This window comes from Sphingomonas canadensis (assembly GCF_026013525.1).
Lineage (GTDB): Bacteria > Pseudomonadota > Alphaproteobacteria > Sphingomonadales > Sphingomonadaceae > Sphingomonas > Sphingomonas canadensis.
Genome location: NZ_JAPDRA010000003.1, coordinates 53,552 through 160,211, shown reverse-complemented (window position 1 = coordinate 160,211; position 106,660 = coordinate 53,552). Strand labels below are relative to the sequence as shown.

Genomic DNA, 106,660 nt, shown 5'->3' with positions numbered 1-106,660 from the left:
CCTGGCCCGCAATATGCGATGCACCGCCACAACGTGGGCTTCATGGCGCTGGACGCCATCGCCGCGGTGTACGGCTTTTCCCCGCCCAGGAAGCAGTTCCAGGGCTGGACGCAGGAAGGCCGCGTCGGCACCGCCAAGCTGCTGCTGCTGAAGCCCGCGACCTTTATGAACGAGAGCGGCCGGGCGATCCGCGCCGCGATGGATTTCTACAAGCTAGGCCCCGGCGACGTCACCATCTTCCACGACGAGCTGGATCTGGCGCCGTTCAAGGTAAAGGTGAAGACCGGCGGCGGCGCGGCCGGGCACAACGGGCTGCGATCGGCCGACCAGCATATCGGCCCCGATTTCCGCCGCGTGCGGATCGGCATCGGCCATCCGGGGCACAAGGACCGGGTCACCGGATATGTGCTGGGCAATTACGCCAAGGACGAGATCGAGGACCTGACCGACATGCTGGGCGCGATCGCCGCCGAAGCCACATGGCTGGCCGCGGGCGACGACGCGCGATTCATGAACGAGGTGGCGCTGCGCCTGCAGCGATAGCGGCCGCCGCCTACCCTCCCCCGCCAGGGGGAGGTGGCGCGCGCAGCGTGACGGAGGGCGCAATCGCGCCGCTTCGTTCTGGCATCCGCCCCCTCCACCGCATTCCGCGGTCCCCCTCCCCCTTGCGGGGGAGGATTGCGGGAGGCGAAAGACCTCAGCTCTTCTTGCCGACCACCGATCCGACGGCGCGGGTCTCGACGCCGCCGATGTTGCCCAGCAGCGCGAAGGTAATGCCGATCTGCTCGCCCTGCGAGCCGAAGAAGCCGCCCGCGAAGGTGCCCGGGATCGGGCTGGCGCCGCCGAAGCTGCCGTTGAACTGCGTCGCGCCCGGAGCGATCGCGCCGGTGCCGCTGAACGTGCCGTAGGGCGTCTCGACCGCGCCGTTGATCGTGGTGACGTTGGCGGTCACGGTAACCAGGCCGGTGGCGAAGTTAGTGCTGATGGTGACCGTGCCGCCCAGCTTGAGCTGGGTGCCCGTGCCGCCGCCGGCCACCTGGACCACGCGGCCCGCGATGCGCGCGGTATAGTTGTTCGTGCCCGTGGTCGGCACGTCGCCGATCGCGGTGGGATAGCCGAACACGGTGTAGGTCAGGCGCGTCTGGCCGGTGGTACCGTCGGCGCGCAGCCAGCCGGCATAGCTGGTGCGGGTCAGCGCCAGCGCGGTATCGCTCGTCACCTTCGACGGGATGATGTTGTTGAGATATTCGCCCTGGGCATATTTGCCCGCGACCGGCGGGGTCGATGCATCGTTGATGCGATAGACGAATTCCGTCACCGAGGCATCGGGCGCGGTCGTCAGGTTCGCGGTGACGAAGCGCGATTCCTCAAGCGCTTCGCGGATCACGAAGGTGTTGGCGGCGGTATCGTTGCCCACGGCCAGGCGGACGCGATCCGATCGGCCTTCGGTGCCCGCGGCACCCAGCGTGACCGGGCCGGTGGCCAGATCGCCGGTGTAGTTGGTCGAGGCGCTGATCGTGTAGAACTCGGCCAGCGCGGCCAGCGGGAACGCCGAATAGGTCGGCGAGGTGGTCGGCGTCGGCGTTGCCGTGGTGGTGGAGGTCGGCGTCGGAGTCGGCGTCGGAGAGGACGAGCCCCCGCCGCATCCGGTCAGAGCCAGGCTCGTAACGATGACGGCAGCAGACAGAAGAAGGGGGCGGCGAATCATGATAGTCCTGCTCCTTAGGAATCCCGAGGCACTTGAAAGGCCTGTGCCTCCTGTACCTTGGATGAACAAGCCGCGTCGAGTCGCCGCTTTGGGACGAATCGAAGCTTGCCGGGCACTAGCCGGGATTCGCGGCAGGACAATGGCTCGCGGCGGGCACGGGATGCACGCCGGGTTGCGGCGATGCGATCAGCCGCGCCCCCCGCGCGCCGGATCGAGCGCGACCAGCGCGGTCGCCAGCGGGAAGGTGATCAGCCACAGCGCGCCCACCCAGATCAGCCAGGGCCACCAGAGCTGAAGGAACAGCGGCACCGCCAGCACGCCGTTGAGCAGCAGCGCCAGCGAGGTGAAGCCGCGATAGGTGGGCGCGAGCAGCAGCGTCGCCAGGCTCATCATCGTATAGCCGGTGAGATCGACCACGGTGAGCGGCTGGCGGAAGCCGCAGCACGCGAACCACGTCGCCCGCTCCGCCCCGGCAAGCTCGCGCGGGATCACCACGCCGAGCTGGATCGCGTACACCGGCATCACGAACGCCGCATAGAGGATGCCGAAGCCCAGCGCCGCGAAGCGCCACGAACGCTGCCAGCGATCGGCATCCGCCGCCACGCCGCCCAGCATCGCCACGAACAGCGGCGCCAGCGCGAGCGAGGGCGCGAAGATCAGGATGCGGTCGAGCGGATCGGGAAGCATCCCGGCGACCTGCATCAACTGGGGCACGCCATAGCCGATCGCGGCCGCGCAGGACCCCCATGCCGCCACCTGAGTGAGCCGTGCCATCGCCGCCCTTTCCCCTTTGCCGCGGCCGCCTGCCACGCATGGCGGCGCGCGCCCATACGCAAAGCTACGCACGGATACGCGCCCATATCCGGCCATTTGCCCGGCGAAGCGAAGATAACACGGTAACCCTATGCCGTAACCCGTTTGCAAGCAGCGCGAATCCAGGATGACGCGGGCTGGGGGAGCGGCTTGTATGCGTTACGATCGGCATCATCGGCGATGAACGCGGAAACCTTTATCCGGCGCTGGATAGGGCTGGCGGCGCTGTTCGCCGGGCTGATCGCGCTCGCCCCCTATTTCGTCCATGTCGTCGTCGCCAATTCCGGCTGCCAGGGCGCCACCGCCTGCGCCGGGGCGGAAGAGCTGCTGGGCCATTATGCGCGGCGGATCACGCTGGTGGTGGTGATCGTGCCGCTGCTGCTGGCGGTGGCGTCGCGCACGCTGGCCACGGGCGGGTTCGGCTGGGCCTTTCCCTTCGCCCTGCTGATGACGGCGGGCGCGCTGCCGCTGGCGGCGGAGACGCGCGACCTGGCCAGCATGGCCGGGCTGGGTACGGCGGCGGAGATGGCGGAGATGCTGGCGCTGGTGTTCCTGCTGCTGCTGCTGATCGCGTTCAGCGCGCACCCCGACGACAGCGATCACGGCGCCACCGCGGCCTGGCGCACGCTGCTGGGCTTCGTCGCGCTTGCCGCGCTGTTCGTCACCGCGCCGGTGTGGACCGCGGGGCTGGCGGCGCTGCCCTATGTGGCGCCGCTGGGCGAGCGGCTGGCGGTTGCCGCCGCCACGGGGCATGCCGCGCTGGGGATGCAGGACGCGCTGGGCGCCTATGCCACCTATTGCATGCTCGCCTTCGTGCTGGCGGCGGCGGGGCTGCTGTTCTCCGGCCCGCGCGCGGAGGCGATCCGGCCCATCCGCCCGATGCGCGCCTGACCGGCCCGGACCGGAGCGGTACGGCTCCGGCCCTCCCCGGCTGTTGCTGAAACCGGCGCCAGCCTCTATCGGCCCGGCTTCACCGAACGATCAGGCAGGGCTTCATGGGTTTCCGCTGCGGCATCGTCGGCCTGCCCAACGTGGGCAAGTCGACGCTCTTCAACGCTCTTACCGAAACCGCCGCGGCGCAGGCGGCCAACTATCCGTTCTGCACGATCGAGCCGAACGTGGGCAACGTCGCCGTGCCCGATGCGCGGCTCGACAAGCTGGCGGAGATCGCCGGATCGGCGAAGAAGATCGAGACGCAGCTCGCCTTCGTCGACATCGCGGGGCTGGTGCGCGGCGCCAGCAAGGGCGAGGGGCTGGGCAACCAGTTCCTGGGCAACATCCGCGAGGTGGATGCGATCGTCCATGTGCTGCGCTGTTTCGAGAATGACGACATCCAGCATGTCGACAATCGCGTCGATCCGATCGCGGACGCCGAGACGGTCGAGACCGAACTGATGCTTTCCGACCTGGAGAGCTTGGAGAAGCGCGTCCCCAACCTGCAGAAAAAGGCCGCGCAGGGCGATAAGGAATCGAAGATCGCCGCATCGGTGCTGGGCCAGGCGCTGGACCTGCTGCGCGAGGGCAAGCCCGCGCGGCTGACCCAGCCCAAGGACCATGAAGAGGCCCGGATGCTGGAGCAGGCGCAGCTCATCACCGCCAAGCCCGTGCTCTATGTCTGCAACGTCAACGAAGAGGATGCCGCCGCCGGCAACGCCTTTTCCGCGCGCGTGTTCGAAAAGGCGAAGGCCGAGGGCGCGGAGGCCGTGGTCGTCTCCGCGGCGATCGAGGCCGAGATCGCCACCATGCCCGCCGAGGAGCGCGGCGAGTATCTGGAGGCGCTGGGGCTGGAACAGACCGGCCTCGCCCGCGTGATCACCGCCGGGTACAAGCTGCTGCACCTGATCACCTTCTTCACCGTGGGGCCGAAGGAAGCGCGCGCCTGGACCGTGGAGAAGGGCGCCAAGGCCCCCCAGGCGGCCGGCGAGATCCACAGCGACTTCGAACGCGGCTTCATCCGCGCCGAGACGATCGCCTTCGACGACTATGTCCAGTTCGGCGGCGAGGCCGGCGCGCGCGACGCGGGCAAGCTGCGCGCCGAGGGCAAGGAATATGTCGTCCACGACGGCGACGTGATGCTGTTCCGCTTCAACGTGTAAGGCGCCGGCACGCGGCTTTTCCCGGGCTTGAGCCGTGCGCGCCAGAGATTAGACTGGTCCGGATGTTCAGACTGATGCTCGCGCTGCTCGCCGCGCTGCTGCCGATGCCTTCGGCGGCGGGCGAGGCAGTGCGCGAGGCCGCGCCGCCATGCCATGAGGCGATGGCGGCGGACGCGGGGATGGCGGGACACCACGCCCCCGCCCCCCAGGCACCGGCAGCGCCGCATCAGGGCGAGCCGCACTGCATCGGCTGCATCGCCCCCGCCACCGTCCAGCCGCCCGCCGTCACGGCGCCCGCGCTGGCGGTGCGTCCCCAGCTTACCGCGCGATCGGCGCCCGGCATCGCGCGCGGCAGCCCGGCGCCCGCGACCCCGCCTCCGCGATCCGGGGCATGAGACCTGGCGCCCATCGCGGCGCCGCGACCCATGCAACCCGGAGAATGACGATGAATCGACCCACCCTGCTCGCGGCTGCGGCCGCGGCGGCACTGACGGCGAATCCCGCCGCCGCACAGCAACACAACCATAACGACGCGCCCCCGGCACAGACCCAGCCCCAGGCACAACCGCAGGCCCAACCACAGGCCCAGCCTCAGCCCGCCCCGCAGACCGCTCCCTCCGCGCCCGTGAAGGAGCACCCCGAAGGCCATGGCAGCGACCATCATGGCGAGGGGCATCATGGCGAAGGGCACGGCGGTGGCCATCACGGCGAGGACCACCACGGCGGCCATCACGGTGCCGGAGACCATGGCGGGATGAACCACGGCGGCATGGACCACGGCGGGATGAACCATGGCGAGGCGCCGTCCCCCGCCCCACAGGATCATTCGCAGCATGGCGGCATGGCGATGCCCGGCGCGTCGCCCGCACCGGACGGCGGTGCGATCGCCTGGGGCTCGGGCACCTCCCGGCTGCCCGCCGCCGAAGCGGGGGGCCATGGCCTCCACATCGCCTCGGGCGACTGGATGCTGATGGCGCACGGCACGCTATGGGGCGTCTACACCGATCAGGACGGGCCGCGCGGCGACGACATGGCCTTCGTCGAATCGATGGCGATGCTGACCGCCGAGCGCGATCTGGGCGCCGGGGCACGGCTCCAGCTCCGCACCATGCTGAGCCTGGAGCCCGCGATGGGCGACGCAGGCTACCCCAATCTGTTCGCCGCGGGCGAGACGGCCGGGGGCCAGCCGCTGGTCGACCGCCAGCATCCGCACGACCTGTTCATGGAGCTGGCCGCGCGCGTGGATTTCGATCTGGGCGGCTCGACTTCGCTGTTCCTCTACGGCGGCCCGGTGGCGGAGCCGGCGCTGGGGCCGTCGGCCTTCATGCACCGCCGGTCGGCGCGCTATCTGGCGCTGGCGCCGATCACCCATCACTGGTTCGACAGCACGCACATCACCTATGGAGTGGTGACCGCGGGCTATGCCACGCCGCGCTTCCAGATCGAGGCCTCGGCGTTCCGCGGGCAGGAGCCCGACGAGCGGCGCTGGAACATCGAGACGCCAAAGCTGGATAGCTGGAGCGTCCGCGCGAGCTGGACGCCGACGGCCAACTGGCTGGCGCAGGTCAGCTATGGGCGGCTGAAGCAGCCCGAGGCGCAGCATGCCGGGCAGGACGAGGGGCGGCTGACCGCCAGCGTGCAGTACAGCAGCGGCGGCTTTTCCGCGATGGCGGCCTTTTCGGCCAAGAACCGGCTGCCCGGGCCGACGCGCACCGCCTGGGTGGCCGAGGCGAACTGGGATCTTTCCGATCACCACAGCCTGTTCGGGCGGATCGAGAATGTCTCCAACGACGAGCTGTTCCCGGACCATGGCCATCCGCTGCACGACCAGGCTTTCCGCGTGACGCGGTTCGAGGCGGGCTATGCCTATCGCCTGAAGCTGGGCCCGGCGGCGCTGGCGCTGGGCGGATCGCTGGCGGCCTATGCCAAGCCGGGGGCGCTCGACGCGGATTACGGCACCGGGCTGTTGAGCCCGACGCTGTTCGCGCGCCTCTCGCTGGGCGAATAGGGCGGGGCCGGTCTTCCGTTCGTCACGGAAGGCTGGCATGGCGGCGGCGATGTTCCGCTTCGTGAAGCTCGCCGCCGCGCTCGCGCTGGCGCTTGGGGGCCAGGCCGCATCCGCGCGGCCCAGCGCCCCCACCCCCGCCGCCTTTGTCGCGGAGAAGCGGGCGACGGTGACGATCCTGGTGTCGCTCGACGGGTTCCGCCCCGATTATGTGACCGCGAAGGATACGCCGAACCTGTTCGCCGCGACGAAGCAGGGCGTGTTCGCGGCGATGCGCCCGTCCTTCCCCACGATGACCTTCCCGAACCATTACACGCTGGTCACCGGGCTCAGGCCCGACCGGCACGGGATCATCGACAACAACATCCGCGATCCGGAGCGGCCCGGCGTGCTGTTCCAGACGCGCGACGCATCGGTGACGCGCGACCCCTTCTGGTGGGACGGCGGCGAGCCGATCTGGGTGGCTGCGCAGAACGCGGGCATCCGCACCGGGGAGATGTACTGGCCGGGATCGCATTCGGCCATCCGCGGCGTGAGGCCCGATATCTGGTGGCCCTATGAGGAAGCGATCGGCAGCCGCCAGCGAACGGATACGGTGCTCGACTGGCTGCGGCGCCCGGCGGCGATCCGCCCGCGGCTGATCACGCTCTATTACAGCGCCTTCGATCGCGCGGCGCATGATTCGGGCTTCTATTCGCCGGAGCTGAAGCAGGCGATCGCCGAGCTGGACGGCGAGATCGGCTATCTGCGCGCGCAACTGGCGGCGATGCGGCAACCGGCCAACCTGGTGATCGTTTCCGATCACGGCATGGCGCCCGTGCCGCCCGAACAGCAGATGCCGGTCAGCAGCGTGGTGGACCCCAAGCTGATGGACGTGATCGTCGCCGGGCCGATGCTCTACATCTTCCCCAAGGCGGGCAGCGAGGAGGCTGCCGCGGCGCACGTCCTGCAGCCACGCGCGCATTCGCAATGCTGGCGCAAGGAAGAGATGCCGGCGCGATTCCACTATGGCACCAACCGCCGCATCCCCGCGCTGGTATGTCTGGCGGAGACGGGCTGGCGCTTCAATGCCTGGAAGATCGATCCCTTCGTCAAGGGCGACCATGGCTTCGACAACGACGATCCCCAGATGCGCGCGATGTTCATCGCCGTCGGACCGGCCTTCGCCAAGGGGCGCGAGCTGCCGATGTTCGATAATGTGGACGTCTATCCGCTGCTCCGCCGCCTGATCGGCCTGCCGCCCGCCGCCGATGTGGACGGCACCGGCGCGGTGTTCGCACCGGTGCTGACAGGGAAATAGCCGGAACGCGCGGAGCGCCTGCAATCCTGCACGCTCCCTCCGGACGCGCCGCCAGTGGTGAAAATCGGTTTCTTCGCGGCCTTGTGGCTTTGTGTGCGAAAAAGAATCGATCTCACACAAAGCCACGAAGCCACAAAGAAAGGCGCAAACAGACGCGATCGACGCGCTACGCGCGGGGGACGAACGCGCATGCGGTTCGCCCTGAGCCCGGACGGCGCGCCAGCGCCCATATCTCCGAGACCGCTCTCCCCACGCCAACGCTGGCGGGATGTCCTGTTCTTCGTGGCTTCGTGGCTTTGTGCGAGAAATAGAGTCGATCTCGCACAAAGCCACGAAGCGCCGCCGAGGGTCAGCCTGGCGCCGGCGGCACGCAATGACGCTTGCCAATAGATAGTTTTCATACGAAACGGAATTCATGCTTTATTTCGAGGATATCGAGGTCGGCGCGGTTCGTTCGTTCGGCCGCTATGAGGTGACGCGCGAGGAAGTGCTCGCCTTTGCCGGGAAATATGATCCCCAGCCGTTCCACCTGGATGACGAGGCGGCGGCGCAGACGTATTTCGGGCGCGTCTCGGCCAGCGGCTGGCACACCTGCGCGATGACGATGGCGATGTTCGTCACCTATATGAAGGAACACCCCCAGGCGTCGCTGGGCGCGGCCGGCGTGGACGAGCTTCGCTGGATCAAGCCGGTTTATCCCGGCGATGTGCTGCGCGCCGAGAGCGTGGTGCTGGACAAACGCGCATCGCAGAGCCGCCCGGGCATGGGCAGCATGCGCAGCCAGATGACCACGTTCAACCAGCACGACGAGCCCGTGCTGCGCTTCATCGCGCTGGGCCTGATCCGCACGCGCGGGTAGTCGCGGCATATCTTCCGCCCGGCGGCACGCCGCCAATGAGAGCAGGCGTGAGTCCGCCTCCGGTGCGAAGCGCCAATCGCTTCTGTTTTTGCCTTCCTTCGCGGCTTCGTGGCTTTGTGTGAGATCGACTCTATTTCTCGCACAAAGCCACGAAGCCACGAAGAGACAGGACATCCCCGCCAGCGTTGGCGTGGGGGGGGAGCGGTTTCGGAGATATGGGGCGCTTGTGCGCCGACCGGGCTCAGTGGCCTTCGAACGCCACCAGCGTGGAGACGTGGATGCCGTCGCCGCGCAGCGCATCGGCGCCGCCGAGTTCGGGCAGGTCCACCACGAACGCCGCCTGGGTGACCACCGCCCCCGCCTTGCGCAGCAGGCGCACCGCCGCGCGGGCAGTGCCGCCGGTGGCGATCAGATCGTCGACCAGCAGCACGCGGGCACCGGGCGCGCAGGCATCGGCGTGGATCGCGATCCGGTCCGTGCCATATTCCAGCGCATAATCCTCGGCGATGGTCGCGCCAGGCAGCTTGCCGTCCTTGCGGATCAGCAGCACGCCGGTGCCCAGCTCCATCGCTAGCGCCGCGCCAAACAGGAAGCCGCGCGCCTCGATCCCGGCGACGAGATCGACGGGACCGTCCACCTGCGCAGCCATGCCCTGGATGGTGAGCCGCAGCCCTTCCGCATCGAGCAGCAGGGTTGTGATGTCGCGGAACATGATCCCCGGCTTCGGAAAGTCGGGGATCGTGCGAATCCGCCGCCGGATTTCTGCGTTATCCGGCCTCGTGCCGATCATCCGGCCCTCCGTTCGCCTGCCCGCGCCGGGGCCGCCTGCGGCAACGTCCGCCCCGCGACAAGCCCGGGGCGAACGGGCCGGGATCAGTGCTTCATTCCGCGCCAGACGTTGCGATAGGCGCCATAGCCCAGGATCGTCGCGAAGATCAGGAAGATCAGCACGGCGACGCCGAAGCGGTGGCGCTGCTGCATCGTCGGCTCCGCGGTCCACACCAGGAAGGCGGAGACGTCCTGCGCCATCTGGTCCACGGTGGTGGGCGTGCCGTCGGTATATTTCACCGTGTCGATCTGCGCGTCGGTCAGCGGAGCCGGCATCGCGAGATGGAGGTTGGCGAAATATTTGTTGAAGTGCAGGCCCTCGGGCGACTTCAGCGCTTCCGGGAACTTCTTGGCGCCTTCCGCATCCGGCTTTTCGGTGTAACCGACCATCAGCGAGTAGACATAGGCCGCGCCGTCATGCCGCGCCTTGGTGATCAGCGAGAGATCGGGCGGGGTGCCGTTGGCGGCGTAATAGACCTTCGGGAAACGGTCGGCGGGCGTGTTGTCGCGCTCGCCCCAGGTGCCGGCCTTGTTGTCGAACACCGGCTGCTTCACCGGCCAGTCCTTGGCGATCTTCTTGATCTCCGCCTCGTTGTAGCCGAGGCCCGCCAGCTCGCGGAACGACACCAGGTTGAGCGAGTGGCACTGCGCGCACACCTTCTCATAGACCTTGAAGCCGCGCTGGAGCTGGGCGAGGTCGAACTTGCCGAACGGGCCGTTCGACGGGAGGTGAAGCTCCTTGGGATGCTCGTGCAGCGCCTGTTCGGCGGTCTGCGGCGTGCCTTCCCTGATCAGGCCGGAGATCGTGCCCCAGAGCGCGATCAGCAGCACGCCCACGAAACCGAGGCCGACAAGGAACTTGATGGAGCGCATCAGCAGCGAAGTCATCGGGCCGGTCCTTTAGGCGGTCTTGGTGGTGCCGAGCACGGCTTCGGTGATCGATCCCGGCAGCGGACGCGGGCGTTCGAGCCGCGAAACGATGGGCAGGATGATCAGGAAGTGGGCGAAGTAATAGGCCGAGGCGAGCTGGCTCGCGATGATGTAGGCCGGATCGGCAGGCGAACCGCCGCAATAGCCCAGCACCAGCACGTCGACCATCAGCACCCAGAACAGCGTGCGGTACACCGGGCGATAGTTCGCCGAACGCACCGGCGACTTGTCGAGCCAGGGCAGGAAGAACAGGATCAGGATCGATCCGAACATCGCCAGCACGCCCCACAGCTTCGCCGGCAGGATGAAGTCCGCGGTGAAGGCGCGCAGGATCGCGTAGAAGGGCCAGAAATACCATTCGGGCACGATGTGCGCGGGCGTGGAGAGCGGATTCGCCGGGATATAATTGTCCGGGTGGCCCAGCGCGTCGGGGTAGAAGAACACCAGCGCGGTGAAGAAGATCAGGAAGATGCCGACCCCGAAGCCGTCCTTGGCCGTGTAATAGGGGTGGAACGGCACGGTATCCTGCTCGCCCTTCACCTCGACGCCCGTCGGGTTCGACGAGCCCGGGATGTGCAGCGCCCAGATGTGCAGGATGATGACGCCCGCGATCACGAACGGCAGCAGATAGTGGAGCGAGAAGAAGCGGTTGAGCGCCGCATCGTCCGGAGCATAGCCGCCGAGCAGCCACACGCGGATCCAGTCGCCCACCACCGGAATGGCGGAGAAGAAGCCGGTGATCACCTGCGCGCCCCAGAAGCTCATCTGGCCCCAGGGAAGGACATAGCCCATGAAGGCCGTGGCCATCATCAGCAGGAAGATCACGACGCCGAGCAGCCACACCATCTCGCGCGGGGCCTTGTACGATCCGTAATAGAGGCCGCGGAACATGTGGATGTAGACGACGATGAAGAACATCGAGGCGCCGTTGGCGTGTGCGAAGCGCAGGAACCAGCCCGCGTTCACGTCACGCATGATGCCGACGTTCACCGAATTGAACGCCTCGGCCGCGCTGGAATGGAAGTGCATCGCCAGCACGATGCCGGTGACGATCTGGATCACCAGCGCGACGCCCGCGAGGACGCCGAAGTTCCAGAAATAGTTGAGGTTGCGCGGAACCGGATAGCCGCCGCCGATCGCGTTGTACACGAAGCGCGGCAGCGGGAGCCGCGAATCGATCCACTGCATCAACGGATGCTTGGGTTCGTAATGCTTTGCCCAGGGAAAGCTCATTCTCGGTTTCCTCAACCCACCGTGATTTTGGTGTCGGTGTCGAACGTATAGGCCGGCACCTCAAGGTTCTTCGGCGCCGGGCCCTTACGAATGCGGGCCGCAGTGTCGTAGTGCGAGCCGTGGCACGGGCAGAAATACCCGCCGTAATCGCCCTTGGCCTCGCCCTCGCCCGCGCCCAGCGGCACGCAGCCCAGGTGGGTGCAGACGCCCAGCGTGACGAGCCACTGCGCCTTGCCTTCCTTGGTACGCTCCTTGAGCGACTGCGGATCGCGCAGCTCGCCGAGCGGCACGGCGTCCGCCTGGTCGATTTCGGCCTGCGTCAGGTGGCGGACGAACAGCGGCTGCTTGCGGAAGCTGGCCTTGATCGCCTGGCCGGGCTCGATCGCGCTCAGATCGACCTCGGTGGTCGAGGCGGCGAGAACATCGGCCGACGGGTTCATCGAATTGACCAGCGGGAGCACGGTGACGCCGGCACCCACGCCGGCAACCGCGACCGCGGCGAATTGCAGATAGTCACGCCGTCTCGGGTTTTCGAGAACCGACGGATCGCCTTCAGTTGCCATGCTACAGCCCTTGCACTTCCAACTTGTCCGCACGGACGCGCGGGGAAACGGAACACGGGCGCACGAAGCCCCCAAGCCCCCTGGTGCCCCCGGCGGCTGGCGGCCTGATAGACGTGGCCGCACGGCTTTGCCAATGGGCTTTTTGTCGGGATTCTTACGCATATCCATTTCCCGCTCCCGCTTGCACGCCGCCGGGGCTAGGGAATCGGCCATGCGCCTGGCCCTGTTCGAGCCCGACATCGCCGGAAACGTGGGCACGATCCTGCGCACCGCGGCCTGCCTGGGCGTGGCGGTGGACCTGATCGAACCCATGGGTTTCCCCTGGAGCAACCGCGCGCTGGCCCGCGCCGGGATGGACTATGCCGCCCAGGCCGAGGTGGTGCGCCACGCCGACTGGAGCGCGTTCGAAGCGGCGCTGACCGGCCGGCTGGTGCTGATGACGACGCGGGGCGCGGCGCCGCTGCCCGAGGCGCGGTTCGCGGCTGGTGACACGCTGCTGCTGGGATCGGAGGGCGCGGGCGTGCCCGGTTTCGTCCATGCGCGGGCGGACCTGGCGGTGCGAATCCCGCTGCGGCCGGGCTTCCGCTCGCTCAACGTGGCGGTGGCGGCGGGGATCGTGCTGGGCGAGGCGCTGCGCCAGACCGGCGGCTGGCCGGCCCCGGCCTGAGCCCGATGCGCACCCGAGCCAGCGTCTGCGCCCGCAAGGCGCGCTATCGCACCGCCACCGCGGCGCTGGCGGCGGCACGCGGCTTCGGCCTGGACCTGCGCCCCTATCGCTGCGACCGCTGCTTCGCCTTCCACCTCACCAGCCGCAGGAAGGGCAAGCGCAATCCGCCCCTCGATTCCGCGGACCGGCGAAGCTAGTGGAACGGCCATGAATCCGCTCGACGAACAGCAATCCGCCGCCCGCGCCTGGTTCGAAAGCCTGCGCGACCAGATCTGCGCCGAATTCGAGGCGATCGAGCGCGAGGCGGGATCGGACGCGGCCTTCGCCTATCTGCCCTGGGACCGCACCGATCCATGGGGCGAGCCCGGCGGCGGCGGCGTGCGCGGGGTGATGAAGGGCAAGGTATTCGAAAAGGTGGGCGTCAACGTCTCCACCGTCGGCGGCACCTTCGAGGGCGATTTCGCCAAGACGATCCACGGCGCGGGGGAAAATCCGCAGTTCTTCGCCACGGGAATCAGCCTGGTGGCGCACATGGCCAATCCGCACGTGCCCGCCGTCCATATGAACACGCGCTTCCTGTGTACCACGAAGCGCTGGTTCGGCGGCGGCGCGGACCTGAACCCGCCGATCGCCTATGCCGAGGACACCGAAGACTTCCACGCCGCGCTGAAGGCCGCGTGCGACCGGCACGATCCCGGCCATTATCCGCGCTTCAAGCAATGGGCGGACGATTATTTCTACATCCCCCACCGCAAGGTGCATCGCGGGGTGGGCGGCATCTTCTACGATCATCTGGAAGGCGGCTGGGAAGGCGACTTCGCCTTCACCCGGGACGTGGGACGGGCATTCCTGGAGGTTTTCCCCCGGCTGGTGCGGCGGCGGATGGGGATGGATTTCACGCCGGAGGATAAGCACGCCCAGCGCGTGTGGCGCGGCCGCTATGCCGAGTTCAACCTGGTCTATGACCGCGGCACGCTGTTCGGGCTGAAGACCGGGGGCAATATCGACGCGATCCTGATGAGCCTGCCGCCCGAGGTGGTGTGGGAATAGCATGGGCCTGATCCCCGTTCCGGGCGAACAGATCGCTACCATCGTCACCTCGCTGGAGATGCGCGAGCGGCCCCGCCCCCGGCCGATGCCCGATTCGCCGCTGCGGCTGGCGCCATGGAACCAGCCGACGCCGGAGAAATACCGCGCGCTGTTCCGCCGGATCGGTCAGCCATGGCTGTGGTTTTCCCGGCTGGTGATGGACGATGCGCAGCTTTCCGCGATCATCCACGATCCCGGCGTGGCGATCTTTGCCGCAGTCGATCCGAGAGGGATCGAGGTGGGGATACTGGAGCTGGATTTCCGCACGCCGGGGGAGACGGAGATCGCCTTCTTCGGTCTGATCCCGGAGCTGAACGGCCAGGGCCATGGCGGCTGGATGATGGCGCAGGCGCTGGCGCGCGCATGGACGAAGGATACGGCGCGGGTGTGGGTCCATACCTGCACGCTCGACCATCCCGGCGCGCTGGGATTCTATCGCCGCCACGGCTTCGTGCCCTATGCCCGGGCGGTGGAGACCTTTGCCGATCCGCGGCTGGCGGGCGCGCTACCGGCGGAGGCGGCCCCTCAGATCCCGTGCCTGGGGGCCGTGGCTAGCAGCCGGTAGGCGGCGGCGGACAGCAGCACCTGCCACAGCGCCAGCGCCGCGCCCGCGGCGGCGATCGCCAGCTTGAACGGCGCAAGCAGGTAGACGCTGGTTCCCGCGCCGACCCCCGCCACCTGGGCGATCGCATCCAGGATACCCGCCGCCAGATACTGGATGATGCCGACCGTGAGCGCGACGAGCGCCAGCATCCAGCCGTTGCGGTGGCTGTGCCGGATACCCGCCACCAGCGCGTCGATCGCGCCCTTCTGCGGCTCGGCGACATAGGTAGGGCCGGTCAGGAACAGCCGCCCCATCAGGTAGAAGCCGGGCACCAGCAGCGGGAACATGCCGATCAGCACGACCAGCAGCGCCGTGAGCGTCAGCACGACATAGCCAGGCAGGCGGCGCAGCGCGATGCGCATCGCCCCGCCCACGGCAGGCCGCGCGGGATCGAGCAGCAGCACCAGCAGCGCGCAGCTTCCCAGCGAGTGCATCAGGAACTGCCCGGCCAGCCAGCCGATGTTGGCGCGCAGCCATTCGGCGAGCACCGGCATCGCTTCCGGCGCCTCCAGCCCGGCAAGTTCCGGCATCGGCACGAACAGCGCCTGCGCCAGCCCGGGGAGGAAGAAGAACACCGCCGCCACGCGCGCCAGCAGATCGGCGTCGGAGCGCCAGAGCGCCGCTGCGTCCGCGAAGATCGCGGAGAGGTTCCGGTTCACCGCGGCTGCCCGCGCTCGGACACGATGGCGGCCAGCAGCAGATGGGCGGCGAACAGCGCGGAGACCACCGCCAGCGCGGCCTGCACCGCCGCGACGGTGATCGAGGTGAGCACGCCCGACAGGCTGAGCCCGCCCCCGCCATCGCCGACGATGAGCTGGAACAGCACGCCGAACACCGTCCGCGCCGCCTGCCACGCGACAACGGAGACCACCAGGTACAACAGGATGACGCCGATCATCCGCCAGGTGAGGCCCCGCGTCAGCCGCCAGGAACGGGCGATGGCGCCGAACATCCGCTCCTCCGCCAGCACCACCGGATCGATCAGCACCAGCCGCGCCGCCAGCGCCAGCCACAGCGGCAACACCACCAGCAGATTGACCAGGAAGGTCCATTGCGCCGCCTTGGGCATTCCGGCCGCGTCGTTGTTCAGCAGCGCGCGGAAATCCGCGCCGCCCGCCACCAGTGCGATCAGCGTGGGCAGGAAACAGAGGCACAGCGGCACCAGCAGCGCCAGCCGCACGATCACCGCGGGCAACAGCCGCCGCGTGGCGCGGCGCCCGGCCTCGCGGCTGTCGTCGCCGGTGACCATCGCGATCAGCGCGAGCGCGCCCCACATCGAAAGCACGCCCACCGCGAAGGAAACGAGCAGGAACACGAGCTGAAGCGATTCCGTGGCCCCCTGCGCCGCCTGCTGGAAGCTGCCGTTGATCGAATAGGGAAAGAAGAAGGCGAACAGCGCGACCGGCATGATCGAACTGAGATTGTCGGCCAGAAACTCCGCCGTCCGGTCCCAGACGGCTCCAATCTTGACCATGATGGCCTACCCCCAATGCGCTTTCCCGCTGTTAGCCGCGCCGCGCCGCCTTGCCAATGCTTGCCCGGCTATCCATCGGCGCACGCTTGCGAAAGCGGCGCGGAAGGGCCAACTGCGCGCCATGGCCGGACTGCCCGGAAACATCGAATGGCGGGTTTCCCCCGAACCCGTCCCCTATCCCGCCGCGCTGGCCGGAATGGAGGCGCGCGCCGATGCCGTGCGCGCGGGCGAACCCGGCGCTTCCGGCCGCGAGCTGGTGTGGCTGCTGGAGCATCCCCCGGTCTATACCGCGGGCACGAGCGCCGATCCGGCCGAGCTGCTGGACCCGCGCTTTCCCGTGGTGCCCACGGGGCGCGGCGGGCGCTACACCTATCATGGGCCGGGGCAGCGGATCGGCTATGTCGTGCTCGACCTGCGCGAACGGCAGCGCGACGTGCGCAACTATGTCCATGCGCTGGAAGGCTGGGTGATCGCGGCGCTGGGCGGGCTGGGCATCACCGCGTTCCGCGCGCCGGGCCGCATCGGCATCTGGACGCGCGACGGCGGGACCGAGGCGAAGATCGGCGCGATCGGCGTGCGCATCCGCCAATGGGTGACGCTCCATGGCTTCGCGGTGAACCTGTCGCCCGATCTGGGGCATTTCGGCGGCATCGTGCCGTGCGGCATCGCGGAATATCCGGTGACGAGCGCAGCCGAACTGGGCCTCTCGATCACGCCGGAGCAACTCGACTCGTCGCTTTTTGCCACATTTTTGCCATTTTTGGACGATTTGACGCGAAATGCACCTTGAGGGTGCGCGGCGAAGCGTCTAATGTCTACTCAGGTTCGGGTAATTACGGGCCATCCGTGGCTCGGGCCTATTATCTAGGGAGCTATACATGCGTGCAATTCTCTCCAAGGCCGTTGCGGTTTCGATGATCGCGGGCGCCGGCCTCCTCGTCACCGCGTGCGGTGGTGAGACCCCGGCCGTCAACAACACTGCGACCGTCGTCGACGAGACCAACGTGTCGGACGAAATGGTCACCAACCTCGACGGCGCCACTGGCAACGAGGTCGTGTCGAACGTGGCTGCGCCGGTCGCCAACGCGAACTGATCGCGCGCCAGCGAAACGAGGGGCCGTCCGGGCGACCGGGCGGCCCTTCTTTTTTGCCCGCGCGGGGGCCGCAAGTCCTGCTTCGGGCGGGCGAAGGCGTGCCCGTCCCGCGACGGGCCGATCGGGACGGCGAAAAAGGGGGTTGGGCGCGAGTCGAAAAGCCCGTAACCAGTGGCCTCGGGGACATTGGAGCTTGAGGGGTAGGATGTTCGTTCCGCGCTTTGCCGTCGCATTCGCTGCCGCCGCCGCGCTGTTTCAGGCCGCGCCGGCGTCCGCCCAGTTCTTCATCAAGCCGGTCGACCTGAAGGGCGAGCGCGTGACGGGCGAGGAGCCCGGCATCCTCGGCCCGGGCCTGCCCGGCGCGACGCAGGAGGAGCTGCGCGCCGCGCTGGTGTGGAGCCTGCGCGCCGCGCTGAACGTCGCCGCGCTCCAGTGCCAGTTCGAGCCGACGCTGCTGACGCTGGGCAATTACAACGCGATCCTGAGCGATCACGCCCGCGAGCTGAAGAGCTCCTACGACACGCTGGAGAAGTACTTCGTCCGCAAGGCGAAGAACGTGAAGAAGGCGGGCCAGACCGAGCTCGACCGTTTCGGCACGCGCATCTATTCCAGCTTCTCGACCGTGGGCGGCCAGCTCACCTTCTGCCAGGCGGCGGCTTCGGTCGGCCATGACGCGCTGTTCGTCCGCCGCGGCGGTCTCGGCGATCTCGCCAAGGACCGTATGGCCGAGCTGCGCAAGAGCCTGAAGTCCTGGGGCGAGCAGCATCGCGCTCCCCCGCGGCCCTATCTCACCGTGCTGTTCGATCCGATGCCGCCGTTCCACAACGACAAATGCTGGAAGCGCGGCGTCTATCAGGAACGCAAGTGCGGCGCGCTGAACTTTCGCTACACCGCCGATGCCTCGGCGGGCCGGGGGCGGCTAACGCAGGCCCAGTAGCTTGTGCGCCTGGAGCGTCAGCCGCCAGCGCGGGCGCTCCATCGCAAGGGCCACCGCCGCATCGCGCGCGGCGGCGCCATCGGCGCAGTCCATCGGCTGAACCAGGAAGTGGCGGAAATCCCAGCCCTCGATCGCGGCAACGTCGGTCCCAGGCTGCGGCCATACCAGCTTCAGCTCGTCGCCCGAACGCTGGACTACCGCGCTGCCCGCCTTCGGGCTGATGCACACCCAGTCGATCCCGGGATGCACCGGCAGCGTGCCGTTGCTCTCGATCGCGATGCGGAAGCCGCGGGCATGGAGCGCGTCGACCAGCGCGTCGTCCACCTGCAGCATCGGCTCGCCGCCCGTCAGCACCACGAAGCGCGCCTCGGCGCCCTCCCCCCAATGCCCGGCCACCGCATCGGCCAGCGCGGCGGCATCGGCGAAGCGGCCGCCCCCGGCGCCGTCTGTGCCCACGAAATCGGTGTCGCAAAAGCGGCACGCCGCCCCTGCCCGGTCCGCCTCGCGCCCCGACCAGAGGTTGCACCCGGCGAAGCGCACGAACACGGCGCGCGCGCCCGCGTTGACGCCCTCACCCTGCAGGGTGAGGAACATCTCCTTGACCGCATAGCTCATGGTCAGGGGCGCGCCGCGTAGCGCGTCGGATCGGGGATGCCCGCCTCCTCGAAACCCTTGGCGCGCAGGCGGCAACTGTCGCACAGGCCGCAATGCAGCCCGCCGGGCGCCGGATCGTAACACGACCAGCTAAGCCCCGCGTCGAGGCCCAGCCGGGCCGCCTCGCGCACGATATCGGCCTTGGTCATGTGCTGAAGCGGGGCGTGGATGCGGAAGGGATGGCCCTCCACCCCCGCCTTGGTGGCCAGCTCCGCCAGCTTTTCGAACCCGGCGATGAATTCCGGGCGGCAATCGGGATAGCCCGAATAATCGAGCGCGTTGACGCCGATGAACAGGTCGCGCGCGCCCGCCGCCTCGGCCCAGCCGAGCGCCAGGCTGAGGAAGATCGTGTTCCGCGCCGGAACATAGGTGACGGGAATGTTGCCATCCACGCCCGTTTTCGGGACCGCGATATCGTCGGTAAGCGCGGAGCCGCCGAACGCGCGCAGATCGAGCGGCAGCACGACATGGCGCCGCGCGCCCAGCGCGGAGGCGATGCGGCGCGCGGCGGCCAGCTCCACCTGATGGCGCTGGTTATAGTCGATCGAGAGCGCGAGCAGGCCATAGCCCTCCTCGCGCGCGCGGCCGGCGGCGGCCATCGAATCGAGGCCCCCGGAGATCAGGACGACTGCAAGCTTTTCCGCCATGAGCGGACGGCTAGCCAATTCCGCGCGCAGGTCCACCCCATTGGAAAAAAAAAGAGCCGCCCGAAGGCGGCCCTAGGTATGGGAAAACCCTGCCAGAGAGGAACGCTCCATCGTGGAGCGCCACCCTGATAGCGCGGTCCGGATAAACGGACGCTTAACAAATTTTCGCCACAATTAAGTCCAGATTCGGCCGTGCGATCCAGACGGCGGGGATGCGCAGCAGGCGCAGGCGAGGCTTCAGGGCGCGTCCATCGGTATTTTGCAGCGCGGTACGTTCAATCTGACCCGTTCGCCCTGAGCTGTCGCGGCTTCGTCTATGTTTCACGCGAAGGCGCGAAGATTTGGCGGGAATTCGGTTCGGGCGGAGGGCGCGGAGGCAGGTCGCCTGCTTGCACCGTAGGCGCCCTTGCAACGGCCCGCGCGAGGCGGCGCTGGGAATGGAGGGCCGCTATCGCGGCAAATCCCGCTCCGCAGCCTCCGCGCGAACAAAGAAACTTCTTCGCGCCCTCGCGTGAATCAAATGAAGGCGGACCAACGCCACCGCGCGGGGCATCGCGCCCCGCCTCACCAGAAGACCGGGTTCAATCCGGCGAAGAACGCCACTCAGATTTGCATCGCGGAAGCCGGCGGCCCTGACCACCGGCCGCGGGGCTCAGCCCGTGCAGGCGCCGGTGCGCCGCCCCTCGAACTGATCGGCGAAGGGCATGCCATCCACCACGCCCTGCGTCTCGATGTTCGCCAGCCGCGGGGTTTCGACCGAAACGGTGGTGCGGCCATGGCCGTGGCCGGGGCAGGTATAGCGCACCGTCACGCTGGTCGCGGTGTTATCCATCACCACCTGGCTGCACTGCGCCTGGGCATGTTCGAGCTGGATCAGCGCGTTGGGATTGGTGAGGCACAGCTTGCGCGCCGGCCCGCCCTCCACCGGCTTCAGCTCCCACTGGCCCTTTTCCAGCCCGGCGAGCGCGCGCGGCGTGCTGCCGCCCGATTGCGCGTGCGCGAGCGCGAAGCCGCCGATCGCAAGAAGAATGGCCCCGGCAGCGGCCGGGCGCCACGAACGCCTGAAGACCATCAGCATCGCCTGCCCGTCAAACTCCATCACGGCCGGTCCGACACGAATCGGCCTGCCGCACGATTTGCCAACGTTATGGTGAACGGCACCGGAATTACAACGTGGGTGTAACGAGACGGGACAGCGGCACCGGAAAGTCGGTGGAGCAGAAGGCGCAGTCCACCACGATGTTGCCCTCCGCGTTCGCCATGCCCTCCAGCTCGTCGCGCGGGAACTTGGCGAGCACGCTGGTGATGTAATCGACGTTGCAGCGGCAGCCGCGCACCAGTCCGGTGGTGGTGAGCACGCGCACCTCCGGCTCCTCGTGGAACAGGCGCCACACCAGATCCTCCAGCGGCAGCGACGGGTCCGCCAGCTCGTCGGCGCCCATGGTGTTGCCCAGCGCGGCGACATGCTGCCACTCGGGATGGTCGAGCCGCGTTTCCAGCCGCTCGCGCCCCGCCTCGCCCTCCGGCAGATGCTGGAGGAACAGGCCGCCGCCGACGCAATGCCCGTCCGCGCCATGGCGCATGCCGGTGCGGATCAGCGTGGGGATCTGTTCGGACTGGAAGAAATAGGTCTCCGCCGCCTCTGCCAGGCACGATCCTTCCAGCGGCACGATGCCCTGGTAGCGCTCGCCGGTCGCCGCCTGATCGAAGGTGACGGCCAGATAGCCCTTGTTGAACATCGCATAGAGCGACGGATGCTTGCCGAGCATCGCCAGCCGTTCGGCATCATATTGCACATAGCCGCGCAGCTCGCCGCCCTTGTAGTCGCACACGAGCAGGCTGACGATGCCGCCCTGCGTCTGCGCCTGGAGCGTGAGCTGGCCGCCGGCGTCCTTCTGAAGCGTGCCGAGCAGCGCGGTGATCGTCAGCGCCTCCGCCAGCAGCGCCTCGATCGGCGGCGGATAGGCGTGCGCGGAGAGGATCTGATCGAGCACCGGCCCGATCCGCACGATGCGGCCGCGGGCGTGCGATCCCGGCAGCGTGAAGCCGAGCGCGCGATCGAGTTCGGGGGTGGCGGGCTGGTCCATGGGTTTCCGTTCGGGCTGGCTTGGCGAAGCCCCGTCGTACTTCAACGCTTGCACGAGGAAAGGCCGCCCTTCGACAGGCTCAGGGCGAACGGGGATCCGGATGTGGAGGGGAGATAGGAAGCGAAGCCGTTTCCGGCAACACCGTGGCGCGGGCCGCGAGCCGCCCTATCCTACCTGCCCGAAGCACCAGCGCAGGATCGATTTCTGCGCGTGGAGCCGGTTCTCCGCCTCCGGCCAGATCAGCGATTGCGGGCCGTCGATCACCTCCGCGGTCACCTCCTCGCCGCGGTGGGCGGGGAGGCAGTGGAGGAACTTCGCATCCGGCCGCGCCTGCGCCATCAGCTCCGCCGTCACCTGATAGGGCATCATCGCCTTCAGCTTGGTTTCGGCATGCGCCTGGCCCATCGAGATCCAGGTATCGGTGACGACCACGTCGGCGCCCGCCACCGCCTCGCGCGGATCGGCGACCACGCGGGCGCGGCCCTGGCCCTTGGCCACCACCGCATCCGACGGCTGATAGCCCTGGGGACAGGCCGCCACGACATCGAAGCCCAGCAGCGCGCCCGCCTCCACGAAAGAGGCGAGCACATTGTTGCCGTCGCCCAGCCACGCCACCTTCATCCCCGCCAGCGCGCGGCCGCTTTCGATGATCGTCAGCATGTCCGCCATGATCTGGCAGGGGTGCGAATCGTCGGTGAGACCGTTGATCACCGGCACGCTGGCATATTCGGCCATCTCCAGCAGCTTCGCATGATCGTCGGTGCGGATCATGATCGCGTCGCAATAGCCGGAGAGGACGCGCGCGGTATCCGCCACCGTCTCGCCGCGGCCGAGCTGGGTGGTGCCCGAATCGAGCACCACCGGATTGCCGCCGAGCTGGCGGATGGCGAGATCGAACGACACGCGGGTGCGCGTGGAATTCTTCTCGAACACCATGCCGAGGATATGGCCGTCGAGCGGGCGATCGGCGTCGGGCCGGCCCTTTGCCCAGCCCTTGCGCGCGGCCTTGCGCGCGGCGGCGTCGTCAAGGATCGCCTTCAGCCCTGCGCTGCCGGCGTCGGACAGATCGAGGAAGTGGCGCATCAACATCCCTCCCCGGCACAGGAAGGGGGACTGCGACGCGCAGCGTCGTGATGGAGGGACGCGGCGGGCACCGCCGCATTCCGCGGCGGCCCCTCCACCACGCTTCGCGTGGTCCCCCTCCCCGTTCCGGGGAGGATCTGGAGGCCCCTCACGCCGCGCCCGCGGGCTTGTAATCCCGCGCCCCGGCGCTCAGCCGTTCGATACACTCGGCGATATGGCTTTCGTCGATCACCAGCGGCGGCAGCACGCGGAACACATTCTCGCCCGCCGCCACCGTGAGCAGCCCGTGATTGTCGCGCAGGTGCGCCACGAAATCGCGGCTGACCGCCGGCTCCTTCATCTTGATGCCCAGCATCAGCCCCTTGCCGCGAATCTCCTCGAACAGGTGATCATGGTTGGGGATGAGCTGTTCGAACGCGGCGCGCAGGCGATCGCCCATCGCGGTGACATGATCCAGGAAGCCGGGCTCCAGCATCACGTCCAGCACCGCCATGCCCGCCGCCATCGCCAGCGGGTTGCCGCCATAGGTGGAGCCGTGGGTGCCGATCACCATGCCCTTGGCCGCCTCTTCGGTCGCCAGGCAGGCGCCGAGGGGGAAGCCGTTGCCGATGCCCTTGGCCACGGTCATGATGTCGGGCGTGATGCCGTAATGCTCATAGGCCCACATCTTGCCGGTGCGGCCGTATCCGCACTGGATCTCGTCCAGGATCAGCAGCAGGCCGTGCTCGTCGCAAGCCTTGCGCAGGCCCTGGATGAACTCGGGCGTGCCCGCGGTCATGCCGCCCTCGCCCTGCACCGTTTCGACCAGGAAGCCCGCGGTCTCGCCGTCGATCAGCGCCAGCGCGCCTTCCAGATCGTTGAACCGCGCATAATCGAAGCCCGGCAGCAGCGGCTCGAACCCGTCGCGCATCTTGGGCTGGTCGGTCGCGCTGATCGCGCCCAGCGAACGGCCGTGGAAGGCGTTCTTGAAGGTGATCAGCTTATAGCGCTCGGGGTTGCCGTTGACGTCGTGATAGCGGCGCGCGGCCTTGATCGCGCACTCGATCGCCTCGACGCCCGAATTGGTGAAGAACACCGTATCGGCGAAGCTGTTGTCCACGATGCGCTGCGCCAGCGCCTCCCCCTGCGGCGAGCCGTAGAGATTGGAGACGTGCATCAGCGTCGCGACCTGATCCTGCACGGTCTTGATGAAATGCGCGTTCGAATGGCCCAGCGCGTTCACCGCGATGCCCGCCGCGAAATCCAGATAGCGTTCGCCGCGCTCGCCGATCAGGTAGCAGCCCTCGCCTCGCACCGGCCGCACACCGCACCGCGGGTACACGGGCATGAGCGGGGTGATGGTCATCGGAACTGCTCCTCCAGAAACGAGTGGAAATAACTCCAGAAACGCGAAAGGCGGCCGATCCGGGCCGCCCGGCGCGGGTCATTACGAGCGGAGGGCCGCCAGCGTCAATAATGCTTGTCCGCGCCGCCCTCAGCTCTTGATGCGCCAGCCGCGCTTGATCAGCAGATAGCAGGCCAGCCCAAGCACGATATCGAGCGCCAGCAGGATCGCGCCGCCCAGCAGCACCGGCGAATCGGCCTCCTTCAGGAAGCCGTAGCGGAACCCCGAGATGATGTAGAAAAATGGGTTGAGGTGGCTGATCGTGCGGAACAGCGGCGACAGGCTTTCGACCGAATAGAAGGTACCCGACAGCAGCGAGAGCGGCGCGACCACGAAATTGGTGACCGCGGCGGCATGATCGAACTTCTCCGCCCACAGCGAGGTCATCAGGCCCAGGAAGGCCAGGAACAAGGCGCCGAGCAGCCCGAACCACAGGATCGCCAGCGGATGACGCGGGAACACGTCCACGCCCCACAGCGCCATCGCCAGCCACACCGCGCAGCCGACGCACACCGCGCGCGTCACCGCGCCGCCGGCCAGCCCCGCCAGCAGCTCGCCCGTGGAAAGCGGCGGCATCAGATAATCGACGATCGTGCCCTGCAGCTTGCCCGAAAGCAGCGAGAAGCTGGCGTTGGCGAAGGCGTTCTGCAGCATGCCCATCATGATCAGGCCCGGCGCGATGAACGCGGCGAAGGGAACCCCCATCACGCTGCGTCCGCCGCCGCCCAGCGCGACCGTGAATATCACCAGATACAACAGCGTCGTGACCGATGGCGCCCACACCGTCTGGAGCTGCACCTTGAAGAAGCGGCGCACCTCCTTGATATAGAGGGTACGCAGGCCTCCCCAGTTGACGTTGCGAATCGCCGGAACGCCGGGCTCGGGAAGCGCTTGACCGAATTCGGGCTGGTTGGGCATTGCGCGACCGCGTAACCGCTGACCGCCGCTGCGGCAAGGCAAAGCTGCCGCAAGTTGAAGGAAGACGATGAGCTGGACCGAAGAGCGTATCGATACGCTGAAGAAGATGTGGGACAGCGGCATGACCGCAACCCAGATCGCCGAGGAGCTGGGCGGCGTCAGCCGTAACGCGGTGATCGGCAAGGCCCACCGGCTGGGCCTGCCCTCGCGCCCGTCCCCCGTGCGCCCCAACGAGGCCAAGGCCGCGCCGGAGCCCAAGCCGCAGCCCGCGGCCGCGGCGGCGCCCGCCGCTGCGCCACCGCCGGCTCCGGCCGCCGCCGCGCCCCGCCCTGCCCCGGCCCCTTCGGCGGCCCCGACAGCCGGCAGCACCGCGCCCGAGCCGCCCGCGCGCGCGGCCGACGCGCCGGTGCTCCGTTCGGTCGGCCCCGGCGGCTTCGTGCGCCAGAACCCGGGCGAGCAATCGCCCCCGATCGCGCCGGCCCCGCCGCGCCGCCTGGTCCCCGCCAAGCCGAGCGAGGCGATCGCGGGCAAGACCAGCCTGCTCGATCTGAACGACAAGATCTGCAAATGGCCGATCGGCCATCCGGGCGAGCCCGACTTCCATTTCTGTGGCGACAAGGTGAACCCCGGGTTCCCCTATTGCGTCGAGCATTGCGGCCACGCCTATCAGGCGCAGCTTCCCCGCCGCGACCGGCGCCCGCCGCCGCCGCTGCCCTACGGCGGCCCCAGGGTCCGATAGCCGCGCGCGCTGGCGCCGGGTAGCCGCGGGAGCGAACCGTGGAGCCCGGCGCCGGCCGCGCCTTCGCAGCCGCCGCCAAAACGGGGTGAAGCGGCGCGCCGGGCAGGCCGGACGCGCGACAGTGTCATTCATGGGCATGCTGCGCGCCGCCTGAGGGCCGATCGGCCCCGGCTTGCTGCGAATAACCGGGCCGCGGCCTTGCGCGGCAGACTCGGCCCCTTCATAGCTTTGCCATGTCCGACGACGATCTGTTCGCCCCGACCAATCCCGGCGGCGGCACCTATGACGCCTCCTCGATCGAGGTGCTGGAGGGGCTGGAGCCGGTGCGCCGCCGCCCGGGCATGTATGTGGGCGGCACCGACGAGCGCGCGATGCACCACCTCGCCGCCGAAGTGCTCGACAATGCGATGGACGAGGCGGTGGCCGGATACGCCACCCGGATCGAAGTGACGCTGGAGGGCGGCAACCGGCTGACCATCACCGACAACGGGCGCGGCATCCCGGTGGACCCGCACCCGCGCTTTCCCGACAAATCGGCGCTGGAGGTGATCCTTTCCACGCTCCATTCGGGCGGCAAGTTCAGCGGCAAGGCCTACAACACCTCGGGCGGCCTGCACGGCGTGGGCGTAAGCGTGGTCAACGCGCTCTCCGTCGATACGGTGGTGGAGGTAGCGCGCGAGAAGCAGCTCTATCGCCAGCGCTTCAGCCAGGGAAAGACGCTGGCGCCGATCGAGCATCTGGGCGGCACGCCCAACCGGCGCGGCACCAGCGTGGCCTTCACCCCCGATCCCGAAATCTTCGGGCCGGAGATGAGCTTCAAGCCCGGGCGCCTCTACAAGCTGGCGCGGTCCAAGGCCTATTTGTTCGCGGGCGTCGAGATCCGCTGGAAATGCGATCCCGCGCTGATCGAGGGCAGCGACATCCCGGCCGAGGCGGTGTTCCAGTTCCCCGGCGGACTGGCCGACCATCTGAAGGAACAGATCGCCGGGCGCGAATGCGCCACCGCCGATTTCTTCGCGGGCGCGCAGGATTTCGCCGACAACCAGGGGCGGGTGGAATGGGCGGTATCCTGGCCGCTGTGGAGCGACGGCAGCTATAGCTGGTATTGCAACACCATCCCCACGCCCGACGGCGGCACGCACGAGGCCGGGCTGCGCACCGCGCTGACCCGCGGCATCCGCGCCTTCGGTGAGCTGGTGGGGCAGAAGAAGGCCAAGGACATCACCGCCGACGACGTGATGACCGGCAGCGAGCTGATGCTCAGCGTCTTCATCCGCGATCCGCAGTTCCAGAGCCAGACCAAGGACCGCCTGACCAGCCCCGAGGCCGCGGGCCTGGTGGAAAAGGCCGTGCGCGACCATTTCGACCATTTCCTTGCCGACAACATGGATCGCGGCAAGGCGCTGCTCGGCTATGTGCTGGAGCGGATGGACGAGCGGCTGCGCCGCAAGCAGGAGCGCGAGGTCAAGCGCAAGACCGCGACCAGCGCGCGCAAGCTGCGCCTGCCCGGCAAGCTGACCGACTGTTCCGCCGACGATCCCGCGGGGACCGAGCTGTTCATCGTCGAGGGCGACAGCGCGGGCGGCAGCGCCAAGCAGGCGCGCGACCGCAAGACCCAGGCGATCCTGCCGATCCGCGGCAAGATCCTGAACGTCGCCAGCGCCACCAGCGCGAAGATCCTGGCCAACCAGGAGATCGCGGACCTGATCCAGGCGCTGGGCTGCGGCACGCGCAAGGACTGCCAGCCGGACAATCTGCGCTACGAACGCATCATCATCATGACCGACGCGGACGTGGACGGCGCGCATATCGCCACGCTGCTGATGACCTTCTTCTTCCAGGAGATGCCAGACATCGTGCGGCGCGGGCACCTGTATCTGGCGCAGCCGCCGCTCTATCGCCTGGTGGCGGGCACCAAGAGCCTCTACGCGCGCGACGACGCGCACCGCGCCGAGCTGATCGAGCGCGAGTTCAAGGGCCGCAAGGTGGAGACCAGCCGCTTCAAGGGGCTGGGCGAGATGAACCCCCAGCAGCTCAAGGAAACCACGATGGACCCCGCCACGCGCGGCATGCTGCGCGTCACGCTGCCGCAGGAATATGAGGAGCGGGCGGGCGTGAAGGACCTGGTCGACCGGCTGATGGGCAGCAACCCCGCCCACCGCTTCGCCTTCATCCAGGAAAATGCCGCGCGGATCGAGGGCGAGGCGATCGACGCCTGAAGCACGCCCCGATCCTCCCCTTGGCGGGGAGCTATCGCCGTGCCTCCCATTCCTCGCGCAGCAGGCCGTAGAGCGTCGTGTCGCGCACGCCGATGTGGGTTTCCCATTCGGCGCGCAGATAGCCTTCCAGCGTGAAGCCCAGCCGTTCCAGCAGCCCGCGCGAGGGGGTGTTTTCCGGATCGGTATCGGCGAACACGCGGCGCTGGCCTTCGGCGAAGATGCGGTCGATCACCGCGCTCACCGCCTCCTTCGCGATGCCGCCGCCCCAATGTTCGCGCGCGAGCATATAGCCGATCTCGGTCACGTTGCCCTGGCGCTTCTCCCCCGCCGCTACGAAGCCGATCGCGGCATCGTCGCCCCGGCGGGTGATCGTCCAGCAGCGCCACTCCGGCGCCTCCTTGGCGAAGGAGGCGCGGGTTTCCGCCACGCTGGCGTGCGGCGGATCCGACCACCATTGCATCAGATCGGGATCGGCGAAGGCGGGATGCAGGGCATCGGCGTCCGCGACGCGGCGCGGACGCAGCACCAGCCGTTCGGTCTCCAGGACCGGCGTTTCTCGCGCTTCCGGAATCAGTTGTTGCCCTGGATCAGATCGCCGAGCGGGCCGAGCGCCGATCCCTCGCCGCGGTTCGCGCCCATCGACGGCGGGATCGCCGCGATCACGCGGCCCGCCAGCCGCGCGAAGGGCAGCGACTGGATCCACACCTTGCCCGGCCCGGTGAGCCGCGCGAAGAAGAAGCCCTCGCCACCGAAGACGATGTTCTTGACGCCGCCAGCCGTTTCCAGATCGAAGGTGACGCTGGGGGTATAGGCGGCCAGGCAGCCGGTATCGACATGAAGCTGCTCGCCCGGCGCCAGCGTGCGCTCCACGATCGCGCCGCCGAACTGGACGAAGACCCAGCCGTCGCCTTCCAGCTTCTGCATGATGAAGCCTTCGCCGCCGAACAGGCCGGTCATGATCTTGCGCTGGAACTCGATACCGATCGTGACGCCCTTGGCGGCGGCCAGGAAGGCGTCCTTCTGGCAGATCAGCGTGCCGCCGACGTCGGAGAGCTTGAGCGGCACGATCGCGCCCGGAACCGGCGCGGCGAAGGCCACGCGCGCCTTGCCGCCGCCATTGTGGGTGAAGACGGTGGTGAACAGGCTCTCGCCCGTGATCAGCCGCTTGCCCGCGCCCAGCAGCTTGCCCATGAAGCCGCTCGGCTGGTTGGCGCTGCCGTCGCCGAACACGGTGGTCATGCCGACGCTGGCGTCCTTCCACACCATCGCGCCCGCCTCCGCCACCGCGCTTTCGCCCGGATCGAGCTCGATCTCGACGAACTGGAGCTCCTGTCCCTTGATCTCGAAATCGATGTCGTCGGCGACGGAAGGATTGCGGCTGTGCTGCGACCAGGGGCTGGAGCTCATCGTGATTTCCTAAAATGGGTTCGGAACGCGGAACGGGGCGGCAGGGCATGCACCAGCGGCCCCACCCCGCACCGGGCGGCGCGGAACGAAGCAGGTTGCATCCGGCATTGCAAGCGGCCGCGAAGCGGCCGCCGCGCGCTTACAGGTTGATCATCGTGAAGGACTGGGGCGTCAGGCCGTTGCACTGCCACACCTGAAGCCGCTGCTGCGGGTTGAACTTGCCGCTGGGCACATCCCAGCAGGTCGCCATGCCGTCGGTGAAGCGCTTCTTGGCGGCATCATAGCGCCATTTGTTGACCGACCGATCGCAGCGGACGAGCTGGAGCCGGGTGTCGCCGGGCAGCGAATCGACGCACATATCCATGTTCATCGCGAAGCGGACCTTGCCCTGCGCGGGATCGAGGATGAACTGCTGCGGCGCCTTGCCGTTGCAATGCCAGAGCTGGACGGGCGTGCCCGGCGCGGTGCGGCCGCTGGCCACGTCGATGCACAGGTTCATCTTCGCGGTGACCCGGAAGTTCTTGGGGCCGCTCTGGGCATGCGCGGGCGATGCCCCCGCAACCGCAGCCGCCGCCAGCAGACCGAAACCAACCAGACCCAGATTACGCATGGACATTCTCCAGAAACATCCCGCGCTGGATCGCACCGGCTGGCGGCGCCGTCACCTGTACGTCCGTACAGGCTATACTGGCCGCCCGGTCAGGCGCGGGACATTCTATCCCGCCAGCGCGTCGACCAGCGCCTTGACCTTCTTCTGCCGCCACTGGGGCAGCGGGGCGACGAGCCAATAGCCGAGCTTCGACGCGCGCGGATCGCCCACGGTGACGATGCGGCCGGCGGCGATATCGCGCCGCGCCAGCAGCTCGGGCACGGTCGCGCGGCCAAGGCCCTCCACCGCCGCCTCGATCGCCAGCCCGGCATCGCCGACATGGACGAGCGACGGCCCGTCTCCGGCGATGCAGCCGGGCCAGGAGATGCGCGTATCCATGCCGCCGCCGGGGCGCTCGACGGTCACCATCCCGTCGCTCTCCAGCGCCTCGCCCTCATGCTCGCCGGGGCCTTCGCCCCAGCGGATGGCCAGATCCAGGTTCGCCTCGGTGAAATCCACGCCTTCGTCGGCGCGCACCAGCACGAAGCGCAGTTCGCCGTCGGCCGCCGCGATTTCCGACAGGCGCGGCATCAGCCATTTCGCGGTCAGATCGCGCGGGGCGGCGATGGTGAGCGACTTGCTGCTCTGCCCGGCCTGCATCGCGCGCACCGATTCCTCGAACTGCAGGAAGCCGGCGCGCAGCGCGTCCAGCCCCGCCTCGCCCTCGGGCGTCAGCTCCAGCCCCTTGGTGGTGCGGCGGAACAGGACGACGCCCAGCGTATCCTCCAGCGCGCGAATCTGCTGGCCCACCGCGGCGGGGGTGACCGCCAGCTCATCGGCGGCGCGGGTGAACGACAGGTGACGCGCGGCGGCATCGAGCACGCGCAGGCCGTTGAGGGGGAGATGGGTGCGCTTCATCTACTTCAGCCTCGCCGCCCTGCCCGGTTCGTGCCGGGCCAGTCGGAGCGCCGCTCCCCACCGGCCTGGCCGGCGGAAAGGCGCCCTTCGACAGGCTCAGGGCGAACGGGGGTCCGGTTTCGCGGCATGGCCTACTCCGCCACCGCGGGCGCGCGGAGCGCGAAGCGCGGGATGACGGCGTCGAACACCGAACCGTCCTCCGCCACCATGCGATAGCTGCCCTGCATGCTGCCCGTGGGCGTGGCCAGCGGGCATCCGGAGACATAGTCGAAGCTGCCGCCCGGCGCGATCATCGGCTGTTCGCCCACCACGCCTTCGCCCTCCACCGAATGGCGGTGGCCGCGCCCGTCGGTGATGATCCAGTGGCGGGTGAGGAGCTGGACGGTGACCGGCCCCGTGTTCTCGATGCGGATGTGATAGGACCAGAACCAGCGCCCGCGCTGCGGCTCCGACTGTTCAGGCAGGTAGGAAACCGAGACGCGGACGATCACCCCCTGCGTCTCCGCCTCCTCGCTGAACAGGGATTTCATCACAATCCGACCTTCTCCAGCGCCTGATCGAGGTCCGCTATCAGATCGTCGGGATCTTCCAGCCCGACGTTCAGCCGCAGCATGCCCTCGCTCACGCCCATCTCGATCCGCTTGTCCTCGGCCACGCCCGAATGGGTGGTCGATGCCGGATGCGTCATCAGCGAACGCGAATCGCCGATATTGTTGGAGATATCGATAAGGCCCAGCGCATCGAGCAGCCCGTGCGCCTGCGCCCGGCCGCCGTCGACCTCGAAGCTGAAGATTGGGCCGCACGCCGCCATCTGGCGCATCGCCAGATTGTGCTGCGGGTGGCTGGGCAGGCCGGGATGGTTGATCCGCGGCACGCGCGTTTCCAGGAAACGGCCGACCTTCAGCGCATTGTCGCTCTGGCGGTGGATGCGCAGGTCGAGCGTCTCCAGCCCCTTCAGCACCACCCAGGCGTTGAAGGCGGAGAGCGTCGGCCCGGTGTTGCGGGTGAAGGGCAGCAGCGTGTTGAGGATGAAATCCTCCGTCCCGCACACCGCGCCCGCGAGCACGCGGCCCTGGCCGTCCATCATCTTGGTGGCGGAATAGGCGACCACGTCCGCGCCGAACTCCATCGGGCGCTGGAGCGCGGGGGTGGCGAAGGCATTGTCCACCACGCTGGTGATGCCGTTTTCCTTCGCGATGCGGCACACCGCCTCCAGATCGACGATGTCCATCGTCGGGTTGGCGGGGGTTTCGAAGAAGAAGACCCTGGTCTCCGGCAGGATCGCGTCGGCGAACTGCTGCGGATCGCGCGCGTCGACGATGGTGGTGCGGATACCGAACTTGGGCAGCAGCGTATCGGTGAGCCAGCGGCACGATCCGAACAGCGCGCGGCCGGCCACCACATGATCGCCCGACTGGAGCTGGCAGAGCAGCGCCGCGGTCATCGCAGCCATGCCGCTGGCGGTGCAGCGCGCGGCCTCCGCGCCTTCCAGCAGGGCGATGCGCTGCTCGAGCATCTCCACCGTGGGGTTCTGGAGGCGCGAATAGGTCATCCCCGCCTGCTCGCCCGCAAAGCGCGCGGCGGCATCGGCCGCGCAATCATAGGCATAGCCCGAGGTGAGGAAGATCGCCTCGCTGGTCTCCCCCCATTCCGATCGCGCGGTGCCCCCGCGCACGGCCTGGGTAGCGGGTTTCCAGTTGCGGGTTACGCTGCGGTCCTGTCCGGTATGACGCTTCATGGCCGGCACGCTTTGCGGCGGCGGAACGGGGTACGTCAACCAATTCTGCCTTTACCCCCCGCCTATCCTCCCCCCGGCCAGGGGGAGGTGACGCGCGCGGCGTGACGGAGGGGGCGGAAGCCCCGGCGGACGTTCTGGAATCCTCCCCCTCCGCCAGCTTCGCTGGTCCCCCTCCCCCTGGCGGGGGAGGATAGGGGAAGATTCCGCCCTCGCGCTCCCTAGAAGGCGCCGGAACAACCCGCTATCGATCGTGCGATGCCTGCCCGCCTGAAGCTTCTCCTCGACCGGCCCTGGCTCGTCGCGCTGCTGTTCGCGGTGGCGGCGGAGCTGCTGTTCGCGGCGTGGCTGGACCTGCCGCACCAACTGTCGTTCGACGAGACGCATTATGTGCCCGCCGCGCGCACGCTGCTGGCGCTCGAAGGGCCGCGCAATATCGAGCATCCGCTGCTCGCCAAGGAGCTGATCGCGCTGGGCATCACGATCTTCGGCGACAACCCCTGGGGCTGGCGCCTGCCGGGCACCATCGCGGGCGCGGCGACGGTGGCGGGCAGCTTCGTGTTCCTGTGGCTGCTGGTGCGCGACATGCGCGCGGCCGCCGCGGGCGCGCTGATGGTGATGCTCAACCAGATGCTGCTGGTGATGGCGCGCACGGCAATGCTGGACGTCTATCTGGGCGCCTTCCTGGTCTGGGCGCTGGCGGCCTTCACCTGGTCGGCCCGCGCGCCGCCGGGGCGGGCGATGCGCGGCTGGATCGCGGGCAGCGCGCTGCTGGGGCTCGCGGTGGGCGTCAAATGGGCGGCGATCCCCTATACCGCGCTCGCCTGCCTGGCCTTTGTGGCGCTGCGCGCGCGCGACAACTGGGCCGCGCTGTTCCCGCTGCGGCCGATGCCGATCGCCGGGCCGCGGCCCCGATCGACCTTCGATCCGCGCGGCATCCCCGCGCTGCTGGCAGGCAAGGGCCAGCGCCACTGGCAGGGCATCGCCACCATCCCGGGGCTGCTGATCCTGGGCGTGGTGAGCATCGCCACCTATCTGCTCACCTTCCTGCCCGCCTTCTTCTACGCCAGCGAGCCGATGACGCTGGACCAGCTCATCCCCTTCCAGTTCATCATGTACGAGCGGCAGACGCAGACCCTGCAGCCCCACCCCTATCAGTCGCAATGGTGGAGCTGGCCGCTGATGCTGCGGCCGCTGTGGTACTTCTACGAATGGGATGCGGGCGCGTGGCGCGGGGTGCTGCTGATCGGCAATCCGGTGATCCTGTGGGGCGGGCTGATCGCGGTGGGGGCGTGCCTTTACGCCTGGTTCCGGCACCGCACGCTGGCGCCGCTGGCGGTGGCGCTGCTGTGGATCGCATCGGTGGCGATCTTCATCGTCATCCCGAAGTCGCTGGGCTTCTTCTATTACTACCACCCCTCGGCGATCTTCATCTGCTACGCGATCGCAATCGCCTTTCGCGAATGGCGCGGGCTGCGCGAGGCGGAGCCGTGGTTCCTGGGGGTGGCGGCGCTGGCGTTCGTCTATTTCTACCCGATCCTGGCGGCGATGCCGCTCGTGGACGGCGGGGGCTTCAACTACTGGATGTGGTTCGGCGCCTGGCGCTGAGCCCGGGCGTGCGGCCGGTTTGGCGGAGGGTCTTCAGTAACGCCCCCAGGTGAAGCGCGACGACAGCGCATAGTTCCACACCGCCGCCACCGCGATCCCCGCCAGCGCGGCGAAACGCCAGTCGCTGTGCTGCACGTCGAACAGGAAGGCCGCGAGCCCCACGTTGGCCACAGCCCCCACCGAGCAGACCGCGCAGAAGCTGATCCAGCCCGCCAGCAGCCGCCCGGCGCCGCGCAGCCGCTGCTCGCGATAGGTGAGCGCGTTGTTGAGGAAGAAGTTGAAGGTCATCGCCACGCCCGTCGCCACGATGGTGGCGGGCAGGAAGGCGATGTGGAGCATCTGCAGCAGCGGCCACAGCACCGCGAAATGCACCACCGCCCCTAGCGCGCCGACGCCCGCGAACATCGCGAACTTCACCGGCACGATGCGGCCGAAGCGCCGGTCGTACAGCGCGATCAGATATTCGAGCGCTACGAAGTAATCGAGCTTGCTCTCCCCCACCTCGCGCGTGCGGAAGACATAGGGCAGCTCGCGGAAGTTCAGCGGCCGCGGGCTGGCGGTCATGATGTCGAGCAGGATCTTGAACCCGATCCCCGAAAGCTTCGGCACCAGCGCGCGCACCAGCGCGGTGCGCACCATGAAGAAGCCGCTCATCGGATCGCTGAGCTTCACCTTCAGCACGCGCTGCGACAGGCCGGTGGCGAAGGCGGACTTGGCGACGCGATCGCGGTCCCATTCGCCCGTGCCGCCGCCGTCGACGAAGCGCGATCCCACCACCACGTCGAGCGCGGCGTCGCCCTGGAGCGCGTCCAGCATCCTGGGCAGCAGCCTCTCGTCATGCTGCATGTCGCCGTCGATCACCGCCACCAGCGGGGCGGAGGTGGCGCACATCCCCTCGATACAGGCGGTGGAAAGCCCGCGGCGGCCGATGCGCTGGATCACGCGGATGCGCGGATCGCCGCGCGCGATCTCCCGCGCGGCATCGGCGGTGCCGTCCGGGCTGTTGTCGTCGACGAAGATCGCCTCCCACGCCCGCCCCGCCAGCGCCGCATCGAGCGCCGCCACGAGACGCGGCACATTGCCGCGCTCGTTGAAGGTCGGGATGACGACGGCGAGCTCGAGTGGCGTCACACCAGCTCCCGGAGCACCGCATCGCCCATCTCGCGCGTCGAGAGGGTGCCGCCCAGGTCCGCGGTGCGCGCGCCGCTTGCGATGGCGGCCTTCACCGCCGCCTCGATCCGCTGGGCCGAAGCCTCGTCGGCGAGCGAGTGGCGCAGCAGCATCGCGGCGGAAAGGATCGCAGCGCAGGGATTGGCCTTGCCGGTGCCCGCGATATCGGGCGCGGAGCCGTGGATCGGCTCGTACATGCCGTTCGCGCCCGACCAGTCGGAGAGCGAGGCGGACGGCAGCATGCCGATCGATCCCGCGCACATGCTCGCCTGGTCCGACAGGATGTCGCCGAACAGGTTGCCGGTCACGATCACGTCGAATTCCGACGGGCGGCGGACAAGCTGCATCGCGGCGTTATCGACATACATATGGGTCAGCGCGACCTCGGGATAGCTGACCGAGACCTCATTCACCACCTCGCGCCAGAGCTGCGAGGTTTCCAGCACGTTCGCCTTGTCCACCGAGCAGAGCTTGCGGCGGCGGCGCTTCGCCATCTCGAACCCGACGATCGCGATGCGCTCCACCTCGCGCTCGTCATAGCTCATATGGTCATAGCCCTGGCGCAGCCCCTCCAGCGTGGTGCGGTGGCCCTTTTCGCCGAAATAGACGTCGCCGGTCAGCTCGCGGACGATCACGATGTCCAGATTGGCGACCACCTCCGGCTTCAGCGGCGATGCGTCCTCCAGCCCGGGAAACAGCGTGGCGGGGCGGATGTTGGCGAACAGCCCCAGCTCGCGGCGCAGGCCCAGCAGCGCGGCCTCCGGGCGCAGGCGGCGTTCCAGCGCGTCGAAGCGCGGATCGCCGATCGCGCCGAACAGCACCGCATCCGCGCGCTTGGCCAGCGCCAGCGTGTCGGGCGGCAGCGGCATGCCGCTGGCCAGATAGCCCGCGCCGCCAACCGGCGCCTCCTCGAACGTCAGGTCCAGGCCCAGCGCTTCGAGCACGCGCCGCGCCTCGGCGGTCACCTCGGGTCCGATTCCATCTCCGGCGAGTACAGCGATCAGCGGCATCTTGGCTCCTCAGAAAAGCCGGGACGCTTTGCCGACACCCGCGCGCTTACGCAACCGCCCGCATCAGCCGGTCGATCAGCCGCATGCGCGCGGGCAGCACCTCGGCGGCGCGGCCGGTGAGCAGATCGCGTTCCAGGAAATGGCCGGTCAGGCGCAGGCCCGCCAGGATATCCTCCCATTCCGCCGCCCCGCCCTGCGTCAGGAATCGCGGCAGCGGCAGCAGGCGGCTCTCATAGCCCTCCGCCCCGACGCGGCTGACGGCGATGCCACTCCTGGGGCTGACATAGGCCAGGTCGTCGTTGCGGCCGGTGGCGGCGCAATGTTCCAGATCGAGCCCGAAGCCCAGTTCGGCGAGCAGCAGCAGCTCGTAACGAACCAGCGCCACCGCCCATCCGCGCGCGGCGGGCGCCGCCTCGATCGCGGCGAGCAGCCCTTCCAGCGCGCTGTGGAGCCGCGGATAGGGCTGGCCATCGGGCAGCACCGCCGCGGTGAGCGCGCAGGCCCATTCGAGCGCGGCGGCGGGCAGCGGCTCGCGGAACAGCGGCGCGCGGCTGTGGACCGGTTCCACGGTGAGGCCGGCAAGCTGCTCCTCGGTCCGCGCGCGCCAATCGCCCACCACCACCGACGCGGGCTGGAGCACCGGCCGCATCGCGCGCGAGCGGCCGCCGCGGACATAGCCGGGCTGGAGCCCATGTTCCGCCGTCAACGCGCGCACCACCGCGCCATGCTCGCCATGCGGGCGGACGGCGACGACGATGGCTTCGGCGCGGAAGTGCATGGAAGGGGTGTGTAGAGGGACTGTTGATCCTGGAGGGGCGGGATTAGGCGGTATTTTGTGGGATATCGTGGGATAAACGGCTGAAATCCGCGGGGTTGCGGGGTGATGGGGATCGTGGCGGCGGGGCGGGGCATTGTCTAGAGTCGTGGTGAATTTAGACGATGGCGGACAGGTTCGGCTGGAGTCGGCGCGGGCGCCGCGGGATGGCTTCTCAGTGGCGGATTTCTGCGGTTTCAGGGGGCTCTCAGAGCCGTCTGAGACGGCGGGGGGGCGCTGTTAACCGGGGCGGAACCGGGGCAAATGCGCGCCCAGTTCGGCGCGGCGTGCCCCACTTCCGGAAAACGGCAGATTCCTGCGCTCTCAGCGGCGGCGCGCGCGTGATCCCAGGTGCGCCGGCGGCGGCGGAAGTGGGACAGAATTTCCGGGGCACCGGCTAAAGGATCGAGGCCAGGCCGGCGCCGGCCGCGGCGAGCATCAGCAGGGTGACCAGGGCGGCCTCCGCGTATAGCCAGCGGTCGCGCCTCATAGCCCGTCGATCGCGCTCATGCCGTCCGGACCTTTCACCGAGATGATGTCCGCTTTGCAGCTTTTCGGGTCGATCCGCGCCCAGGCCGTGAGCTTCTGCTTGCCGCCGAACGCATTGGCGGCGCGGAAGTCCATTCGCAGCAGATGATTGCCCGCTTCGTTGAGCGGCGAGATCAAGGTGTCAGCGTGATCGAAGCTGTCGGGATCGCCCAGCGCGGCCTTGATCTGGCGCACAAGATCAGCGTTCGAACCATCCCAGTGGCTAAGGCAATGCATGCCGTTCCGCCGGTCCTCAGCCTTTTTTGCCGCTTCCTCGGGAGGGGGCTGTTCGCGCTGTTCCTGCTCGCATTGCGAGATCGCCGGGGCGAAGGCCAGGATCAGCGCGATCACCAGGACCGATTTGCCGCATCCCGAGACGTATCGCATCTCGACAGACTGGCCGCCCTGGGGAGCAGTGCCGTTGACCACCCGGTCCCAGAAATTCCTAGGCGTCATGTCGTGGCCGCAGAAGCGGCATATGGTGGCGCCTTCGCGGATCGGCTCGCGGCATCGCGGACAGGGGCGGAAGCCGGGCTCGATCGCGTCCATTAATCCCCCCCTTAGATGCGTCGGCCGATGAAGACGACGCGCCCCACAACGTTGATTTCCTCGTGATGGAAATCGTCATCCGGGACGCGATCATTATCCGATAGAATAGTGACACGATCGCCCTTCACGCGCACCCGCTTGATCATGGCGATATCGCCGTTAGTCAATGCCCAGATGGCGTCCTGTTCGCGGATGGTCTGCACAGATCGATCGATCAGTACGATATCGCCATCCTGTAGCGTAGGCTCCATGGAGTCGCCCTTGCCGCGCGCAAAGGTCAGCATGGCGGGCGGCGTCTTGGTGATCGAGCGCAGCCAGGTGCGCGGGAAGTGCAGCACTTCCGCCTCGATCGGCCCGTCGGAGTAGGTGCCGCCCAGTCCATAGGCCAGGTCGATCTCGTGAACCTGCACCAGATCCAGATCGGGCGCTTCATCGCGCGGCGGCGGGCGGTATCCGGTCTTGCGATCGGCAAGCGCCCCGGCTGAGGCCGCCGCTTTCGCTTCGCCCTCCCCCGTCAACAGCCAGTCCACGGTGACGCCCAACACCCTTGCGATCTTCAGCGCGTTGTCGGCGCGCGGGATGTTACCGTCATTTTTGATCCCGCCAATCGCGCTGGACGATATCCCCGTCTCCTTCGCCAGCCACGCATAATCGCGATCCCCCATCATCTCGGCCACGCGCCTCGCAAACGGCGATTGCGGTTTTTCGGCTTGCACCTCTTTTCCGGGTCGGTTATCCGATAAAGCGGACCGATTTAGCGGATTGCTCATATGAACGCGGCTAACCACAGGCGGGAATTTATCAAGGCGGGGCTGAGAACCCGGTTCGGCACCGTCTTCGCATTTGAAGACGCGCAAGGGCTGCCGCGGAAGTCGGTTTCCGACTTCCTCCGTGGGCGCACCAACCGGCGCGTTGCTGACGCGATCGACAAGGCTTTGGCTCCTGAGTCCTTATCCGACAAATCGGATAGCAGCGACGCGGCCATCGCGCATCGTCAAAATGGCGGTGCCAAATGAGCGGCGGGCAGAGTGACCGCCTGGCGGCGTTGGGAAAGCGTCTTCGCGAGGAGCGCAAGGAGAAACGGTTTACCCAGACTGCTTTTTCCGAGCTTGCCGGCGTCCACAAAAACAGCCAGATCGCGTATGAGGCGGGAAGGACCCCGTGCACCGTCGAGTATCTGCTCAGGCTTGCGGAATGCGGCGTCGATATCGGTTATGTGCTGACCGGGCGGCGCGCCGATATCAAGCCGACCGCGTGGGCCGATCCCGATGCCGCTGCCGATGCGGCAGCCGATGCCGCCTATGCACGTGCCGCGTTCGAACGCCAGGCGGCGGCGCTTCGGGAAGCGACGCGGGAAGACCGCCGCATCGGCGAGCTAGTCGTTCGCAGGCGTGCGGAGCTGCTGCTGGAGCTGATAGACCAGCGTGCCCAGCGCGTTCGCATCGTCGATCCGCCGTTCGGCCTGCGCCGCCTGTTGCATGGCATCGGCTATCTGAAGCACCTCTTCCGTCGCGCCCTTCCTGATGCGTTCGAGCAACCGCAGCATGGCGAACTGGAACTGCCGGATGATGGCGGTGTCGCACTCCAGCTTGCGCTGAAGATTTTTGATCATGGAGAGCTGGAGCGCGACGTTCGAGTCCATGGCGATTTCCCCGCTGGTGGTGACAGCCGCAGGGTGACCGAAGCGGCCGGGGGGTCAACCCCCGGCCGTGGAGGTGACGCATGACGGCGCCTTCGCTGCTGGCGGGCGCGAACCTGCTGCGCCTTGATCCGGCGCATGTCGACGAGGGCTCGCGGATCGGGTTTCTGCATGAGGACAAGGCCGCGGCGCTCGGGCGGCTGATGGCCGTCGATGGTCAGCGCGACCCGATCAAGGTGGTGGCGCAGCCGAAGAATGCCGGGCAGCCGTGGCGGCTGGTGACGGGCATGCACCGGCTGATCGGCGCGCGCAAAGAGGGCATCGGCGTCTTCGCGATCGAGGTGCGCGGCAAGCAGGAGGAGCTGGCCGACCTGGAGGCGAGCGAGAACCTGCACCGCCGGCCGCTCGCGCCGATCGAGCGGGCGAAGTTCACCGCCGCGCTGGTGCAGGCCGCGCAGGAGCGGATCGCGCGCGAGCATGGCGGGCTCAAGCAGCAGCAGCTTGCACAGAAGGCCCGCTGGGCGCGGGTGAAGGCCGGCGAGACGCGGGTTGAGGAGGCGCTGACCGAGGAGGTGAGCGATACGTGTGCAAAGATTGCACACGTATATGGCTGGGAGGAATCGGTCGGCGAGGCGCTGGGCATGTCGCGCCGGTCGATCCACAACGACCTGTCGCTTTTCCGGCTGCTGATCGAACCGTTTCCCGACCTGGCGGAGGCGCTTTCGAAGCATCCGGTGGCGGGCGAGAACGCCAGCCAGTTGCGCGCGATCGCGCAGGTGCGGGCCGAGGCAGACCGGCGCCGGGTGATCGAGGCGCTGCTGGGCGATCCGGAGATCGGCGCCGACGACGCGCGCATCCTGGCCGGGGTGGACCGGCCCGCCGGGGCGGCGCCCGCGCCATACCAGAAGCATTTCAACGCGATGGACGGCGGCTGGAGCCGCCTGGGCGTGGCGGAGCGCAAGCGCTGGGTGCGCGAGAGCCTGTTGCCCAAGCTGACCCCGGACATGAAGCGCGAGCTGCGCGACCGGCTGAACGAGGAGCTGGGGGCATGAGCCGTACCCGCGCTGAGCGGTGGGCTGCCGAGCAGAACCGCAACGAGCACACCAAAGACTACTTCGCCTATCACGCGGGAAGGAACCGGTGGCAGGTGCGGCGGCGTGAGGACGGGGGGCGTGAAACCACGCTGATCGCAGAATGAGCTGGCTGCCGCACATCTCGGTCGGGGGCTGGTGCGGCTGCACCGACGACTACGAGGCCGAGGGCTTCGTGATCATCATCGAATGGCGTTCGTTCGTCGCCGAGCTGGCCTTCGCGCGCAAGGAGCGTGTGTTCGACGCGGAGGCATCCGATGCCGCGCGGTGAGCTGTCCTCGGGCGCGGTCGCGAAGCGGCATCCGCTCGACTGGTATGTCGAGGAACAATGGGTGACGCGCCAGCTTATCGACGCGCTGGGCGGGTTTCGCGTGGCGCTGATGCGCGGCGAGACGATCTGGGACCCGGCGTGCGGGCTGGGCAATATCGGCGCCGCGTTCGGCGAGCTGGCCGCGTTCGGCGGCGGCGGGCACAGCCGGCGGCTGATGCTGTCGGACGTGGTGCGGCGGATCGACGCGGAGCAGCTTGAGGGCGTGCGCTTCGATTTCGCGGCGATGGATTTCCTGGAATCGATCGCGCCGCCCAACCCGGTCTCGATCGTGTGCAACCCGCCCTACAGCTATCGCAAGGGCGCGGGCCGCTATGCCGGGCAACTGATCAGCGAGGCGTTCGCGCGCCATGCGCTGCGGATCGTGGCGGCGTGCGGCGGCACCTATGTGGCGATGGTGCTGCCGGTCAAATGGCTGGCCAGCCAGGCGCGCTGGCGGCTGTTCAGCGATCATCCGCCGTCCGCCGTGCTGCACCTTACCCAGCGGCCGTCGATGCCGCCGGGCGATCGCATCGCGGAGATGGGCGCGCGCGCGTTCCGGGGCGGGATGGTCGATTACTGGTGGATCGTCTGGGACGTGCGCCATCCGGCCGCGCCGGGCGAGACGCGCACCATCTGGCTGCCGCCGCTGGGGCGGCCCGTGCCGCTGGCGCCGCTGCCGGGGCTTACCACCGCAATCATCACCGAAGGGAGCGAAGCATGAAGCTGTTCTCCGACGCCTATCGCGCGCGCCGCGCCGCGAAGGGGCAGGCCCCGATCGAGGCGGCGCTGTGGTTCCAGGCGCTGATGGCGTCGAATTTCGCCGCGCTGGTGCTGATGGCGCTGGTCGCGTGGGGTCTGCTGGCATGATCGCGCGCGCATCTCTCTCTCGCCTGCTGGCGATGATCGCGGCCGATCGTGCCGCGGGCAGCCCGGACGAGGCGATCGTCGCCGCGCTGGTGGACCTGTTCGGCGGATCGCTGACCTTCCACGTGTTCGGCCTGGTGGCGCTGGACGTGGGCGGCGTGATCGCGGCGAGCCGCCATGGGCCGGAGCGGCTGCTGGACAACTGGGTGATCGAAGCGCGCCGGGCCGATGCGCCCGCGCAGGCGGTGGCAGCATGACGCCGCAGCAGCTCAACGCGCTGGATTTCATCCGCGAGCACCTCGCCCGGGCTGGGTTCGGCCCCTCCTATCAGCAGGTGGCCGATCATCTTGGCCTGGCGTCCAAGAGCAATGTCCACCGGATGATCGACGGGCTGGAGGCGCAGGGCCTGATCCGGCGCCAGCGGAACAAGAACCGCAGCCTGACGCTGCCCGGCACGCCCGATCTGCGCACGGTGCCCAGCGCGCTGCTGACCGCCGAGCTGGCGCGGCGCGGGATCGTGCCCGGCGCGCTCTCGCGGCCCGAGCATGTGGCGATCGCGGGCGCGCACGAGGTGAGCTGTGCGGTGGACGGCTGCGGAATCGCGGTGCGGCCGGGCCATGCGTTCTGCCTGGATCACTGGCGGGCGATCTGCGCCACCACCCAGAACGAGCTGCTGGACGCGCACGCCGCCTACAACGCGCCCGGCCTGTCCAAGGTCGAGCGCTACGCCCGTGCGCCCCGCTACCAGGCCGCGTTCGAGGCGGCGCGCTGGGAGGCTGAGCGCCTGCGGAGGGCGGGGTGATGGGCGGACTTTCCCTACATTGGTGCGAGGGCGACGCGCGCATCCGCACCTTCTCCTCGTCGGTCACCGCGGGAAAGGCGGCCATTGTGAAGGTGGAAATCCAGGTGATGGATCTCCACGCACTCGGCTGGATATTGGAATCGCTCCAACGCCAGCAGGCCGAAGGACGCGAGGCAACGCGCCAGCGTGCTGCCGAAACGCGATCCCCGCGCTGCGCGCCGAGGTTGAGGCGGAGGCCAGGCGCCGGGCGGACAGCCGGGCCGCAGCAGCGGAGGGCGTCCGATGGCCGGTAAGCTGTCCTTCCCTCAGGAGGCGATCGTGCCGGGCCTGTGGCGCGGCGAGGCGGGGACGATGGACGCGCGCTCGCTGGCCGGGCTGCGCACGCGCGGGCTGGTGGAGCGGGAGCCCGGCGAGGACGGCCAGCCGGAGCTGACGCTGGAGGGCCTGAAGCTCGGCGCGCTGCTGCATGCCGAGGACAACACCCGCCGCCTGGAGGCGCGGCGCCAGTTCCGGTTCCTGACACGCGGGATGCGCTACGTATGAGCAAGAAGCTCGTTAGTTCTCTCGCGGCTTCCGTCGCGCAGATGTTCGTGTTTCAGGGCGCGGACAAGATCGATTGCGGGACACACGACAATCGTTGTCGAGAGCTCGCGATAGCAGCGCTCATCCTGATGACGCACGAGACCAGCCCGCTACGTCGTAGCGTCGCGGCGGCGCTCATCGACTTGATCGCCTCGACCGCGGCGATCTGGCCATATGATGGCTTGCTAATCGACAAGGCGCAGGTGGGCCGTGTCCGCGGCCTCTGCGAGGACTTCAAATCTATCCTGTCGGAATGCGTCGGAGACGATGGGGCCTCTGGGCCTTTCCCGCCAAGAATAGAGTGGCCCGAGGATTTTGAAGACATCGTCCTAATGATGAAGCGGCTCGCCGGTGTTTCAACAGATTGTGGCCTGTCGCAATTCATGGGCAAGAGCCAGTCTTGGCTGGCGACAAATCGCAGGCGCGGTTCGGTGCCTCAGAAGGCGCTGCTGGAGTTCGAGCGCCGGATCGGCGGGGGATTTTCCCATGCCTAAGGCGCGCGCGCATCCCGATCAGCTCGGCTTTGACTATGCCGTGCCCGCCCGGCCGAGCGCGCCGGGATCGCTGGCCGGGCTGGAGCGCCAGATCAACGAGATGGTCGCCACAATCCTGGCGACCGAGATGCTGGAGGGGCGCCGCCGGGAAGTGATCGCCGCCGAGATGAGCGTATTCCTGGACGAGGAAGTCAGCCGCGCGATGCTCGACGCCTATTCGAGCCCGGCGCGTACCGAGCACAAGGTGCCGATGAGCCGGGCGCTCGCGCTGGTCGCGGTGACCGGGCGGCTGGACCTGCTCGATCCCGTGCTGCGCCGGATCGGCGGCGCGGTGCTCGATCAGAACGAAGTGATGACGGCGCAGATCGGCCACCTGACGCGCGTGATCGACCATGCTCAGGCCGAATTGCGCACGCTGAAACGGCACGCGCCGACAATCAGAACGGGGGGGAAGCGTGGCAAGTCGCGCCGCTGATACGGATTTCTGCACGGCGAACGACGCCGCCCCGCGCGACTGGTTCAGCGCGGCGGAGCTGGCGCAGCTCGCGCTGCCCGGCATGCCGGCAGACAAGCGCGCGATCAACCGGCGCGCGGCCGAGGAACGCTGGACGGCGCGCAGCGGCCCCGATGGCGCGCTGCTGGTGCGGCCCCGCCAGGGCGCGCGCGGCGGCGGCGTGGAGTATCACGCATCGCTGCTGCCGCCGGCCGCGCTGCTGGAGCTGGCGCGGCGCGGGCTGACCGGCCAGCGCCCGGCGCCCGCCGCCGCCGCGCAGGACGGAAGCTGGGCCTGGTACGAAACCCAGGGCGCGGCCGTGCATGCGGAGGCGGAGCGCCGGCTGGCGATCGTCAACGCGCTGGAGCTGCTGACCGCATCGGGCATGACGCGCACCGCCGCCGCGGCCGATATCGCGCGCCGCCATGGCGTGGGCAAATCGACGCTGTGGAGCTGGCTGTCGCTGGTGGACGGCGTGGCCGCGCACAACCGGCTGCCCGCGCTGGCGCCGCGCCGCGGCGGCGGCGGCCAGGCGGCGGAGATCGATCCGCTGCTGTGGACGATGTACAAGTCCGACGTGCTGCGGGCGGAGAAGCCCACGCTGACGAGTTGCTACGAGCGCGTCGCCGCCAAGGCCGCCGAGATCGGCCTCTCACTGCCCTGTGAGAAGACGTTCAGCCGCCGTCTGCGGCGCGAGGTGGACCCCGGCATCCTGAAGCTGCTGCGCGAGGGGGAGGAGGCGCTGCGCCGATCCGTCCCCGCCAACCGCCGCACCGTGGAGAACCTCCACGCGATGGAGGTGGTCAACATCGACGGCCACAAGTTCGACGTGTGGGTGGTCCCGCCCAAGGGCGGCAAGCCGATCCGCCCGATCATGGTGGCGATCCAGGACGTGCGATCGAGCAAGATCGTGGGCTGGCGCCTGGGCGAGACCGAGAGCACGGCGCTGGCCCGGCTGGCCGTGGGCGACATGATCCGCGAGTTCGGCATCCCCAAGCGCATGACCTGCGACAACGGCCGCAGCTTCGCCAGCAAATGGTTCACCGGCGGTATCGCCAACCGCTTCCGCTTCACCGTCCAGGAAGACGAACCGACCGGGCTGCTGACCGCGCTGGGCATCGACGTGAACTGGGCGATTCCCGGCCGCGGCCAGAGCAAGCCGATCGAGCGCGCCTTCCGCGACCTGGCCGACCGGGTGAGCCGCGCCCCCGAATGCGCGGGGGCCTATACCGGGCCGAACCCGATGGCCAAGCCGCACAACTACGGCAGCCGCGCCGTGGCCTGGGAAGAATTCCGCGAGCATGTGGCGCGGTGCGTGAAGGCGCACAACGCGCGGCTGGGCCGCACCGGGCGCGACTATGCCGGGCGCAGCTTCGACCAGGTGTTCGCCGCCACCAGCGTGGAGATCGGCCGGGCGACGGCCGAGCACATGCGCCTTGCGATGCTGGCGCACGAGCGCGTGCGCGTGGACCGGCAGACGGCCGAGGTGCGGCTGTTCGGCAACCGTTACTGGGCCGAGGCGGCGCACCGGCTGGCCGGGCAACTGGTGACGGTGCGCTTCGATCCGGACAACCTGCACGGCCAGGTCCACCTGTATGACGGCCCCCGCTACCTGCTGACCGCGGACCTGATCCACGACAGCCCTTGGGGCACGGCGGAGGATGCCAAGAAATCGGCGAAGCGCGTGGCGGATTACCGCCGCCGCATGCGCGACGGGGCCGAGGCCGAGCAGCTTCTGACCGCCGAGGAGCTGGTGGCGCTGCGCCCGGCCGATCCGGACGATGCGCCGCCGATGCCCGATAACCTGCCCATCCGCCCGCACCGCTGGCGCGGCAACGCCGCCCCCGCGGCGAAGCCCGCCCGCGCGCGCCCGGCGGAGGCGGCGGTGCCCGCACTGCCCGAACAAGGAAGCAAGGTGCTGAGCCTGTTCGGCCGCCTGCGCCTTGACGACTGAACGCGCGCCCGGCGCGATCCGGGCATTGGAAGGAGAAAGGCCATGCCGGCCGAATTTGAAACCGATCTCGATCCCAAGACGGGCTGGCCGCGCGTCCGCTTCAACTTCGCCAACGGCTGGTCCGCCTCGCTGGTGATCCGCGTCGGCACCAATGGATTCGACGCGCAGATGGCGAGCGTCGCCGCCTGCCCGACCGGAGAGTGGGGCACGGGCCAGACGATCCTCGGCCCCACGGAGGCGACCGCTGACGAGGCGCTGGCGTGGATCGATCAGGTCCGCCGCGACTGGACTGCCATCACCGCGAATCCGGCCTTCGAAACCGAGAAGGTCTGATCCCCAAGGCCGCGCGCGACTGGTCCTCGCGCGCGGCCGACTCTCTCAAGCAAAGGAACGCATAGCATGACTGAGGACGAAAAGCCCCACGCCGACTATATTGAAGAACAGCGCGCCTGGCTGAAGACGCACATGGCGCAGCTCGCCCTCACCTGGCCGGAGGTCGCGTCGCGCACCGGCATCAAGCAGGGAACGATCAGCCAGTTCGGCGGGAAGAACGGCTATGGCGGGCGCGAGCTGCCGATCGCCGAGGCCGTGCAGCGCTATCGCGATCTGCTGGTGGCGCGCGACACGGTGCATATCGATGCGCCCGAAATCCCCGACTATTTCGAAACGCAGACCAGCGCGGAGATCGTCAACCTGCTGCACTGGTGCCAGCGGGGAAAGATGGTGTCGGCGCCGCTGGGCTCGGGCCTGGGCAAGAGCAGCTCGGCCGCGCACTTCCGCGCGCTCTATCCGCACATCTACATCGTCACGATCTGGCCGTCGCACGGCAGCCCGGGGCCGATGCAGATCCGCGTGCTGGCGGCGCTCGGCGTCAAGAACGCCACGGGCTCGCCGGCCGCGCTGTCGCAGATGATCTGCGACAAGCTGTCGGCGATGCACCGACCGGTGCTGATCTTCGACGAGGCGCAGCACCTTACCGTCAAGTCGCTGGAGGAAATCCGCGGCATCCATGACGAGACCGGCGCCGGCATCGCGTTCTTCGGCGATCAGCGGCTGGCCAACCTGATCGCCAACGGCACGGGCAAGAGCGACCTGCCCCAGCTCCGCCGCCGGGTGAAGTCGATGGCGGCGCGGGTGCTGCCCTATGCGCAGGACGTGGCCGCGCTGGCGAGGGCATGGGCGATCGACGATCCCCGCGCCATTCGCGAGCTGGAGCAGATCGCACGCAAGCCCGGCGCGCTGGGGCTGGCAACGCAGGTGCTGGAGGTGGCGGCGATGCTGGCGTCGGCCGACAAGGCGCCGATCGGCCTGCCCCATTTGCAGGAGGCGGCGGCCGATATCCTGCGCCGGGACGTAGCGGCATGAGCGCCGCCCGTGCAATCATCGTCGTGGTCGAGGGCGAGGGCCAGCTTTCGCTTGCTCTCTCTGCGATCAATGCCGCGCTTGTGGCGCCGGAGCTGAAGGTCTGGCGCCCGCGCCCGGTGATCGGCGATCTGATCGATCTGGCTGCGCGCGAGACGAATCTGCCGGTGGCCATGATCTGCGGACAAAGCCGCGATCCCGCGGCCGTCCGTGCCCGTCAGGCGATCTGCTGGGTGGCGCATCGCCGATTCCACCGGTCGCTGAGCCAGATCGGCGTGCTGCTGGGCGGGCGCGATCATTCGACGATCCATAACGCTGTGGACCGCGCCGACGCGCGCCGGACGAGAGAGCAGGATTTCCTGACGCTGACCGAGCGGATGAGCGCGGCGGCAAAGCCGGAGATTGCACTATGACCCGCATGATTTCCGGCGCCGCCATCTTCGGCAAGTCGCGGGCGCGCGCCGATCACATGCCTGGGCGCGAGGCGCCGGCGAAGCCCGGGGCTTCGAAGCATCGCAAGCTGATGCTGGCGAAGATCCATATCGCGCGCAGCGACCTGCGCCTTTCGTCCGACGATTATCAGGGCATCCTGTACGACATCGCCGGGGCGACCAGCGCGGCCGATTGCAGCGACGCGCAGCTTGGCCGGGTGCTCGATCACTTCAAGGCGCGCGGGTGGAGGCCGGCCACGCCCGCCGGCCGCGGCGCGCGCCCGGCCGATCATCCCGCGGCAAACAAGGCGCGGGCGCTGTGGATTTCGCTGCATCGCCTGGGCGAGGTGCGCCAGCCGGGCGACAAGGCGCTGGAGGCGTTCGCGCGCCGCCAGCTCGGCTGCGAGCGCCTGCAATGGGCCAACCAGTCGATGATGTACCGCGTGATCGAGGCGCTGAAGGACATGGCCCAGCGCGCCGGCTGGGACCAGAACACCGCCGGGTTGCGGCCCGAGGCCGTGCCGGTCGTGCTGCGCCGCCGGCTGGTGGAGGCGATCCTGGGCAGGCTGTGGGCGAAGGGGCTGGTGCCCGCCCACTGGGATATCCGCCGCGCCGCCTGGGAATTCGCGGGCATGGAGATCGAGCTGATGCTGGCCACCGCCAGCGAGCTGGACGTGCTCGCCAAGGCGCTGGGCGACACGCTGCGGCAGGGAGGCGGGGCATGAGCATGCGGGATGCTTACAGGAAGGTGATCGATGCCGCGCCTCGGCGGCTGCGCAGGGGAATCGCCATCTATTTTGCCGTTAGGGCGCTCGATCATGTGGCCAAAAATTCGATGCTGCCTGCTCAGGCTCGCTACGCGAAGGAAGTCGCGGATATCGCCCGCCCGTTCGTTCCTGCCGAGGTGACCGACCTCTTTAGAGAGGCGGGGGCAGAATGATGCCCCGCGCCCTTCGCGCCTTCGCGCCTTCGCGTGAGAACCTGAAACAGGGCTATGCCCCACTGTATCGTGCCGGCATGGCCTGTCCCGGCTGCGGCGCGGGTCACTGGATCGTCGGCCGGGCCAGCGCCGAATGCGCGTCGTGCCACACCGCCATCCCGCTGGCGCCCGCCCAGGCGGCGCCGGCGGCGATCGGCTATCCGGCGTGGAGCCGGCGCCCGTGATCCGGGTCTCCGATCACTTCATGCTGCGCTACTTGGAGCGCGTGCAGGGCATCGACGTGCCCGCGCTGCGCGAGGCGCTGGCCGAACGGCTGGCGCGCGCGGCGGAGGCGGCGGAGGCGCTGGACGCCGAGGAATATGCGATCCGGCTGGATGGCTGGCTGTACCGGGTGCGCGGCGGGACGGTGACCACCATCGTGCCGGATCATTCCGCCAGCCGCCGCGCCCGCGCGATCCGGCGCCGCAGGGCGCGCGCGGCCGGATGAACGTGCATCGCCCCGCCAACGAGCGCCGCGAGCTGCTCGACGAGATCGCCGCCGTCATCGGCCAGGCGAACGTCGACAAGCTGATCGAGCGGCTGGGCGGATCGAAGGTCTATGTCCCCAAGCTTATGCCGGCCAACCACGAGATCGCCGTGGTGATCGGGCTGCGCGCCGCGACGCGCCTCTCCGAATATTTCCACCTGCGCTACCTGGACCTGCCCAAGGCGCATGCGCGGCGCCAGCGCGCGCTGGACGCCGCGCTGAACCCGCCCGACGGCATGACATTGGCGCAGATCGCGCTGGCCTATGACTATACGGAGCGGCACCTGTACCGCATGATCGCGGCGGCGCGGACGGCGGGCGACCAACTGGACCTGTTCGGCGGCGATCCCGCCTGAGGTTCGGCCCACCTGACATATGTCAGGTTAGAGGACCGGTCCCGCCCGGCCCATAGAATCGCCCATGAGCACCGGCGATTCCTGCATCCTAGACCGGCCCGCGGCGGCGGGCAATTGCGGCGGGGCCGCGTGATGGGCGGCATCGCCATCGCGCCCGGCCTGAGGCTGTATCCGCGCAGCGCCTGGGGCGCCGACGCGCGGCTGCCCCGGCTGGGCCATGCGGTATCGCGCGAGGCGTGGACCAGCGTGTTCATCCACCACACGGTAATGCCCGATCGCGACGCCACGCCGAACCTGTGGGAGGGCGAGGCGGAGATCTTCGCGATGATGCGCTCGCTCCAGCGCGCGCGGCCTGACCTGGGGCTGGACGTGCCCTACAGCTTCGTCGCCTTCCTGATGGCGGGCGGCGGGCTGGCGATATGCGAGGGGCGCGGCGAGGACCGCAGCGGCGCGCATTCGGTGGGCTATAACGGATCGGGGATCGGCATCGCCTTCGCTGGCGATTTCGAGAACGGCGCGGTCGCGCAGGCGGAAATCGCCGCGCGCATGCCGATGCTGTCGGCCTTCCTGGGATGGCTGCGCACCGATGCCTCGCACCCCGATTACCGCCGCTTCGTGCCGATGCGCCGGCTGGGCAGCCGCCGCCCGCCGCCGGAGACGGGCCGCGCCGTGTTCGCCCATTGCGACATCAAGGCCACGGCCTGCCCGGGCAAGAAGCTGCTCGCGTGCCTGGGCGCCGTGACGTTCGGGGAGGTGTGACATGGTGGCCGCCGCCGCCTGGATCGCCGCCGCGCTGGTGCGGCGCAACGTGCCCGCCGCATGGGCGCGGCCGATCGCCTGGGCGCTGCTGGCGATCGCCGCCGCGCTGCTCGCCTGGCTGGCCGTCGCGCTGGCGCTGCGCGCGATCACCGGCGCGCACGACGCGCGCCAGGCGGCGGACCAGCGCCAGGAACAGATCGAGCGGATCGGCGAGGCGGACGGCGACCAGCTCCGCCGCGACCAACAGGCCGAGGCGGCCCAGGCCAACCTGCAAGGAGCAATCGAGAATGCGATCGAGGCGAACCCGGAAGCTGCCGGCCGTGCTGGCGGCCCTGCCAGCAATGCTGCTCTGCGCGAGCTGCGGGAGCGGCAGCAGCGCGCCGCTGAGCGCCGGTAGCCGCCCCGCGATCGAGCGCGTCACGCCGCCCGCGCGCACGCCGATCCCAGCGCCTGCGGTGCCGTGCCCCGACGATCCGGCGCAGCGCTGCTGGAGCGATGCGCAGATCGCCGAGGTGATCGCCGGCCAGGCGAAGGACCTGGACGATCGCGACGCCCAGCTCTGCTGGCTGCGCATCTGGTTCGGCTATCCGCCCTGCCCGGAAGCCGGCCGGTGAGCGTATTCGATTCCCCGACGCCCGGCGCCGATGCCGTGCGCCTGGCCGAGGCCGAGACGGCGATCACCGCGCTGGAAACGCAGGTGGCGGCCAACGCCACCAGCGCGGGCGCGGCCGTGGCGGCGGAGGTGACCGCGCGCCAGGCGGCCGACGCCGCGCTGACCACGGCGCTGAATGCCGAGACCGATGCGCGCGCGACGGCGGATCAGGAGCTTGCCGACCAGATCGCGGACGAGACCGCGGCGCGCGTCGCAGGGGACGCGCTGACCGCGACCAAGGCGGCCCAGGCCGACGCGAAGATCGCCGAGCTGGAAGACGTGCGCGTGGACATGGTGGCCGCGCAGGAAGGCGCCGAGGCGGTGGTTGCCGCCGGCGCCACCATCCTGGCGGCGAAGGATACGGCGGTGGCGGCGGAAGCCGGGGCGGTTGTGGCCGCCGCCTCCGCGGCGGAAACGGCCGCCGAATTCTCGGATGCCTTCGTCAACGAAGCTGTGCCCGATGCAGCCGAGCGGCGGATGTTCGCGATCCGCAACCGGGCGGGCTTCGTGATGTTCAGCCTGTGGCAGACGGCGGACGGGTTCTCGCTGCGGGGGCCGTTCGGCCAGTGGGATCTGGCGGGGGATGGCGGCAGCCTGCTTGCCGCGAACGGCGCCGGGATCAGTTCGTTCGAGCCGGGCGACGACTATGTCTTCCGCGTCGTCAACCGGCTGGGTTTCGTTCTGTTCAAGATCGACAAGACCGGCGCGCTCGTTGGCCTGAGCGATCAGGTGGCGGAGGCGGTAGCGGCCGCGGGCTTCGCGCCCAAGGCATCGCCCGCCGCTTCCTCGCTGCCCACGCACACGGACGGGCGCGGGCTGCATGCGCTGCGTGGCAAGCTCGCCAAGATCCTGCAATCGGGCGCGGGCCGGGCGCGGATCGCGGTGACCGGGGATAGCTGGACCGAATATGTGGCCATCCCCCAGCAACTCGCCACCTGGCTGCGCACGCTCTATGGCGATGCCGGGGGCGCCTGGCTGTCGGTCCAGAACCAGTCGGGCGGCCCCTATACGCTTGACAGCGTGACGTTTTCGAAGTCGGGCTGGACCAGCTATGACGCATCGGCCGATGGCGCGCCCGGCACCAACGGCTGCGCGCCGGATGGAATGCGGATCAGCACCACGGGGACCAGCGCCACGCTGAGCTATGGCGCGGTGCCGTGCGACAGCTTCAAGATTTTCTACAAGGACACCACGGGCACGTTCCGCTGGCGCGTCGATGGCGGATCGTGGACCACGGTTACCGGCGGCGGCACCGATGCGCTGGCCGCGGTGACGATCAGCGGCCTTTCCGCGGGCACGCACGGGTTCGACATCGATTGCACCGGCAACGCGGGCACGGTGGTGATCTATGGCGCGCATGCCTCGAAAGCCGCAGGTGTGGGCGTCGAGATGCTCAAGATGGGCAATGGCGGGCTGGATGGCACGATGCTGGCCACTTTCGCCAGCAGCTATATCCAGCCGATCGCGACGTCCATCGGATCGATCGACGCGGTGATCGTGATCATGAGCACCAACGATTACCGGCGTTCGGGCACCACGCCCGAGCTGCTGGTTGCGGCGCTGGGCGATCTGGTGACCGCCTATCGCGCCGCGAACGCGGACACGGGCTTTATCTTCGTGGCCCCGGCACTTTCGGGCGGAACGGTGGTGACCGCGCAGAGCGCATATCGCGACGCGATCTATGACTTCTGCATCGCGGGCGGCCACGAGTTCCTGAACATGCACGATCTGTGGGGCTCCTACGCCAGCGAGAACGGCGCGGGCATGTGGACCGACAGCCTGCACCTCAACAACATCGGCGCCTATCGCCTCGGCCGCGAGCTTTCGCACCGCTTCCTGGAGTTCTGACGCATGGACCTGATCGTCAACGATGACACCATCCTGTATGCTGCGGACGAGCTTGTCCTTCCCGGCACGCTGAATGATGGGCTGGTGTTCCTGCACCTCTGCACCGACACGGTGGCGCGCGCGGCGAAGAACCGGGCCGCCGGGCAGGTAGACGCGAGCGTGGTGGGAACGCCGGATGACGGCGCCGGGTATCTGTCGTTCCAGGGCGTGACCAAGCAGCTCGTCACCGCGCTGAACGAAGCGGCGGCGATGACCTATGCCACCGTCTGCAAATCGGCCGCCGGATCGCTGAGCGGCACCGGGCGGCCTATCTTCGTCGGCAATTTCGGCGAGACGACGCTGACCGGATGTTCGCTCTATGCCAGTTCGAACGCGCAATTGACCGCGGCGGCGCGCTATACCAACGGCACGCCGGTCACCCGCACTTGTGTGATCAGCGACACCCCCGCGAACTGGGGGCTGCGCATGGCCTGGGCGGACGATACGGAGGTGTGCGCTGCCAACGTCACCGCGGCTACCGTTGGCACGCCGACCGCGGGCGGAAGCGGGTATACGCGCCTCGTCAACGGCCAGCATGTGCGCATCGGTGGCGGATATACCGCCACCAGCTTCAATGGGGTGAACGATCAGGTGCTCGCGGCCGGATGGAACCGCGTGCTGACATCCGATGAGCGCACCGCCTTCCACGCCTGGTCGCAAGTGATCGCCGCGTCCGTGGGCATCACGATATGAGCGCGGTCGTGCATCTGATGGCGCTAGCCGCGGCGTGGGTGCTTATCACCTGCGGGATCGCCCTATTTGTCGGCAGTCTCAATGCAACGGATGATCGCTTGTCGAAACGCTGGTGGCGGCTGGCATGGATATTTCTGACCGCAGGCATGGCGCTGGTTGTCCTATCGATAGGATGGCCGCTCTGATGGTGCCGCTGCTCACCCTCGCGCTCGATCGCGCGCGCGACGATCTGGGGCCGATGGCGCCGCCGGTGGCGGTGGCGCTCAGCTCGGCGGGAAGCTTCGTCGTGGTGCCGGGGCCGGAGCTGGTGATCGTGTTCGGCGTGAGCGTGCCCGTGCTTTCGGCCGGGCTGGGGGTGCTGGGCGTGGTGCTGGGGCTGCTGATGGCCCCGGCGCCGGCCGCGCCGATCGGCGCCAGGCGCACGGCCGCGCTGTGGGTTTCGCTGATCGGGATCGAGCTGGCGCTGGTGGTGGCGTGCAGCGCGGTGGCGGGCAAGGCGCTGCTGCCGCTGGTCGCCATGGGCTGGGGCATCGGCCTGGGCTGGAGCGGCCTGGCCGTGGCGCAACTGCTGGCGGAGCAGGTGCTGGGCGGCATCCGGCGCGTGACCGGCGCCTTCATCGAATGGGCCGCCGCGCGCGCGGGCGGCGGGGGAAAGGACAAGGCGGATGAGTGACTGGCTTCAGCTCATGGTGGCGGGCGTGATCGTGGGCATGGTGGTGTTCGCCATCCTGCGATCCGGCCAGCGCAACCCGGAGAGCACCGGCAGCCTTTCGCGGCAGATCAACAAGCTGTTCGCCGAGGTGCGCGGCATCAAGACCGAGATCGAGAGCAAGGCATCCAGCGCCGACGTGGCCGAGCTGCGCGTGGAGCTGAAGCGCGTCGAGAAGGAAGGCGCCTCCGCCGCGGCGCTGACCGGGCTGGAGGGGCGGCTGCTGGCGATGGAGGAGCGCATCCGCGGCCAGGGCGAGACGCTCCAGGCGAAGATCGACGGGATTGCCGCCGCCACGCACCGCACCGAACAGATGATGCAGCGCATGGACCATATCCTGATGCAGAAGGCGCTGAGCGAATGAACTACGCCGAGGAAACCGACGCCATCCGGCGCCTCGCCATCCTGAAGCTGCTGATCGAGGACGGCGGCCAGGGCAACGATTCGACGCTGCTGACCGCGATGCGCGCGATCGGCCACGTCCAGTACATGGACCAGCCCGCGATCCGCCGCCTGATGCGCGAGCTGGCGGAGCGCGATTGCGCCACGGTGGAGATGGTGCGCGACACCGTGATGGTGGCGCGGATCACCGAGCGCGGGCGCATGGCGGCGGCGGGCCACGCCGCGATCGGCGGCATCGCCAGCCCGCACGCGGGGCTTTGACGATGCGCGCGCCCGGCCGGCGCCGGCGATCGACGGTTGACCGGCTCGATCCCGAGATCAAGAAGATGATCGCGGATCTGCGCATCGACTTCGGCTGGACGATCGACGAGATCCTCACGAAGCTGCGCGAGCTGGGCCAGGGCGAGATATCGCGCAGCGCGCTGGGCCGTCACGTCAAGTCGATCGAGGAAGTCGGCGCGCAGCTCCGCCACAGCCGCGAGATGGCGAAGGCGCTGATCGAACAGGTGGGCGACGCGCCCGAGGACCGCGTGGCGGACCTGAATATCGAGCTGCTGCACGCGATGATCCTGCGCCTGGTGACCGCCACCAACGACGAAGGCGACGGCCAGCCGGTGACCTTCGGCCCCGAGGACGCGATGTTCCTGGGCCGCACCATCCAGTCGCTGGCGAGCGCGCGGAAGACCAACGCGGAGATGATCTTCAAGGTGCGTCAGGAGACGGCGAGAGCTGCAGCCAAAGCGGTCGATGCCGTCGCGAAGGACGTGCCCGCCGGGCTCACGCGCGAGACCGTCGACGAGATCAAGCGCCGCATCATGGGGATTGCGGCCTGATGGCTCTCTCGACCGGTCAGCTCGAACGCATGCTCGACGAAGGCGTGCCCGTCAGCCAAGAAGAATGGGCAGCCTATCGCGCGGCATCGATGCAGCAGCTCCCGGACTATCTGCTCGGCAAAGCACTCCCCGATGTTCTGATGACCTTCCAGAAGGAGCTGCTGTCGGCATGCTCCACTTATTCGATCGTCGGTGCCGATAAGGGCCGGCGCACGGGAGCTACCTGGGCGGTCGCGGGGCAAGGCGTGCTTACGGCCGGGGCGGCGGTCAACGCCGGCGGGATGGATGTGCTCTACATCGGCTACAACCTCGATATGGCGCGCGAGTTCATCGACACCTGTGCCATGTGGGCGCGGGCGTTCATGCCGGCCTGCAGTGAGGTGGGCGAGTTCCTGTTCCACGATGCCGGCACCGATGGCGCCGAGGATAAGTTCATCCAGGCATTCCGCATCCGCTTCGCCTCGGGCTTCGAGATCTGCGCGCTCTCCAGCCGGCCGCGGTCACTGCGCGGTCGTCAGGGCTGGATCATCCTCGACGAGTTCGCTTTCCACGACGACGCCGAAGGCCTGCTGAAGGCGGCAATGGCGTTCCTGATCTGGGGCGGGAAGATACTCGTGATCTCCACCCACAACGGCGCTGACAATCCGTTCAACCTGTTCATCCAGGACATCCGCAAGGGCGAATATGGGGCGGCCGCAAAGGTCGTTCGATGCACGTTCGACGATGCGGCGCGCGACGGGCTCTACGAGCGCGTGTGCCTGCGCCGCGGCATCCAGTGGACGGCCGAGGGCGAGGCAGCCTGGCGAGAGATGGTGCGCAAGGCTCATCGCGCCAATGCGGCCGAGGAGCTGGACTGCATCCCCGCCCAAGGCAGCGGCGTCTATCTCAGTCGGATGTTGATCGAAGCATGCAGCGTACCGCCGGATAAGGTGTTCACGCTGAGTTGCCCGCCCGGCTTCGAGCTGCAGCCGCTGCATAAGCGCGAAGACTATGTCCAGTCCTGGCTGGATCAGGAGATCGCGCCCGAGCTGGCCGCGCTCAACCAGAATCTACGGCACGCCTTCGGCCAGGACTTCGCGCGCACCGGCGATGCGTCGATCTATGTCCCCCTCGCAATCGAGCCCGACCTCACGCGGCGGGCGCCGTTCGTGATCGAGATGCGCAACGTCCCCTACGAGCAGCAGAAGCAGGTAGTGATCTGGGTTACCAAGCGCCTGCCGCGCTTCGTGGGTGGCAAGATCGATTCGGGCGGCAACGGGGGCTACCTGGGCGAGGCTGCAGTGCAGGAGTTCGGGCCGAGCCTGATCGAGGCAATTCAGCTCAGTCAGGCCTGGTATGCCGAGTGGATGCCGAAGATGAAGTCGGCCTTTGAAGATCGACGCATCTCGATCCCCGCAAACGACAACCTCGTCTCCGACCTGCGCATGATCCGCATCGTGCGCGGGATCCCTATGGTGCCGCAGGGCGAAAAGAACGAGGGCACTGACGGCCTGCCGCGCCATGGCGACTTCGCGCCTGCGCTGGCGCTGGCGAACGCAGCGACGTTCAACGAGCCGCAGATGATCGCCCATCAGTCCGTGCCCAAGCCCGATCCCCTCGGTGAGCGGCGCGGGCGCGGCGACGACGATGGCTTCGCGATGCGCCGCGGCGCCCGGCCGGTGCAGCATGGCCGGTTCGGCGGCGGGGGCGGCGCATGGTGACTGGGACCCGGCCAAAAGGAACCCTTCGATGAACAAATGGGATCTCCCCATCCTCACAACCCGGCGCGAGTTGGCACGTCGAACGCTCCGCGATCTGTATGGTGGGTTCGCGTTCGGCGTCACTCTCGCAATCTTGATCGTGAGCCTGCTCCGTGGCTGACGCCTACGATCCCTATGCCCCGCCGCCGCCGCCCGTGCTGGTCGACAGCGCCGGCCGTCCGCTGCGTTCCGCCGCGCCGATCCTGACCAAGGAGATCGCCGCGCCGGTGATGACCGGCACGCGATCGATCGTCACCGGCCATCCGGCCGAGGGGCTCGATCCCGCCGGGCTGGCGCGCATCCTGCGCCAGGCGGAGGACGGCGACGCCACCGCGCAGCACGAGCTGGCCGAGCAGCTTGAGGAGAAGTGGCCGCACTATCGTTCGGTGCTGCGCACGCGCAAGCTGGCCGTGGCGCAGTTGCCGATCGAGGTGGAGGCGGCGGGCGACACCCCCGAAGAGGAAGCCGACGCCCAGTTGCTGCGCGACTGGCTGAAGCGGCCGACGATGCAGGCCGAGCTGGTCCATATCCAGGACGCGCTGGGCAAGGGCTTCAGCGCGACCGAGGTGATGTGGAACCTGGCGGAGACGCCCTGGCTTCCCGAAAGCCTGCAATGGGCGGACCCGCGCTTCTTCGAATATGACCGGGTAACCGGCCGCCGCCTGCTGCTGAAGGGCGGCGTGAGCGGCATGGCGATGATGGCGGAGGAGCTGCCGCCCTACAAGTTCATCGTCCACGAGGCGCAGGAGAAGTCCGGCCTGCCGATCCGCGGCGGCATCGCGCGGGCGGCGGCCTGGTATTATCTGTTCCTGAACTTCACCATCAAGGACTGGATCACCTTCCTTGAGGTGTACGGGCTGCCGCTGCGCGTCGGCAAATATCAGAACGGCACCAGCGAGGCGGACATCCGCAAGCTGGCCCAGGCCGTGGCGCAGATCGGCAGCGACGCGGGATGCGTGATCCCGCAGTCGATGCTGATCGAGTTCATCGAATCGGGCGGCGCCGCGAGCAACCCGGAGATGTTCTCGCGCTTCCTCGCCTGGGTGAACGACGAGATCAGCAAGCTGGTGCTGGGGCAGACCAGCTCGGCCGACGCCAAGTCCGGCGGGCTGGGCACCGGCCAGGCCGACCTGCACGGGGAGGTGCGCAAGGACATCCGCGATTTCGATGCGATGCTGCTGTCGGTCACGCTGACCAGCACGATCGGCAAGTGGATCGTCCAGTTCAACCGCGGCCACCGCAAGCGCTATCCGATCATCCGCGTGGGCGAGCCCGACGCGGTGGACATGGACCGCGAGCTGAAGGCGATCGACAAGGCCGTGGAATATGGCGTGCCGGTGGGCATGGGCCATTTCCGCAAGGTGACCGGCGTGCCGGCGCCGGAGGATGGCGAGGAGCTGCTGGTTCCGCCCCGGGCCGCTCAGGAGCCCCAGAATGGCGATCCGCGCGGCGGAGGCATCATTCCGCCGCAAAACGCGGCAAGCCGCCTCTCAGACCCTCTCAAACCGAAAATCGGGGCTGATCCGGCCGGACCCGCAGGTGCCGTCGCCGCCGCCGCCCAGGACGCGCCGCGCGAGCCCGACGCGATCGACCGGCTGGTGGACGATGCGATCGCGGCCTCGGGCGGGTTCGGCGACGCGATGATCGCGGGGGTGGAGGAGCTGATCTCCGGCGCCGCCAGCCTGGAGGAGGTGCGCGAGATACTGGCGATGCGCGCGGGCGATGCGCTGGCGGCGATGCCGGCGGACCAGTTCACCGAGCTGCTGGCGCGCAGCAGCTTCGCCACGCGCCTGGCCGGGCTGTTGCAGGAGCCGGGCAAGTGACGGGAGCGCGGCGGCATGGCGATGCAGCACGGTGAGGCGCGCCCGGCGGCCAGGCTGACCGCCGGGCAGGTGATCGCCATCCGCCGCGCGCTGTTCGCTGCCGATCCGGCCGGCGGCCCGCGCCCCTCGCAGGCGGCGCTGGCGCGCGCGCATGGCGTGTCGGGCGTGACGATCCACCGGATCAAGACGGGCGAGAGCTGGAAACATGCCTGGCCGCCGGAAATGGCGGGGCGGCCATGACCCCGCGCATCCTGATCGGCTGTGAATATTCGGGCACTGTGCGCGAGGCGTTCCTGGCGCGGGGGTTCGACGCCTGGTCGTGCGACCTTCTGCCCGACGAGCGCGGCAGCAACCGACATATCCGCGGCGACGTGCGCGATATCCTGCACGATGGCTGGGACCTGCTGATCGTGGCGCACCCGCCCTGCACGCGGCTGTGCAACAGCGGCATCTGTTGGCTGACGCACGCGCCAAAGGGAAAAACACTTGCTCAGGTGTGGGCCGATCTCGATGAAGCGGCCGCATTGTTTTCTGACCTGTGGAACGCGCCGATCGAGCGCATCGCGATTGAAAACCCAGTGATGCACCGCCACGCTCGCGAGCGGATCGTCAACTACGAGCCGCCCGCGCAGATCGTGCAGCCTTTTCAGTTCGGGGACGAGCACCAGAAGAAGGTGTGCCTTTGGCTGCGCGGCGTTCAGCCCTTGCGGGCAACGAACATCGTGAAGCTGCCTCCGCCGCGATTTTGCGTCCGCCGATCGGGCCTGCGCGCCGGCAAGCGCTACAACTACCATTTCCATCAGGGGAAGTCGGGCCATGAGCGCTCGCGTTTCTTCCCAGGCATCGCCGCCGCCATGGCCGACCAGTGGGGCGCCGAGCTGCTGGAGCAGATGAGGCTGGCCGCATGAGCGGTCCTGACGAGCTGCCCGGTGCGGGCGTGGCGCCGGCCGAGGCGGTCGCGTTCTTTCGCCAGAAGGGCTACCGGATCGGCTTCAACTGGCAGGACGTGTGGCAGGGCGAGCATGCCCGCGCGTTCACCGTCGCGAAGGCGATGCAGCGCGACCTGCTGGAGGATATCCGCGAGCAGGTGGACCGCGCGATCGCCGAGGGCATCGGCTTCGACGAATTCGTTTCCACGCTGCGCCCCAAGCTGGAGGCGCGCGGCTGGTGGGGGCGCAAGCGGATGATCGATCCGGGAACGGGCCGGGCCGAGATGGTCCAGCTCGGCTCCGTCCGGCGGCTGCGCACGATCTTCGACACCAACCTGCGCACCGCCTATGCCGCCGGGAAATGGGAGCGCATCCAGCGGACCAAGGCAGCGCTGCCCTACCTCGAATATTCGAGCATGGAGGACGGGCGCGTGCGGCCCGAGCATGACGCATGGGACGGCACGATCCTGCCCGTCGACGATCCCTGGTGGGACACGCATTATCCGCCGTGCGACTGGAACTGCCGATGCACCGCCGTGCAGCGATCGGCGGGCATGCTGCGCCGCCAGAACAAGGCGGTGACCACGGAGCCCGCGCGCAACGGCGACGTGCCCTGGACGAACAGCCGCACCGGCGAGACCGGCGTGAACGAGGCGGGCATCGGCAAGGGCTGGAACTACAATGTCGGCAAGGAATATCTGCGCGGGCTGGCGCCGCGGCCCTGGCCGGATGGCACCGGCGGCGAGCCCCCGCGCCAGGCGCCGCCCGCGCCGACGAAGGCGCAGCAGGCGATGTTCGATCGCTTCACCGCGCATTTCGGCGTGGCGCCCGGCGGCGAGGCGATCTGGCAGGACAAGGAGGGGCATCCGCTGGCGATCGGCCGCGGCTGGTGGATCGGCGAAAACGGCGAGACGCGCCTGCCCGCCGCCGGCGGCGTGGCGATCGACCGGATCGCGCAGGCGATCGTCGAGCCGGACAAGATCACCGAAGCCTGGGCCAAGGCGGCTGACGGGCGGGAGATCCCGGTGCGAAGATACACCCGCACGCAACTGGGCGTGACGACGATTGTCGAAGTGGGCGGCGGTGTCTGGCGCTGGGTGGCCGGGCGCGGCGCGATCGAGCAGACCCGCAGCGCATCGGTAACCGTGCTGACCACGGCGCTGAGCCGCGACGAGCGGGAGGCGATCGCGAGCTATACAGGCAGCGGATACCTTGCGATCAACGCCTATGCGCGGGATCTGCCCGATCACGATGCCGACGAAGCGGACATGGAGGCCGCCGCCTGGGAAGCGCGGGTGCTGGACCGTGCGATCGCGAAGGGCAGGATCGCCACCGAAGTGGTGCTCTATCGCACCTTGACCGGCCCCGCCGTCGAATGGCTGGAATCACACGATCCCCGCCCCGGAGGGGTTTTTTCCGACCCGGGCTTCACGAGCACCGCCAAATCGCCGCATGTGGCGGACAACTGGGGAAAGAGCGCTCCCGCCCGCGTCACTTTGGAAATCCGGGCGAAGCGTGGTATTGTCGCGCTCGACGTCACCGACACTTCTTCGCAGGGAACGGCGGAGTATGAGGTGATCTTCCCGCGCAATGCGGTGTTTCGGGTAACGGGCTACAATGAAGAACGCGGATATCTCCAGGTCGAAGCGGTTGCCCAAGACGAGGCAGCCGATTGAGACGCGCGTCATCTGTAACGATCCGCACGGCATGCGGTTCTCCAATGCCGATGCCCATGGTCCGATCCTGCTCGGCCCGCGCAAGGGCCAGATCCCCGACGATTGAAGCTGCCCGGCAGCTGGTCCTGCCCGCCCTGATCTGATGCCAATCCCCACCTGACATATGTCAGGTTAGTGCGCCGTTTTTCCCGCCGCATAAGGCGGCATGCGCAATTCACCGCTCGCCCTGATCGCCGCCGCCGCACGCCCAGCCGGGACGGTGCAGGCCGTGGCCGCGTCGAGCGAGATCGAGCTGGTCGACGGCAAGGCGCCCACCCGGATCAAGCTGTTGCCGATGGGCGAGATCGCGATGCGCGACGGCCGCGGCCCCTATCGCATCCGCGATCTGGCGCACGCGCAGGCGATCGTCGCGGCGTGCCGCCAGTTTTTCGGCCAGGCCGATATGCCCGGCGACTATAATCACAGCATGCAGGAACCGGCGGCCCGCGACGGCGGGCGCGCGCCGGCTTCTGCGTGGGTACGCGCGGCTGACCTGACCGCGGAGCCTGACGGCATCTGGGCCAACAACGTGCGTTGGACGCCCGCCGCCGCCGCCGCGATCGAGGCATCGGAGTATCGCTATATCTCGCCGCTGTTCCTGGCCAAGAAGCCCAAAGACGGCGGCGACGTGGTGCTTATCAAGAACTTCGCCCTGGTCGGCACCGGGGCAATCATCGATCTGCCTGCGATAGCCGCAGGCCTTTCCGGAGAAGACCAAGACATGGACCTGACCGCCATTGCGGCGGCGCTCGGGCTCGCGCCCGATGCGTCCGTCGAAGCGATCGCAGCGGCGATCGAGGATCTGAAGGCCGGCGCATCGCAGGTCGCGGTTGCCGCGGGCCTGGCCGCCACGGCCGGCGCCGAGGAAGTCGCCGCCGCGGTGACCACGCTGAAGGCGTCGGGCAAGCCTGATCCGGCCAAGTTCGTGCCGATCGCGCAATTCGAAAGCGTGACCGCGCAGCTCGGCGTGCTCAACGGCGAGCGTGCCGAGCGCGAGGTCGCGGCGGCGATGTCGCCCGAGATCGGCAAGGTAACGCCCGCCATGAAGGATTGGGCGCTCGACTATTTCCGCGCCGACGAGGCCGGTTTCCGCAAGTGGCTGGAAGCCGCGCCGCGTGTCGTGGCGGCCGGATCGGTGCTGGCGGGCGGCAAGCCCGCCGCCGGCGGCGAGATCGCGCTCACCCCCGAGGAGATCGCGGCCTGCGCGCGGCACGGCTGGAATGAGGCCGAATATCTGGCCGAGAAGAAGGAGCTGCTGGCATGACCGCGCTTTCGACTGCACGCAAGGTTGTCCGCCTGGCCGGCGGCAACCTGATGAATGCCGGCATCGCGGCGGACGCCGTGTGTATCCAGGGCGGCATGGCCATGCTGGCGTCGGGCTATGCCCGGCCGGCGCGTGCCGGCCAGGGCGGCGACAACGGGCTGAAGGCCCAGGACGTGGCGAAGTGCCGCGTCGTCGGATATTTCCTGGAATCCAAGACGGGCACCGCCGCGGACGGCGGCGCGACGATCGACATCGGCACCGATCCGGTGAAGTTCGCCAATTCGTCGAGCACCGACGAGATCACCGTCGCCGACATCGGCTTCGAATGCTTCGCCGTCGACGATCAGACGGTGGCGCGCACCTCGTCCAACGGCACGCGCCCGGTGGCGGGCACCGTCGTGGCGATCGACACCGACGGCGGCGTCTTCGTGGCGTTCGAGCCGGCGGGCGCCACGCGCCGCCGCAAGCTCTACCTGCCCTTCGCCATCAACGAGACCGACACGCTGGCGGGAACGTCGGCCGAGCTGGTCGCGCCGGTATCGGGCGAGGTCACCGGCCTGACCGTGATCGTCCAGAAGGCGGTGACCACGGGCGGAGACGTGACGGTGAAGGTGGGCACCACCGATGTCGCGGGGCTGACCTGCACGATCGCGGACGCCGCCACCAAGGGCACCGTGGTGAGCGATACGCCGACGGCCGGCGACGCGAGCTGCGCCGTCGCCGCGGGCGGGCGCATCCAGGTGGTTCCCGCCGCCGCCTTCAACACCGCCGGGGCCGTGAGCGGCTTCGTCGAAATCAGCTTCTGAGAAAGGGGTAATCCCATGGCACGTGGCGTAATCATCGCGGAGGCGCTGGAGCGGCTTCGCACCGGCCTCCGCACCGACTTCAAGGCCGGCCTGAAGCTGGAACCCAGCCTCTATCAACTGATCGCGATGGAGCTGCCGTCGGATTCGGCTACCGAGACCTATGGCTGGCTGGAAGACTGGCCCGAGTTCCGCAAGTGGATCGGCGAGCGCCACATCACCCAGTTGAAGGAGCGCGCGTACATCGTCGAGAACGAGGATTACGAGCTGACCGTCGCGATCCGGGGCAAGGACATCGAGCGCGACAAGCTGGGCCTCTATTCGACCAAGGTCCGCGACGGCGGGCGCAAGGCGATCAACCTGAAGAACCGGCTGGTGTTCGACGCGCTGAAGAACGGCGCCACGCGAACCTGTTTCGACGGCCAGTACTTCTTCGACACCGACCATGAGGTGAACGGTGCATCGGTCTCCAACAAGACCGGCAACGGCGCCGTCCAGCCCTGGTACGCGCTCGATCTCAGCCAGGAGCTGAAGCCGATCATCCTTCAGGTCGAGAAGGAGCCCATGTTCGACATGGTGACCGATCCGCGGGACAGCCATTATTTCAAGACGGGCGAGTTCCTGGGCGGCGCCGATGGCCGGATGGGCAGCGGCTATTCCTTCTGGCAGATGGCGCACCGCTGCACCAACGCGGTGACCGACGCCAACTGGAACGCGGTGAAGCTGACCATGTCCCAGATCCCCGACGAGAACGGCGAGCCGCTGGAGATCAGGCCGACGCACGTCGTGACCGGCCCCTCCAACGAGGCTGCGTTCAAGGAGCTGTTCAAGCAGAACCTGACCGGCGGCGCATCGAACACGCTGTTCAATGACGCGCAGCTGATCATCTCGAAGCGCCTGCCGTAATGCGCGGGCAGCTTCGCATCAAGTCGCGGCTGGCGCCGTTCCGCCGGGCGGGGATTTCTTTCCCCACCACGGCGGAGGCGGTGCCGGTCGACATCCGCGAGCTGGACGGCGCGCGGCTGCTGGCGCTGGCGTCCGATCCGGCGCTCACCATCCAGATCGGCCAGGAGGACGGCAGTTTCGCACCGCTCAAGGCGGTGCAGGGTACGTTCTCCACATATATCGAAGCGGGCGATTTCGAGCTGACTGCCCAGGGAGATCAGCGCGGATCGCCGCCGCCGCTTTCCCCCGAGATGTTCCAGCGCCTGATCGACTCGCTGGTGGAGGGTTCCGAACCGATCGCGCCGCCCGAGCCGGGCGCGGTGGGCGAAGGGCAGGCAGAGCTTAACGATCAGATCGCCCGCCAGTCTGCCCTGATCCAGGAGCTTTCGGGCGAGCTGGATCGCGTGCGGACGCTGATGTCCGAGCGCGGGCACGGCCGGATCGAGGATCTGCTGGACAGCTGGGACCGGCTGGCCGGGGCGATGGCGCCGATCCTCGAGCTGGCCGGCGACGAGGGCCGCGGCAAGGGCGAGGTGACCACCGATTTCGTGCGCGGGCTGGTGGCCGAGCTGAAGGCGCTGCGCGGTTCGCCGCCGGCGCCGGGAGCGGCGGCGGAGCCTGTGCCCGCGGAGGAGCCTGCGCCCGCCAAGGGCAAGAAGCCGGGCAAGGCGCCCGCACGGAGCTGAGCTTCCGGCCTGGAGCGCGGGCGGCCTGACCCTTCGCCCGGCCGGACCAGGCCAGCGGGCGGCGGCCGAGGGGGCGCGATGCCGCCGCCCGTGTAACTTGAGGGACCGATCATCGTGGCCATGTATTCCAGCCCGGACGAAATGCGCGCAGCCTATGGCGAGGCCGTGCTGGTGCAGCTTGCCGACGCCGAGGCGTGGAACGACGCGGCGATCGCCACGGTGGCGAGCGCGCTGGCCGACGCATCGGCGATCGCCGACGGATGGGTGGCGCGGATGTATGGCCCGGCGAGCGGGCGGCCGGTGCCCGATCTGGTGAAGCTTTGCGTGCGCGAAATGGCGTTCGCGGCGCTGCACCGCAGCCCCACCGATGACGTGCGCAAGCGCGGCGAGGCGGCCGAGAAGCGGCTGGAGAAGATCGGCAAGGGCGAGATGAAGATCGACGGCGGCGACATCGACGCGCTGCCCGCGCGCGAGGGCGCGATCCTGGTGGAGGACCCCGGCCGCACCTTCAGCCGCCAGACGCTGGCGGGGTTCTGATGACCGGCGCCGGCTTCCGCATCTCCGTTGACGGCCAGGAGGCCGCCGAACGCCAGCTTGCCGCGCTGGCCGCGCGCTTCGGCGACCTGACGCCGCTGATGGACGTGATCGGCGGGGTGATCGAGGCCGACGTACACGATAATTTCATGGGCGAGCATTCGCCCGAGGGCGTGAAGTGGACGCCCAGCCAGCGCGTGATCGCGCACGGCGGCAAGACGTTGCAGCTCAGCCGCCGCCTGCTGCTGTCGATCGCGCGGCGCGTGGGCCGCGACTTCGTGGAGGTGGGCAGCAACCTGCCCTATGCCGCGCGCCACCAGAACGGGTTCAACGGCACCGAACAGGTGCGTTCGCACCGGCGCCGGATCACCCAGGCGTTCGGCCGCGCGCTGGCCGAACCGATCGAGGTGGTGGTGGGCGCGTTCAGCCGCAAGGCGAACACGCCGGCCCGGCCCTATCTGGGCTGGTCCGCCGCCGCGCGCGAGGAAGTGGCCGAGCAGGTGGCGGCCTATGCGGGGGCGCAGCCATGATCGCGGCGATCGAGCTGGCCATCCTGGCGCGGCTGAAGGCGCTTTCGGACGCGGGCACGCTGCCGTGGCGCTGGCGGACGCTGGCGACCTATCCCGAGGATTTCGACGCGCTGCTCGAATCGCAGGCGGAGATCCGCACGCCGGCCGCCTGGGTGACGTTCGCGGGGTGGGACAGCAGCTATCTGACCGGCGACGGCGCGATGATCGTGGAGGGCGCGCAGTTCGGCGTGATGATCGCCGACGAGAACCGCCGCCCGTCCGAGCAGCACCAGCGCCACGGCGGCCCCGATCCGGCGAGCGAGCCCGGCAGCTATCGCCTGCTGGCCGCCGCCGCGAGCGCGCTGGCCAACCAGACGCTGGGGCTGGACCTGGTGAAGCCGCTGCTGCCCGGCGCGGTGCGCCTGGTGCGCCCGACCGAGGCGATCCAGCGGCGCAAGCTGAGCATGTACGCGATCCAGCTTAGCTGCGACTTCGCGATGGCGGTGGCCGAGGACGGCGAGACCGATCCGGCCGCGCTGGAGACGCTGCACGTCAACTGGGACGTGCCCGTGTTCGCCGATCCCGCCCCGGTGGATCGCGAACCGGGCGCGCCCGGCACGCAACTGCCCGACGATTTCCACGCCGACGCGACCGATACGATCGCGCTCAACCAGGAGGAAGACTGACCATGCTGCTGCGCCGCGCAGTGAAGCCCCGCGAGGGCGCGACGATCGTCAATCCGGAGACCGGCCAGCCGCTGCCCGCGCACGGCGCCGTCGTGGCCTGGGACGCCTTCTGGCAGCGCCGGCTGAACGACGGCGATGTGACCGAGACCAGCGAGGCGGCGATCGCCGCGGCGGAGGATGCCGCGCCCGAGGGCGAAGCTAAGGCCAAGCGCCGCAACGGAGGTGACCAGTGACCAGCATCGCATTCGACCAGATCCCGGCGGGCCAGCGCCTGCCCGGCAGCCAGGTGGAGTTCAGCAACGTCCGCGCGCTCCAGGGCCTGCCCGTCGCCGAGCAGAAGCGGCTGATCATCGGCCAGCGGACCAGCGCCGGCACGGTCGCCGCGCTCACGGTGCGGCGCATCTCGCGCGTGGACGAGGCGAACGCCTGGTTCGGCCGCGGATCGCAGCTTGCGGCGATGGTGGCCGCCGCGCTGGCGGCGAACAGCCAGACCGAGATGTGGGCGATCGCGCTCGACGATAACGCAGAGGGCACGGCCGCGCAGTGGACGATCACGCTGACCGGCCCTTCGTCGGCCGCGGGCACGCTATCGTACCTGATCGGCGGCGTTCCGGTTCCGGTGGCGGTTGCCAGCGGGGCGAGCGCCACGACGATGGCCACCGCCGTGGCGGCGGCGATCAACGCCAAGCCGGACCTGCCGCTGACCGCGACCAGCAGCTCGGGCGTGGTGACGCTGACGTTCCGGCACAAGGGCACGATCGGCAACGACCTGTACATCACCCAGAACCATTATGACGGCGAGGCGCTGCCCGCCGGGGTGACCAGCGCGATCGCCGCCACCACCGCGGGCGCGACCGACCCCGATCTTTCGACCGTGTGGGCGGCGATCGGCGATGAACAGTATCAGACGATCGCGCTGGGCCTGAATTCGGGCACGGCGCTGAGCGCGGCGGATACCGAGCTGGCTTCGCGCTGGGGGCCGCAGCGCCAGATCTTCGGCCGCGCCTTCGCCGGCACGGTGGGCAGCTTTTCCACCGTCACCACCTTCGGCGCGACGCGCAACGGCATCTTCACCACGCTGATCCCCAGCTACAAGATGCCGACGCCGCCGTGGTGCGTGGCCGCCGCCTTCGCCTCGGTCTATGCGTTCCATGTCCAGATCGATCCGGCCCGGCCGTTCACCGGGCTGACCGTGCCGGGCGTGATGGCGCCGCGGCCCGAGCACCGCTACATCCGCACCGAGCGCGAGCAGATGCTGTCGAGCGCGCTTTCCGCGTGGAAGGTGACCGCCGGGGGCGAGGTGGCGATCGAGCGGCTGATCAGCACCTATCGCGTCAACACGCTGGGCTATGCCGACATCAGCTGGCTGGACGTGAACACCACCGCCACGCTGGACTATTACCGCTTCTCGCTGCGCAGCCGGATCGAGGCGAAGTTCCCGCGCGCCAAGCTGACCGACGACACGCTGCGTTCGATCCGCGCGGAGATCATCGCGCTGGCGCAGGACTGGTACGACGCGGGCCTTATGGAGGACGTGGCGGGCTTCATCGCGCGGCTGGTGATCGAGCGCGACGCGGCGAACCCCACCCAGCTCAACGTGCTGATGGCGCCGGACACGGTGAACGGGCTGCTGCAGTTCGCCGCGCGCGTCGAATTCATCCTCTGAGCCGCGGCTGAGCGGCCTCTGACACGGCAATCAAGGGAGTAAGACATGGCCAATCCCAACCAGGTTACCGGCCGGGCGCGGATCAAGATCAACGGCGCGGTGATCCCCACCGGCAAGGGCAACACCGTGCTGGAGCCCGGCGGATCGATGCGCGAGCCGGTCGAAGGCGATTATGCGACGGGTTCGTTCAAGGAATCGGCGAAGGACGCGAAGCTCACCTTCGCGGCGCTGGCCCAGGCGGGCTTCAGCCCCCAGGAGTTCGGCGCGCTGACCGACGCCACCGTCATGGTCGAGTTCGACACAGGCGTCACCTACATCATCAGCCACGCCTATGCCGAAAGCGCACCGCCGGTGAAGACGGACGGGACCGCCGATTGCGTGATCTATGGCCCGACCGCGCGGGAGCTGAAGTGATGGCCGCGATCGAACGGCCGGCGCGGCTGGACGCGAACCTGCGCCACGCGCTGGAGCATCCGGTGGCCTATATGCTGGGCGACGAGGCGAGGACGCTCACGCATGTGCAGCTTCGCCGCCCAACCGGCGAGGAGCTGCGCATCCGCGAAGGCGCCGGGGGCTATTGGAACAAGCTGATCCGGATCGCCGAAGCCATGTCCGGCGAGGCGGCGGTGCTGGTGGACCGGATCGACGGCGCGGACGTGATGCTGATCGGGGAAAGCCTGGACTGGCTGTTCTCCGGCGCCTCGCTGGGCGTGGATACGGCACCGGCACCGGGCGAACGCCCGGCCTGGCTTGAGCCCGACAACGGCTATGCGATGGTGAGCGCCCTTCCCGCCACGGCGCCGGACGAGACGGCAATCTCGCGCCTGCAACTGCGCCGTCTGACGGCGGCTGACATGCGCGCCTGGGACGGCTTCGGCGACCGGGTGGGCCGGATCTGCACGCTGGTGGAGCGGATGACGGGGGTTCCGGCCGGGCGGCTGATCAAGGCCGATGCCGTGGACCTGGACCGGATTGACGACATCCTGGGGTTTTTCATGGAGCCTGGTACGGCAACTGGCGCGAACTGATCGCGGTGATGAAGCTGCGGCTGGGCTTCAGCCTGTCTGAGGTCTGGTCGCTCGACGATCGCGAGCTGAAGTTCTGGCTGGACCAGGCCGACCGCATATTCGCGGAGCCGGACCAATGAAGCTGTCGCTGCTGCTGGAAGCCCGAAGCCAATGGGACCGGGCGATCGACCGTGCCCGGCGCGGCATGGGCAATCTTACCCAGGCGACGCGCACCGCGCAGCGCGGCGTGCAATCGATGGATCGCGCGATGGACGGCGCGACCCGCTCCGCCGCGCGGCTGGAGCGGGCCGGTTACCGGATGGGCCACGCGATCGGCAGCGGCGCGCGCCGGGGCGTAGCCGGGCTGATCGCGCTGGAACGCCGCCTGACGATCACCAGCGCCCAGGCCGAGCGCATGGGCCGATGGGCCGGGGGCAAGGTGGCCGGCGGCATCCAGATGGCGGGAATGCTGGGCACTGCAGCCGTGGCGGCGGCCGGATGGAAGGTGGTGAGCGCGGGCACGACGTTCGAGTTGATCGAGACCCAGCTCGAAGGGCTGGAGGGATCGAGTGCCAAGGCCGCGAAGTCGATGGAGTGGATCAAGAAATTCGCATCCCAGACCCCGATGGAATTGGCCGATGTGGCTGAGGCGTTCATCTTCGCCCGCAACAACGGCATCGATCCGACAAATGGATCGCTGCGCATCCTGGGCGATTCCGCCAAGGCCTTAAACAAGACATTTGAAGACTCGATCGGCATGCTCAGCGATGCGATGCGCGATCAGTTCGACCGCCTTCCGGAGTTCGGGATAAATGCCGAGAGGAAGGGCGCGCAGGTCATCTTCAGCTATGTCGACAAGGCGGGAAAACAGGCCGTCGCCAAGGTGAAAAAGGATTCGTTCGCCATTCGCGATGCGCTCCTGGGTATTTTCGATGCGAAGTTTGGTGGCGGCATGGAGCGCGCGGCGCGGACCACCGCCGGAAAATGGTCGAACACCATGGACCGGCTGACCGTAACGGCGGATCGCGTTTGGCGCGGCGGTATCGCGCAGGCCGTCAACAGGGCGCTGGATGAGATCAACTCTGACCTGGACGAGAACAGCGCTGAGACCGAAAAATGGGCCGCCGAGGTGGGTGGCTATATCGGCTCGGTGATCGATCGTATGCGTGAGATCGATTGGAAGGGTGTCACGCGCGAGGTCGCCTCCGCAGTCGCCACGATGGCGCAATGGACCAAGCCTGATCCGATCGGCTCCGGGTTTAGCGCCCTGATCAGGCGCAACCAGCAAGCGGCGCTCAGCATGTCGCTGCGAAACCCGTTCCTGAGCGACGAGACGAAATATAGGCAGCTTTGGCAGCTCCGCGCGTTGAACAAACAACTGGGCTGGGACGAATGGACCAGCGTGAGCCTGATGATGAAGGAGGCCGCGCGCCGCCGCGAAATCCGTGACGCGGAGAAATTGCGCCGCCAGCACAACCAGCCGAAGGGCAATCCGCGGCTGCTGCCCAATGTATATTCGGTTCCGGATTTCCGCCGCGGACCGGCGCCTCCTGCGCCGCCGCCGCCCAAGGGCACGATCTCGCTCAAGGTAGAACCCGCTCCCGGCCTGATCGTGACGCCCGTCGGCATCAGCGCGAGCGGAGTGAAGCTGAACGTGTTGACCGGGCGCACGATGGTGGGCGTATGACGATCGCGCCCATCGGATGGCGCAAGGGGAGCTGGCGCGGGCTGGCGTTCGTATCGCTGGGGCATGAGGCCGCCGGCGGGCGGCGCGGGGCGCTGCACGAGTTCCCCGGCGCCGATACGCCGGTGTGGGAAGACCTGGGCAAGGCGGCGGGGCGCTTCACGCTGGACTGCCATATCCGCGGCGCGAACCATATCGCCGAGGCGCTGGCGTTCTTCGACGCGCTGAACGCGGCCGGGCCGGGCACGCTGGTGCATCCGTGGCACGGGCCGATGCAGGTTGCCGTGGCCAGTTTTTCCCGCCGCGATTCGACCGATGAAGGCGGCTATTCCGCATTCTCGATCGAGTTCGTGGAAAGCGGGCTGCCCGCGCCGGCCGCCCCGGCCGAGGACACGCGGGCGCAATCGCGCGCGGCGGCGCAGGCGGCGAGCGAGGATGCCGCCCAGGCGATGGCCGGTGATTTCGACCTGGCCGGCGCGCAATCCTGGGTGGAGGAGCATGCCGCGGGCATCGTGGCGGCGGCGGCCGACGCGATGGCGATCGTGGCGGGATTGCAGGGCGGCATCGGCCCGGGGCTGGCGGCGATCCAGGCGCACCTGGGCGTGCTGCCCGCGGATATCCAGGCCAAGCTGCGCGACCCGCTGGCGCTGGCGCAATCGATCAACGGCGCCGTCCAGTCGATCCGTGCCGTGGCCGGATCGTCGATCGGCGTGGCGGGCGGGCTGATCGCGCTGCTGGGGTTCGGCGGCGCGCTGCCGCCCGTGATCGGCGACACCGCCGCGCGCAGCCGCCAGCGCAGCAACCAGGCCGCGCTGGTGCAGATGGTGAACGCCGCGGCGGCGGGCGAGCTGGCCGCGACGATCGCGGGCGTGGCCTTCGCCTCCTATCCCGAGGCGGTGGCGCTGCGCGACGCGGCGGCCGACGCGCTGGACGCGCTGGAGACGCGCCAGGCCGATGCCGGCGACGATGCCGGCGCCGGGCTGTACGCCGCGCTGCGCCGGGCGATCGTGCGCGACATCACCGCGCGCGGCGGCACGCTGGCGCGGCTCCAGGACTATGTGCCCGCGGTGACCGAGCCCGCGCTGGTGATCGCGCACCGGCTGTACGGCCCCGACGCGCTGGAGGCGCGCGAGGCCGATCTGGTGGCGCGCAACCGGATCGCGCACCCCGGCTTCGTGCCGGGCGGCGCGGCGATCCAGGTGGTGGTGCCGGCGGGGCTGGCCGATGGTTGACGCGGCGGCGATCCAGGCGGCGCTGGCCGAGAAGGTGGAGCTGGCCGTGGGCGGCAAGCTCTATTCGGGCTGGCACTCGATCAGCGTCACGCGCGCGCTGGACGCGCTGGCGGGCGGGTTCGAGCTGGCGCTGGCATCGCGCGAGCAGACCGGCGCCGCGCGATTCGAGGTGCGGCCCGACGACGCATGCGAGCTGCGCATCGCGGGCGAGACGGTGATCACCGGATGGGTGGACGCCGTATCCTCGGGCGGCGGGGCGAGCGAGGCCGTGCTGCGCGTATCCGGCCGCGACAAGACGGGCGACCTGGCCGATTGCTCCGCGATCCACAAGCCGGGAACGTGGCGCAAGGCGAAGATCGAGGCGATCGCCGCCGCGCTGGCCGCGCCGTTCGGCATATCGGTGACCGCCAAGGCATCGACCGGGGCGCCGGTGGACAAGTTCGCGCTGCAACAGGGCGAGACGATCGATTCGGCGATCGAGCGGCTGCTGCGGCTGCGCGGGCTGCTGAAGGTCGCGGCGCCGGGCGGCGGCATGGAGATCATCACGCCCGACGAAGGCGCCCCGATCGCGACGCTGGAGCATGGCGTCAACATCCTGAGCTTCGAAGGCACGATCGACCACCGTGAGCGCTTCAGCGACTATATCGTCAAGGGCCAGGCGGCGGGCAACGACCGCAAGAACGGCAAGGTGGTGACACAAATCCGCGGCGAGGCGCGCGACGCCGGCGTCCGCCGCTATCGGCCGAAGCTGATCGTGGCGGAGGAACAGGGCGACGGCGCCAGCCTGAAGACGCGCGCGGCATGGGAGGCGGGCGTGCGCGCCGGCCGCGCGACCAGCCTGACGCTGAGCGTGCCCGGGTGGCGCGCGGGCGGGCAGCTATGGCGGCCCAACGTGCGCGCGCGGGTGAAGTGCGCCGAGGGGCTGATAGCGGATCAGGTGATGCTGGTGACCGAGGTGACGCTGACCCGCGACGAGGCGGGCACGATCGCCCAGCTTCGCCTGGCGCCGCCGGGCGCGTGGAAGCAACTGGCGGGAGGCGGACGATGAGCGACATCGCGCGGATGAACGCGCGCATCCAGATGATGATCGGGCGGGGCACGATCAGCGGCGCCGACGCGGACCCGAAGATGCAGGAGCTGCAGGTCGAGATGCTGGCCGACGAGACGCATGAGGGCGTCGAGCATGTCGAGCCCTATGGCTTCACCGCGCGGCCCAAAAAGGGGGCCGAGGCTGTGATGCTGGCGGTGGGCGGCCTGCGCGGCCACGGCATCGTGCTGGCCGTGGCCGACCGGCGCTATCGCATCACCGGGCTCCAGGAGGGCGAGGTGAGCCTGTACGACGATCAGGGCCAGCAGGTGCTGATCGGGCGCGACGGCATCCGGATCGTGAGCGCGCAGGGCGTGTCGATCGAGACCGAGGGCGATTTCAGCGTGGCGGCCGAGGGCAATGTCTCGATCGAGGCCGCGGGCACGATCACGCTCGATCCGGGCGGCGCGATGGCGCTGAAGGGCGACGACATCACGATCGGCACCGGCACCGCCAAGGACGCGGCGCGCAAGGACGATGCCGTCGACGACGGCACCGACAAGATCAGCGGCGGATCGAGCAAGGTGAAGATTGCATGAAGCGCGCGGCGATGCCCCAGGCCGACCAGGATGCGTTGCTGGCGCGCGTGGGCGCCTGGCTGCGCGAGGCCGGGTTCGAGCGGAGCGGCGACGATCCCGTCGAGGCGACGATCCGGTACGACCGGACCGGGCGGGTGCGCAAGATCCACGCGCGCTATCCATGCGGCTGGCGGGCCACGCTGGTGATTCGGGCGGACGGCACGGGCACGCTGTCGACCGCCAAGAAGGTGCTTTCGCTGCGCGTCGAGAGCCGGCCGGGGGAGACGCTGTGACCGATATCGCGCTGATCTTCGACGCGGCGGCATGGGCCGCCGATCTGGCGCTGGCCGATGGCGACCTGGTGACCGACGACGGGCTGATGACGGCGATCGCCATTTCGCTGTTCACCGATGCCCGCGCGCGCGATGACGATCCGCTGCCCGCGGGCGCCGACCGCCGCGGCTGGTGGGGCGATGCGTTCAACGACCGGGCGGAGGACCGCACCGGTTCGCGCCTGTGGCTGCTGGACCGCGGCAAGCTGACCCCGGGCATCGAGATCGAGGCGCGCGACATCGCCCGCGAGGCGCTGGCCTGGCTGATCGAGGACCAGGTGGTGAGCGCGCTGGAGGTATCGGCCGAGGTGCGGCGGCCGTCGCCCGCGCACCCGGCGGGCGCGCTGGCGATCATCGTCCAGGTCGCGCGGCCGAGCGGCCCGGCGCGCATGCGATTCGACGCGGTGTGGGACGCCACCACCCGCGCCATCACCATCACGAGGAGCATCGCGTGAGCTTCGAACGCCCGACCCTGACCACCCTGGTTTCGCGCGCGCGCGACGACATCAATGCCCGCATGCCGGGCGCCGACAGCCGCCTGCGCCGCAGCACGCTGGACGTGCTGGCCCGCGTCCATGCTGGCGCGATGCACGGCGCGTATGGCATGCTGGACAGCAACGCGCGCTTCCTGCCCGACGTGGCGGATACGGCGCTGCTGGAGCGCTGGGCGGCGATGTTCGGCCTGACGCGCAAACCCGCCGCCGCCGCCACCGGCAACGTGACGCTGACCGGCGACGACGATGCCGAGGTGCCCGAGGGAACGATCCTGCTGCGCGCGGACGGCGCGCGCTATGCCACCGCGGCCGACGCCACGATCGCGTCTGGCACCGCCACCGTGGCGGTGTCCGCCGAGACGGCGGGCGCGGCCGGGGCGATGGATGCCGGGCAGTCGCTGACCTTCCTCTCGCCCGTCGCCGGCGTCGACGCGACCGCCGCCGTGGCGGCCGGCGGGCTGGCCGCCGGGGCCGACGCGGAGAGCGATGCCGATCTGCGCGGGCGGCTGTTGCTGCGGCTGCGCCAGCCGGTGCGCGGCGGCGCGGCCAGCGACTATGTGTACTGGGCGCTGGAGGTGGCGGGCGTGACGCGCGCCTGGATATATCCCAACTGGGACGGGCTGGGCACGGTCAAGCTGCTGTTCGTGATGGACGGCGAGGATGACATCATCCCGGATGCCGGCGCGATCGCCGCGGTGGACGCCTGGATCGCCGCGCGCCGCCCCGTGTGCGCCGATGTGACCGTGGCGGCGCCGGTTGCCGATCCGCTGGACCTGACGATCGCGCTGACCCCCGATTCGAGCGAGGTCCGCGCGGCCGTGGAGGCCGAGCTGCGCGACCTGATCGCGCGCGAGGCGGAGCCCGGCGGTACGCTGCTGATCAGCCATATCCGCGAGGCCATCTCGATCGCGGCCGGCGAGACCGACCATGTGCTGACCGTGCCCAGCGCCAATGTGACGGCGGCGGCGGGCGAGATCACCACGCTGGGCACGATCACATGGGCGTGATCCGCGACGCCGCGGCCTATTGCGCCCAGCTCGCCGCGCTGCTGCCCGGCGGGCCGGCCTGGCCGCGCGAGCCCGGCGCGCGGCTGATGGCGCTGCTGCGCGCCTGGGCCGAGGAGTTCGCGCGGCTGGACGAACGCGCGGCCGACCTGATCGAGGAAGCCTTTCCCGACACCACCTATGAGATGCTGGCCGACTGGGAGCGCGTGCTGGGCCTGCCCGATCCGTGCAGCTCGGCCGCGCTCACGCTGTCCGCCCGGCGGGCCGAGTGCGTGCGCAAGCTGGCCTATCAGGCGGGGCAGACGCCGGCCTTCTATATCGCGCTGGCAGCCTCGATCGGGTTCGAGGTGGAGATCCATGAGTTCGACCCCGATGTCGACGAGTTCGACGCTTCGCTGACCGCGCTGATCGGCGGTGGAGCCTGGCGCCATGTGTGGCGCGTCCATGTGCTCAATGCGGGTAACTTCACCATCTTTCGCGCGGGCGATCCGGCCGGCCAGCGGCTGGTGGAGGGCGACACGGCGATCGACCTTGAGTGCATCTTCGGCGCGGCCAAGCCCGCCCATACCCATGTCATCTTCAGCTATCCGGAGACCTGAACCATGCGCGATTTCACCGGCGTAAGCGGCGCCAACGAGGAGGGGCTGGCCAAGGAGAGCCCGGCACCCGCCACCCGCGTTCCGGCCGCCTGGCTAAACGCCGTGACGCTGGAGCTGGCCAATGTGATCGGCGCCGAGGAGGCGGGGAGCAACGCGCTGAACCCCAGCGACGATACGCAGCTTCTCACGGCGATCCTGGCGATGATCCAGGCGGGGATCGGCGAGGAGGTGGCGGGCGGCTTCCGGATCGGGCCGTTCCACTTCCGCTTCGGCACGGCGAACGCGGGCAGCAACAGCTTCGGCACCGCCTTTCCGACCGCGTGCTTCGGCGTGTGGCCGGTGCCCATGACCAACTACAACAACGGCGACGAGGCCGACGAAATCTGGTGGGTGAACACGGTCACGACGGACGGCTTCGTGATCAACACCTCGGGCAGCTTCGCTACGTTCCAGCTCAGCTACGTGGCGATCGGCAAATAAGAGGCTTCTCCCGCGCCCCTCAATCGGCTCTAAGGGGTGCGTGAGACCCCCTCAAAGTGCTCCAGATTGTCCTGTCCGAGACTCCAGACTTTTTTGTCCGGCTACAGGGTGATAGGCGCAGCCGACGCGCATTTCAGCCCCTCCCCGGCCCCCTATCCTCCCCCGCCAGGGGGAGGGGGACCGCGGAACGCGGTGGAGAGGGAGGATGCCGGAGCGGCCGCCGGGCTTCCTAACCCTGGCGGGGGAGGATTGGGCAGGTCAGCCCCGCCGCACCTTTTTGGCGAGCTTGCCCATGCCGGCGCGGTTCACGGCGCCCTTGGCCAGCGCCACGCCCTTGTTGAACCCGCCCAGCGAGGCGGTGGTCAGGCGGTTCATCAGGCTGGGGCGCAGCAGCAGCAGATCGACGCAGGCGATTCCGCCGGTCGCCATCTGGCGCTTGTGCTGGCCCTCTCCCTCGGTGAAGTCGAAGCGCGAATAGCGGCCCTCGTCGAACAGGTCGCGCATCGCCTCCAACTGGAGCACCGCGCCGGGCGAAAGCTCGTTGAACGCGGGATCGTGGCCGACATGGGCATAGATCACCGTGTCGCCCTCCACCGGACAGTAGAGATAGGCCGCGGGCTCGCCGCCGATATAGAGCAGCCAGGCACGCACCCGGTCCGCCGCCGCGTCCGCCAGCATGGCATGGATGAACTCGGCGCTGTCGGGCAGCCCCGATCCCATCAGCCGTTCCTGATAGGTGCGTAGCGAGATGCGCCGGGCGATATCGTGAAAGCCCTCCAGCTCGTCGGGCGTGCGGAAGGCGCGGACGTCCAGCTCGCCGCCCGATTCCTGCGCGATGCGGCGTGCCTTGCGGCGGAGCTGCTGGCGGGCGTTGGACGAAAGTCCCTCGAACCATGTGTCGAAGCTGCCGGTCAGGTCCGCCCAATAGCGGGTGTAGCGCTGGCGGACGAAGGGCAGCATCCCGCCCGAGGCATAGATCATCGCCTGCAGCCGGTCCTCAGGCAGCGAGGTGACCGAATAGCCGTGCGCCTCCCGCGCCAGCGGCGGCAGCGCGGGCAGCCGCCCCTCGCGCGCTTCCTCCAGGCTCAGCGGCACGCGCACCAGGCTGCGCTGGATCGCCATCAGCGTGCGGGCGCCCACTTCGAACTTCAGGCGGATGGGCTGGGCCTGGGCGCTGCTCATGCCGCGCGCTCCTCGACCAGGTTCGACCAGAGCTGCTCCGCCTGGCGCAGCCCGGTGCGCAGCATGCTCGGCCCCAGCGGGGCATCGTCGCGATCGAGCGGAAGCGGCGGATGATCGGCGAAGTGACAGGTGGGCATCGTGGCGCGGCGGTCCCCCAGCATCCGGCACAGTTCCTCGAAACGCCGGACATGCACCGCATTTGGCCGCGTGCCGGCGCGATTGGCAAGCTCGAAGCCATGGCCGACGATCGTCACCGCGGCATGATCCTGGCGGCGCGCATGATCCAGCGCGGCGCGCATCTCCGCCGCCGAAAGCGCGCAGATCTGGAAATGGCGCAGGTGCCCCGCGCGATCCTCGATCAGCGTCACCGGCACCTCGATCACGCCATGATGCTCCACCGGCGATATCCGCGCGGGCGGCAGGCCGATCGCGCTGGGCCAGGGATGCTCCGATCCGTTGTGGCTCGAATCATAGCGGAAGCCGAGTTCGGCCAGCGCGGCCAGCGTATCGTCGCTGGCGGCATAGCTGCCCGCCCGGAACGCCACCGGCTCGGGCGCGCCCGCCGCCGCCAGCATGTCCGATGCCCCGGCGATCAGCGCATATTGCGCGCCGAAATCATAGTCGATCAGCTCGAACGCGGCATGGGCGGCGCCGGAATCCCCGGCCTTCGCGCCCGTCCAGTTGGGGTGGAGATGCAACTGCACCTCCTGCCCCGCCTCCAGGATCGCGCCCACGACGCGCTTCAGCCAGTCGAGCCCGAACACCAGCCCCGGCATCGGATCGACGAAGAAGCACGCCTTCAGCCCATGGCCGCGAAGCTGCGCGAGCTGCCAGCCGATCCCCACCCCGGCGGGCTCCAGCGAACGGCGAACGATCTCATCCACGCCCAGCCCGGCCGCGTGATGGCGCCACATCAGCTCGGTATCGATAGTGAGGAACACGCTGGTCATGCGCGCGGGGATAGCGCGCGCGGGGTGAAGAAACTCCAAACCGGCGGCGGGCCGGTGCGTGCATCAGACCGCCGGCTTCAGGGCTTGATCCCCCATTGGGCATATCGCGCGTCGACCCCCGGCGAGATCGCCCGCGCGCCGGCCAGATCATCCTCGGCGGCTTTCAGATTCTCCGCTCCGCCGATCCGGCGGCGCACGATGCCGCGCATGAACAGGCTCGCCGCCATCTCCGGATTCTGTTCCAGCGCGGCGTCGAAATCGGCCAGCGCCTCCTCCATCCGGCCCATGCGAAAATAGATCAGCCCGCGGCTGTCGAGCACGGGAGAACTATCGTCCACCAGTTCGATCGCGCGCGTGCAATCCTTCAACGCGGAGGCAAGCTCCACATTGTTGGTTCCCTTGAACCAGCAGCGGCTGTTGAGCAGCGCGGGCAGGCCAGGTTTGGCCGCGATGGCTTCGTCGAGCGCCGCAAGGCCTTCGGTCACGCGGCCCGCACGCGCCAGCACATCGGCCTTCAGGCTGGCCAGCGCCTCGCGCTTGCCGCCAGCGTTCAACCGCTCCTCCACCATTCCCAGAGCTTCGTCGGTTCCGCCGTCGCGGCTGAGCTGATCGACAAGGAAACCGAACGCCGCGTCCGAGGCGGAATCGAGGTCATAGGCCTCCTGGGCGTCGGCCAGCGCGCCCCGCTGGTTGCCGAGCGCGAACCGCTTCGCGCCGCGTTCGAGATAGGCATCGACCGAGGGAGCGAGCGTCACCACCATGTCCAGGTCCTTCAGCGCGCCGGCATGATCACCGATCCGCTCAAGGAACCATGCCCGCTTCGTGTAACCATCGGCGTCGGTGGGATCGTCGGCGATCTTCTGGTCATAGATGGCGCGGAGCCGCTGGAGCCCGGGGCCGTCCTTCAGCGCCGCCGCCAGCCGCCAGCGCGGAGGATATCCGGCAGGAGCGATCGCGGTCAGCCTGCGCGACTTGGCGACGTTCAGGCGCCCGCGTTCCGCCGGGATATCGGCAGGGGCGATCTCGCGCGTTCCCTTGACGCTGCGATCCTCGATCGTCAGCCAGCCATCGGCAAGGAGCACGCTACGCTTGAGCTCGACCCCGCCCAGCGCGGGGGGCAGTACCTGATCGCCGTCCAGCGTGAAGCCTTCCCCCGCACCCGGCAGCCGGATGCGCAGCGCGACGCGGCGGTTCTCCACATCGCCGGTCGCCACCGGGATATCGCGCCACGAAGGCCGCGCGCGATCGGGCGCGAAATCGATATCGCCCACGGTGCGGTCGGCCTCCAGCCGCACACGGCCGTCCTTATCCGCCCAGTCCGGATAGCTCATGCCAGAGGCGGTGATCACGGTCGCCCCGCTGGCCGCGTCATAGGCGACCGAGCGCGAGACGAGCGTAGGGCTCCAGGCGATCTCGTCCACCAGCAGGTCCACCATCGCATCCAGCTTGTCGGGATCGCCCATCGCCTGGATCATGCGCAGCAGTTCCGATTGCTGCCCACGCAGCGCCAGGCGCAGCTTCACCGGCGCGGGCAGGCTGAGGCCGGCGCTCGAATCCACCTCGATATCCAGATCGAAATCGGGCCGGGCGTTGCCCTTCAACGGCATCGCCTCCAGCGCCGTGGTGCCCGGGCGCATCGGCAGCGCATGGCGATAGGGCGGAACGTCCCCCAGATCGTCTATCCGCGCGCCCTGGGCGGTGCCGTCCAGCCACAGCACCTGTCCACCGATCTGCGCCCGCACGATCACATGATCGAACGCGCCGGGGGACGGCAATCGTTCGGGCAGCAGATCGCCCAGGGTGGTGCTGACCATCGCCGGCACGGCATCGACCCCCAGCTCGTGCAGGATGGCGGTCAAGAGCAGCGTCTTCGCCTTGCAGTCGCCATACCGCAGCGACCAGGTCTGCTCCGGCGTCTGTGGCACATAGTTGCCGCCCTCCATGCCGTTGTAGAGATAGCGCACCTCGTCCTGCACCAGCCGCAGCGCCAGCGCGGCGCGGGTGCGCGGGTCCTTCGATTGCGCGGCGATCTTGGCTACTTCAGCGGCCAGCGGACTGCCCGGAACGATCGTGCCCTTGGTGGCATAGAGCGGCGTCATCACATTCACCACATCGCCCCATCCGCCGAAGCTGGTCACCTCCACCAGCGGCAACAGCTTGAAGCGCTGCGGCGCGTCGGCAGGAATTTCGGCGAGCTTCGACAGCGGCATGCTCGCGACTACTTCGTCGTTGCCGCCCGCGGTGGTGAACTTGAAAGCGGCGGTCTGGACGTGCGACTTCCACTTGACCTTCATCCCGGCCGGCCATTGCAGGCGCAGGCGGCCGAACTTCACCGGCGCGGGCCCGGCGACCAGTCCGGCATAGCCCTGCACCCGGCCTTTCAGCGCCGGATCGCGCGTGGACACGCTGAATGCGACGCGCAGCACATCGCCGACGCGCAGGCCCTGCACCGCCATGGTGGCGGTGAGCACGCCGTTGACCTGGCCCTGCTCCAGCATCTGCTCGCGCCGCAGCACCGAGAAGCGCGCCTCGCCCGCCAGCAGGTCGATGCGCTCGCCCGCGCGCAGGATCTCGGCGGCATGGACGATCAGATCGCCCTTGTCGGGCACCCAGGGAAGCTGGATCGTACCCGCCTGCGCCAGGATCTGCGTGTTGGCGATGCGCGTCGCGGTCTCGACATAGACCTGCGAAGTGTCGCCATCGAGCCGGATTTGCTGGTCCAGCACCAGCACCAGCGGATCGCCGTCGGTCAGCTTGGCGGTGTCCACCGCAGGCGCGGGCACGACCCAGGCAGGCACAGGGGCATAGAGCGGCTTTTCGCCCGCCCAGGCGGTCCCGGCCGCGAGCAGCATGAAACACGACAGAAAAAACCGGAAGATCATCGCCCCACCCCCGAAAATCACGGTGAGCCTAACGGCTTCGTGCCGCCGGACAAGCGAAGTTCTTCAGGCCGGCGTACAATTCATGGAAAATCCTCGGTAAATGCTCACCCGGCGTGGAAATAATCGTAAAGCTGCTGGGCCATCGCCTTGCTGACCCCCGGCGCCTTCTGCAAGTCTTCCAGGCTTGCCGACTTCACCGCGCGGGCGGTACCGAAGTGCATCAGCAGCGCCTTCTTGCGCGCGGGGCCGATTCCGGGAACCTCGTCCAGCGGGCTGGCGGCGATCGCCTTGGCGCGTTTGGTGCGGTGCGCGCCGATCGCGAAGCGATGCGCCTCGTCGCGCAGCCGCTGGAGGTAGAAGAGCACGGGCGAATTGACCGGCAGCGTCAGCTCGCGCCCGTCCATCAGGTGGAATATCTCGCGCCCCTCGCGGCCATGGTGCGGCCCCTTCGCCACGCCCACCATCGCCACATCCTCGATCCCCAGCCCCTCCAGCACCGCCATGGCGGCGTTGAGCTGGCCGCGGCCGCCGTCGATCAGCACCAGATCGGGCCAGCCTTCGCCCTGGCGGTCCGGGTCTTCCTCTTGCGCGCGGGCGAAGCGGCGGTCCAGCACCTCGCGCATCATGCCGTAATCGTCGCCGGCCACAGTCTCGGCGCGCTTGATGTTGAACTTGCGATACTGGTTCTTGCGAAAGCCCTCCGGCCCCGCGACCACCATCGCGCCCAGCGCGCTGGTGCCCTGGATATGGCTGTTGTCGTACACCTCGATCCGCCCGGGCGGCTCGGGCAGCTCGAAGATGTCGGCGATCTCGGCGAGCAGCTTCGCCTGGGTGGTGCTTTCCGCCAGCCGCCGGTCAAGCGCCTCCACCGCGTTGCGCGCGGCCTGGTCCATCAGCCGCCGCCGCGTGCCGCGCTGGGGGACACTGAGCGCCACCTTGTGCCCCGCGCGCTCCGCCATCGCCTCCGCCAGCAGCGCGGCCTCGGGCAGATCGCGATCGACGAAGACATGCTTCGGCGGCGGCACCTCTTCATAGAATTGCATCAGGAACTGACTGAGCACCTCCTCCTCCGCCACCTCCTGGGTGTGCGCGGGGAAGAAGCTGCGGTGCCCCCAGTTCTGGCCGCCGCGGATGAAGAAGGCCTGGATACCCATCACGCCGGACTTGTGCGCCAGCGCGAAGACATCGGCGTCGCCCACCCCTTCGGCGTTGATCGCCTGGCTGCCCTGGATGAAGGTGAGCGCCTTCAGCCGGTCGCGCAGCACCGCCGCCTGCTCGAAATCGAGCGCGTCGGAGGCCGCCTGCATCGCCTCGCCCAGCTTGGCCTGCACCTTGGTCGAACGGCCGGTGAGGAAATCGCGCGCGTCGCCGACCAGATCGGCATAGCCCGCCGCGTCGATCCGCCCCACGCACGGCGCCGAGCAGCGGCGGATCTGGTACAGCAGGCACGGCCGGTCGCGGGTGTTGAAGAAACCGTCGGTGCAGCTTCGCAGCAGGAACAGCTTCTGCAGCGCGTTCAGCGTCTTGCGCACCTGACCGGCGCCGGCGAACGGCCCGAAATAATCGCCCTTGAAGCGCCGCGCGCCGCGATGGAGCTGGACGCGGGGAAAGTCATGGTCGTGCCGCAGCAGGATGAAGGGGAAGCTTTTGTCGTCGCGCAGCAGCACATTGTAGGGCGGGCGGAACCGCTTGATGAGCTGCGCCTCCAGCAGCAGCGCCTCTGCCTCGTTGTTGGTGGTGACGATGGTCATGCCGCGCGTCTGCGCCACCATCCGCTGGAGCCGCTTCGGCAGCCGCGCGACCTGGGTATAGTTGGTCACGCGGTTCTTCAGCGCCCGCGCCTTGCCGACATAAAGCACGTCGCCGCGCGCATCCTGCATGCGATAGACGCCCGGGCGCGCGGGCAGCGTCTTCAACACGTTGCGGATCGCCGCCACCCCCGCGTCCAGATCCGGCGCATCGGCGCCGCGCACGGCATAGGTCGCCTTCTCCTCGTTGAAGCGGCTGGGGGAGTTCGGGTCGGACATCGAAGGCCGAATCTAGGCGCTCTCCGGCCCCCGCGCCACCTCAGCGCGCGGGCAGGCCGGCCACCCACGCCCGGATACCGGCAGTATCCTCAAGGCTGCCGGTCCAGCGGTGAAGCGGCGTGGCCGGCATGTTCGATCCCCGCGCGCGGCCCCGGTACACCTTGGTCGGTATCCAGGCGCGCAGCACCCCGGACGGCAGGTCCTGGTCGCGGATATCCATGTAAAGCGTGTCGGCGGAGGTTTCCTGGCCCACCTGGATCGCACCGAGCGCGGTGAGCAGGTCTACCGCGTCGAGACAGGCCGATGCGCAGAAGCTGTCGGTGAACACGAACACCCGCGCCTTCACGCGATTAGGCCCGGCATCGGGGAGTGGCCCGGCATCGGGATTGCGCGCCGACCAGAAAGGCCGGCCCGCCGCCTTTGCCCCCTCCATCGCCGCCACTACGCGGGCCAGCCACTCGGTCGCATAGGCGTCGCCGCGCGCCTTCGCATCCTCATATGCCCCGCGATAATTGGCGATATTGGCGTCGGAAATGCGATAATCGGGGTAGCTGCCATCCTCCGCCTTCGCATCGGTATACCGCTTGCCCCAGATCGCCTGCGCGATCTGTAGCATCCAGCCCGATGAGCCGCCGTCGTTGCCGCGCAGATCGAACAGCAGCAGATCGGCCTCCGCCACCGCGTCGCCGCGGGCGTTGGTCTGCGCCACCAGCGCGGTCAGCGCCTTGGTGGTATCCGCCTCCGGATCGGTGTCGAACGATCCCAGGTTGAACGCATAGCCCTTGGCGCCCAGCGGCTCCATGCCGATGCCGGCGTTGGCCCGGGCTCCGGTGATCGCGACGATCAGCTTGCTCCGCCGCGCGGAATCGATCGGCTGCCAATCGGGCTTCACCGCAATGCGCTTGCCGTCCTGCAGGAAAGTACAGCGGCGGACCGGCGCACGGAACGGATTGTCGGAGCGCAGGAACAGACGCGGCGCGGTGCGCTCACGGGTGGACGTGAGCGACCAGCGGCCGACCAGCGGCGCCAGCTTCTCCTCGGCAAGCGCCGCCGCGCGTTTGCCGTCGCATTTTTCCAGCACGGCGCCCACCGCCGGCATGCCCGCGCCGCCTTCCGAATGCGCGACCACATAGGCGCCGCCGCGATAGGCCACGGCGAACCCCGGCCAGATGAAGTCCCATTTGTACCCCGGCCCCCGGTCGCCGACGCCCAGATGGCCGTCATCGAATGCGTTGGCGAATTCGGTCATCGCCCAATAATATTCGCGATAGCCGATTCCCGGCTTCGCCCGCGACAGCGCGAGGGCATAGGCCCTCTCCAGCGTTTTGCCGAAACCTGGATTTTCGGAATCAAAAGGGCCGGGATGCGAATCGAGGATCGCGTCGTGAAAGGCGCTGGCGTCCGCACGCAGCGCGGCCTGCCAGTCCTTCACGTCTTCCCGCTTCACCGGCGCGGTCTGGGCGGCGGCGGCGGCCGTAAGCAATACTGCGGGAAGGAGGGCAAGACGCGGGATCGCGCGCAAGAATCGGTACAGCATCACGGCGATAGCTAACCCATTCGCCCGCCGGTGGCGAGACGAGGCGCGCGATTGCCCCACCGCCGCGGAGTGGCTAGCCTTTCCGAAACCGACCTTGCGGGAGTACCGGCCATGCGCATCCTGACGGCGATCCTCGCCACCACCCTTCTCGTCGCCCCCGCCCAGGCGCGCGGGCCGGATTTCGCGGCGTCGGTGGAGGCGGACTACAAGGCGCATCTGGAGGCGCTGTTCCTCGATTTCCACCGCAACCCGGAGCTTTCGTACAAGGAAAGCCGCACCGCCGCGATCATGGCGAAGGAGCTGCGCGCCGTCGGCGGGATCGAGGTGACCGAGGGCGTGGGCGGCACCGGCGTGGTGGGCGTGATGCGCAACGGCAAGGGGCCGGTGATCCTGGTCCGCGCCGACATGGACGGGCTGCCGCTGAAGGAGGACAGCGGCCTGCCCTATTCCTCGTCGGTCACCCAGGTCGATATCGACGGCATCGAGAAGCCGGTGATGCACGCCTGCGGCCATGACGTTCACATCACCGCGATGATCGGCACCGCGCGCCAGCTCGCGCGGATGAAGGACCGGTGGCGCGGCACGGTGGTGTTCGTCGTCCAGCCCGCCGAGGAACGCATCGGCGGCGCGCGCAAGATGATGGAGGACGGGCTCTACACCCGCTTCCCCAAGCCCGATTTCGCGCTCGCCTTCCACGTCGCCGCCGGATACCCGACCGGCCGGCTGGTGCTCGATCCCGGCATCAGCAGCTCTTCGTCCGACAGCGTCGATATCGTCATCAAGGGCGTGGGCGCGCACGGGGCATCGCCGCACAAGGGCAAGGACCCGATCGTGATGGGTTCGGAGATCGTGATGGCGCTGCAGACGCTGGTCAGCCGCGATATCTCTCCGCTGCGCCCCGGCGTGGTGACGGTCGGCGCGTTCAACGCGGGCTTCAAGCACAACATCATCCCGGACAAGGCCGTGCTCCAGCTCACCGTCCGATCCGACGACGAGGATACGCGCGCCCGGCTGCTCGCGGGGATCAAGCGGATCGCCGAGAACGTCGGGCGGATGAACGGCCTGCCCGAAGACATGCTGCCCGAGGTGCGCGTCGGATTCGAATCGACGCCCGTGACGATCAACGACGACGCGCTCACCGCGCGCGTGCGCGGCGCCTTCGCGGCGGCGTTCGGGCCGCAGATCCTGTATTCGGAACCGCGCGATTCGATGGGGGCGGAGGACTTCGCCTATTTCATCCAGCGGGACCTGGGCGTGCCCGGCGCCTATTTCGAGGTGGGCGGCACGCCGCAATCGGCGATCGACGCGCAGAAAAAGGGCGGCAAGCCCGTGCCGTCGCACCATTCGCCCTTCTTCTGGGTCGAGCCGCAGCCCTCGGTCACGCTGGGCACCCAGGCGATGACGGTGGCGGTGCTGGACCTGCTGAAGAAATAGCGCGGCCTTGCGCCGGGGCGGCACGTGTCATAGTCTAACAAGACACTCCAGGAGAGGATTGTCCATGAAGCTGCTCGTCCCGGCCGCGCTGCTCGCGCTTGCCGCCCCGTTCGCCGCCCAGGCCCAGACGGTGAGCCCCGCGATCGCCGCCGCGCTGGCCGATCCCGCCCGCCCCGCCGCCGATCGCGAGCGCGATGCCGCGCGCCATCCGGGCGAGATCCTGGCCTTTGCCGGGGTGAAGCCGGGCGACAAGGTGGCCGATTTCCTGCTGGGCGGCGGATATTGGACGCCGGTCCTGTCCGCGCTGGTGGGGCCGAAGGGGCATGTCTATGCCTTTCAGGCGAACGAATATATCGCCTTCCGCGCCGCCTATGCCGATGAGCAGAAGGCCGCCGTCGCGGGCCGCGCCAACGTCACCGCGCTGGCCCAGCCGCTTGCCGCCTTCTCTTTCCCGGAGCCGCTGGACGTGGTTCTGACGGTGCAGAACTGGCACGACTTCCACCTGAAGGTGATGCCCGCCGGGCTGGGCGATACGGTCGCGGCGCGGCTGTTCGCGGCGCTGAAGCCGGGCGGCGTGCTGCTGGTGGCGGATCATGTCGCCAATCCCGATCCGGCGATGGAGGCGCCCCAAGCGCTGCACCGCATCGACCCCGCCGCGCTGCGCGCCGAGATCGAGAAGGCCGGCTTCGTGTTCGAGGGCGAAACCGCGATCCTGCGCGATCCCTCCGATCCGCACACCGCCAACGTCTTCGCGCCGGAAATCCGCGGCAAGACCGACCAGTTCGTCTACAAGTTCCGCAAGCCGGCCTGAGCAGGGCGCGGGCCGGGAAGCGCGCCCGTCGCGCGGCCCCGGCCGCTCCGCCTATCCTGCGCTGTCGAGTACCGATCGCACCTTGGCGGCGAGCTGGGTGACCGTGAACGGCTTGGCCAGGAATTGGACGTCATGGTCCAGCACGCCGTTGTGGACGATGGCGTTGCGCGTGTAGCCGGTGGTGTAGAGCACGCAGAGCCCCGGCCGCGCCGCGCGCGCCGCATCGGCCAGGCGGCGGCCGTCCATCCCCGGCATCACGATATCGGTGAACAGCAGGTCCACCCGCTGATCGCCACGCAGCAGATCGAGCGCGCGCTCGGCATCCGGCGCGTCGATCACGGTATAGCCCAGCTCGCGCAGGGCATCGACGGAGAGTTCGCGCACCCGCTCCTCGTCCTCCACCACCAGCACCACCTCGCCGGGCGCCGCCTGGGGCAGATGCGCCGCCGGGCCGGCCGGGGCGCTCGCGGCGCCCTCGCCGAAATGGCGCGGCAGATACAGCTTCACCACGGTGCCGACGCCGATCTCCGAATAGATCTTCACATGCCCGCCGGATTGCTTGACGAAGCCATAGACCTGGCTGAGCCCCAGCCCCGTGCCCTTGCCCACCTCCTTGGTGGTATAGAAGGGGTCGAACGCGCGTTCGGCCACGTCGGCGGGCATGCCGCAGCCGGTGTCGGTGACGGAGATCATCACATATTGGCCCGCCGCCACCTCGTCATGAACCCGCGCATATTCGTCGTCCAGATGCGCGTTGGCGGTCTCGATCGTCAGCCGCCCGGCGCCGTCCATCGCATCGCGGCCGTTGACGCACAGGTTGACCAGCGCGTTCTCCAACTGCCCGGAATCGACGAAGGCGGGCCACAGCCCGCCCGCCAGCACGGTTTCCAGCCGCACCGTCTCGCCGATCGTCCGGCGCAGCAGTTCGGACATGCCGCCCACCAGCCGGTTGACGTCGATCGCGCTGGGCGCGAGCGGCTGGCGGCGGGCGAAGGCGAGCAGCCGCTGGGTAAGCTGCGCCGCGCGCTCGGCGCCCTGCATGGCGGCGTCGATGCTCGCCTCCGCCCTTGCCGGGTCCTGCGCCAGGCGGCGCTTGGCCATGTCCAGGCTGCCGATCACCACCGCCAGCATATTGTTGAAATCATGCGCGATGCCGCCGGTTAGCTGGCCGATCGACTCCATCTTGTGCATCTGGCGCACCTGCGCCTCCGCCGCCTCGCGCGTGGCGGCTTCCTCCTTCAGCCTGCGGTTGGCGGCCTCCGCCTCATCGCGTGCCGCCGCGGCATCGCGGGCACGCGCGCGCGCGTCGCGCGTCACCAGTACCGCGAGCAGCGCCACCAGCAGCGCCGCGACCACCAGCCAGATGCCGAACAGGCGCGCGCGATCCTGCGCATCCTGCCCGCGCTCGGCCAGCAGCCGCGCCTCCTCCGCGTGCATCCTGCCCACCAGTTCGCGCGTCCGGTCCATCAGTTGCTTGCCGACCCCGGTCCGGACGGCCTCCCGCGCGCCATCGCCCTGGCCGTCGCGCGCCAGGCCCAGAACATAGGCCAGCCGGTCGAGCCGCTGGTCCACCAGCCGCGTCAGCTCCACGGCGCGTTCGCGCTGTTCCGGGTTGTCGGAAACCGCCTGGGTGAGCGCGGCAAGCTCGTCCGGCAGCGCTTCGCGCGCCTGCTCATAGCGTCCCAGATGCGCCGGGTCGCGCGAGACGATGAAGCCACGCTGCGCCGATTCGGCGTCCTGCACCAGCGAGAACACCTTGGCGAGCCGGCTCTCCACCTCCAGCGTGTGCAGCACAAGCGCCTGCGCCCGCTGCTGCGCCTGAAACAGCAACAGCATGCCGCCCACCGCCGCCGCAAGGACGACGAAGGCGGCAATGAGCCCGATCAGCCCATAGTCGCGGCGGGGTTCAGCCATGCCCAAGTTTTAGGCGTTTTGCGTTGCCGGGCAATGTCTGGCCTTTTCGCATCTGCGGCGGCGTGGCAGACTTGCCGGCCGGGGTGCGTATGCCCCGCGCCATATGGGGAGGTTTCGATGCGTATCCTGCTTGCCGCCAGCGCGCTGGCTGTCCTCATGTCGCCGGCCGCGGCCTCGGCGACGAGCTGGTACCGGGTGGCCGTGGGCGACACCACGGTGATGTATGTCGATCTCGACAGCTTCAAGAACGTCGGCGGGAATATCGAGGTGCTGACCCAGTCGGTCTATGCCAAGCCGCTGGACGGCGACATCTACGCGGCACAGGTCCGCACCGTCTATCACTGCTCGGCGGGCTATTTCCGCACCACCGAATACAGCTACATCGATGAGGACGGGAACATCTTCCTCACCGAAGCATCGGTCACCATAAACGAGAAGAAGACCGCGAAGCCCGGCAGCATCAATCAGGGCGCGTTCGATTTCGTGTGCAAGGGCGTGGGCGGCACCCGGATCTCCGACGATCCGATGGACGACGCCTATGCGGAACTCGGCCTCTGAAAACGCGAGCGGGCGGCGCCATCGGCACCGCCCGCCATATTCGCTATCGCGTCCCGCGCCGATCGCCGGCACAGGCCCCCTTCAAGCTCAGTTGAGCCGGCCCAGACCCGCGATCGTCTGGTCCACCAGCGCCTTGTCGGCCGCGGCGCCGTGCTTCTCCGCGATGATCGCCGCGGCGGCCTTGGCCGCGGCATCGGCGGTGCGGGCGCGGATCTCGGCGATCGCGGCACGCTCGGCGGCGGCGATCTTGTCCTCGGCCATCTTGGCGCGGCGCTTGGTCAGTTCCTTGGCGTCCGCCTCGGCCTTGGCGACCAGCGCCTTGGCGTCGGCGTCGGCCTGCTCGATCATCGCGGCGGCATCCGCCTCGGCCCCGGCGATCTTGCGGGCATATTCGTCGCGCAGCGCCTCGGCCTCCGCGCGCAGCGCCTTGGCCTCGTCCAGCCGCGCGCGGATCGCCGCGATCTGGCCGTCCAGCCCGCGCGCGACCAGCCCGGGCACCTTCTTCCAGAGCAGGATGGCGATGAACACCGCCATCGCGATCGAGACCCAGACGGTGGCGTCGAGCCCGAACACCGCCGGATCGGCGTGATGCTCCGCCGCGCCGCCATGCGCCTGGGTGCTCGCGGTGGTGCCGTGCGCGGCTTCCGCGCCATGCTCCGCGGCGGGAGCGCCGTGGGTGGTTTCGTCAGCCATCGAGCGCAACCTTCACTGCCTTCAGAGCCTCGGCCTCGGTGACCTTCGCACCGGATACGCGCGCCACGATATCCTTCGCCGCATCGGCCGCGACCGATTCGATCTCGGCAGCGGCGGCAATGCTCGCCTCGGCGATACGCGCCTCGGCGGCGGCCAGCTTTTCCGCGGCCTTGGCGTCGGCCTTGGCGAGCGTCTTCTCGCTGGCGGCGGCGGCCTTGGCACGCGCCTTGGCGACCTGTTCCTGGGCGGCGGCACGGGCCGCCGTCTCACGAGCGCGCCAGTCCTCCTCGGCGGCGTCGGCAGCGACGCGCGCGGCCTCCGCAGCGGCGATGTCGTCGGCAACCGACTTGTCGCGGGCGTCGATGGTCGACATCACCTTGGGCGCCATGCCCCGGCCGATGAAGAAGAACACGATGCCGAACGTCAGCAGCAGCCAGAAGAGCTGCGACGCGAAGGTTTCGGCAAGCTGGGATATCTGAGGCATTTCAGTCCCATCCTAAGCGCGGGCCGGGGGCGTGCCCCGGCCCGTACCCGGAAAGATCAGGCGACGAAGATCAGGATCATCGCCACGACGAACGCGAGCAGGCCGAGAAGCTCGGCGGCCGCGAAGCCGATGAACAGGCGGCCCTGCTGGCCGTCGGCCGCACCCGGGTTGCGCAGCGCGCCCTCAAGGAACGAGCCGAACACGTTGCCCACGCCGATGGCGGCCAGGCCGGCGCCGATCGCCGCGATGCCCGCGCCGATGAGCTTTGCTGCTTCTGCGTCCATTTCAAATCACTCCTGCGTAGATACGGTTGGTTGGTTGCGAAAAACTCAGTGCAAATGCTCGGCGTCGTGGATGTACAGCGACGTGAGCAGCGCGAAAACATAGGCCTGGATGCCGGCCACCAGCACTTCCAGCGCCGAAATGCCGACCATCAGCGTGAAGCTGGGAAGGCCGACGATGCCGCCCCACAGCGGGCTGGCGTTGGCGGAGTTGATGACGAACCCGGCAAGCACCTTGAGCAGAATGTGCCCCGCGGTCATCGCGACGAACAGTCGCAGGCCCAACGAGAAGGGGCGGAACAGGAACGAGATCAGCTCGATGCAGAAGATCAGCGGGATCATCAGCGGCGGCGTGCCGTGCGGCACGAACAGGCTGAAGAAATGGAAGCCGTGCTTCCAGAAGCCCACGATCAGCACGATCGAGAAGCTCATGATCGCCAGCACGCCGGTTACGGTGAAGTGGCTGGTGAAGGTGAAGGGGTGGACGCCGAAGATGCCCAGCGGCAGCAGCCCGAGCAAGTTGGCGAAGAGGATGAACATGAACAGCGAGAAGATATAGGGCAGGTATTTGCGCCCGCCCTTGCCGATGTTGTCGTCCACCAGCTTGGCGACGAATCCGGTGAAATTCTCCACCAGCATCTGCCAGCGGCCCGGCACCACCTGCTGCTTCATGCCGCCCAGCATGAAGGCCCACAGGACCACCACCGTGACGAGCATCCATGCCGCCGAGTTGGTGAAGGCGATCTGGTGGCCACCAATGGTGAAGCCGTCCCAGATCGTCTGCACCTGGAACTGGTGCATCGGGTCGATCTTGCCTGATTCAGCCGCCACGCCTGCTGTCCGTCCTCAATTGCGCCAAGCGCCCGAAACTCATTCCGGGCGCCGGTTCGAAAGCCTGATGATGTTCCTGAACGCGCTTATGATGCCCAGGAAGAGCAGCGCGAGCAGGAGCCACGGGGAAGTGCCGAGGAAATAGTCGAGCGTTCCCCCGACCACGGCACCGCCCACCATCCCCCCGATCAGCTCCGCCAGCACGCGGTTTCCCAGGCGATAGGCCGCATCGCCCTTCGTGTCCGCGCTGCCGGTCCTGACCGCCTCCTGGTGCTTTGCCCGCCTCAGCCGCTCGTCTAGCGAGGCAAGGCGCGCATCCTCCTGGAGGGGTTCCGGTTCGGGCTCGTTCTCGGCCATTCGCTTCTCCGTCACGCCGGTTGACGCAGGCGTCGAAACGCAAGTGCCAAGGGGCGAGCCCGCCAAGGCACGGGCGCATTAGGAAGGGGGGGCGGGCGTGTCAACACTCCTGCCCGACTCATGCCCGATCGCGGGGGCTTTGCCGCCGCCGCGCGCCGCGCTACCCCTGCCGCGATGTCCGACGCACCCGATCACAGCGGCCACCGCGCGCGGCTGCGCCAGCGGCTGTTCCAGGGCGGGCCGGACGCGCTGATGGATCACGAGCTGGTCGAATATCTGCTCGCCCTGGCGATTCCCCGGCGCGATACCAAGCCGCTGGCCAAGGCGCTGCTGAAGGAATTCGACGGGATAGCCGGGCTGCTGACCGCCGACGCGGAGGCGCTGGCGCGCGTACCGGGGATGGGAGAAACCAGCGCCGCCGCGATCAAGACCGCGCATGCCGCCGCGCTGCGCCTGCTCCGCGCCCGGGTGACGGAGAAGCCGGTGCTCGCCAACTGGCAGGCTGTGATCGACTATCTACGCGCCGACATGGCGCACCATAAGGTGGAGCGCGTCCGCGTGCTCCACCTCAACAGCCGCAACATGCTGATTCGCGACGAGCTGATGAGTGAGGGATCGATCGACGAAGCCGCGCTCTACGTGCGCGAGGTGATCCGCCGCGCGGTCGATCTGGGATCGGCGGCGCTGATCCTGGTCCACAACCATCCCTCGGGCGATCCTTCCCCCAGCCGTGCCGATGTGGAGGTGACGCGCAACCTGATCGACGCGGGCCGCCGGCTGGGGATCGCGGTCCACGATCATGTCATCATGGGCACCGAAGGCCATGCCAGCATGCGCGGCCTGGGATTGATCTGAGAGCTGGCGGCAGGGTTGCGCGAGCGGCGGGAATCGCTCAGTTTCCGGGCGTTGCGCGCTCCGGCGCGCTGCGCGTTCCATCGTCCCGGGCGCTCTCTCCCGGGCATGCAAGGGAGACAGGAATGATCGCCAGGCACGCCATCCGCGCCGCCATCGCCGCCGCCGCGCTGTGCGCATCGGGCAGCGCTTCGGCCCAGCTCGTCAACGGCGACTTCCGCTTCCTGACCGAGAACGACGATAATGTGGTTATGGTGGGAACCACCGTCGCCGGCCCGGACACCGCCCGCCGTTTCGACGTGGTGCTGGTGCTGCGCTCCGCCGCGCCCAGCGGATCGGACAGCTTCGCCTTCGTGTTCGTGGCGGACTGCGTCAAGGGCACCTATCGCTACAGCTATACCGAGGCCTATTCGGGCAACACGCTGCTCAGCAGCGGCCCATCGGAGATGGAGGCGAAGCCGCCCGCCGCCGGCACGCTCAACGACGCCGCCCACAAATATGGCTGCGAGGGCAAATCGTCCGGCGGCGATTCGAAGATCGTGAAGGGCATGGGCGCGGCCCGAATGTACGGCCGATCGCTGCTGAATTGACCGGACGCGGGGGCGGCGGGCCTGCCCTGCGGGATAGGGGGCAGACCCGCCTTTCGCGCGGCCGGAGAGCGCGCGCGGCGCGTCAGCCCGCCTTCGGCGTCAGGAACACCGTCAGCTCCACCTGGCTGATGCCGGCATTCTTGTCGGCATCGGCCTGGGCGAAGGCGCCCTCGCTCCACGCCTTGGCCTCGGCGGTCCCGGCGTCGAAGGCCGGATCGGACGCCTTGCGCAGCGCCGCCATCCAGGTGGAGAACTCTGCCTTGTCGAGCGCGCCGCTGGCGTCCTTGTCATAGGACGCGAATTCCTTGCCGACGACGGCCGCGACCTGATCCGCGCTGGTCGCGGGCTGGGCGGCGGACTGGTCCTGCGCAGGGGCGGCGGCGGTAGGCTGGTCCTGACCCTCCTGCGGAACTGCGGGATCGGCTGCGGGCTGGGCCGGGGCCGATTCCTGCGGCGGCGCGCCCGCAGGCGGCGCCTCCTGCGCCAGCGCGGGGACGGAGACGGCGGCAACGGCCGTAAGCAACAGGGCCTTGTACATGGCTACTCCTTTTGTGAACTGGGCGCGCGCGGGCCATTCCGGGCGCGCCGAAAATAACGCTTATTCAATTGTTTGAACCAGCCCGGGCGGCACCGGGTTCCGCCGCGTGCGCATTGCCGCCACGCTCTGCCCCTGTTAGGCTGCGGCTCGTCGCAAACAGGCTGCGGAATCTGTGGATGACCATGGTCGATCGCCGCACGCTGCTGCTGGGAATAGGCGCCGGGCTCGCCGCATGCGCCGCGGCGGCGCCCGCCCGCGCCGCGACTCCCCGGGCCGCGAAGCTGATCGCCGCCGCGCGGGCCCAGCTCGGCGTCACGCTCCGCTACGACCCCGCCTATACGGCGCTTCGCTTCCCGATGGGCGACGTGCCGCGCGCCAAGGGGGTGTGCACCGATGTGCTGATCCGCGCCTATCGCGACGCGCTGGGGCTCGATCTCCAGGCGCTGGTCCACGCGGACATGAAGGCCGCCTTCGCCGCCTATCCCAGGATCTGGGGCCTGCGCCGCCCCGATCCCAGCATCGATCACCGCCGCGTGCCGAACCTGCGCGCCTGGCTGTCGCGCAAGGGCGCCGCGCTGCCCGTCCCGCGCGATCCCGCCGGGTGGCAGCCGGGCGACATCTTCACCTCGCTGATCTCCGGCCGGCTGCCGCACATCGGCATCGTCTCAGACCGTGCGGGCGCGCGCGGGCCGATGGTGATCCACAATATCGGCGCCGGCGCGCGCGAGGAGGACGCGCTGGGCGACTGGCCGGTCACCGGCCGCTACCGCTGGGCGCTGGGCTAGCGCGGGCTCCCGCCAGATAGCCCCGATCAAGGTTTGCTGCGCCGCCGCCCGCTTGCTATCGGCGCGGCCGTTCCTCCAGCGAAAGGCTTCCGATGGTCCCCCGTTACGCGCGCGCCGAGATGACCGCCATATGGTCCCCGGAGCAGCGCTTCCGCATCTGGTTCGAGATCGAGGCGCATGCCACCGAGGCGCTGGCCGATCTGGGCGTGGTGCCCAAGGCGGCGGCGCAGGCGCTGTGGGACTGGTGGGCCACCAATCCCGCGATCGACGTGCCCGCGATCGACGCGATCGAGGCCGTGACCAAGCATGACGTGATCGCCTTCCTCACCTGGGTCGCCGAACAGGTTGGCGATCAGGCGCGCTTCATGCACCAGGGCATGACGAGCAGCGACGTGCTCGACACCTGCCTGGCGGTCCAGCTTGCCCGCGCCAGCGACATCCTGATCGCCGATCTCGACAAGCTGCTGGAGGTGCTGAAGCGCCGCGCGATCGAGCACAAGATGACGCCGGCGATCGGCCGCAGCCACGGCATCCATGCCGAGCCGGTCACCTTTGGCCTGAAGATGGCGGAGGCCTATGCCGAGTTCGATCGCGCGAGGAAGCGCCTGATCGCGGCGCGCGAGGATGTCGCCACCTGCGCCATTTCCGGCGCGGTCGGCACCTTCGCCAATATCGATCCGGCGGTGGAGGCGCATGTCGCGGCCAGGCTGGGGCTGACGGTGGAGCCGGTTTCCACCCAGGTGATCCCGCGCGATCGCCATGCGATGTTCTTCGCCACGCTGGGCGTGATCGCCAGCTCGATCGAGCGGCTCGCGACCGAGGTGCGCCACCTCCAGCGCACCGAGGTGCTGGAGGCCGAGGAGTATTTCTCGCCCGGCCAGAAGGGCTCTTCGGCGATGCCGCACAAGCGCAATCCGGTGCTGACCGAGAACCTCACCGGCCTTGCCCGCATGGTGCGCGGCTATGTCACGCCCGCGCTGGAGAATGTAGCGCTGTGGCATGAGCGCGACATCAGCCATTCGTCGGTGGAGCGCTATATCGGGCCGGACGCCACCATCACGCTCGATTTCGCGCTCGCGCGGCTGACCGGCGTGATCGACAAGCTGCTCGTCTATCCGGAGCGGATGCAGAAGAACATGGACCGGATGGGCGGCCTGATCCATTCGCAGCGCGTGCTGCTGGCGCTCACCCAGGCGGGCGTGAGCCGCGAAGACGCCTACGCCATAGTCCAGCGCAACGCGATGAAGGTGTGGGAATCGGACGGCGCGCTCTCGCTGATGGAACTGCTCAAGGCCGATCCGGAAGTGACCGCCGCGCTGAGCCCGCAGGAGATCGAGGACCGGTTCGATCTGGGCTATCACCTGAAGCACGTCGACACGATCTTCGCCCGGGTGTTCGGCTAGAACCGGCCTTACCGTCGGGGAAGCGGACCGGCGCCGCTTCGGCATGGCTGAAAAACACGACGGGCCCGGTGCCGTGGCACCGGGCCCGCCCTGTCTTGGCTGCCTGCTGCGCCTTAGCGGCAGTGGCGGCCGTTGCCCTTGTCGATCTCGTTGCCGATCAGCCCGCCCAGCAGCGCGCCGACGATCAGGCCGGTCGTGTTGTTGCCGCGGCGATCCATGCTGCCGCCGATCAGCGCGCCGGCTGCCGCACCCACGACCAGCCCGGTCGAGCCGTCGCGGCGGGTGCAGTAATAGCGGCCGTCACGCCCGCGCCACGACGGGCCGTTGTAATAGCCGCGACGATCGTAATAGCGGTCATAGCGCGCGCCGCCGCGGCGGTGATCGCGATAGTCGCCCCGGTATTCGCCGCGATAGTCACCGCGATACTCGCCACGGTAGTCACCGCGATACTCCTGCTGATAGCCGCCGTGGCCATAACCGCCATGGCCCTGGGCAAGCGCGGCCGACGGAAGCGCCGGAACCGCGACGGTGAGGGCGGCGAGACCCAGAATGAACTTGCGCATGTCTTTGCTCCTCGAATCTGGCCGGTGCCGTTTTGTCTGGTTGGCCCCGTTGATGATGCCGAACTAGCGAATCGGGCCTGAGACGATCCTGAACCCGGCTGACAGCTTACGTTCACGTAACGAACAAGCCGCGGCGCACCGCCGCACTTCACGGGTTTACCGGATTTTTGTACAGCGAATGCAGGCTGTTGCCACCCGTTCGTCTTTCGGGGAGGGATCGATGAAGCCGCTTCTGCTAACCCTTACTTGTCTCGCGCTGGCCGCCTGCGTTCCGCCCGCGGGCAACGATGCGCAGCAGCGCGGCACCGGCGCGGACAACGCCGTGGAGGGCGCGAACGAAGCCGCCGCGCCCGCCGCCGAGGCGGAACCGGCACCCCAGACCGCCTGGCGCTATGCGGAGAAGAAGGACGAGATGCGCGGCAGCACCCAGCGCATCGCCCAGGTGGAGGCGACCGAGCCGATCCGCCTGCCCTTCCCCTATGGCGAGAGCGCGCCCGTGCTGAACATCCGCCAGGACCCGAAATACGGCTTCGACATCTTCATCACCGCGAACGGCCAGTTCCTCTGCCGGTCGTGGGACGATGACACGATCAGCGTGAAGTTCGATGGCGGCGCGATCCGCAACTGGGCCTGCGCCGATGCCGACGGCGGCTCTTCCGACATCGTGTTCATCGTCCGCGCCAGGCCGTTCCTCGCCGAGCTGAAGAAGGCGAAGCGCATGATCGTGGAGGCCGAGATGTACGAGGCCGGGCGCGTCCAGATGAAGTTCGACGTGGCGGGGCTGGACTGGAAATAGGGCCGGCCCGGCGTATCGCATCGCGCCTCAGATCCGGGCCGCTCTCCCCGGCCGTTCGTCCTGAGCGTATCGAAGGGCGGCCGTCCAAGGGGGTATCGCAAGCGGCAGGGCGCCCTTCGACAAGCTCGGCACGAACGGGGCAGATTTAGAGTCCGTCCTGTTCAGGCGGCACCACCCGCCGCGCGCGCCTTCACCCCCCCAGCGCGGACTTCACCTTGGCGAAGAACCCCTGGCTCTGCGGGCATTCGTCGCCGGTCTCGGTCTTGCGGAATTCCTCGAGCAGTTCCTTCTGGCGCGCGGAGAGCCTGGTCGGCGTCTCCACGTCGATGCGCACGATCAGGTCGCCGCGCCCGCGCCCCTGGAGCACGGGCATGCCCGCGCCGCGGTGGCGCATCTCGCGGCCCGATTGGGTGCCGGCCGGAATGCGGATCGGGATGCGCTCGCCGTCCAGCCCGGGGATGTCGATTTCGCCGCCCAGCGCCGCGGTGGTGAAGCTGATCGGCGCGCGGGCGCGCAGGTTGGTGCCCTCGCGATCGAAGATGCCGTGCTTGGCGACATGGATGAAGATGTAGAGGTCGCCCGGCGGCGCGCCGCGCGGCCCCGCCTCGCCCTCGCCCGACAGGCGGATGCGCGTGCCGTCGTCCACGCCGGGGGGCACGTTGATGCTCAGCGTCTTGGTCTTCTCGATCCGCCCGTCGCCGCGGCAGCGGGTGCAGGGATCGCTGATCACCTCGCCCGCGCCGTGGCAGGCGGGGCAGGTGCGCTCGATCATGAAGAAGCCCTGCTGCGCGCGCACCTTGCCATGGCCGTTGCAGGTGCCGCAGCTCTTGGCCTGGGTGCCCGGGGTCGCGCCCGATCCCTCGCAAGCGTCGCAGGCGGTGGAGACGTCCACCGTGATCTCGGTCTGCTTGCCGTGGAAGGCGTCTTCCAGCGTGATTTCCATGTCATAGCGCAGGTCGGCGCCGCGGCGCTGCTGGCGGCCGCCGCCGCGCCCGCCCATGAATTCGCCGAACACGCTTTCGAAGATATCGCTGAACGCGCCGAAATCGCCGCCCCCGCCGAAGCCGCCCGGGCCGGCGCCGCCGCCGTTCTTGAAGGCCGCATGGCCGAACCGGTCATAGGCCGCGCGCTTCTGCGGGTCCTTCAGCACCTCATAGGCTTCGCTGACGGCCTTAAACTTGGCCTCGCTGTCCTTGCAGCCCCCGTTCTTGTCGGGGTGAAACTGCATCGCGAGCTTGCGATAGGCAGCCTTCAGCGTCGCGTCGTCCGCGGTCCGCGCACAGCCCAGCAGCTCGTAATAATCGACTTCGGTGGTCATGCCTCACGCCCTCTCCCCCTGAGGGGAGAGGATCGGAAGAGGGGCGCCGCGCCAACAACTGCAACCATCGCCCACTCCATACCAGCCCCCTCTCCCCGGCCCCCTCCCCGCGCGTGCGGGGAGGGGGAGGGAGTCCAAATCAGCCCTTGTTCTCGTCCACTTCGGAGAACTCGGCGTCGACCACTTCCTCGCCGTCCTGCTGGCCGGCGGGAGCGGCGGAGGGGGAAGCCTCGGCCTGCTGCTGCTTCTCGTAGATCGCCTGGCCCAGCTTCATCGCGACCTGGGCAAGGTTCTGCGACTTGGCCTGCATCTCCGTGGCGTCGCCGGTCTCCACCGCGGCCTTCGCCTCGGCGACGGCGGCCTCGATCTCCGACTTGAGCGAAGGATCGACCTTGTCGCCGTTTTCGGCAAGCTGGCGCTCGGTGGTGTGGATCAGGCTTTCGGCGTTGTTGCGCGCCTCGGCCGCCTCGCGGCGCTTCTTGTCCTCCTCGGCGAACTTCTCCGCGTCGCGCACCATCTGGTCGATGTCGGCTTCGCTGAGCCCGCCCGAGGCCTGGATGCGGATCTGCTGTTCCTTGCCGGTGCCCTTGTCGCGCGCGCTGACGTTGACGATGCCGTTCGCGTCGATGTCGAACGTCACCTCGATCTGCGGCACGCCGCGCGGCGCCGGCGGGATGCCGACCAGATCGAACTGGCCCAGCAGCTTGTTGTCCGCCGCCATCTCGCGCTCGCCCTGGAACACGCGGATCGTGACCGCCTGCTGGTTGTCGTCGGCGGTGGAATAGACCTGCGACTTCTTGGTCGGGATCGTGGTGTTGCGATCGATCATGCGGGTGAACACGCCGCCCAGCGTCTCGATGCCCAGCGACAGCGGGGTCACGTCGAGCAGCAGCACGTCCTTCACGTCGCCCTGGAGCACGCCGGCCTGGATCGCCGCGCCGATCGCCACCACCTCATCGGGGTTCACGCCGGTGTGCGGCTCCTTGCCGAAGAATTCCTTCACGACCTGGCGCACCTTGGGCATGCGGGTCATGCCGCCCACCAGCACCACCTCGTCGATCTGCGCCGCCTTCACGCCCGCATCGGCCAGCGCCTTGCGGCACGGCTCCAGCGTGCGCTGGATCAGCTCGTCCACCAGCCGCTCCAGCTCGGCGCGGTTGATGGTCTTCACCAGATGCTTCGGCCCGTTCTGGTCGGCGGTGATGAAGGGCAGGTTGACCTCGGTGGTCTGCGCCGACGAAAGCTCGATCTTGGCCTTCTCGGCGGCTTCCTTCAGCCGCTGCAGCGCCAGCTTGTCCTTGGTCAGATCGATGCCCTCGACCTTCTTGAACTCGTCGGCCAGGAACTGGACCAGCTTGGAATCGAAGTCCTCGCCGCCCAGGAAGGTGTCGCCGTTGGTGGCCTTCACCTCGAACACGCCGTCGCCGATCTCCAGCACGGAGATGTCGAAGGTGCCGCCGCCCAGGTCATAGACGGCGATCGTCTTGCCGTCGTTCTTCTCCAGGCCATAGGCGAGCGCGGCCGCGGTCGGCTCGTTGATGATGCGCAGCACGTCGAGGCCCGCGATCTTGCCGGCGTCCTTGGTCGCCTGGCGCTGGGCGTCGTTGAAATAGGCGGGAACGGTGATCACCGCCTGCGTCACGGTCTCGCCCAGATAGCTTTCGGCGGTTTCCTTCATCTTCTGAAGGATGAAGGCGCTGATCTGGCTGGGGCTGTAATCCTCGCCGCCCGCGTTCACCCAGGCGTCGCCATTGGGGCCGCGCGCGATCTTGTAGGGCACCAGCTCGGTGTCCTTCTTGGTCACGGGATCGTCGTAGCGGCGGCCGATGAGGCGCTTCACCGCGAAGATCGTGTTGTCCGGATTGGTGACCGCCTGGCGCTTGGCCGGCTGGCCGATCAGCCGCTCGCCATCCTTGGCGAAGGCGACGATGGAGGGCGTGGTACGCGCGCCTTCCGCATTCTCGATCACCTTGGGCTTGCCGCCTTCCATCACGGCGACGCAGCTATTGGTGGTACCCAGATCGATCCCGATTACTTTAGCCATGGTCCTCGTCGGCCCCCGTCATTCGAATTTCAACACTTCACCCGCGCCCCTGAAGCGGCAACGCGGGCTTTCCGCAAGGCGATATAGGTGGGCTTCTTCTTGCCGCAAGACGGGGGCGGTTCTACGGGAATTCCCGAATCGGGAGCTGGTGAAGATGCGCATGTTCTGGGGCGCCGCGGCGCTGGTGATGGTGGCCGGGTGCCAGGCGGCGAAGCCGGCCGATCCGGCGGTGGAAAAGGCATGGGTCCGCCTGCCCGCGGTGCAGGGAAATCCGGGCGCCGCCTTCCTCACGATCCGCGCGGGAAACAAGCCGCTGACACTGCTGTCGGTCTCCGCCCCCTTCGCCACGCGCACCGAGCTGCACGAAAGCATGGCCGCCGATCACGGCTCCTCCTCGGGCGCGGGCGGCCATATGATGACGATGGCGCCGGTGAAGCAGATCGACGTGCCCGCCGGAGAGACGGTGAAGCTGGCCCCCGGCGGCAAGCATGTGATGCTCTACGACGTCGCCCCCGGCGTGCAGCCGGGCGCGAAGGTGCCGCTGACGCTGGTTTTCGCCGACGGCAGCCGGATGGAGACCCAGGCGATCACGCTGGCCGCGGGCGACGCCGCGCCCGAATAGCCGCGATCCTGGCAGTTTTGCTGATCCGGTAGAATTCCGGACCCCGCGGTGAGTTGCGGCCCGCCGCGACGGCGCTATCCTCCCCCAAACGCCACCCAGGGGGAAGGACCGCGCCCATGACCCAGACGATCGACCGTTTCCGTTCCTCCACGCTCGGCTGGGCGCTCGGCACGCTGCTCGGCTGGGGAACGCTGCTGCTGTGCCTGGTCGGCGTCGGGCTGATCATCCTCCTGGTGAAGTGGATCGCCAACCTGGCCGTCACCTATGAGCTGACGCAGGACCGGCTGATCCTGCACAAGGGCATCTTCGTGAAGTCGATCGACGAGATCGAGCTTTACCGCATCAAGGACGTGCGGATCGATTTCACGCTGATCAACCAGCTTTCCGGCATCGGCACGATCACGATCACCTCGTCGGACGAGACGACGCGCGACGCGCCGCTGGTGATCCGCGACGTATCCCAGGCCCAGGCCCGGCGCGAGAAGCTGCGCGAGCTGGTCAACGCCGCCCGCCTGGCGCGCGGCGTGCGCGAGATCGATATGGTGCAGGAAGGGCTGACGGGCTGAGGCCGGCTTTCGCCGCCGCCGCACCGCGTGGCGGATAAGACCGGCACCGCGCCGTTCCCGCACCGCTCAACCCGTACCGAACGGCAGGATGCTCTCCAGCGTCGCCAGCGGCGGCGCGCCAGGCACCAGCGCGCCCTGCCGCATCACGAACACGTGGCGCACGATCTCCGCCTGCTGCTCGATCCCGTAGCGGTCGAGCGTCCAGCCCGGGCGTACCGCATAGCTGTAGCTGCAGAAGGGGTGCCGTCGCAGCACCAGATTGATCCCGCGCTGGTGCTGCCAGACATGCACGAGTTCGTGGATCAGCAGCCCCTGGGCGCTGAGCGGCGCGGCGGCGAAGCAATCGCGATAGGCCGGCCCCTGCGGGTGGAAATGGATATGCCCGCGCGGCGCCATCACGATGCGGCGCGGCTGGAACGACCACCATTTGCGCCGACGGATGCGCACCGGGTCAAGATCGATCGCGCCGCCGAACACCCCCTCCGCCAGCGCGCGCTCGGCCGCGGTCAGGGGGCGTTCGTTCGGGTCTGCGGCGGTAGCGTCCATGCCGTCGAACATAGGGGCGATCCCCCGCTGCGCCAGCGCCCGTGCGGGCCACTCAGCCGTCGATCGACGAATCGTTCGAAAGCCGGGCGGGCGGCGGCGGAGGAGGCGGTGGCGGAGGGGGCGGCGGCGCCGGGCGGAATACCGGCGCAGGCGGCGGTGACGGCGGCGCCCGGAACACCGGGGCCGGTGGCGGCGCGGACCGTACCGGGGCCGGCGAGGGTGCCGATCGAACCGGAACCGGCGGCGGCGCAGACCGCGCGGGGGCCGGGGGTGCCACAGCCGCAGGAGCCGGCGGCGACCACATCGACGCGGGTGGCGCAGGCGGCGCGGGCATCTGCCGCACCGGGCGCGCGCCCTGCGGATCGGGAGCGCTACGGTTCAGCGGCGGGCGGCGGGGCGCGTCGCTGAACGGCCGCTCGCGCATGACTGGAGGCGGAGGTGGCGGCGGTGGCGGTGGCGGTGGCGGCGCCACCATCGGCACCGGCACCGGCAGAGGCTGCGGAACCGGCACGAGCACGGGCGGCGCCGGAACCGGGTTCACCGGCACCACCGGGCGCAGCACCCGGCGGCCCGGCATGGGCGCGGGCGCAGGACGCGGCGGCGGCGCGGGCACCATCACCGGCGGCGTATCGGCATCGGCGGGCGGGGGGTTCTCGAAACGCGGGGGCGGCGTACCCGTGCCGGGAGCGGGCGGTTGTCCGCCCTGCGGCGGCCGTGGCGGACGTCCACCGGCTCCGGCACCAGGTCCGGCACCAGGCCCTGCGCCGGGATTCCCGCCGCCGGGTCCGCCCGGCCGCGCGCCCGGAGGCCGGCTTCCCGGAGGTGCCGGAGGCTGAGCCCCGGGCCGCTGTCCTGTCCCCGCGCCGGGGTGCGGATGCTGGCCGCCGGGATGCGGGCGCGGCGTCCACCCCGGGGGCGGCGGCTGGAACTGGCCCGGCGGGGTGCCGTGCCAGCGCCCCTCGCCCCAGCGGCGGAAACGGTCGGCCTGTTCCTCGCGGCGGTGGCGTTCGCCGTCGCGGCGGCGGTGGTCGCGATCGCCCTTGCGTCCGCGATGGTCGCGCCAGCCCTGGTGCCGGTGCGCACCCTGTTCCCAGGTCTGGAACAGGTCCCAGGCGAACCAGTTCCAGTCGAGCCAGATCGCGACCTCCACCGGGCGCGGCCGGTCACGCAGGCGCCATGCCTCGCGGAGCTGTCGCCCGCGCTGGTACGCCGTCATCGCGTCGCCCAGCCAGGCATCCGCCATCGCGCGCGGCAGCACCTCGCCGTCCGGCCCATGCACCACCGCCACCTGCGCACCCAGGAAGGCGTAGCTGTGCCCCGGGTCGCGCGCCAGGAAGGGCGCGTCGGCGCCCGGATCGAAATAATAGCTGTAGAGCCCCTCGCCGCGCTGCTCGACGATCATCAGCGATCCGTCGTCCAGCTCCCAGGCCCAGGGCTCGGCGCCGGCGAAATAGAAGGCATAGTCGGGCGGCGCCTCGCCCACGGTTTCGGAGATGTCCATCGCCCGGTCGATCCAGGCATATTCGTCGGCGCCGGTGATATCGGCCCAGACGGGCGGCGGCGGCGGCGCGATCTGCACCGCATAGCCGCTGTCATAGGTACAGCCGGCGAGCGCCAGCGCCGCGCCCAGCATCCCCGCCGTAGCCAACAGCCGCACCCGCGGCGAAATCCCGGCCTTCCCCATGCCGCCCTCTCACGCTTGCAACACGCGCAGGATCGGCCTGCCGCGATGAACCACGGCTGACTATAGCGGGTTTGCGCCAGGCTGGAACGGCCGCGAACGGCCCCGTTCGCCCCCGATCAGTATCCGTCCAGCATCAGCAGGTCGCGCGGGGCGCCATATTCGCCGGGCCACGGCTCCCAGGCCACGTCGGTCGGCCCGATCACGAAGGCCTTGACCTTCCACTTGCCCTTCTCGCGCTTCAGCAGCGCGATCGTTGTGTCGCCGTCGAAGAAGCCCTCGCGGATCTCCTCGGCATAGCGGGTCTTGGTGAAGTCGATCGGCTTGCCCGCCGGGGTCTGCGGATGGACGATCGCGAAGGCCCAGTCGCCCTTGGCGCGCAGTTGATCCACCACGAACTTCACCGGCTGGCCCAGGTCCTTCTGGATCGTGGGGCGCAGCGCGTCGAGCAGCGTCTTGCGCAGCGGGTTGCCCACGCCGACGTCGGTCACGCCCTGCACGGCGGCCACGATAGCGATCGGCGCGATCAACAGGGCGGGATTCATCAGGCGGGCTCCAAGGGTTGTTGCGCAGCCGTGATAGCATCGCGCCGCGCGATGGGAAGACCGGATGGAAATGCCGCAGCAACATTCCGGGACAGC

The 106,660-nt window shown here is 68.9% G+C and carries 128 protein-coding genes (1 of these 128 only partly in view); 84 read left to right on the top strand and 44 right to left on the bottom strand.

Going from position 1 to position 106,660, the window contains the following annotated elements:
- Positions 1-543, top strand: partial view of an aminoacyl-tRNA hydrolase gene (gene pth, locus OM513_RS08400; RefSeq protein WP_264943724.1) — the 3' portion only. 27 nt of this gene lie to the left of the window's left edge; the window shows 543 of its 570 coding nt (coding positions 28-570); its start codon lies off the left edge, out of view; the stop codon is at positions 541-543.
- 154 nt (positions 544-697) lie between these two features.
- Here pth and OM513_RS08395 read toward each other — a convergent pair whose 3' ends face one another.
- Together OM513_RS08395 and OM513_RS08390 are read right to left on the bottom strand one after the other, a co-directional pair.
- On the bottom strand, positions 698-1,708 hold the full coding sequence (locus OM513_RS08395) for a hypothetical protein (protein ID WP_264943723.1): 1,011 nt from the start codon (positions 1,706-1,708) through the stop codon (positions 698-700).
- Between the two features lie 186 nt (positions 1,709-1,894).
- Positions 1,895-2,482, bottom strand: a complete 588-nt coding sequence (locus OM513_RS08390) for a hypothetical protein (RefSeq protein ID WP_264943722.1) — start codon at positions 2,480-2,482, stop codon at positions 1,895-1,897.
- A 219-nt stretch (positions 2,483-2,701) separates the two neighbouring features.
- Here OM513_RS08390 and OM513_RS08385 point away from each other — a divergent pair, with 219 nt between their 5' ends.
- The 6 genes from OM513_RS08385 (at position 2,702) to OM513_RS08360 (ending at position 8,781) form a co-directional block, all read left to right on the top strand.
- The gene (locus OM513_RS08385) at positions 2,702-3,412 is read left to right on the top strand and encodes a hypothetical protein (RefSeq protein WP_264943721.1); all 711 of its coding nucleotides are present in this window, start codon (positions 2,702-2,704) and stop codon (positions 3,410-3,412) included.
- Between the two features lie 104 nt (positions 3,413-3,516).
- The gene (ychF, locus tag OM513_RS08380) at positions 3,517-4,617 is read left to right on the top strand and encodes a redox-regulated ATPase YchF (protein ID WP_264943720.1); all 1,101 of its coding nucleotides are present in this window, start codon (positions 3,517-3,519) and stop codon (positions 4,615-4,617) included.
- Between the two features lie 62 nt (positions 4,618-4,679).
- The gene (locus OM513_RS08375) at positions 4,680-5,012 is read left to right on the top strand and encodes a hypothetical protein (RefSeq protein WP_264943719.1); all 333 of its coding nucleotides are present in this window, start codon (positions 4,680-4,682) and stop codon (positions 5,010-5,012) included.
- A 50-nt stretch (positions 5,013-5,062) separates the two neighbouring features.
- On the top strand, positions 5,063-6,625 hold the full coding sequence (locus tag OM513_RS08370) for a hypothetical protein (protein ID WP_264943718.1): 1,563 nt from the start codon (positions 5,063-5,065) through the stop codon (positions 6,623-6,625).
- Positions 6,626-6,662: 37 nt separating this feature from the next.
- Positions 6,663-7,922: an alkaline phosphatase family protein gene (locus OM513_RS08365; RefSeq protein WP_264943717.1), complete on the top strand. Its 1,260-nt coding sequence runs from the start codon at positions 6,663-6,665 to the stop codon at positions 7,920-7,922.
- Positions 7,923-8,337: 415 nt separating this feature from the next.
- Complete coding sequence (locus OM513_RS08360) at positions 8,338-8,781, top strand: MaoC family dehydratase (protein ID WP_264943716.1); 444 nt, start codon at positions 8,338-8,340, stop codon at positions 8,779-8,781.
- A 241-nt stretch (positions 8,782-9,022) separates the two neighbouring features.
- Here the strand turns inward: OM513_RS08360 and OM513_RS08355 are convergent, their stop codons facing one another.
- The 4 genes from OM513_RS08355 to petA all read right to left on the bottom strand — a co-directional run bounded on the left by OM513_RS08355 (position 9,023) and on the right by petA (position 12,335).
- On the bottom strand, positions 9,023-9,571 hold the full coding sequence (locus OM513_RS08355) for an adenine phosphoribosyltransferase (RefSeq protein WP_264943715.1): 549 nt from the start codon (positions 9,569-9,571) through the stop codon (positions 9,023-9,025).
- An 83-nt stretch (positions 9,572-9,654) separates the two neighbouring features.
- Positions 9,655-10,497: a cytochrome c1 gene (locus OM513_RS08350; RefSeq protein WP_264943714.1), complete on the bottom strand. Its 843-nt coding sequence runs from the start codon at positions 10,495-10,497 to the stop codon at positions 9,655-9,657.
- Between the two features lie 12 nt (positions 10,498-10,509).
- Positions 10,510-11,772 carry a cytochrome b gene (locus tag OM513_RS08345; RefSeq protein ID WP_264943713.1) on the bottom strand — a complete coding sequence of 421 codons (1,263 nt, stop codon included), beginning with the start codon at positions 11,770-11,772 and terminating at the stop codon, positions 10,510-10,512.
- 11 nt (positions 11,773-11,783) lie between these two features.
- Complete coding sequence (gene petA, locus OM513_RS08340; RefSeq protein ID WP_264943712.1) at positions 11,784-12,335, bottom strand: ubiquinol-cytochrome c reductase iron-sulfur subunit; 552 nt, start codon at positions 12,333-12,335, stop codon at positions 11,784-11,786.
- Between the two features lie 211 nt (positions 12,336-12,546).
- On the opposite strand from petA, the gene OM513_RS08335 reads away from it, so the two are divergent.
- From OM513_RS08335 to OM513_RS08320, 4 genes are read left to right on the top strand one after another with little or no spacing between them, the layout of a single operon-like run.
- The gene (locus tag OM513_RS08335) at positions 12,547-13,002 is read left to right on the top strand and encodes a tRNA (cytidine(34)-2'-O)-methyltransferase (RefSeq protein ID WP_264943711.1); all 456 of its coding nucleotides are present in this window, start codon (positions 12,547-12,549) and stop codon (positions 13,000-13,002) included.
- Positions 13,003-13,007: 5 nt separating this feature from the next.
- Positions 13,008-13,199 (top strand): hypothetical protein, encoded by a 192-nt coding sequence (locus OM513_RS08330; RefSeq protein WP_264943710.1) that lies wholly within the window; start codon positions 13,008-13,010, stop codon positions 13,197-13,199.
- 10 nt (positions 13,200-13,209) lie between these two features.
- A complete protein-coding gene (gene hemF, locus OM513_RS08325) occupies positions 13,210-14,052 on the top strand; it encodes an oxygen-dependent coproporphyrinogen oxidase (RefSeq protein WP_264943709.1) in 843 nt (280 codons plus the stop codon).
- 1 nt (position 14,053) lies between these two features.
- Positions 14,054-14,656 (top strand): GNAT family N-acetyltransferase, encoded by a 603-nt coding sequence (locus OM513_RS08320; protein ID WP_264943708.1) that lies wholly within the window; start codon positions 14,054-14,056, stop codon positions 14,654-14,656.
- Here the strand turns inward: OM513_RS08320 and OM513_RS08315 are convergent.
- Both OM513_RS08315 and OM513_RS08310 read right to left on the bottom strand, forming a co-directional pair.
- Positions 14,617-15,354 carry a hypothetical protein gene (locus OM513_RS08315; protein ID WP_264943707.1) on the bottom strand — a complete coding sequence of 246 codons (738 nt, stop codon included), beginning with the start codon at positions 15,352-15,354 and terminating at the stop codon, positions 14,617-14,619. The two genes, OM513_RS08320 and OM513_RS08315, sit on opposite strands and share 40 nt — an antisense overlap.
- On the bottom strand, positions 15,351-16,169 hold the full coding sequence (locus OM513_RS08310; protein WP_264943706.1) for a hypothetical protein: 819 nt from the start codon (positions 16,167-16,169) through the stop codon (positions 15,351-15,353). Before OM513_RS08310 ends, OM513_RS08315 begins: the two co-directional genes overlap by 4 nt.
- 121 nt (positions 16,170-16,290) lie before the next feature.
- On the opposite strand from OM513_RS08310, the gene lipB reads away from it, so the two are divergent.
- The 3 genes from lipB (at position 16,291) to OM513_RS08295 (ending at position 18,200) form a co-directional block, all read left to right on the top strand.
- On the top strand, positions 16,291-16,959 hold the full coding sequence (lipB, locus tag OM513_RS08305) for a lipoyl(octanoyl) transferase LipB (RefSeq protein ID WP_264943705.1): 669 nt from the start codon (positions 16,291-16,293) through the stop codon (positions 16,957-16,959).
- Positions 16,960-17,047: 88 nt separating this feature from the next.
- Positions 17,048-17,263 (top strand): hypothetical protein, encoded by a 216-nt coding sequence (locus tag OM513_RS08300; RefSeq protein WP_264943704.1) that lies wholly within the window; start codon positions 17,048-17,050, stop codon positions 17,261-17,263.
- Between the two features lie 205 nt (positions 17,264-17,468).
- Positions 17,469-18,200, top strand: coding sequence for a hypothetical protein (locus tag OM513_RS08295; RefSeq protein ID WP_264943703.1), 732 nt, complete (start codon positions 17,469-17,471; stop codon positions 18,198-18,200).
- Here the strand turns inward: OM513_RS08295 and queE are convergent.
- The 7 genes from queE to OM513_RS08260 form a co-directional block, all read right to left on the bottom strand.
- Entirely contained in the window at positions 18,183-18,815 is a 633-nt protein-coding gene (gene queE, locus OM513_RS08290) for a 7-carboxy-7-deazaguanine synthase (protein ID WP_264943702.1), read from the bottom strand. The genes OM513_RS08295 and queE overlap by 18 nt on opposite strands.
- Positions 18,816-18,817: 2 nt before the next feature.
- Positions 18,818-19,501 carry a 7-cyano-7-deazaguanine synthase QueC gene (queC, locus tag OM513_RS08285; RefSeq protein WP_264943701.1) on the bottom strand — a complete coding sequence of 228 codons (684 nt, stop codon included), beginning with the start codon at positions 19,499-19,501 and terminating at the stop codon, positions 18,818-18,820.
- A gap of 652 nt (positions 19,502-20,153) precedes the next feature.
- The gene (locus OM513_RS08280; protein ID WP_264943700.1) at positions 20,154-20,600 is read right to left on the bottom strand and encodes a DUF3617 domain-containing protein; all 447 of its coding nucleotides are present in this window, start codon (positions 20,598-20,600) and stop codon (positions 20,154-20,156) included.
- A 67-nt stretch (positions 20,601-20,667) separates the two neighbouring features.
- On the bottom strand, positions 20,668-21,588 hold the full coding sequence (gene hslO, locus OM513_RS08275) for an Hsp33 family molecular chaperone HslO (RefSeq protein ID WP_264943699.1): 921 nt from the start codon (positions 21,586-21,588) through the stop codon (positions 20,668-20,670).
- A 165-nt stretch (positions 21,589-21,753) separates the two neighbouring features.
- Positions 21,754-22,671 carry an ornithine carbamoyltransferase gene (argF, locus tag OM513_RS08270; RefSeq protein ID WP_264943698.1) on the bottom strand — a complete coding sequence of 306 codons (918 nt, stop codon included), beginning with the start codon at positions 22,669-22,671 and terminating at the stop codon, positions 21,754-21,756.
- Between the two features lie 148 nt (positions 22,672-22,819).
- Entirely contained in the window at positions 22,820-24,016 is a 1,197-nt protein-coding gene (locus tag OM513_RS08265; RefSeq protein ID WP_264943697.1) for an aspartate aminotransferase family protein, read from the bottom strand.
- A gap of 129 nt (positions 24,017-24,145) precedes the next feature.
- Positions 24,146-24,973, bottom strand: a complete 828-nt coding sequence (locus OM513_RS08260; RefSeq protein WP_264943696.1) for an ABC transporter permease — start codon at positions 24,971-24,973, stop codon at positions 24,146-24,148.
- A gap of 67 nt (positions 24,974-25,040) precedes the next feature.
- On the opposite strand from OM513_RS08260, the gene OM513_RS08255 reads away from it, so the two are divergent.
- A complete protein-coding gene (locus OM513_RS08255) occupies positions 25,041-25,712 on the top strand; it encodes a GcrA family cell cycle regulator (protein ID WP_264943695.1) in 672 nt (223 codons plus the stop codon).
- 233 nt (positions 25,713-25,945) lie between these two features.
- Positions 25,946-27,931 (top strand): DNA topoisomerase IV subunit B, encoded by a 1,986-nt coding sequence (gene parE / locus OM513_RS08250; protein ID WP_264943694.1) that lies wholly within the window; start codon positions 25,946-25,948, stop codon positions 27,929-27,931.
- 31 nt (positions 27,932-27,962) lie between these two features.
- On the opposite strand, the gene OM513_RS08245 is transcribed toward parE, so the two are convergent.
- From OM513_RS08245 to OM513_RS08220, 6 genes are all read right to left on the bottom strand, one after another.
- On the bottom strand, positions 27,963-28,457 hold the full coding sequence (locus tag OM513_RS08245; RefSeq protein WP_264943693.1) for a GNAT family N-acetyltransferase: 495 nt from the start codon (positions 28,455-28,457) through the stop codon (positions 27,963-27,965).
- Between the two features lie 44 nt (positions 28,458-28,501).
- Complete coding sequence (locus OM513_RS08240) at positions 28,502-29,338, bottom strand: TIGR00266 family protein (protein WP_264943692.1); 837 nt, start codon at positions 29,336-29,338, stop codon at positions 28,502-28,504.
- A 139-nt stretch (positions 29,339-29,477) separates the two neighbouring features.
- Positions 29,478-29,948, bottom strand: coding sequence for a ricin-type beta-trefoil lectin domain protein (locus tag OM513_RS08235; protein WP_264943691.1), 471 nt, complete (start codon positions 29,946-29,948; stop codon positions 29,478-29,480).
- 105 nt (positions 29,949-30,053) lie between these two features.
- Complete coding sequence (locus tag OM513_RS08230) at positions 30,054-30,845, bottom strand: LysR family transcriptional regulator (RefSeq protein ID WP_264943690.1); 792 nt, start codon at positions 30,843-30,845, stop codon at positions 30,054-30,056.
- A gap of 131 nt (positions 30,846-30,976) precedes the next feature.
- Positions 30,977-31,375: a Co2+/Mg2+ efflux protein ApaG gene (apaG, locus tag OM513_RS08225; RefSeq protein WP_264943689.1), complete on the bottom strand. Its 399-nt coding sequence runs from the start codon at positions 31,373-31,375 to the stop codon at positions 30,977-30,979.
- The gene (locus OM513_RS08220; protein ID WP_264943688.1) at positions 31,375-32,583 is read right to left on the bottom strand and encodes a trans-sulfuration enzyme family protein; all 1,209 of its coding nucleotides are present in this window, start codon (positions 32,581-32,583) and stop codon (positions 31,375-31,377) included. The genes apaG and OM513_RS08220 overlap by 1 nt, the downstream gene beginning before the upstream one ends.
- A 255-nt stretch (positions 32,584-32,838) precedes the next feature.
- Between OM513_RS08220 and OM513_RS08215 the strand changes: the two genes are divergently transcribed.
- A complete protein-coding gene (locus OM513_RS08215) occupies positions 32,839-34,188 on the top strand; it encodes a glycosyltransferase family 39 protein (RefSeq protein WP_264943687.1) in 1,350 nt (449 codons plus the stop codon).
- A 33-nt stretch (positions 34,189-34,221) separates the two neighbouring features.
- Here OM513_RS08215 and OM513_RS08210 read toward each other — a convergent pair whose 3' ends face one another.
- The 5 genes from OM513_RS08210 to OM513_RS08190 form a co-directional block, all read right to left on the bottom strand.
- Positions 34,222-35,319, bottom strand: coding sequence for a glycosyltransferase (locus OM513_RS08210; RefSeq protein ID WP_264943686.1), 1,098 nt, complete (start codon positions 35,317-35,319; stop codon positions 34,222-34,224).
- Complete coding sequence (gene leuB / locus OM513_RS08205; RefSeq protein ID WP_264943685.1) at positions 35,316-36,368, bottom strand: 3-isopropylmalate dehydrogenase; 1,053 nt, start codon at positions 36,366-36,368, stop codon at positions 35,316-35,318. Before leuB ends, OM513_RS08210 begins: the two co-directional genes overlap by 4 nt.
- Positions 36,369-36,414: 46 nt before the next feature.
- Positions 36,415-37,146, bottom strand: a complete 732-nt coding sequence (gene recO / locus OM513_RS08200; RefSeq protein ID WP_264943684.1) for a DNA repair protein RecO — start codon at positions 37,144-37,146, stop codon at positions 36,415-36,417.
- A 522-nt stretch (positions 37,147-37,668) separates the two neighbouring features.
- On the bottom strand, positions 37,669-38,259 hold the full coding sequence (locus tag OM513_RS08195) for a zinc ribbon domain-containing protein (protein WP_264943683.1): 591 nt from the start codon (positions 38,257-38,259) through the stop codon (positions 37,669-37,671).
- Between the two features lie 11 nt (positions 38,260-38,270).
- Positions 38,271-38,927, bottom strand: coding sequence for an XRE family transcriptional regulator (locus tag OM513_RS08190; RefSeq protein ID WP_264943939.1), 657 nt, complete (start codon positions 38,925-38,927; stop codon positions 38,271-38,273).
- Between the two features lie 102 nt (positions 38,928-39,029).
- On the opposite strand from OM513_RS08190, the gene OM513_RS08185 reads away from it, so the two are divergent.
- From OM513_RS08185 to OM513_RS07905, 57 genes are all read left to right on the top strand, one after another.
- A complete protein-coding gene (locus tag OM513_RS08185; RefSeq protein WP_264943682.1) occupies positions 39,030-39,275 on the top strand; it encodes a hypothetical protein in 246 nt (81 codons plus the stop codon).
- Entirely contained in the window at positions 39,272-39,985 is a 714-nt protein-coding gene (locus OM513_RS08180; RefSeq protein ID WP_264943681.1) for a helix-turn-helix domain-containing protein, read from the top strand. The genes OM513_RS08185 and OM513_RS08180 overlap by 4 nt, the downstream gene beginning before the upstream one ends.
- Positions 39,982-40,950, top strand: a complete 969-nt coding sequence (locus tag OM513_RS08175; protein ID WP_264943680.1) for a hypothetical protein — start codon at positions 39,982-39,984, stop codon at positions 40,948-40,950. Before OM513_RS08180 ends, OM513_RS08175 begins: the two co-directional genes overlap by 4 nt.
- Positions 40,947-41,096 carry a hypothetical protein gene (locus OM513_RS08170; protein ID WP_264943679.1) on the top strand — a complete coding sequence of 50 codons (150 nt, stop codon included), beginning with the start codon at positions 40,947-40,949 and terminating at the stop codon, positions 41,094-41,096. The genes OM513_RS08175 and OM513_RS08170 overlap by 4 nt, the downstream gene beginning before the upstream one ends.
- Positions 41,093-41,260, top strand: a complete 168-nt coding sequence (locus OM513_RS08165) for a hypothetical protein (protein ID WP_264943678.1) — start codon at positions 41,093-41,095, stop codon at positions 41,258-41,260. The genes OM513_RS08170 and OM513_RS08165 overlap by 4 nt, the downstream gene beginning before the upstream one ends.
- Complete coding sequence (locus OM513_RS08160) at positions 41,247-42,020, top strand: TRM11 family methyltransferase (protein WP_264943677.1); 774 nt, start codon at positions 41,247-41,249, stop codon at positions 42,018-42,020. Before OM513_RS08165 ends, OM513_RS08160 begins: the two co-directional genes overlap by 14 nt.
- On the top strand, positions 42,017-42,166 hold the full coding sequence (locus OM513_RS08155) for a hypothetical protein (protein WP_264943676.1): 150 nt from the start codon (positions 42,017-42,019) through the stop codon (positions 42,164-42,166). The genes OM513_RS08160 and OM513_RS08155 overlap by 4 nt, the downstream gene beginning before the upstream one ends.
- Positions 42,163-42,420 (top strand): hypothetical protein, encoded by a 258-nt coding sequence (locus tag OM513_RS08150; protein ID WP_264943675.1) that lies wholly within the window; start codon positions 42,163-42,165, stop codon positions 42,418-42,420. The genes OM513_RS08155 and OM513_RS08150 overlap by 4 nt, the downstream gene beginning before the upstream one ends.
- Positions 42,417-42,965 (top strand): LexA family protein, encoded by a 549-nt coding sequence (locus OM513_RS08145; protein ID WP_264943674.1) that lies wholly within the window; start codon positions 42,417-42,419, stop codon positions 42,963-42,965. The genes OM513_RS08150 and OM513_RS08145 overlap by 4 nt, the downstream gene beginning before the upstream one ends.
- 282 nt (positions 42,966-43,247) lie before the next feature.
- Positions 43,248-43,508 (top strand): hypothetical protein, encoded by a 261-nt coding sequence (locus OM513_RS08140; protein WP_264943673.1) that lies wholly within the window; start codon positions 43,248-43,250, stop codon positions 43,506-43,508.
- Positions 43,505-44,041, top strand: coding sequence for a hypothetical protein (locus OM513_RS08135; RefSeq protein WP_264943672.1), 537 nt, complete (start codon positions 43,505-43,507; stop codon positions 44,039-44,041). Before OM513_RS08140 ends, OM513_RS08135 begins: the two co-directional genes overlap by 4 nt.
- On the top strand, positions 44,034-44,516 hold the full coding sequence (locus OM513_RS08130; protein ID WP_264943671.1) for a hypothetical protein: 483 nt from the start codon (positions 44,034-44,036) through the stop codon (positions 44,514-44,516). The genes OM513_RS08135 and OM513_RS08130 overlap by 8 nt, the downstream gene beginning before the upstream one ends.
- A complete protein-coding gene (locus OM513_RS08125) occupies positions 44,497-46,488 on the top strand; it encodes a transposase domain-containing protein (RefSeq protein WP_264943670.1) in 1,992 nt (663 codons plus the stop codon). Before OM513_RS08130 ends, OM513_RS08125 begins: the two co-directional genes overlap by 20 nt.
- Positions 46,489-46,530: 42 nt before the next feature.
- The gene (locus OM513_RS08120) at positions 46,531-46,821 is read left to right on the top strand and encodes a hypothetical protein (protein ID WP_264943669.1); all 291 of its coding nucleotides are present in this window, start codon (positions 46,531-46,533) and stop codon (positions 46,819-46,821) included.
- Between the two features lie 66 nt (positions 46,822-46,887).
- The gene (locus OM513_RS08115) at positions 46,888-47,853 is read left to right on the top strand and encodes an AAA family ATPase (RefSeq protein ID WP_264943668.1); all 966 of its coding nucleotides are present in this window, start codon (positions 46,888-46,890) and stop codon (positions 47,851-47,853) included.
- On the top strand, positions 47,850-48,263 hold the full coding sequence (locus OM513_RS08110; RefSeq protein WP_264943667.1) for a helix-turn-helix domain-containing protein: 414 nt from the start codon (positions 47,850-47,852) through the stop codon (positions 48,261-48,263). Before OM513_RS08115 ends, OM513_RS08110 begins: the two co-directional genes overlap by 4 nt.
- On the top strand, positions 48,260-49,006 hold the full coding sequence (locus OM513_RS08105; protein WP_264943666.1) for a regulatory protein GemA: 747 nt from the start codon (positions 48,260-48,262) through the stop codon (positions 49,004-49,006). Before OM513_RS08110 ends, OM513_RS08105 begins: the two co-directional genes overlap by 4 nt.
- Positions 49,003-49,221, top strand: coding sequence for a hypothetical protein (locus OM513_RS08100; RefSeq protein ID WP_264943665.1), 219 nt, complete (start codon positions 49,003-49,005; stop codon positions 49,219-49,221). The genes OM513_RS08105 and OM513_RS08100 overlap by 4 nt, the downstream gene beginning before the upstream one ends.
- The gene (locus OM513_RS08095; protein WP_264943664.1) at positions 49,221-49,445 is read left to right on the top strand and encodes a hypothetical protein; all 225 of its coding nucleotides are present in this window, start codon (positions 49,221-49,223) and stop codon (positions 49,443-49,445) included. The genes OM513_RS08100 and OM513_RS08095 overlap by 1 nt, the downstream gene beginning before the upstream one ends.
- The gene (locus OM513_RS08090) at positions 49,442-49,708 is read left to right on the top strand and encodes a hypothetical protein (RefSeq protein WP_264943663.1); all 267 of its coding nucleotides are present in this window, start codon (positions 49,442-49,444) and stop codon (positions 49,706-49,708) included. Before OM513_RS08095 ends, OM513_RS08090 begins: the two co-directional genes overlap by 4 nt.
- Positions 49,705-50,103, top strand: coding sequence for a hypothetical protein (locus tag OM513_RS08085; RefSeq protein ID WP_264943662.1), 399 nt, complete (start codon positions 49,705-49,707; stop codon positions 50,101-50,103). The genes OM513_RS08090 and OM513_RS08085 overlap by 4 nt, the downstream gene beginning before the upstream one ends.
- 132 nt (positions 50,104-50,235) lie before the next feature.
- Positions 50,236-50,862 carry a peptidoglycan recognition protein family protein gene (locus OM513_RS08080; protein ID WP_264943661.1) on the top strand — a complete coding sequence of 209 codons (627 nt, stop codon included), beginning with the start codon at positions 50,236-50,238 and terminating at the stop codon, positions 50,860-50,862.
- A 1-nt stretch (position 50,863) separates the two neighbouring features.
- Positions 50,864-51,259: a hypothetical protein gene (locus OM513_RS08075; protein WP_264943660.1), complete on the top strand. Its 396-nt coding sequence runs from the start codon at positions 50,864-50,866 to the stop codon at positions 51,257-51,259.
- 58 nt (positions 51,260-51,317) lie between these two features.
- On the top strand, positions 51,318-51,476 hold the full coding sequence (locus OM513_RS08070) for a hypothetical protein (protein ID WP_264943659.1): 159 nt from the start codon (positions 51,318-51,320) through the stop codon (positions 51,474-51,476).
- Positions 51,473-53,362, top strand: a complete 1,890-nt coding sequence (locus tag OM513_RS08065) for an SGNH/GDSL hydrolase family protein (RefSeq protein WP_264943658.1) — start codon at positions 51,473-51,475, stop codon at positions 53,360-53,362. Before OM513_RS08070 ends, OM513_RS08065 begins: the two co-directional genes overlap by 4 nt.
- 3 nt (positions 53,363-53,365) lie before the next feature.
- Positions 53,366-54,094, top strand: a complete 729-nt coding sequence (locus tag OM513_RS08060) for a hypothetical protein (RefSeq protein WP_264943657.1) — start codon at positions 53,366-53,368, stop codon at positions 54,092-54,094.
- Entirely contained in the window at positions 54,091-54,279 is a 189-nt protein-coding gene (locus OM513_RS08055) for a hypothetical protein (protein WP_264943656.1), read from the top strand. Before OM513_RS08060 ends, OM513_RS08055 begins: the two co-directional genes overlap by 4 nt.
- Positions 54,279-54,767 (top strand): hypothetical protein, encoded by a 489-nt coding sequence (locus tag OM513_RS08050; RefSeq protein WP_264943655.1) that lies wholly within the window; start codon positions 54,279-54,281, stop codon positions 54,765-54,767. Before OM513_RS08055 ends, OM513_RS08050 begins: the two co-directional genes overlap by 1 nt.
- A complete protein-coding gene (locus OM513_RS08045) occupies positions 54,760-55,167 on the top strand; it encodes a hypothetical protein (RefSeq protein ID WP_264943654.1) in 408 nt (135 codons plus the stop codon). Before OM513_RS08050 ends, OM513_RS08045 begins: the two co-directional genes overlap by 8 nt.
- Positions 55,164-55,466, top strand: coding sequence for a hypothetical protein (locus OM513_RS08040; protein WP_264943653.1), 303 nt, complete (start codon positions 55,164-55,166; stop codon positions 55,464-55,466). Before OM513_RS08045 ends, OM513_RS08040 begins: the two co-directional genes overlap by 4 nt.
- A gap of 2 nt (positions 55,467-55,468) precedes the next feature.
- The gene (locus OM513_RS08035; protein ID WP_264943652.1) at positions 55,469-56,038 is read left to right on the top strand and encodes a DUF3486 family protein; all 570 of its coding nucleotides are present in this window, start codon (positions 55,469-55,471) and stop codon (positions 56,036-56,038) included.
- Positions 56,038-57,738, top strand: coding sequence for a hypothetical protein (locus OM513_RS08030; protein ID WP_264943651.1), 1,701 nt, complete (start codon positions 56,038-56,040; stop codon positions 57,736-57,738). Before OM513_RS08035 ends, OM513_RS08030 begins: the two co-directional genes overlap by 1 nt.
- Positions 57,739-57,890: 152 nt before the next feature.
- Positions 57,891-59,600 (top strand): DUF935 domain-containing protein, encoded by a 1,710-nt coding sequence (locus OM513_RS08025; RefSeq protein WP_264943650.1) that lies wholly within the window; start codon positions 57,891-57,893, stop codon positions 59,598-59,600.
- Between the two features lie 15 nt (positions 59,601-59,615).
- The gene (locus OM513_RS08020; protein WP_264943649.1) at positions 59,616-59,840 is read left to right on the top strand and encodes a hypothetical protein; all 225 of its coding nucleotides are present in this window, start codon (positions 59,616-59,618) and stop codon (positions 59,838-59,840) included.
- Positions 59,837-60,508, top strand: a complete 672-nt coding sequence (locus OM513_RS08015) for a hypothetical protein (protein ID WP_264943648.1) — start codon at positions 59,837-59,839, stop codon at positions 60,506-60,508. Before OM513_RS08020 ends, OM513_RS08015 begins: the two co-directional genes overlap by 4 nt.
- Positions 60,505-62,205 carry a phage minor head protein gene (locus OM513_RS08010; RefSeq protein WP_264943647.1) on the top strand — a complete coding sequence of 567 codons (1,701 nt, stop codon included), beginning with the start codon at positions 60,505-60,507 and terminating at the stop codon, positions 62,203-62,205. The genes OM513_RS08015 and OM513_RS08010 overlap by 4 nt, the downstream gene beginning before the upstream one ends.
- On the top strand, positions 62,180-62,311 hold the full coding sequence (locus tag OM513_RS08005; protein ID WP_264943646.1) for a hypothetical protein: 132 nt from the start codon (positions 62,180-62,182) through the stop codon (positions 62,309-62,311). Before OM513_RS08010 ends, OM513_RS08005 begins: the two co-directional genes overlap by 26 nt.
- A 99-nt stretch (positions 62,312-62,410) precedes the next feature.
- Positions 62,411-63,508: a phage protease gene (locus tag OM513_RS08000; RefSeq protein ID WP_264943645.1), complete on the top strand. Its 1,098-nt coding sequence runs from the start codon at positions 62,411-62,413 to the stop codon at positions 63,506-63,508.
- Positions 63,505-64,314 (top strand): hypothetical protein, encoded by an 810-nt coding sequence (locus tag OM513_RS07995; RefSeq protein ID WP_264943644.1) that lies wholly within the window; start codon positions 63,505-63,507, stop codon positions 64,312-64,314. The genes OM513_RS08000 and OM513_RS07995 overlap by 4 nt, the downstream gene beginning before the upstream one ends.
- Before the next feature lie 15 nt (positions 64,315-64,329).
- Positions 64,330-65,217, top strand: coding sequence for a Mu-like prophage major head subunit gpT family protein (locus OM513_RS07990; protein WP_264943643.1), 888 nt, complete (start codon positions 64,330-64,332; stop codon positions 65,215-65,217).
- Positions 65,217-65,942: a hypothetical protein gene (locus OM513_RS07985; RefSeq protein ID WP_264943642.1), complete on the top strand. Its 726-nt coding sequence runs from the start codon at positions 65,217-65,219 to the stop codon at positions 65,940-65,942. The genes OM513_RS07990 and OM513_RS07985 overlap by 1 nt, the downstream gene beginning before the upstream one ends.
- 120 nt (positions 65,943-66,062) lie before the next feature.
- The gene (locus OM513_RS07980) at positions 66,063-66,479 is read left to right on the top strand and encodes a DUF1320 domain-containing protein (RefSeq protein WP_264943938.1); all 417 of its coding nucleotides are present in this window, start codon (positions 66,063-66,065) and stop codon (positions 66,477-66,479) included.
- Entirely contained in the window at positions 66,479-67,006 is a 528-nt protein-coding gene (locus OM513_RS07975) for a phage virion morphogenesis protein (RefSeq protein ID WP_264943641.1), read from the top strand. Before OM513_RS07980 ends, OM513_RS07975 begins: the two co-directional genes overlap by 1 nt.
- Positions 67,003-67,671 (top strand): DUF1834 family protein, encoded by a 669-nt coding sequence (locus tag OM513_RS07970; protein ID WP_264943640.1) that lies wholly within the window; start codon positions 67,003-67,005, stop codon positions 67,669-67,671. Before OM513_RS07975 ends, OM513_RS07970 begins: the two co-directional genes overlap by 4 nt.
- A gap of 2 nt (positions 67,672-67,673) precedes the next feature.
- Positions 67,674-67,904 (top strand): DUF2635 domain-containing protein, encoded by a 231-nt coding sequence (locus OM513_RS07965; protein ID WP_264943639.1) that lies wholly within the window; start codon positions 67,674-67,676, stop codon positions 67,902-67,904.
- A complete protein-coding gene (locus OM513_RS07960) occupies positions 67,901-69,337 on the top strand; it encodes a phage tail sheath subtilisin-like domain-containing protein (protein WP_264943638.1) in 1,437 nt (478 codons plus the stop codon). Before OM513_RS07965 ends, OM513_RS07960 begins: the two co-directional genes overlap by 4 nt.
- Before the next feature lie 45 nt (positions 69,338-69,382).
- The gene (locus OM513_RS07955; protein WP_264943637.1) at positions 69,383-69,751 is read left to right on the top strand and encodes a phage tail tube protein; all 369 of its coding nucleotides are present in this window, start codon (positions 69,383-69,385) and stop codon (positions 69,749-69,751) included.
- The gene (locus OM513_RS07950) at positions 69,751-70,365 is read left to right on the top strand and encodes a phage tail assembly protein (RefSeq protein ID WP_264943636.1); all 615 of its coding nucleotides are present in this window, start codon (positions 69,751-69,753) and stop codon (positions 70,363-70,365) included. The genes OM513_RS07955 and OM513_RS07950 overlap by 1 nt, the downstream gene beginning before the upstream one ends.
- 247 nt (positions 70,366-70,612) lie before the next feature.
- Entirely contained in the window at positions 70,613-72,031 is a 1,419-nt protein-coding gene (locus tag OM513_RS07945; protein ID WP_264943635.1) for a hypothetical protein, read from the top strand.
- Positions 72,028-73,260: a DNA circularization protein gene (locus tag OM513_RS07940; protein ID WP_264943634.1), complete on the top strand. Its 1,233-nt coding sequence runs from the start codon at positions 72,028-72,030 to the stop codon at positions 73,258-73,260. Before OM513_RS07945 ends, OM513_RS07940 begins: the two co-directional genes overlap by 4 nt.
- Complete coding sequence (locus tag OM513_RS07935; protein ID WP_264943633.1) at positions 73,253-74,308, top strand: phage baseplate assembly protein; 1,056 nt, start codon at positions 73,253-73,255, stop codon at positions 74,306-74,308. Before OM513_RS07940 ends, OM513_RS07935 begins: the two co-directional genes overlap by 8 nt.
- Complete coding sequence (locus tag OM513_RS07930) at positions 74,305-74,886, top strand: phage baseplate assembly protein V (protein WP_264943632.1); 582 nt, start codon at positions 74,305-74,307, stop codon at positions 74,884-74,886. Before OM513_RS07935 ends, OM513_RS07930 begins: the two co-directional genes overlap by 4 nt.
- Positions 74,883-75,158, top strand: coding sequence for a hypothetical protein (locus OM513_RS07925; protein WP_264943631.1), 276 nt, complete (start codon positions 74,883-74,885; stop codon positions 75,156-75,158). Before OM513_RS07930 ends, OM513_RS07925 begins: the two co-directional genes overlap by 4 nt.
- The gene (locus OM513_RS07920; RefSeq protein ID WP_264943630.1) at positions 75,155-75,652 is read left to right on the top strand and encodes a phage GP46 family protein; all 498 of its coding nucleotides are present in this window, start codon (positions 75,155-75,157) and stop codon (positions 75,650-75,652) included. The genes OM513_RS07925 and OM513_RS07920 overlap by 4 nt, the downstream gene beginning before the upstream one ends.
- Positions 75,649-76,698, top strand: a complete 1,050-nt coding sequence (locus tag OM513_RS07915) for a baseplate J/gp47 family protein (RefSeq protein WP_264943629.1) — start codon at positions 75,649-75,651, stop codon at positions 76,696-76,698. Before OM513_RS07920 ends, OM513_RS07915 begins: the two co-directional genes overlap by 4 nt.
- Positions 76,689-77,294 (top strand): YmfQ family protein, encoded by a 606-nt coding sequence (locus OM513_RS07910; RefSeq protein ID WP_264943628.1) that lies wholly within the window; start codon positions 76,689-76,691, stop codon positions 77,292-77,294. The genes OM513_RS07915 and OM513_RS07910 overlap by 10 nt, the downstream gene beginning before the upstream one ends.
- Before the next feature lie 3 nt (positions 77,295-77,297).
- Positions 77,298-77,774: a gp53-like domain-containing protein gene (locus OM513_RS07905; RefSeq protein WP_264943627.1), complete on the top strand. Its 477-nt coding sequence runs from the start codon at positions 77,298-77,300 to the stop codon at positions 77,772-77,774.
- Positions 77,775-78,032: 258 nt separating this feature from the next.
- Here OM513_RS07905 and OM513_RS07900 read toward each other — a convergent pair whose 3' ends face one another.
- From OM513_RS07900 to OM513_RS07880, 5 genes are all read right to left on the bottom strand, one after another.
- Positions 78,033-78,956: a GNAT family N-acetyltransferase gene (locus OM513_RS07900; protein WP_264943626.1), complete on the bottom strand. Its 924-nt coding sequence runs from the start codon at positions 78,954-78,956 to the stop codon at positions 78,033-78,035.
- Entirely contained in the window at positions 78,953-79,906 is a 954-nt protein-coding gene (locus tag OM513_RS07895; protein ID WP_264943625.1) for a polysaccharide deacetylase family protein, read from the bottom strand. Before OM513_RS07895 ends, OM513_RS07900 begins: the two co-directional genes overlap by 4 nt.
- 77 nt (positions 79,907-79,983) lie before the next feature.
- Entirely contained in the window at positions 79,984-82,758 is a 2,775-nt protein-coding gene (locus OM513_RS07890; RefSeq protein WP_264943624.1) for a DUF3857 domain-containing protein, read from the bottom strand.
- A 134-nt stretch (positions 82,759-82,892) separates the two neighbouring features.
- A complete protein-coding gene (gene uvrC, locus OM513_RS07885; RefSeq protein ID WP_264943623.1) occupies positions 82,893-84,815 on the bottom strand; it encodes an excinuclease ABC subunit UvrC in 1,923 nt (640 codons plus the stop codon).
- Positions 84,816-84,855: 40 nt separating this feature from the next.
- Positions 84,856-86,262 carry a hypothetical protein gene (locus OM513_RS07880; RefSeq protein ID WP_264943622.1) on the bottom strand — a complete coding sequence of 469 codons (1,407 nt, stop codon included), beginning with the start codon at positions 86,260-86,262 and terminating at the stop codon, positions 84,856-84,858.
- 201 nt (positions 86,263-86,463) lie between these two features.
- Between OM513_RS07880 and OM513_RS07875 the strand changes: the two genes are divergently transcribed.
- Together OM513_RS07875 and OM513_RS07870 are read left to right on the top strand one after the other, a co-directional pair.
- On the top strand, positions 86,464-87,786 hold the full coding sequence (locus OM513_RS07875) for an amidohydrolase (RefSeq protein WP_264943621.1): 1,323 nt from the start codon (positions 86,464-86,466) through the stop codon (positions 87,784-87,786).
- A 64-nt stretch (positions 87,787-87,850) separates the two neighbouring features.
- Positions 87,851-88,597, top strand: a complete 747-nt coding sequence (locus OM513_RS07870) for a class I SAM-dependent methyltransferase (protein ID WP_264943620.1) — start codon at positions 87,851-87,853, stop codon at positions 88,595-88,597.
- A 51-nt stretch (positions 88,598-88,648) separates the two neighbouring features.
- Here the strand turns inward: OM513_RS07870 and OM513_RS07865 are convergent, their stop codons facing one another.
- Positions 88,649-90,511, bottom strand: coding sequence for a CHASE3 domain-containing protein (locus OM513_RS07865; RefSeq protein WP_264943619.1), 1,863 nt, complete (start codon positions 90,509-90,511; stop codon positions 88,649-88,651).
- A gap of 117 nt (positions 90,512-90,628) precedes the next feature.
- Between OM513_RS07865 and OM513_RS07860 the strand changes: the two genes are divergently transcribed.
- Positions 90,629-91,069, top strand: coding sequence for a surface-adhesin E family protein (locus OM513_RS07860; RefSeq protein ID WP_264943618.1), 441 nt, complete (start codon positions 90,629-90,631; stop codon positions 91,067-91,069).
- A gap of 87 nt (positions 91,070-91,156) precedes the next feature.
- Here the strand turns inward: OM513_RS07860 and OM513_RS07855 are convergent, their stop codons facing one another.
- From OM513_RS07855 to OM513_RS07835, 5 genes are read right to left on the bottom strand one after another with little or no spacing between them, the layout of a single operon-like run.
- On the bottom strand, positions 91,157-91,762 hold the full coding sequence (locus OM513_RS07855) for a F0F1 ATP synthase subunit B family protein (protein ID WP_264943617.1): 606 nt from the start codon (positions 91,760-91,762) through the stop codon (positions 91,157-91,159).
- Positions 91,755-92,246 carry a F0F1 ATP synthase subunit B family protein gene (locus OM513_RS07850; RefSeq protein WP_264943616.1) on the bottom strand — a complete coding sequence of 164 codons (492 nt, stop codon included), beginning with the start codon at positions 92,244-92,246 and terminating at the stop codon, positions 91,755-91,757. Before OM513_RS07850 ends, OM513_RS07855 begins: the two co-directional genes overlap by 8 nt.
- Positions 92,247-92,302: 56 nt before the next feature.
- The gene (locus OM513_RS07845; protein WP_264943615.1) at positions 92,303-92,530 is read right to left on the bottom strand and encodes a F0F1 ATP synthase subunit C; all 228 of its coding nucleotides are present in this window, start codon (positions 92,528-92,530) and stop codon (positions 92,303-92,305) included.
- 45 nt (positions 92,531-92,575) lie between these two features.
- On the bottom strand, positions 92,576-93,358 hold the full coding sequence (locus tag OM513_RS07840) for a F0F1 ATP synthase subunit A (RefSeq protein ID WP_264943614.1): 783 nt from the start codon (positions 93,356-93,358) through the stop codon (positions 92,576-92,578).
- Positions 93,359-93,397: 39 nt separating this feature from the next.
- A complete protein-coding gene (locus OM513_RS07835; RefSeq protein WP_264943613.1) occupies positions 93,398-93,715 on the bottom strand; it encodes an AtpZ/AtpI family protein in 318 nt (105 codons plus the stop codon).
- A gap of 174 nt (positions 93,716-93,889) precedes the next feature.
- On the opposite strand from OM513_RS07835, the gene radC reads away from it, so the two are divergent.
- A complete protein-coding gene (gene radC / locus OM513_RS07830; RefSeq protein WP_264943612.1) occupies positions 93,890-94,570 on the top strand; it encodes a RadC family protein in 681 nt (226 codons plus the stop codon).
- Positions 94,571-94,692: 122 nt separating this feature from the next.
- Positions 94,693-95,157 (top strand): hypothetical protein, encoded by a 465-nt coding sequence (locus OM513_RS07825; protein ID WP_264943611.1) that lies wholly within the window; start codon positions 94,693-94,695, stop codon positions 95,155-95,157.
- An 82-nt stretch (positions 95,158-95,239) separates the two neighbouring features.
- Here OM513_RS07825 and OM513_RS07820 read toward each other — a convergent pair whose 3' ends face one another.
- Positions 95,240-95,695 (bottom strand): EF-hand domain-containing protein, encoded by a 456-nt coding sequence (locus OM513_RS07820; protein ID WP_264943610.1) that lies wholly within the window; start codon positions 95,693-95,695, stop codon positions 95,240-95,242.
- A gap of 176 nt (positions 95,696-95,871) precedes the next feature.
- On the opposite strand from OM513_RS07820, the gene OM513_RS07815 reads away from it, so the two are divergent.
- Both OM513_RS07815 and purB read left to right on the top strand, forming a co-directional pair.
- Positions 95,872-96,480 (top strand): DUF1287 domain-containing protein, encoded by a 609-nt coding sequence (locus OM513_RS07815; RefSeq protein ID WP_264943609.1) that lies wholly within the window; start codon positions 95,872-95,874, stop codon positions 96,478-96,480.
- A gap of 92 nt (positions 96,481-96,572) precedes the next feature.
- On the top strand, positions 96,573-97,883 hold the full coding sequence (gene purB, locus OM513_RS07810; RefSeq protein ID WP_264943608.1) for an adenylosuccinate lyase: 1,311 nt from the start codon (positions 96,573-96,575) through the stop codon (positions 97,881-97,883).
- A 113-nt stretch (positions 97,884-97,996) separates the two neighbouring features.
- Here the strand turns inward: purB and OM513_RS07805 are convergent, their stop codons facing one another.
- Positions 97,997-98,446 carry a glycine zipper 2TM domain-containing protein gene (locus tag OM513_RS07805; protein WP_264943607.1) on the bottom strand — a complete coding sequence of 150 codons (450 nt, stop codon included), beginning with the start codon at positions 98,444-98,446 and terminating at the stop codon, positions 97,997-97,999.
- A 220-nt stretch (positions 98,447-98,666) separates the two neighbouring features.
- On the opposite strand from OM513_RS07805, the gene OM513_RS07800 reads away from it, so the two are divergent.
- The gene (locus OM513_RS07800; RefSeq protein WP_264943606.1) at positions 98,667-99,242 is read left to right on the top strand and encodes a hypothetical protein; all 576 of its coding nucleotides are present in this window, start codon (positions 98,667-98,669) and stop codon (positions 99,240-99,242) included.
- A 190-nt stretch (positions 99,243-99,432) separates the two neighbouring features.
- Here OM513_RS07800 and dnaJ read toward each other — a convergent pair whose 3' ends face one another.
- Positions 99,433-100,560 carry a molecular chaperone DnaJ gene (dnaJ, locus tag OM513_RS07795; RefSeq protein WP_264943605.1) on the bottom strand — a complete coding sequence of 376 codons (1,128 nt, stop codon included), beginning with the start codon at positions 100,558-100,560 and terminating at the stop codon, positions 99,433-99,435.
- Between the two features lie 139 nt (positions 100,561-100,699).
- Positions 100,700-102,604, bottom strand: coding sequence for a molecular chaperone DnaK (dnaK, locus tag OM513_RS07790; RefSeq protein WP_264943604.1), 1,905 nt, complete (start codon positions 102,602-102,604; stop codon positions 100,700-100,702).
- A 154-nt stretch (positions 102,605-102,758) separates the two neighbouring features.
- On the opposite strand from dnaK, the gene OM513_RS07785 reads away from it, so the two are divergent.
- Together OM513_RS07785 and OM513_RS07780 are read left to right on the top strand one after the other, a co-directional pair.
- On the top strand, positions 102,759-103,226 hold the full coding sequence (locus OM513_RS07785; protein ID WP_264943603.1) for a copper chaperone PCu(A)C: 468 nt from the start codon (positions 102,759-102,761) through the stop codon (positions 103,224-103,226).
- A gap of 116 nt (positions 103,227-103,342) precedes the next feature.
- Positions 103,343-103,792, top strand: a complete 450-nt coding sequence (locus tag OM513_RS07780; RefSeq protein ID WP_264943602.1) for a PH domain-containing protein — start codon at positions 103,343-103,345, stop codon at positions 103,790-103,792.
- Between the two features lie 66 nt (positions 103,793-103,858).
- On the opposite strand, the gene OM513_RS07775 is transcribed toward OM513_RS07780, so the two are convergent.
- From OM513_RS07775 to OM513_RS07765, 3 genes are all read right to left on the bottom strand, one after another.
- A complete protein-coding gene (locus OM513_RS07775) occupies positions 103,859-104,350 on the bottom strand; it encodes a vgr related protein (RefSeq protein WP_264943601.1) in 492 nt (163 codons plus the stop codon).
- Positions 104,351-104,390: 40 nt separating this feature from the next.
- Positions 104,391-105,995: a hypothetical protein gene (locus tag OM513_RS07770; protein WP_264943600.1), complete on the bottom strand. Its 1,605-nt coding sequence runs from the start codon at positions 105,993-105,995 to the stop codon at positions 104,391-104,393.
- A gap of 143 nt (positions 105,996-106,138) precedes the next feature.
- Positions 106,139-106,564 carry a hypothetical protein gene (locus OM513_RS07765; protein WP_264943599.1) on the bottom strand — a complete coding sequence of 142 codons (426 nt, stop codon included), beginning with the start codon at positions 106,562-106,564 and terminating at the stop codon, positions 106,139-106,141.
- Between the last annotated feature and the right edge of the window lie 96 nt (positions 106,565-106,660).

What these genes read in the sequence shown, in the direction of transcription:
- OM513_RS08395 (WP_264943723.1), bottom strand. Translation starts at nt 1,708, where the DNA reads ATGATTCGCCGCCCCCTTCTTCTGTCTGCTGCCGTCATCGTTACGAGC.
- OM513_RS08390 (WP_264943722.1), bottom strand. Translation starts at nt 2,482, where the DNA reads ATGGCACGGCTCACTCAGGTGGCGGCATGGGGGTCCTGCGCGGCCGCG.
- OM513_RS08385 (WP_264943721.1), top strand. Translation starts at nt 2,702, where the DNA reads ATGAACGCGGAAACCTTTATCCGGCGCTGGATAGGGCTGGCGGCGCTG.
- ychF (WP_264943720.1), top strand. Translation starts at nt 3,517, where the DNA reads ATGGGTTTCCGCTGCGGCATCGTCGGCCTGCCCAACGTGGGCAAGTCG.
- OM513_RS08375 (WP_264943719.1), top strand. Translation starts at nt 4,680, where the DNA reads ATGTTCAGACTGATGCTCGCGCTGCTCGCCGCGCTGCTGCCGATGCCT.
- OM513_RS08370 (WP_264943718.1), top strand. Translation starts at nt 5,063, where the DNA reads ATGAATCGACCCACCCTGCTCGCGGCTGCGGCCGCGGCGGCACTGACG.
- OM513_RS08365 (WP_264943717.1), top strand. Translation starts at nt 6,663, where the DNA reads ATGGCGGCGGCGATGTTCCGCTTCGTGAAGCTCGCCGCCGCGCTCGCG.
- OM513_RS08360 (WP_264943716.1), top strand. Translation starts at nt 8,338, where the DNA reads ATGCTTTATTTCGAGGATATCGAGGTCGGCGCGGTTCGTTCGTTCGGC.
- OM513_RS08355 (WP_264943715.1), bottom strand. Translation starts at nt 9,571, where the DNA reads ATGATCGGCACGAGGCCGGATAACGCAGAAATCCGGCGGCGGATTCGC.
- OM513_RS08350 (WP_264943714.1), bottom strand. Translation starts at nt 10,497, where the DNA reads ATGACTTCGCTGCTGATGCGCTCCATCAAGTTCCTTGTCGGCCTCGGT.
- OM513_RS08345 (WP_264943713.1), bottom strand. Translation starts at nt 11,772, where the DNA reads ATGAGCTTTCCCTGGGCAAAGCATTACGAACCCAAGCATCCGTTGATG.
- petA (WP_264943712.1), bottom strand. Translation starts at nt 12,335, where the DNA reads ATGGCAACTGAAGGCGATCCGTCGGTTCTCGAAAACCCGAGACGGCGT.
- OM513_RS08335 (WP_264943711.1), top strand. Translation starts at nt 12,547, where the DNA reads ATGCGCCTGGCCCTGTTCGAGCCCGACATCGCCGGAAACGTGGGCACG.
- OM513_RS08330 (WP_264943710.1), top strand. Translation starts at nt 13,008, where the DNA reads ATGCGCACCCGAGCCAGCGTCTGCGCCCGCAAGGCGCGCTATCGCACC.
- hemF (WP_264943709.1), top strand. Translation starts at nt 13,210, where the DNA reads ATGAATCCGCTCGACGAACAGCAATCCGCCGCCCGCGCCTGGTTCGAA.
- OM513_RS08320 (WP_264943708.1), top strand. Translation starts at nt 14,054, where the DNA reads ATGGGCCTGATCCCCGTTCCGGGCGAACAGATCGCTACCATCGTCACC.
- OM513_RS08310 (WP_264943706.1), bottom strand. Translation starts at nt 16,169, where the DNA reads ATGGTCAAGATTGGAGCCGTCTGGGACCGGACGGCGGAGTTTCTGGCC.
- lipB (WP_264943705.1), top strand. Translation starts at nt 16,291, where the DNA reads ATGGCCGGACTGCCCGGAAACATCGAATGGCGGGTTTCCCCCGAACCC.
- OM513_RS08300 (WP_264943704.1), top strand. Translation starts at nt 17,048, where the DNA reads ATGCGTGCAATTCTCTCCAAGGCCGTTGCGGTTTCGATGATCGCGGGC.
- OM513_RS08295 (WP_264943703.1), top strand. Translation starts at nt 17,469, where the DNA reads ATGTTCGTTCCGCGCTTTGCCGTCGCATTCGCTGCCGCCGCCGCGCTG.
- queE (WP_264943702.1), bottom strand. Translation starts at nt 18,815, where the DNA reads ATGAGCTATGCGGTCAAGGAGATGTTCCTCACCCTGCAGGGTGAGGGC.
- queC (WP_264943701.1), bottom strand. Translation starts at nt 19,501, where the DNA reads ATGGCGGAAAAGCTTGCAGTCGTCCTGATCTCCGGGGGCCTCGATTCG.
- OM513_RS08280 (WP_264943700.1), bottom strand. Translation starts at nt 20,600, where the DNA reads ATGGAGTTTGACGGGCAGGCGATGCTGATGGTCTTCAGGCGTTCGTGG.
- hslO (WP_264943699.1), bottom strand. Translation starts at nt 21,588, where the DNA reads ATGGACCAGCCCGCCACCCCCGAACTCGATCGCGCGCTCGGCTTCACG.
- argF (WP_264943698.1), bottom strand. Translation starts at nt 22,671, where the DNA reads ATGCGCCACTTCCTCGATCTGTCCGACGCCGGCAGCGCAGGGCTGAAG.
- OM513_RS08265 (WP_264943697.1), bottom strand. Translation starts at nt 24,016, where the DNA reads ATGACCATCACCCCGCTCATGCCCGTGTACCCGCGGTGCGGTGTGCGG.
- OM513_RS08260 (WP_264943696.1), bottom strand. Translation starts at nt 24,973, where the DNA reads ATGCCCAACCAGCCCGAATTCGGTCAAGCGCTTCCCGAGCCCGGCGTT.
- OM513_RS08255 (WP_264943695.1), top strand. Translation starts at nt 25,041, where the DNA reads ATGAGCTGGACCGAAGAGCGTATCGATACGCTGAAGAAGATGTGGGAC.
- parE (WP_264943694.1), top strand. Translation starts at nt 25,946, where the DNA reads ATGTCCGACGACGATCTGTTCGCCCCGACCAATCCCGGCGGCGGCACC.
- OM513_RS08240 (WP_264943692.1), bottom strand. Translation starts at nt 29,338, where the DNA reads ATGAGCTCCAGCCCCTGGTCGCAGCACAGCCGCAATCCTTCCGTCGCC.
- OM513_RS08235 (WP_264943691.1), bottom strand. Translation starts at nt 29,948, where the DNA reads ATGCGTAATCTGGGTCTGGTTGGTTTCGGTCTGCTGGCGGCGGCTGCG.
- OM513_RS08230 (WP_264943690.1), bottom strand. Translation starts at nt 30,845, where the DNA reads ATGAAGCGCACCCATCTCCCCCTCAACGGCCTGCGCGTGCTCGATGCC.
- apaG (WP_264943689.1), bottom strand. Translation starts at nt 31,375, where the DNA reads ATGAAATCCCTGTTCAGCGAGGAGGCGGAGACGCAGGGGGTGATCGTC.
- OM513_RS08220 (WP_264943688.1), bottom strand. Translation starts at nt 32,583, where the DNA reads ATGAAGCGTCATACCGGACAGGACCGCAGCGTAACCCGCAACTGGAAA.
- OM513_RS08215 (WP_264943687.1), top strand. Translation starts at nt 32,839, where the DNA reads ATGCCTGCCCGCCTGAAGCTTCTCCTCGACCGGCCCTGGCTCGTCGCG.
- leuB (WP_264943685.1), bottom strand. Translation starts at nt 36,368, where the DNA reads ATGCCGCTGATCGCTGTACTCGCCGGAGATGGAATCGGACCCGAGGTG.
- recO (WP_264943684.1), bottom strand. Translation starts at nt 37,146, where the DNA reads ATGCACTTCCGCGCCGAAGCCATCGTCGTCGCCGTCCGCCCGCATGGC.
- OM513_RS08195 (WP_264943683.1), bottom strand. Translation starts at nt 38,259, where the DNA reads ATGGACGCGATCGAGCCCGGCTTCCGCCCCTGTCCGCGATGCCGCGAG.
- OM513_RS08190 (WP_264943939.1), bottom strand. Translation starts at nt 38,927, where the DNA reads ATGATGGGGGATCGCGATTATGCGTGGCTGGCGAAGGAGACGGGGATA.
- OM513_RS08185 (WP_264943682.1), top strand. Translation starts at nt 39,030, where the DNA reads ATGAACGCGGCTAACCACAGGCGGGAATTTATCAAGGCGGGGCTGAGA.
- OM513_RS08180 (WP_264943681.1), top strand. Translation starts at nt 39,272, where the DNA reads ATGAGCGGCGGGCAGAGTGACCGCCTGGCGGCGTTGGGAAAGCGTCTT.
- OM513_RS08175 (WP_264943680.1), top strand. Translation starts at nt 39,982, where the DNA reads ATGACGGCGCCTTCGCTGCTGGCGGGCGCGAACCTGCTGCGCCTTGAT.
- OM513_RS08170 (WP_264943679.1), top strand. Translation starts at nt 40,947, where the DNA reads ATGAGCCGTACCCGCGCTGAGCGGTGGGCTGCCGAGCAGAACCGCAAC.
- OM513_RS08165 (WP_264943678.1), top strand. Translation starts at nt 41,093, where the DNA reads ATGAGCTGGCTGCCGCACATCTCGGTCGGGGGCTGGTGCGGCTGCACC.
- OM513_RS08160 (WP_264943677.1), top strand. Translation starts at nt 41,247, where the DNA reads ATGCCGCGCGGTGAGCTGTCCTCGGGCGCGGTCGCGAAGCGGCATCCG.
- OM513_RS08155 (WP_264943676.1), top strand. Translation starts at nt 42,017, where the DNA reads ATGAAGCTGTTCTCCGACGCCTATCGCGCGCGCCGCGCCGCGAAGGGG.
- OM513_RS08150 (WP_264943675.1), top strand. Translation starts at nt 42,163, where the DNA reads ATGATCGCGCGCGCATCTCTCTCTCGCCTGCTGGCGATGATCGCGGCC.
- OM513_RS08145 (WP_264943674.1), top strand. Translation starts at nt 42,417, where the DNA reads ATGACGCCGCAGCAGCTCAACGCGCTGGATTTCATCCGCGAGCACCTC.
- OM513_RS08140 (WP_264943673.1), top strand. Translation starts at nt 43,248, where the DNA reads ATGGCCGGTAAGCTGTCCTTCCCTCAGGAGGCGATCGTGCCGGGCCTG.
- OM513_RS08135 (WP_264943672.1), top strand. Translation starts at nt 43,505, where the DNA reads ATGAGCAAGAAGCTCGTTAGTTCTCTCGCGGCTTCCGTCGCGCAGATG.
- OM513_RS08130 (WP_264943671.1), top strand. Translation starts at nt 44,034, where the DNA reads ATGCCTAAGGCGCGCGCGCATCCCGATCAGCTCGGCTTTGACTATGCC.
- OM513_RS08120 (WP_264943669.1), top strand. Translation starts at nt 46,531, where the DNA reads ATGCCGGCCGAATTTGAAACCGATCTCGATCCCAAGACGGGCTGGCCG.
- OM513_RS08115 (WP_264943668.1), top strand. Translation starts at nt 46,888, where the DNA reads ATGACTGAGGACGAAAAGCCCCACGCCGACTATATTGAAGAACAGCGC.
- OM513_RS08110 (WP_264943667.1), top strand. Translation starts at nt 47,850, where the DNA reads ATGAGCGCCGCCCGTGCAATCATCGTCGTGGTCGAGGGCGAGGGCCAG.
- OM513_RS08105 (WP_264943666.1), top strand. Translation starts at nt 48,260, where the DNA reads ATGACCCGCATGATTTCCGGCGCCGCCATCTTCGGCAAGTCGCGGGCG.
- OM513_RS08100 (WP_264943665.1), top strand. Translation starts at nt 49,003, where the DNA reads ATGAGCATGCGGGATGCTTACAGGAAGGTGATCGATGCCGCGCCTCGG.
- OM513_RS08095 (WP_264943664.1), top strand. Translation starts at nt 49,221, where the DNA reads ATGCCCCGCGCCCTTCGCGCCTTCGCGCCTTCGCGTGAGAACCTGAAA.
- OM513_RS08085 (WP_264943662.1), top strand. Translation starts at nt 49,705, where the DNA reads ATGAACGTGCATCGCCCCGCCAACGAGCGCCGCGAGCTGCTCGACGAG.
- OM513_RS08080 (WP_264943661.1), top strand. Translation starts at nt 50,236, where the DNA reads ATGGGCGGCATCGCCATCGCGCCCGGCCTGAGGCTGTATCCGCGCAGC.
- OM513_RS08075 (WP_264943660.1), top strand. Translation starts at nt 50,864, where the DNA reads ATGGTGGCCGCCGCCGCCTGGATCGCCGCCGCGCTGGTGCGGCGCAAC.
- OM513_RS08060 (WP_264943657.1), top strand. Translation starts at nt 53,366, where the DNA reads ATGGACCTGATCGTCAACGATGACACCATCCTGTATGCTGCGGACGAG.
- OM513_RS08055 (WP_264943656.1), top strand. Translation starts at nt 54,091, where the DNA reads ATGAGCGCGGTCGTGCATCTGATGGCGCTAGCCGCGGCGTGGGTGCTT.
- OM513_RS08050 (WP_264943655.1), top strand. Translation starts at nt 54,279, where the DNA reads ATGGTGCCGCTGCTCACCCTCGCGCTCGATCGCGCGCGCGACGATCTG.
- OM513_RS08045 (WP_264943654.1), top strand. Translation starts at nt 54,760, where the DNA reads ATGAGTGACTGGCTTCAGCTCATGGTGGCGGGCGTGATCGTGGGCATG.
- OM513_RS08040 (WP_264943653.1), top strand. Translation starts at nt 55,164, where the DNA reads ATGAACTACGCCGAGGAAACCGACGCCATCCGGCGCCTCGCCATCCTG.
- OM513_RS08035 (WP_264943652.1), top strand. Translation starts at nt 55,469, where the DNA reads ATGCGCGCGCCCGGCCGGCGCCGGCGATCGACGGTTGACCGGCTCGAT.
- OM513_RS08030 (WP_264943651.1), top strand. Translation starts at nt 56,038, where the DNA reads ATGGCTCTCTCGACCGGTCAGCTCGAACGCATGCTCGACGAAGGCGTG.
- OM513_RS08020 (WP_264943649.1), top strand. Translation starts at nt 59,616, where the DNA reads ATGGCGATGCAGCACGGTGAGGCGCGCCCGGCGGCCAGGCTGACCGCC.
- OM513_RS08015 (WP_264943648.1), top strand. Translation starts at nt 59,837, where the DNA reads ATGACCCCGCGCATCCTGATCGGCTGTGAATATTCGGGCACTGTGCGC.
- OM513_RS08010 (WP_264943647.1), top strand. Translation starts at nt 60,505, where the DNA reads ATGAGCGGTCCTGACGAGCTGCCCGGTGCGGGCGTGGCGCCGGCCGAG.
- OM513_RS08000 (WP_264943645.1), top strand. Translation starts at nt 62,411, where the DNA reads ATGCGCAATTCACCGCTCGCCCTGATCGCCGCCGCCGCACGCCCAGCC.
- OM513_RS07995 (WP_264943644.1), top strand. Translation starts at nt 63,505, where the DNA reads ATGACCGCGCTTTCGACTGCACGCAAGGTTGTCCGCCTGGCCGGCGGC.
- OM513_RS07990 (WP_264943643.1), top strand. Translation starts at nt 64,330, where the DNA reads ATGGCACGTGGCGTAATCATCGCGGAGGCGCTGGAGCGGCTTCGCACC.
- OM513_RS07985 (WP_264943642.1), top strand. Translation starts at nt 65,217, where the DNA reads ATGCGCGGGCAGCTTCGCATCAAGTCGCGGCTGGCGCCGTTCCGCCGG.
- OM513_RS07980 (WP_264943938.1), top strand. Translation starts at nt 66,063, where the DNA reads ATGTATTCCAGCCCGGACGAAATGCGCGCAGCCTATGGCGAGGCCGTG.
- OM513_RS07975 (WP_264943641.1), top strand. Translation starts at nt 66,479, where the DNA reads ATGACCGGCGCCGGCTTCCGCATCTCCGTTGACGGCCAGGAGGCCGCC.
- OM513_RS07970 (WP_264943640.1), top strand. Translation starts at nt 67,003, where the DNA reads ATGATCGCGGCGATCGAGCTGGCCATCCTGGCGCGGCTGAAGGCGCTT.
- OM513_RS07965 (WP_264943639.1), top strand. Translation starts at nt 67,674, where the DNA reads ATGCTGCTGCGCCGCGCAGTGAAGCCCCGCGAGGGCGCGACGATCGTC.
- OM513_RS07955 (WP_264943637.1), top strand. Translation starts at nt 69,383, where the DNA reads ATGGCCAATCCCAACCAGGTTACCGGCCGGGCGCGGATCAAGATCAAC.
- OM513_RS07950 (WP_264943636.1), top strand. Translation starts at nt 69,751, where the DNA reads ATGGCCGCGATCGAACGGCCGGCGCGGCTGGACGCGAACCTGCGCCAC.
- OM513_RS07945 (WP_264943635.1), top strand. Translation starts at nt 70,613, where the DNA reads ATGGACGGCGCGACCCGCTCCGCCGCGCGGCTGGAGCGGGCCGGTTAC.
- OM513_RS07940 (WP_264943634.1), top strand. Translation starts at nt 72,028, where the DNA reads ATGACGATCGCGCCCATCGGATGGCGCAAGGGGAGCTGGCGCGGGCTG.
- OM513_RS07935 (WP_264943633.1), top strand. Translation starts at nt 73,253, where the DNA reads ATGGTTGACGCGGCGGCGATCCAGGCGGCGCTGGCCGAGAAGGTGGAG.
- OM513_RS07930 (WP_264943632.1), top strand. Translation starts at nt 74,305, where the DNA reads ATGAGCGACATCGCGCGGATGAACGCGCGCATCCAGATGATGATCGGG.
- OM513_RS07925 (WP_264943631.1), top strand. Translation starts at nt 74,883, where the DNA reads ATGAAGCGCGCGGCGATGCCCCAGGCCGACCAGGATGCGTTGCTGGCG.
- OM513_RS07910 (WP_264943628.1), top strand. Translation starts at nt 76,689, where the DNA reads ATGGGCGTGATCCGCGACGCCGCGGCCTATTGCGCCCAGCTCGCCGCG.
- OM513_RS07905 (WP_264943627.1), top strand. Translation starts at nt 77,298, where the DNA reads ATGCGCGATTTCACCGGCGTAAGCGGCGCCAACGAGGAGGGGCTGGCC.
- OM513_RS07900 (WP_264943626.1), bottom strand. Translation starts at nt 78,956, where the DNA reads ATGAGCAGCGCCCAGGCCCAGCCCATCCGCCTGAAGTTCGAAGTGGGC.
- OM513_RS07895 (WP_264943625.1), bottom strand. Translation starts at nt 79,906, where the DNA reads ATGACCAGCGTGTTCCTCACTATCGATACCGAGCTGATGTGGCGCCAT.
- OM513_RS07890 (WP_264943624.1), bottom strand. Translation starts at nt 82,758, where the DNA reads ATGCTGCTCGCGGCCGGGACCGCCTGGGCGGGCGAAAAGCCGCTCTAT.
- uvrC (WP_264943623.1), bottom strand. Translation starts at nt 84,815, where the DNA reads ATGTCCGACCCGAACTCCCCCAGCCGCTTCAACGAGGAGAAGGCGACC.
- OM513_RS07875 (WP_264943621.1), top strand. Translation starts at nt 86,464, where the DNA reads ATGCGCATCCTGACGGCGATCCTCGCCACCACCCTTCTCGTCGCCCCC.
- OM513_RS07870 (WP_264943620.1), top strand. Translation starts at nt 87,851, where the DNA reads ATGAAGCTGCTCGTCCCGGCCGCGCTGCTCGCGCTTGCCGCCCCGTTC.
- OM513_RS07865 (WP_264943619.1), bottom strand. Translation starts at nt 90,511, where the DNA reads ATGGCTGAACCCCGCCGCGACTATGGGCTGATCGGGCTCATTGCCGCC.
- OM513_RS07860 (WP_264943618.1), top strand. Translation starts at nt 90,629, where the DNA reads ATGCGTATCCTGCTTGCCGCCAGCGCGCTGGCTGTCCTCATGTCGCCG.
- OM513_RS07855 (WP_264943617.1), bottom strand. Translation starts at nt 91,762, where the DNA reads ATGGCTGACGAAACCACCCACGGCGCTCCCGCCGCGGAGCATGGCGCG.
- OM513_RS07850 (WP_264943616.1), bottom strand. Translation starts at nt 92,246, where the DNA reads ATGCCTCAGATATCCCAGCTTGCCGAAACCTTCGCGTCGCAGCTCTTC.
- OM513_RS07845 (WP_264943615.1), bottom strand. Translation starts at nt 92,530, where the DNA reads ATGGACGCAGAAGCAGCAAAGCTCATCGGCGCGGGCATCGCGGCGATC.
- OM513_RS07835 (WP_264943613.1), bottom strand. Translation starts at nt 93,715, where the DNA reads ATGGCCGAGAACGAGCCCGAACCGGAACCCCTCCAGGAGGATGCGCGC.
- radC (WP_264943612.1), top strand. Translation starts at nt 93,890, where the DNA reads ATGTCCGACGCACCCGATCACAGCGGCCACCGCGCGCGGCTGCGCCAG.
- OM513_RS07825 (WP_264943611.1), top strand. Translation starts at nt 94,693, where the DNA reads ATGATCGCCAGGCACGCCATCCGCGCCGCCATCGCCGCCGCCGCGCTG.
- OM513_RS07820 (WP_264943610.1), bottom strand. Translation starts at nt 95,695, where the DNA reads ATGTACAAGGCCCTGTTGCTTACGGCCGTTGCCGCCGTCTCCGTCCCC.
- OM513_RS07815 (WP_264943609.1), top strand. Translation starts at nt 95,872, where the DNA reads ATGACCATGGTCGATCGCCGCACGCTGCTGCTGGGAATAGGCGCCGGG.
- purB (WP_264943608.1), top strand. Translation starts at nt 96,573, where the DNA reads ATGGTCCCCCGTTACGCGCGCGCCGAGATGACCGCCATATGGTCCCCG.
- OM513_RS07805 (WP_264943607.1), bottom strand. Translation starts at nt 98,446, where the DNA reads ATGCGCAAGTTCATTCTGGGTCTCGCCGCCCTCACCGTCGCGGTTCCG.
- OM513_RS07800 (WP_264943606.1), top strand. Translation starts at nt 98,667, where the DNA reads ATGAAGCCGCTTCTGCTAACCCTTACTTGTCTCGCGCTGGCCGCCTGC.
- dnaJ (WP_264943605.1), bottom strand. Translation starts at nt 100,560, where the DNA reads ATGACCACCGAAGTCGATTATTACGAGCTGCTGGGCTGTGCGCGGACC.
- dnaK (WP_264943604.1), bottom strand. Translation starts at nt 102,604, where the DNA reads ATGGCTAAAGTAATCGGGATCGATCTGGGTACCACCAATAGCTGCGTC.
- OM513_RS07785 (WP_264943603.1), top strand. Translation starts at nt 102,759, where the DNA reads ATGCGCATGTTCTGGGGCGCCGCGGCGCTGGTGATGGTGGCCGGGTGC.
- OM513_RS07780 (WP_264943602.1), top strand. Translation starts at nt 103,343, where the DNA reads ATGACCCAGACGATCGACCGTTTCCGTTCCTCCACGCTCGGCTGGGCG.
- OM513_RS07775 (WP_264943601.1), bottom strand. Translation starts at nt 104,350, where the DNA reads ATGTTCGACGGCATGGACGCTACCGCCGCAGACCCGAACGAACGCCCC.
- OM513_RS07765 (WP_264943599.1), bottom strand. Translation starts at nt 106,564, where the DNA reads ATGAATCCCGCCCTGTTGATCGCGCCGATCGCTATCGTGGCCGCCGTG.